Genomic DNA, 115,343 nt, shown 5'->3' on the forward strand with positions numbered 1-115,343 from the left:
TTAATATAATTTATAAAAAATAAATTTAAGTATTTAATATATAAAATAAAATTTAGAGTAATCCATCTAAAAAATAATGAACTGTAATAAGAGAAAATAAATAAGAGATAAATTTTTTATTCATTTGTACATTTTGTTAGGGGTTTAATACGTCTAGATATGAAAAAAAACTCGGTCTAATCTAGATTAAACCGAGTTAAGTTCTTACGATAGAAGCGAATTCTATGCTTTTGCAACGAAGGCGACTTTGTTACATATTTGGATAGTTCGGCCCACCGCCACCTTCAGGTGCAACCCAAGTAATATTCTGTGATGGGTCTTTAATATCACAGGTTTTACAATGCACACAGTTTGCAGCATTAATCTGGAAGCGTTTTGCACCGTCATTTTCTTCAACGATTTCATACACACCCGCAGGGCAATAACGCTGAGCAGGTTCATCCCATGTTGGTAAATTGACATTGACTGGAATAGAGGCATCGGTCAATTTCAAATGTGATGGCTGGTTTTCTTCATGCACTGTATTTGAAATAAATACTGAAGATAAACGGTCAAAGGTTAATTTGCCATCTGGTTTTTGATAGTTTGGTTTGAAGTTCACGGCATTGACAGGCTTGAGGGCAGAGAAGTCCTGTACCAAATCGTGCAGTGTAAAAGGAACTTTAAAGACATTTTGATCGATAAAGTTAAATGCACCACCGAACCACGTACCAAATTTATGCATAGCAGGGCCAAAGTTACGTGCGTTATGTAACTCTTCTTTTAACCAGCTATTATTGAATTTGTCTGTGTAAGCAGTTAATTCTTTGGCGAAGAAGTCTTCGCCTTCAGTTACACGTGCAATTGCAAGGTCGCCACCTTTTTCTACACCTTGCGCAATCGCTTCAAAGACGGCTTCACCGCAAAGCATGCCTGATTTCATGGCTGTGTGTGAGCCTTTGATTTTAGCAAAGTTTAAGAAACCTGCGTCATCACCAATTAGGCAACCACCAGCAAACGTGAGTTTAGGAAGTGAGTTTAGACCACCTTTAACAACCGCACGTGCGCCATAAGAAATCCGTTTACCACCTTCAAGATATTGTTTAATGAGTGGATGTGTTTTCCAGCGTTGCATTTCCATAAACGGGAACATGTGAGGATTTTCATAAGACAGGTCAATAATCATACCCAAAGTAACTTGGTTATTTTCGGCATGATAAAGCCACCAACCACCAGCAGAACCTGTTTCAGATAAAGGCCAGCCTGTACCGTGCATGACCAAACCTTCTTTATGTTTGGCAGGGTCAATTTCCCAAAGCTCTTTAATCCCAATACCGTAGTGCTGTGGATCAGCCTGTTGGTCGAGGTTATATTTGGCAATCAGGCGTTTACCCAAGTGACCACGGCAACCTTCAGCAAACAGCGTATATTTGGCATGAAGTTCATAACCTGGGGCAAAGTTGCCTGTCGGTTGACCATCTTTACCAATGCCCATGTCACCAGTTTGAATACCTTTTACTGTACCATCTTCATGATAAAGCACTTCGGCAGCAGCAAAGCCTGGGAAAACAGAAACTTCTAGTTCTTCAGCTTTTTGACCTAACCAACGAACCACATTGCCTAATGACACCACATAGTTGCCATCATTGTGCATGGTTTTAGGTACCATCCAGTGCGGCGCTTCTTTGGCATCGGTTTCAGACATCAAAAAGAATGTTTTGTCTTCGGTAACAGGTACATTTAATGGTGCACCATCTTCTTTCCAGTTTGGAAATAACTCGTTTAAAGCACGTGGTTCAAGCACAGCACCAGACAAGATATGTGCGCCTACTTCAGAGCCTTTTTCGACCACACAGACAGAGAGGTCATTTAGGTTATGTTCAATTGCTAATTGACGAATTTTAATTGCTGCGGATAGACCCGCGGGGCCTGCGCCAACAATGACGACGTCAAACTCCATCGATTCGCGTTCGATGTGCTCCATGTAGGACTCCTCATACTGCTAAAGGTGGCAACCAAAATCAAAGTAATGGTGCTGCCATGAGTGTTCTGTTGCTGTAGACACAAAACGTGCTAACGTGTCTAAGAAAATTTTGGTTAGTATAGAATATAACCATTCTCAGTGTGATTGGCTGAGAGGTGTGTATTTTCTGTCAAATAAGGCATAAAAGCGATGGTAAAACAAAAGTTTTTTCCCGATATGAGTAAAAAAACAACACAAATGGATAATAAAAATTTTGAACAGATTACTCAATACTTAAAAGATGGACAGCACGGTCACAAAAGAGTGATCCCCCCCTTAGCACAATGGCATCCAACACATTGCGGAAAAATGGATTTACAAATCAAAGCCAATGGTGAATGGTGGCATGAAGGGCAAAAAATAAACCGACAAAGTTTGATTGACTTATTTTCAAGTGTGTTGTGGAAAGAAAACGACAGGTTTTATTTGAAAACACCTGCCGAACAAATTGAAATTGAGGTGGAAGACGAGCCGTTACAGGTAGATCAGATTGATCAGGTTCAGATTGCGGGGCAAACCTATTTACAATTCACCACGACCAATCAGGATATTGTAATTGTGGATGAACAACATCCAATTTTCTTTCGGGAATATGCAGGTGAACAACGTCCGTATGTGCATGTACGATTTGGGATGAATGCCTTGATTCAACGGGCGTGTTTTTATCATCTGATTGATTATGGCGAATTGCTTGAAAATAGCGATGGACGTACCATTTTATTACTGCAAAGTGGTGATTACCACTTGCATTTCAACGGTTGAGGTTTAAGCTTTACAGCATCCTCTGATCTAAAATATGTAGCTCGATCATGGCACTGACACAACTCAAAATGACAGACACTCAAATACAATCGTATCCCGATGCTCAAGCACCGATAGGCATCTTTGACTCTGGCATTGGAGGGCTTTCGGTTGCACAGGAAATAGCACAATATTTACCCAAGGAGCGATTCATCTATTTTGCCGACACCGCACATGTTCCCTATGGGCCACGAACAGGTGAAGATATTCGACGCTTAACGGCTCAGGGAATTGATTGGTTATACCAACAAGGCTGTAAGGCTGTGGTGGTTGCCTGTAATACGGCATCGGCTTTTAGTCTGGATTATTTACGTGACCATTATGGTGCGCATTTTCCGATTATTGGTTTGGTTCCAGCATTAAAACCTGCTGTTTTGCAAAGTAAAAGTAAAGTAGTTGCTGTTTTGGCAACGCCCGCAACATTTCGTGGGCAACTGATTAAAGATGTCGTTCATAAATTTGCAGAACCACTTGGTGTCAAGATGATTCCGATCACATGTCTTGAGCTTGTGCCACTGATTGAAGCTGGGCAGCAAATGTCTGCTTATTGTTTGGAATTATTGAAAAAGATTTTACAGCCAGCCGTTGATCAGGGGGCAGATCATTTGGTTTTAGGTTGTACCCATTATCCTTTTTTAAAATTAGCCATTGAACAACTGTATGGTTCGCAATTAAAAATGGTGGATTCTGGTGTTGCCGTTGCACGACAAACATCTCGGATTTTGTCGAAAAATGGTTTGCTGAATGACGTTGAACCTTCGGGGCGGGTACAAATAGAATGTTATGTGAGTGGTGGTAATGCCAATGCAGCAAAAGCTGTGATTCAGCATCTTATGCCATTGCATTTAAAGTGGAATATTGCAAATATTGTGGACAATGCTGAAAAATGAGATGTATCTCTCTAAATCTTGAAAAAAATGGATTGTGATTCTTTTTATTGGGGTATTGATAATATTCAGATAGAAAAAAATAATCAGAGTTTTAGAGGCTGTTGCCATAATCCTTAACTTGGCTATTTGAGTGTTTTTTGTGAATAATCATTTATTAAAAATGACTAAATTTTATTATTATGATCATGAAATACTTAAAAAAATAGCCGTAGCTACAGATACATGTAGGTCAACAAGTTCTATATAAATAGATAATTTTTCAGCCTGTAATCATCATTGAAGTTGGGTAAAACCAGAATAAGCGGCTTTCGATATGGCAACAAACGATAAAAAATATCAAATATTTATTTCTACCTCTGGTTTAGACATGCAGGCGGAACGCCAAGCGCTATGTCAAACTTTGGTGGGCATGGGCTTTTTTGCATGGGGGCTGGGGCAAAGAACGCCATTAAGCACCACACTGGCACGTCGACAAATCGATGAATGTGACTATGTTGCCTTACTGTTGGGAAATCAGTACGGTGAATTGTCGATGTCGGGTGTCAGTTATATGCAGCTTGAGTATATTTATGCAGTCACCAAACAAAAACCGATGATTGCCTTTCTTCAAACACCAACAGGCACGCAAAATACTGCTGAATCGTTAAAAAATCAGGAAAAATATCGAGCCTTTCGTGAAACCTTGGTACAAGAAGTCCCGATTGTGGTCGAGTTCAGTAGCTTACGAGAGCTAGAACTTGCTGTTCGTTCTCAGATGTTGACATTATTAAGACGGTTTTCAGCACAAGGTTGGGTGCGTTATCAGCAGGTGAATGTTGTGCCGCAAATGCAGGAACTTAGTGACAAAATTAAATTTCTGGAAAGTGAACTGGCTCAGAAAACTTTGGAACTAAGTCTGAAACAGCCGAATGTCAAAGCACAGGATCTCTATACTTTGGGCTATCAGGTGCAAGCCTATCAGGATGGGCATTTTAAAGAGTTAAGATTAGAACGTGAATTATCGTGGAAAGCTTTGCTTGGCATTTTCGCAGCGACGTTTACAAATCCAAGCCCTGAAGATTATTTTGTGCTGCGGTTAAATGAATTTTTAAATGAAACAGGTTTAGAGATTGCCAAAGTAACGATGCCAAGGGCACATGCTGTTGCACGTTCGCAGATTAATTTTAGAGACTTACATCATATTAAAAATATCTTGAGAACCAATAACTGGCTGGTGCCTATTGGTAAAGATGACCGCCATAGAGCATTGTGGCAATTGACTGAAAAAGGTAAAGCTATAGTTGAAAGTGCTGCTGGTTTTGAAAAACAATAATTTGGATGGAAGATCGGTTTGTTGACATTGTATCAAGCCAATATCAGCAGACCTTAAATAATAACATTGTGTTTTTAAATTTTTTTGATAGAAAAAACACATCAAGATTGAGTTTCTTTCAGTGCCTGAACAGGGTAGATTAGAAACACTAGATTTTTGAACAGTATGGGTTTCGTGTGGAAAAACCAAAAGTTACCGTAATTTTAGCCAATCTGGGAACACCTGATGCGCCAACAACCATAGAGGTGCGTCGCTTTCTAAAAGAATTTTTATCAGACCCACGTGTGATTGAAATTCCAAGATTCCTTTGGCAAATTATTTTACGTGCTTTTATTTTGCCATTTCGCCCTAAGCGGGTTGCCCATGCCTATCAAAGTATTTGGGGTGAAAAAGCCTCTCCAATGCGGGAAATTTTATCTGCACAAGTTGAAGCAGTAAAAACGCATTTAATTGAACAATATCCAGAATTTGATTTGAATGTTGTTGGGGCAATGAGCTATGGCTCCTCTGGTTTAACAGAATGTTTAAAGCAGCTTACGCCACAGGAACACATCATTTTATTGCCGCTGTTCCCTCAATATTCAGCAACTTCTACCGCACCACAATATGACATTGTGGCAAACTGGGTCAAAACACAGCGTAATTTACCGGGGCTGACCCTCATTCGGGACTATTATCAGCATCCGCTTTATATTCAGGCATTGGCTGAAAGTGTGCGTCAATTTCAGCAACAACATGGTCAGGCTGAAAAACTATTGATGTCCTTTCATGGTATTCCTGTGCCGTATGCCAAAAAGGGCGATCCATACCCTGAACGCTGCCATAAAACAGCACAACTTTTGGCACAGGTGCTAGGTTTAAAAGAAGATCAATGGGCAATTAGCTTTCAGTCTCGTTTTGGCAAGCAGGAATGGGTGAAACCTTATACCGATGTTCTATTAGCTGAATGGGCACAACAGGGCGTGAAGTCGGTACAGATTATGAGTCCTGCATTCTCAGCAGATTGTCTGGAAACACTCGAAGAACTGGCATTGCAAAATGCAGATCTGTTTAAGCAAGCTGGTGGACAAGATTATGCTTATATTCCTGCATTAAATGCTCAGCCGCTGCATTTAAAGCTTTTTGAACATTTACTTTCAGCGCATTTAGATGCACTTAAACTTACGCTTGAATAGGACTTTATTGAATGTTGCAAATTAAAATTGTCCCTGTCACGGCATTTGCTCAAAATTGTTCAATTGTGTGGGACAGTGAAAGTCTGGATGCCGTTTTGGTGGATGCAGGTGGTGAACCTGAAAAGCTACAGCAAGTGGTTGAAGCGTTAGGCTTAAATGTCAAAGCTTTATGGATTACCCATGGACACCTTGACCATGTTGGGGCTGTCGGTGCATTGGCAAAAGTCTGGAATGTGCCTGTGGTTGGGCCACATCCTGATGATCAGTTTTGGTTAGATGCCTTACAGGATGTTTCTGCTCGTTATGGATTTCCAATTCCAGAAAAAGTAGATGTAACGCAGTGGCTACATGGCGGTGAAACATTAAACCTTGGTGAGCATCAATTTGAGGTGCGTTTTGCGCCGGGACATACACCCGGCCATGTGATGTTCTATAACGCTGAAAACCAGATTTTATGGACAGGCGATGTGCTGTTTAAAGGTTCAATTGGCCGTACTGACTTTCCAAAAGGCAACCATCAACAATTATTAGATTCGATTCGCCGTGAATGTTTTAGTTTGCCAGATGAAACACAGTTTATTTCAGGGCATGGCCCAATCAGTACCATTGGGCACGAAAAACAGTTTAATCCTTTTGTTGCGGGTAAAGCAGGCTAGTCCTCATAATCATCTTCATGCTGGCTACCTTTCGCCTGTTGCGGTGCATCCTGAGTCGGTAAGCGATATTCTCCGCTTGCCCATGCACCTAAGTCTATGAGTTTGCAGCGTTCTGAACAAAAAGGACGAAATGGATTGTCTTGCCATTGGCTCGGTTCGCCACAACGGGGACAAGGAAATACCTTAACTTGGGTCATACTTCAATCTTCCTTTCAATAGAGAGAGTAGGCATTTATATCTACTCTTTGCTAGACTTACGCTACTTGTCTACTAGTTTGATCTGATTATGCAAATTCGTCAATTTCAGGCACAACGCATGGTTGCCCCTCGAAATTTCCAAGCCATTGAAAACACACCGATTGCCGTTGAAATTGGGGCAGGAAAAGGTAAACATGCCGTGTTGTTTAGTCAGCAACATCCACAGACGACTTTGTATGCGATTGAACGTACCAAAGAAAAATTTGATGCCATGCAAAAGCAACATCAGCTTGAACCGAGTTTATCGCTACATCCTGTACATGCCGATGCGTTACCGTGGATCACGCATGCTTTATATCCTGCACAGGTCGAACAGTTTTTTATTTTATATCCCAATCCTGAGCCACATAACCCCGCACAGCGTTGGTTAAATATGCCATTTTTTGAGTTTATTCTGTCTCGGTTACAGTCCGAAGGGCAGATTACATTGGCGAGTAATATTCCTGAATATATCGAAGAAGCAGAACAACAACTCAAACAAGTATGGCAATTACCATATGAAAAACAGGTGATTGCATCGGATTCGGCACGTACCCATTTTGAAGTGAAATATTTACAACGGGGTGAATTGTGTCAGCAGTTGATTATTCGTAAACCTGCGACTTATCAAACCCGATTTGATGCGTTTCAGCCGTTATTAGGACAAGCCGCTACATGAAGCGCAAAACCGTTGCCATTGTAGGGGCAGGGCCAGCAGGTTTAATGGCTGCTGAAGTGTTAAGCCAATGTGCCAATTATGACATCCATGTTTATGAGCAAATGCCATCGGCAGCTCGAAAATTTTTAATGGCGGGTAAGACGGGTCTTAATATTTCTCATGCTGAAGAAATTGAACAGTTTATTGCCCGTTATGACCGCGCAGATTGGCTTGCACCGTGGGTGCGTCAATACGATGCAAACTGGATTCAAACGTGGATGCAGGGCTTAGGCATTACGGCTTATATTGGAACATCTGGACGTATTTTCCCGCTAGAAATGAAAGCCGCCCCATTATTACGTGCATGGCTGAAACGCCTTGTGGAGCATGGGGTTCAGTTTCATTATCGGCATCGTTGTTTGGATGTGCAGGGTAATGTTTTAAGTGTTCAACAGATTAAGCAAGGCACAGATCAAAGCGTTCAAACAATGGCTTTTGATGCGATTGTTTTGGCTTGTGGCGCGGTGTCATGGCCGCAGTTAGGCAGTGATGGTGCTTGGCAAAACTGGTTAAAAGCCGACACGATAGCACCATTTCAGCCGAGTAATGCTGGCGTTGAGCGAACATGGTCAGACTATATGAAGCCTGTATTCGGCCAGCCGTTAAAGCGTATTAAAGCATGGGTTGAGCCGAATTCTGCCAGTATGGGCGATGTGGTGATTAGCCATTATGGATTAGAAAGTGGGCTGATTTATCGCTTCAATCGGGCATTGCGGGTACAGCAGCAAACAGGAAAAATGACTTTATTTCTTGATTTATTGCCTGATCTTTCCGAAAAAGAATTAGAGAAAAAATTACAGCCCAATAAAAAGCAATCGCTGTCGAACCTTTGGCGTAAAGCAGGGCTAGACAACGCAAAAGCAAGTTTAGTCCGTGAGTTGGTGGATAAATCACTTTGGACACAACCTCAACAACTTGTACATCAAATTAAACATCTTCAAGTAGGTTTAACTGGCTTTAGACCGATTGAAGAAGCGATTAGTTGTGCAGGTGGCGTGCAGCCGCAAGCCTTGACTGAACATTTACAGCTTAAACAAAACCCTGCCATTTTTTGCTGTGGGGAAATGCTCGATTGGGATGCGCCAACGGGTGGCTATTTGCTTACAGCCTGTTTTGCCACAGGACGTATTGCAGGACATGGGGTTGATCAATATTTAAGGTAAATGCCCCAAAAGCTTGCTAAGCTAAGGTTCAAAATAACAGTAAAGGAACAATGTGATGGCAGAGGTTTATCAGGGAAGTTGTTTGTGTCAGGGAATTCGCTATGAAATCCACGGAAAAATAGGGGATATTGTCGAATGCCATTGCCAGCGTTGCCGAAAAGCAAACGGTACGGCTTATGCGACCAATGCCCCGATTAAAGTTGCAGATTTTAAAATTGTACAAGGTGAGCACCTTCTTAAAAAATATCAATCGACTCCGACCACACAACGCTGTTTTTGTGCGGAATGTGGCTCACCGATTATTAGCATTAAGCAGGAAACGCCAGACCTCTATCGCCTGCGTTTAGGTACGTTGGATACGCCATTAACACAAAAACCAACCCTACATATTTTTACTGCTTATAAGGCAGAGTGGGATGACATTTGTGATCAGCGACCACAGTATGCAGAGCGTCCCGAATAATCGATAAAAACAATGTGCAAGTGAATTTAGGATGAATTAACATAAAGGTTCGGGAGATGGCATTCCTCCTTGCACAAACCGCCGTTCGGCTGATGATGCCTACGTTATCCTTGATCACAGGGAACGTAGGTCTATGCACGTACTCTGGGTCAATCTCTGTTGAGTGCGCTGTGATTTCAAAAACTTCACTGATCATTGTCGTACTCTTTTAGCCAAGTTCTAAAGGAGCGTTTGATGTTTTATCCGTTATTTGCAATTGCGATAGGTTCAATACTAGGTGGTTGGGCACGATGGTTCGTGGGCTTAAAACTCAATGCAATTTATCCAGATATTCCGCTAGGTACAGTTGTGGTGAATTTGGTTGGCGGCTTCATTATTGGTTTCGCTATTGCCTTTTTTTCACAAAGTGCATTAAGTCCCAATTATAAGTTATTTTTAGTGACAGGCTTTTGTGGTGGGCTCACCACATTTTCAACTTTCTCGGTCGAAATTGTGACACTATTACAAAATGGTCGATTTAGTGTTGCATGTCTTGCCATCGCCATTCATTTATTGGGTTCTTTGTTGTGTACGGTGCTCGGTATCGCAAGCTATCACTGGTTAACAGCGCATTAAAAAAATAAGGAGAACAAGATGAAGGGTTATCTTATTAAATTTTATATGGAACAAAAACGGCAGTATCAGGGAAAAGCCTTGTTTCAATGGCTTATAGATTGTGTGAAGCAACTTCAGATTCATGGCGCAACCGTGACCAGTGCGATTGCAGGTATTGGTCGAGATGATGAGTACCATTCAATCCATTTTTTTGAATTATCAGACCAGCCAATTCAAGTTGAAATTATTGTAAATGAGCAGCAAAGTCAGCAGTTATTTACCTTGTTGCAACAACAGGCTTTTTCTTTATTTTATATCAAAGTTCCAATTGAATATGGCTCACTTGGGCAGAGCGCATAAAAACCAAAAAACAGGTCATCAATACCTGTTTTTTGAAAATAGATTGAAGTTTTATCATTTGTATTCTTTACCTAGCTTGTTTATTTTCGTAGATAACGCAAGCTAAGCTATTCATACAGCAATACAGTTTAAGCTTTTGCGGTTAATGCTTGCCCTTCAAAGGCAATACCAGACCAACCATGTTGCATGAACTGACGAATATTTTGATGGTCTGTCGCTTCAGGGGTTGCAAGCACTGCTGCATAATGTTCAGCAAATAGAGCCAAGGTGTCTGCTTGATTTAAACCTTGCAGTTGGGCAAAAGAAAATACTTTAGCACTGCCTTGGTTTTCAGTTGCAGCATTGAGCTGAGCACCATTTTTAAATGCAGTCGGATGAAAGTCAAAATGCTGTTCGATATATGCGATCACATCTTTAAATTGAGCTTGTTCTGCTTTGAGTTGCGCTAAAAGAGTTTGTGCCATTTTTGCCTCTAAGGGGTTAAATTTTCCAAAGAGCATAATTGCCTATTTAAAGATAGGCAAGAGAAGTCGGTTTTTTAGTATTTTCGAGGTGTTACACACAAAAAAAGAAGTCTAAGTGGAGGAAGGATGCTTAGACTTCTGAATAATGATGAGGTTATAGCGCGTAACTTAATTGGAAATTAATTAACGGATATAACATGTTTCATCATGTGATAATCTTTAAGTTTTATGTAATTTATTGGTAACAGTTGACACTTTGTATACTACTTTTAGCTCAAATATTGAACCAGTGTCAATAGCACTTATATTTTTGGAACAATTTCATCTAATAAATCACTTAAATCATCATTGACTTTTAGGTGAATTAAATTCCAGTAATGTCCTGAAACGGTACGGTTGACCATGAGCGTATCAGGGGCGGGTTTAAATAAATCCCAATATTTTAGCGACTGTTTTGCCAAAATAATCGCGTCATGATGCGATGAGTTTTCTTCAAAGTTATAGGGTGTGGTGAGTGGACGTAGCAAGATTTCTAACCATTGGCGATATAAAATTTCAGGGAACTTTCCTGTTTCCGTAATTGCGGCAAGTTGTTGTAATTGTTGTTCTAAAACAACAATATCACCCCGACGAGCCGCTTGGATTAAGGTGCTATAGGCGTGTATGGTGTGTTCAGATAGGAGTTTAACACCGCCATAGTCATAAATAATCACCGAACCATCTTCCCTGAAAGCAAAGTTGCCAGGGTGTGGGTCACAATGAAAGCGCCTTAAATAGAAAATTTCTTGTCCAATCGCTTGCAGCAAACGTCTGCCAAGCTGGTTGCGTAAAGGCTCTGCCCATGTGCTTGCTGTTTCAATGGATTCTCCCATTTCCATGCTGAGCGTGAGAATATGCCGAGATGAGTATTCATGAAATACTTGAGGAATAATAATCTTTGAATCAATCGCCTGATGAAATTGTCGGGCAATTTCTAGGTTCTGCGCTTCAATTTCATAGTTGAGTTCATTGTCCAAGCTTTCCTGAATTTCGGCAAAAAGCTGATCTTGTAAGGCTTTGTCGATTTTTAGCATACCCATCATGCGCAGGGCTAAACGTACCTGTTTTAAGTCACTGGCACAAGCTTCGTCAACACCGGGGTATTGTACTTTGACGACCACTTGCTGACCTGTATGTAACTGTGCGCGGTGGACTTGTCCAATCGATGCTGCGGCAAAAGGTTGTTCTTCAAAATGTGCGAATGTTTTAGAGAGCGGCTGACCTAAGGCATTTTCTACTTGTGCTTTAATGTCTGAAAATGGCATAGCAGGGGCTTGGCGTTGCAGTTTGGCAATCGCTTTGGCGACTTCGGGTGGGAAAATATCTTTATATTGCGAGGCAATCTGTCCGACCTTCATGACTGCGCCTTTCATTTCGCCCAAGGTTTCAGCAATTTGTATTCCAATATCCTGAAAAAGCTGAGTTTTAGCTGAGGTTTTTGCCTGATCATCTGAGGTTAAGTTGCGGATGGAATGCGTGATTGTTTTACTGGCAATGCTTGCTGTCATTCCTGCAAGTTTGAGAAAGCGACGTGTTGGAGTGCTTGCAGATTTTGCCATAATATTCGATATCCTCTTGTTGGTCTTCTTGGGAAACCATCGCAAGGTAAAATATAAATCTTGTCTTATGCTACTGGTTTTCCATGGATCTTATTTTTATCATAACAGGAGTTGCATGATTTTTTATAAGCAATGCGTAACGAAAGCCCCCAATATCACGTATAAAAAAAGCGACCCATCAGGATCGCTTTATCGGACTTAAAAGAATTAAGCCTGACCTTCTGCCGCAGCTTGAGCACGTTGCATGTTGGCTTCAAATTCTGCATCAAAGTTAATTGGAGTTAATAACAATTGAGGGAAGCTGCCTTTTGTTACAAGCTCATTTACTGCTTCACGCAAGAACGGGAACAAAATATTTGGGCAATACGCACCTAAAATGTATGGTAGGCGGTCTTCATCAACGCCATCAATCAGGAAAATACCAGATTGTGTCACGTCAACGATAAATGCTGTTTCGCCTGCATTTTGTGCTTCAACAACCACTTTTAAAGACACTTCAAAGTGGTTTGCATCAATTTTTTCTGCTGCAGATGAAAGATTGATATTGAGTTCTGGCTGCCATTCTTTGGTAAAAACCTGTGGGCCTGGAATCTCAAAAGAAGCATCTTTAACATAAATACGTTCTAATGCGAGTTGAACTTGTTGTTCTTCACTCATTTTTTAAATCCTTAATTCAGTAAGATTATGCGAGTAAGTTGTCTAATTTGCCATCACGCTCTAAGGCGTATAGCTGGTCAAAACCACCAATAAATTGGTCGTTAATAAAAATTTGCGGCACAGTACGATGATTTGTACGCTGCATTAATTCAACACGTACTTCAGGGGCTTCATTGGAAAGATTGACTTCTTTAAAAGCAACACCTTTACGTTCAAGAAGTTGTTTGGCACGGATGCAATATGGGCAAACACTTGTTGAGTAAATAACAACTTCAGCCATGTGATAACTCCTCTTTGACGTTAAGATTTAGCTTTTACCAATGGTAAACCCTGAGCTTTCCAGTTCGCAACACCACCATCTAAACGATAGCTATCTCTATGTCCAACTTGTTGCAAGGCACTGCCTGCGACCTGTCCGATATTGCAGATAAACACTAAAGGACGATCTGAACTTTTCAATTCTTCAATATGACTTGAAAGTTGGCTATAAGGAATATTACGGCTACCGCTGATATGACCTTCGCGGAAATCTTTAGCATCACGTAAGTCAATAAGGATGGCATTTTTAACTTTAACTAAAATACCGAGGGACTGTGGAGAAATTTTACGGCCACTACGTTGTCCTTCGAAAACGAAGAACAAAATAATAAGAACGGCAAGAACACCAAACAAAAAGGGGTGATTCCCCATAAATTCAAACCAACGTTCCACTAATTCACCTTATAACCATTCTAAATGAGCTAGAGTATAGCCTATATTAATAGTGATCAAAATCACCGCTTCAAGAGGAAAGCCCAAACAAAATTAATTTTTTTGTTGAGCTTCCTGAATTTCATCATATAAACGTAAGAAACTGTCTAAACGACGTGGCAAAATGTCGCCTGTTGTCACGGCATTTTGTAAAGCACAGTTCTTTTCGTTTTTGTGGGTACAGTTACGGAATTGGCACTGTCCCAAAAAGTTTGCAATTTCAGGATAACCCGCTTCAACGGCATCTAAATTTAAATGCCAAAGACCAAATTCTCGGATTCCCGGTGAATCAATTAAGGCACCATTTTCACCAAAATCAACCAGACGTGTTGATGTCGTGGTGTGTTGTCCCAATGCCGAGTTTTCAGAAATGACATTGGTTTTTTGCAGCGCATGCGGTGCAATGGTGTTGATGAGCGAGCTTTTCCCTACACCAGACTGCCCGACAAAAGCCACAGTTTCACCTTCAAGACGTTGCGAAAGCGCTGTTAAATCACCTTTGGCACTGGTTTGAATTACGTCATAACCCAAGTCTTGATATTCTTGTAGTAGGGTAAGAATTGGGTCATTTTCTTGAAGTAAATCAGCTTTGTTCATGACCAGTAAAGCTGGAATGTCTGCATTTTTGCAAGCGACCAGATAGCGGTCAATCAGCATAGGCGCAGGCTCAGGCAATGGCGCGAAGACCACTACAATTAAACTGATATTGGCTGCCACAGGTTTCACTTTGTGGTAGCGGTCTGGACGTGTCAACAAGGAACTACGAGGATGGATGGCCGTAATCACCCCTAAACCTGTGTTTGGGTCTGCCTGCCATTTGACACGGTCACCTGTCACCAAAAGTTCAAGGTTGGTGCGGGTATGGCAACGCCAAATACTGCCGAGTTCAATGGGTTTCCAAAACGGTTCAGGCTCACCTTCAACACGAACAGGTGCAGACGGGTGTTGTTCAGGAATAGATAAGGCTTTTACTTCAAGCTGCCGACCATAATGTTGCACAACCAGCCCTTCAAGATCATTTGAAGTATCGATTTCTTCTTGGCGTGATTGGTGCTGTTTTTGAATACGTCGTTGTTGTTGCTCAGTTAGACGACGTTTACGGATGAGAGCCATTCATATCCTAAAACCTGAATCAGAGAGTGGCAAAATAGCATGAAGGGCTTTTAAATTACAGCCAAGAAGCGAGAAATTTGTTAATATTGACATTTTTAAACCGATAAGAACTGAGTACATGGCTAGCACCCCAGAAACACGTTTAATTTGGATTGACCTTGAAATGACAGGTCTTGATACAGATAACGATCAAATTATTGAAATTGCGACCATTATTACGGATGACAATTTAAATGTGCTAGCAGAAGGGCCAGTTTTGGCGATTCATCAAAATGACCAAATCATTAATGGGATGGATGAATGGAACACTCGCCAACATGGACAGTCAGGATTAATTAACCGTGTGCGCCGTAGTCAATTGACCGCACGTGATGCCGAAGTACAAACGCTAGAGTTTTTGAAAAAATGGGTGACAGCAAAAGCCTCGCCAATGTGTGGTAATTCAATTTGCCAAGACCGTCGTTTTATGCACCGCTTAATGCCTGAATTAGAACAATTCTTTCATTACCGTAACCTAGACGTGTCATCGGTAAAAGAGTTGGCAAAACGCTGGCGTCCAGAAATTATGAGCGGTTTGAAAAAAGAAGCCTCTCATTTGGCGTTAGATGATATTCGTGACTCGATTCGTGAATTAAAATATTACCGTGAATATTTTTTCATTACCAATGACGACTAAGCATTTTTATGCAGCGTTAAAAAATGACCTCAAGTAGGTCATTTTTTATATCGAAAATAAAGCGAAAACCAGACTATTTGAGATACCAACCCCACGGTTCAGATGCATTGTAACTGGTGATTTGCTTTACTTCCAAGTAGTTTTCAAGTCCCCATTCTCCAAGTTCTCGCCCGATACCACTTTGTTTATAGCCACCCCAAGGTGCTTGAGTAAAGGTGGGTTGTGAGCAGTTAATCCAGAGAATTCCCGCACGTAAGGCACGAGCCACTCGGTTACAACGGGCAATATCTTTGGACATCACCGCACCAGCCAAACCAAAAATAGAACGGTTGGCACTTTCAACGGCTTCTTTTTCGGTTTTAAAAGGACGAATACTGACCACTGGGCCAAAAATCTCTTCATTCCAAAGCGGATGATTCTCTGGAACATCAGCAAAAATGGTCGGTTCAACAAAGTAACCTTTCTCAAAGCCATCAGGACATTTGCCACCCGTAATGAGAGGGACACCATCATCAATGCCGCGTTGGATGGCGTTTAGAACATGATTATATTGTTTTTGATTCACCAGAGGGCCAAGTTTAACATCCGCTTCCAAACCATTACCTATCTTGATGTTTTGTGCTTCTGTTTTGAGTCGACTTAGTAGCGCATCATAAATATCTTCATGAATCAGCACCCGAGAAGTTGCAGAGCAAACCTGCCCCTGATTCCAAAAAATCCCGAACATGATCCATTCCACAGCAGCTTCAAGGTCACTGTCCTCAAATACGATAAAACTAGATTTCCCACCCAGTTCTAGGCTGATGTTTTTAACCTGCTGTGCAGCACTTCGCATGATGTCCTTACCAACAGGGACGCTGCCTGTAAATGCGACTTTATCAATATCGGGATGTTCGGTTAATAGAGGGCCGATTTCGCTACCAATACCTGTCAAAATGTTGAGTACACCAGCTGGAAGTTGAATTTTTTCAGCAATTCGTCCCAGTTCAATGGCAGTGAGTGAAGTGGCTTCAGCAGGTTTTAAAATGAGAGTACAACCTGCGGCAAGTGCAGGTGCAACTTTCCATGCTGCCATGAGCAATGGATAGTTCCATGGAATAATTGCACAAGCAACACCGACAGGTTCTTTACGCGCCACGCTGCTAAAACGTGCATCGGGCAGGGCAATGTCTTGTTCGGTGTTTTGGTCGAGTTTTTCGGCTAAATCGGCATAAAAATCGAAGCAGTCGGCAGCATCATTAATGTCCCATTCGGCTTCGGGGTAGGGTTTGCCGTTGTCCAGAACTTCAAGTGTTGCGAGATGTTTTAGGTTGTTGCGGATTTCGGTGGCAATGGCATGTAAATAGGTTGCACGTTGTTTCCCTGTCAGTGTCGACCAAATACCGTGGTCAAAGGCCTGACGTGCAGCCTGAACTGCAAGCTCAACATCGGGCTGACCTGCTGCTGCAATGTGGGCAATGACGGTTTCATTGCTTGGGTCGATACTCTCAAATGTTTTATTGTGACTCGGTGCAGTCCATTGACCATTAATGAACAGTTTGTCATAACCTTGCATGCTATAAACCTTATTTTGATCTATATTTGATTTGAAAATACTATAAATATTTTTAGAGTTGTCATAAGTAATAATTTAAAAAATTATTTTATACAAGCGCTGATTCGCTTCTTATTCTAAGTAATGCAGATTTATAACCACATGGAGAAACCCTGATACAACACAAATAGCAGTTGAGCGGTGCATTTATTTCATCTATAGTGATCAAATAAAACGCACTGAATGTTATTTTATGGTGCAAAAATAAATGGTTTTTAAATCAAATAGGATGATTTTTACATTTTAAATATTGGCATAGGAATTGCTTGAATTAAGACATAAAAAATGGAGTTATTACTCGGCAAGTATAAAAATTTTTTCAGATTGAATTGATGTACATATCAAAATAATAATGGTCAATATGGAGGTGTATTCCATTTGAATTTCTTTTCTTTATCTATTTAAAATGATCTCTATCCGTTGCATGAAATCATTTATATTCTTTTTTTAAATATTTCTCGTAATTTAAACACTACAAACATCGTGACATTTCTTACCGCACTATATTTGGTTCTTCATTCGCACAATTCACTTTGAAATGATGAATCAAAAGTCGAATTAAAAAATTGGAGAATGCGTATGTTAAAGATAGATAAACCCCTAATTTTAGAAGATGTTGAATATAGGCCCAGTATTCATACCAAACTAGATAAAGAATGGAACTGGTTAAATCCAAAATGTGCAGAAATAGAGCAACCTGCAAATTATTATGAAAGTTCATTAAACGAGTGGCATTGTTTTGACACATTAACCACAGATCAGGAATGTGATGTAGTGGTGATCGGTGGTGGTTTACTAGGTTCATCGACAGCCCTACACTTGTCAGAGTTAGGTGTAGACACTATTTTGGTTGAAAAAAATCGGATTGGCAGTGCTGCTTCAGGTCGAAATGGCGGGCAATTAACTCCCGGTCTTGCACGTTGGGAAGCGGCTGAAATGCTGGACCACATGAGTGTTGCCGATGCTAAAAAACTATGGCGTTTTACTGCAAACGAAGCGATGGATCTGATTGATGAAATCAGTGATAAATATGATTTATCTTTAGATCGCAAGCGGGGACATATTACCGCAGCCGTTCACGAAGGGCATTTGATTGCACTCACGCAAGGTGCTGATGCTCGGAAATTTTTAGGTGAAGACCATACCAAAATTATTGGTCAACATGAAATCCATAATTATGTAAATAGTGAGGCGTATCATGGCGGGTTAATGGATGGTTTAGGCGGACAAATTCACCCATTGGCACTGACACGTGGTTTAATTTATGGCTTCTATCAAAATGGCGGCAAAGTTTTTGAGCAGACAGAAGTTATAGAATTAAAAACGCAGGCAAATGGTGTTTATGTCAAAACAACACATGGGGTGATTAAAGCCCGTAAGAGCGTCGTTTTGGCTGTGCATCATGCCTCGTTTAAGTTGTTAGAGTCGCATAATCACACGACTATTCCATTGTTTACCTATGTCTGTACAACATCGCCTTTAGAGGTCGATTTAAAAGAACTGATTCCATCTGATGATGCGATTTACGATACGCAATTTGCGCTCGATTTTTATCGGGGTGTGTCTAAAAACCGCTTGCTGTTTGGTGGAGAAGGAACAGGAACCTGTTGGAATGAACATAAGGCGTATCAATATTTATTAGGTCGGATTCATCATGTGTTTCCACAACTCAAATCAGTCGATTTAGACTTTGTTTGGAGTGGTGAAACGGATTTAACCTATAACGGTGCAACCGATTGTCGTAAATTTGGCGAGAAATATCCTGTTTATGCGGTTCATGGTTGGAGTGGGCATGGTGTTGCTCAAACGGTGCGGATTGGAAAAGCCATTGCACATGACTTTATTGGTGTTTCACATGACTATGAAATGCTGACGAAAATTCCACATAAGGATATTTTATTTGGTCGTGAATTGGCACCATTTGCGATTCCGCTTGCAAAAAGTGCTTATGAAATTAATGCCTTTTTTAATCCTGCAAAACTGATTTCATTTTAAAATTTTCTGAAGCAAAAAGGCTGGGGCTTAAATCATCAGCCTTTTGTGTTTTTGGTGTATACGCAACGTATTAAATGTGAGTTTGAATCAGGTTGCTTGGTGAAGATTGTAAAGAAAATTGAGACTGAAAGTGTTGTCATAAAAGCCATTAAGGCAAATTCAAAATAAAAATGCGTTACAAAATTATCAGTACAAGGCTATGCGCATTATGCTGAAAGCTTTAATATAAAAGCATTCATCCTAAATAAAAAAATGAGTTGATGAGCAATGCAAAGTAAAAATCCTATTTTAACCCGTGTGGAAACATACGCGGATATTCAGCACCCGATGACTGTTCAAGGGACTGTTCAAAAGTCAGTTATGCTTACCGTGATTGCAGCCGTTGTTGGGCTTGCAGTCTTTTTCTATACCGCATTGACTGCAAATGTCGGATTTGCCTATGCGGCAAGTATGGTTGGTATGTTTGGCGGTATTATTTTAGCCATGATTACCGTATTTAAACCGCAAACCGCACGGGCACTGGCAATTCCTTATGCGTTATTTGAAGGTGCATTTCTGGGTGGTATTTCTTTTGTTTTCCAAATGAAATATCCAGGTGCGCCGTTACAGGCTTTGTTGGCCACTTTCGTGACCAGTTTTGTGTTATTCGGTTTATATAAATATCGCATTATTCGTGCCACTGAAAAATTCAAAGCGGTGGTGATGTCTGCCACTATCGCCATTGCGATTGTTTTTGTTGTGCAAATTGTGATGCAGCTACTGTTTGCTTCAAGCATTCCTTATATCTTTGAAAGCAACTGGTTAGGTTTAGGTTTGGCAGCATTTGTTGCGGTGATTGCATCACTGAACCTGATTTTAGACTTTGATGTCATTGAAAACGCAGCGATGCAACATGCGCCACAAAGTTTTGAATGGACATGTGCCATTTCATTACTTGCAACTTTGGTGTGGATGTATATCTCTTTCTTACGCTTGATTGGTCTGATTCGTGACTAATCTGGCTTAAACCACGTTATTATTAAAATCGTGTCAGATCTGGCGCGATTTTTTATATCAGTACCCTTTAAAATTGTAAAAAAGGCGCATTATGCAATTTCTAAAAGTTTCAAGAATTGGCATTATGCATCTTATATTTTGGCTGAGAGACAATTCATGGCACAAGGATTATTAGCAGGTAAACGCTTTTTGGTTGCGGGTATCGCAAGTAAATTATCAATTGCATTTGGTATTGCGCAAGCTTTACACCGTGAAGGTGCAGAGTTGGCATTTACCTACCCAAATGAAAAATTAAAAAAACGTGTAGATGACTTTGCTGCACAATTTGACTCAACGTTGGTGTTTCCTTGTGATGTTGCAGTAGATGCTGAAATTGACAATGCATTTGCTGAATTGGCAAAACATTGGGATGGTCTTGACGGCGTGATTCACTCAATTGGTTTTGCACCTGCACATACCTTAGATGGTGACTTTACTGATGTTACAGACCGTGAAGGTTTCCGTGTTGCACATGACATTAGTGCGTATAGCTTTATTGCGATGGCACGCGCAGCAAAACCTTTATTACAAGCACGTCAAGGTTGTTTATTGACACTGAGCTATCAAGGTTCTGAACGTGTTATGCCAAACTATAATGTTATGGGTATGGCAAAAGCATCGTTAGAAGCAGGTGTTCGTTACTTGGCTTCAAGCTTGGGTGCAGAAGGTATCCGTGTGAATGCGATTTCAGCAGGTCCAATCCGTACTTTGGCTGCATCTGGAATTAAATCTTTCCGTAAAATGTTAGATGCCAACGAAAAGATTTCTCCATTAAAACGTAATGTAACGATTGAAGAAGTAGGTAATGCAGCATTGTTCCTTTGCTCGCCTTGGGCTTCAGGGATTACAGGCGAAATTATGTATGTCGACGCTGGCTTTAACACCGTTGGTATGAGCGAATCAATGATGGGTGAAGACTAATCATCTTTATTATTGCTCAAAAAACGACCTTTTTAGGTCGTTTTTTATTGGGTGGTTTATTGTGGAAGATGCTGGATAGGAGAGCCTCCTAGTGCTTGCATCAGGGTCACATAGGCATTGTATTGGGTCTGTTTGGTGTTCACCAAGGATAAGCGGGCTGTTCGTGTGGTTTGTTGCTGATCAAGCAAAGTTTTTAATGGCACAGCACCATAACGATATTGTACCTGTACTAAGTTTTCAGCCTTTTGAGCAAGCTCAACATTGCGTTGTTGTAAGGTAACTTGCTTATCAAGTTCGGTTCGTGCAGACAGTGCATTCTCAACATCGGAAAACGCCTGATACAAACTTTGACGATATTCGATAATGGCTTTTTCATAATCCAGATGACTAATCGCGACATTCTTCTTCATATCGTTATATTGTAAAAAGGGCAAACTCAAGTTCGCACCTAAAGATAAAAGCGGGTTTTGGAGTAATTCAGTCAAAGAAGTACTGGCTGCACCCAAGCTACTGGTTAAACTAATCGAAGGATAATAGCTGGCTTTGGTTGCGTCTTGAGTTGCCAGTGCTTTTCGTAAGCGTAACTCACTGGCTTGCAAGTCAGGCCGACGGGATAAAATATTGGCAGGTAGGCCTGCGGCAATATGTGGCAGAGTCGCATTGGGGAACTGCTGTGGTTCTTGTAGTTGTAACTGTTGAAGCGGGATGTGTAGTAATACCGCAAGGGCAGAGCGGGTTTCAACCAGACTTTGTTGGGTTTGGCTTAAACTGGCTTTTTGGCTTTGTACCGCTTGCGCTGCCTGAGTCAGTTCCACACCAGACACAGCGCCTGTACGGTATTGTGATTGAACCAACGTATACAGTTTTTCAGAGGTCGCTAAACCTTGCTGTGCCGTAGTCAGGCTTTCATGCAGATAAGCCAATTGCCAGTACAATTTGGCAGTTGTTCCAATTAAAGTTTGTGCAGTGGCTTGTAGGTCTTGCTCTGAAGCCAGTGCTTCCCATTTTGCAGCTTCTGTTTGACGTGCCAGCTTTCCAAAAAGATCAAGGGTATAACTTACACCAACACTGGCAGAAAGCCCTTTGTCTGAACCATTTCCTGCGTTTAAATCAAATGCATGACCTGTGGAAAGGTTGGAGTTGGTACGCAAACCTTGTTGGTCAGCCGCCAGACCAGCCTGTAAGCGTGCCTGTTTTAAGGTCAGCCCCGCAACAGCCAGATCACTATTTTTCGCTAACACCTGCTGAACCAAAGCATTTAATGTCTGATCATTAAAGAGTGTCCACCATTGGTCAGCATCAACTTCGCTGAGAATTCTTGCAGCGCTACGATCATATTGAAAATGTTGAGGTGTTTGAATTTGAGGTGCTTGATATGGCGTTTTGATGACCGCAGCACATCCTACCAGTTGGCTACCTAAAAGCAACGAGATGGCAAGCGTATTCCATGAAAATGACGTGTTTGACATAAATAGATCCTTATTCTCGTGCAAGCGCAGTAACAGGGTCGAGTTTTGCGGCATTTTTGGCAGGTAAAAAGCCAAAGATCACCCCGATCAGTGTTGAGCAAACAAATGCGGCAACAATTGAAGTGGTCGAGTAGGCGACTGCAAAATTATTTCCTGCAAATTTATTGATGAGCTGACCTAACCCCAATGAAAGTAAAACCCCAAGTACGCCTCCAATAAGACAGACCAAAATGGCTTCAATCAAAAACTGTTGTAAAATATCACTTTGACGGGCACCAACTGCCATGCGTACCCCAATTTCTTGCGTTCGCTCGGTCACTGAAACCAGCATAATGTTCATGACCCCAATACCCCCAACAATCAGTGAGATAACGGCAATGGCTGAAACCAGTAATGTCATGGTACTTGTTGTTTTTTCAATGGTTTGTCGAATGCTGTCACTGTTCATGGTAAAAATATCTTGTGCACCATGGCGTTGTGTCAGTAAGTTTATAATTGCATTTTCAGCAGCACTGGTTGAATATTTATCATTAATTCGAACAATGATATTGCGGACATGACGTTGCCCAAGCATACGACTCATGACCGTGGTGTAAGGCATATATACGTTCAGCGTGCTATCTGCACCCATAGCACTGTTTTGTGGTTCGACAATACCAATAATACGAGCAGGAACATTACCTAATAAAATGACTTGACCAATCGGGCTGCGACCATCTGTAAAAAATTCATTTTGCGTATTGGTATCAATCACAACATCCTGAGCGCGATCATGTACACTTCGCTGGTCAAAACTTTGTCCACTTTTAAAGACCAAACCTTTCACATCAAAATAATCATTACTGACACCATTGATGGTTGCATTGGCTTCATTTTGTTGATACCGAATAATTCTGGAATTACCTACAATCGGGGACACAGCATTGACATAAGGTTGGGTTGCAAGTGCATCGGCATCGCTTGGAACCAGTGTTTTAAAGTTGGCAGTTTTAGAGTTATCACCAAAACCTTTTCCTTGAAACACGGTAATGGTATTGGTTCCTAAACCACTAATATTTTCCAGAATCTGTTTTTGAGAACCATTGCCAAGCGCAACAACGGTCACAACCGAGGCAATCCCGATAATAATACCGAGCATGGTCAAGAAAGTACGCATACGGTGCGCATTCATAGACAAAAGCGCCATCTGAAATGCTTCTGCAAGACGGTCTAGCATTGAACGCCATGCAGAAACACGTTTGCCTTTTTCCTGTTTATTTTGTAAAACAGTCGCTGCATCAGGATCTGCCTGAACAGGTTCGGATAACTGATCCTGAATATTCGGTCGGTCATCGGTGATCATTCCATCACGGATTTCGATAATACGGGTCGCATTTTTTGCAACTTGCATATCGTGTGTGACTAAAATAATGGTATGTCCCGCGGTATTGAGTTCACGTAAAATACGCATCACCTCTACACCGCTATGCGAGTCCAATGCACCTGTCGGTTCATCAGCAAGAATCACATCGCCACCGTTCATTAGCGCACGGGCAATCGACACACGTTGTTGTTGACCGCCTGAAAGTTGGCTGGGTCTGTTTAGGGTTTTTGTTCCTAAACCGAGTTCCGTCAAAAGAGCCGTTGCACGTTGTTTGCGTGCTGTGGGGGTCATCCCTGCATAAATAGCAGGGACTTCAACATTTCCTTCTGCGGACAGATCTCCCAATAGATGGTAGCGCTGAAAAATAAAGCCAAAATATTCACGACGTAACTGGGCCAGTTGGTCTGGTTGTAGTTTTTCAGTTTCCTGACCATTGATTTTATAGCTACCGTGGGTTGGACGATCTAAACACCCTAAAATATTCATGAGTGTCGATTTACCAGAACCCGACTGCCCGACAATTGCAACAAGCTCGCCTGCATAAATTGTCAGGTTGATATGCTTTAAAATTTGGACAGTACTATCACCAGCCGGAAACGCTTTGACTAAGTCACTGACTTCAAGTAAGGCTTGCTTCGTCATATTATATTCCCATCGGACCTGGACCACGGGGACGATTATTCTTGCTGGCTGTAGCTGCGGCTTTATCATGGCTATCGGCAATGATAACTTGATCGCCTTCTTTTAAGCCCGCAAGGACTTGGGCACTTATTCGGTTATTGAGCCCAATGAGAACCTGTTTAGGCTGGGCAGAACCATCGGCCTGTAAGACCCGAACGACGCTTAAACTTGCTTGTCCATTGGCAATAGCTTGTTTCTGTTCGGCATTAAGATTTAAACGCTCAAGTTTGGGAGTGTTTGGGTTTTGGTTATCTTGCTCACTTGGGGCAGAACTTGCTGCCTTTTTGTTCTGGTTTTGACGGTTTTGAGACTTCGCTGAACGAGAAGATACCGCAGAGGATGGGACAAGCAGGGCATTTTTTACATCATTTAGAACAATATAAACCTGAGCCGTCATGTCAATGCGTAATTTGCCATCATCATTAGGAACATCAAACAAAGCATTATAATAAATAGCCGAATTACTTGAGTTATTTGATGAGCTTGATGAATTATTATCACTTGAAATTGAGTCTGGAGCAGGCTCAATCTGACGCAAAGTTGCATAACGCCTGCGGTCATCGCCTAAGGTTGTAAAGTAGACTTTTTGTCCTTTTTCAACTTTCATAATATCTGCTTCACTGACCTGTGCCTTAATGGTCATATTTTGCAATTTAGCAATTTTGACAATGGTCGGTGCGCTTTGGTTGGCGTTTACGGTTTGACCTTCTTCAGTGACAATCGCAACGACAGTACCATCGATAGGCGCCACAATACGTGTATATCCAATATTGGTTTGTGCTGTAGATTTGGTGATTTTTGCAGATTCAATCTGTGCATCGAGTGCTTTAACCTGAGCCTGAGCAGTTTTAAAAGTCGCCTCTGCCGACTCTAAATCAGACTTGGAGGTCGCATCCTGTGCGAACATTTGTTGTTGTCGATGATAGGTTAATTGTGCTTCATTTAAACGTGCAATTTGCTGTAAACGCTGAGCTTCTAGGTTTTTAATATTGGCATCGGCGGTTTTAAAATTATTTTCTTGTGTAGTTGAGTCAATCTGGGCAATCAGTTGACCTTGTTTGACCTGATCTCCCAATTGTACATACATTTTTTTGACCTGACCTGAAACTTGGGCACCAACACTGACCAATTTGGTTGCATCTAAGGTTCCTGTTGCCAGAACGGTATTTTCTAAATCACCACGGCTGACGCTTTCGGTAATATATTGAGGTTGTTCTTGCTTGGGTTTCATGTAATACCAAGCGAGTGCTGCAAGTATGAGCAAAACAAGAATACTGACAGCCCATTTTAATGGTCTAATTTTCTGCAACATAGTAATAATCAGGATAGAAAAAGAACAAAGTCGCAGTATAAAAGTGAATTAAGAAAAAAACATGAATATTTATATTTGCGATAACGATTTTAAGGTAAATTTAATTTTTCATCTGAAACAAAGGTGCTTGACACAATTCCGCAATCGCCTGTAAGGATAATAATTCAGCATTTTCGCTTGAAATCCCTTTGATTGCAGCATCAATACGCAGTAATAAACTTGGCCATCCGAGTAATTGTTGCGGTGCTAGACGACGTAAAGCTTGTTGATATTGCTGGACTTTGGTTTTCCATATACCAAGTTGCAAGGCATTGTGCGGTTGCTCATAGAGCTGCATCAATAATCGCATCTCTTTACTGAGTGTCCAGAGAATCAGACTCATCGGTTCTCCAGTGGCTAACAGATATTGATAAATCTTCACTGCCGAAGCGAGGTCACCTTTGAGTAAATCATCACTCAGATCGTATAAACTGTAACGTGATTGATCCTGTAGGCACGCCTGAAGTTGTTCAGTTGTAATTTGTGAATGCTCAGAGAAGGTATCACTGACACGAATTAAACTGTTTTTAGCTGCGAGTAGGTTGTGTTCATGGTGTTCTAGCAACCATTGCCATGCTTCATTATCGAGTGAAATACCTAATTTTTCTGCTTCAACAGATAAGATTCGCTGGCGATCCTGTGGATAGGGTGCATTGAGAGAAACCAGTACAGCGTTGGCCTCTATGAGCTGAAAAAAAGCAGATTTTAAGCTTTGGTTATCCTGTTTGGGCATCACCACCACAAGAAGATTTTGCTCGTTATGCTGTAAATATTCTTTGAGTAATTTGAGCGCAGCTGCATCGGGCTTGATATTGCCGTGCGCTTCTATCGCCAGTTGTTGTGAGAACAGCGATAAGCTGTTGAGGGCATTAAAGACAGTTTTCCAGTCAGACACGCTTTGAATTTCGTAGCGCTGTCTTTCGATTCCCTGACTGTGCCAATATTGGCGTAAGCGGTCTAACAGGTTTTGTTCAAGTAGCGGTTCTTGACCTTGAAGCACCCATGCGCCTTGGGCATTTTCAATTCGCTTGAGTGCTTGCAGATAGTCAATTTTCATAAAATATTAAGGCGTATTTGTCGTGGTAGGTGCAACAGGCATTCTACTTTGAATTATAGGTAAACGATTGGTTGAAATCTGACGCGCCATTTGTTGTGCGACATCATCAATTAACACACCAATTAAATAATCTTGTTCATTATCATCGACGTTTACAGTGGCAACATTGTATTGATAACTTTTCACGCCTGAAATTGTACGTGGTTGAGTAACAGGGTTACCTTGGCTATCTTCAATCTGGAAAGTGACGTTAAGATGCAAAATGACTTCTGCAACACGACCACTTAGTTTTTGTCGACGGTAATCATAATTAATGACATGCAAAGTGTAGGCATCGCTAGCATTATCAAATTTAACGCCCGACCCTGCTAGGTAAAGCTTGAGTTTATTTTCAAGAGTATCTGCAAGCGGAATGTTATTGTTATTACTGTCTGTAATTGTTGTTGCATCAGAAGCCAAATTAAGTTTCATATGCTGATAGGCAATTGGACTGGCTGATGGATTTAGTCCTTTTAGATGAAAACCACAACCAACCAAGCCTGCACTTAGGCCTAGAGTTAACATGGCAGCAGCAATACGAGGGGCTAAGTGCATTAAAAAATCCTCTACAATAAAATCCCTCCTCGAAAAGAGGAGGAGACTCATTGAATAATAAAATTAAACAACCAAATTGACTAATTTATTTGGTACGACAATTTCTTTTTTCGTTGGACCCGTTAAGAATTGTTGTACGTCAGGTAAAGCTTTCGCTTGAGCCAATAAATCTTCTTTTGAAATATTAACACTTACTTCTAATTTACCACGAAGTTTACCGTTCACTTGTACCACAATTGTTTGTGTATTACGGGTCAAGGCAGACTCATCAACGCTTGGGAATTGCGTCGCTGTCATATCAATGCCAAATTGTGCAAGTAATGACTGGCTTAAATGCGGTGCAAATGGCGCAAGTAAGGTCAATAAAGTCACAATGGCTTCACGTGAAACAGCAGCGTCATGGTCTGACTGAACGTCAAATTTGGTAATGGCGTTTAGCAATTCCATTTGTGCCGCAATGGCTGTATTAAATGCATGGCGACGTTCAATATCATCACTGACTTTTGCAATGGTTTCATGAACCTTACGACGTAAGTCCTGTGCTTCTTTTGATAAGGTTGCAACGTCAATTGCTGTAGTGGCATTGCCTTTTTCAAGGAAGTTTGTGGTTAAACGCCAAACACGTTTCAAGAAACGGTTTGCACCTTCAACGCCTGCATCAGACCATTCTAGAGATTGATCTGGTGGTGCAGCGAACATCATGAAGACACGTGCAGTATCTGCACCGTATTGGTCGATAATGGCTTGAGGGTCAACGCCGTTATTTTTCGACTTCGACATTTTTTCTTGACCGCCAATGATCACTGCCTGACCATCTGCTTTGTATTTTGCAGAAATGATACGGCTTTTATCATCACGCTCTAGTTCAACATCGGCAGGGTTAAACCAAGTTTTTTTACCTGATTCATCTTCACGATAGAACGTATCTGCCAATACCATGCCTTGAGTCAATAGGTTTGTAAAAGGTTCATTGCCTTGAACAACACCTTCATCACGCATTAATTTATGGAAGAAACGTGCATAAAGTAAGTGAAGAATCGCATGTTCTACACCACCGATATATTGGTTGACTGGCAACCATGTTTGCGCAGCTTCTGGATTGATCATACCGTCAGTATAGTCAGGTGAAGCATAACGAGCATAGTACCAAGACGACTCAACGAAAGTATCTAAAGTGTCTGTTTCACGTTTTGCCGCTTTGCCACAGCATGGGCAAGTGGTTTCGTAGAACTCAGGCATTTTCGCTAACGGGTTGCCTGAACCATCAGGCACAACATCGGTTGGTAAAACCACAGGAAGTTGTTCTTCAGGAACGGTTACCTGACCACAATCTTCACAGTTGATCATTGGAATTGGACAACCCCAGTAACGCTGACGAGAAACACCCCAGTCACGTAAACGGAATTGAACTTTTTTAGTTGCCAAAGTTTGTGGTGCTAATTTTTCGATAAAGGCATCAAAAGCTTGCTGGAAGTTTAGACCGTCAAACTCACCTGAGTTGATCAAAGTCCCTTCTTTGCTGCCGTACCATTCTTGCCATGTTGTAGTATCAAAATCGGTATCGTCTGCTTTTTTAGCATCAATAACTTGTTTGATTGGCAAATTGAATTTGTTTGCAAACTCAAAATCACGTTCGTCATGGGCAGGTACAGCCATTACCGCACCAGAGCCGTAAGTCATTAGTACATAGTTGGCAATCCAGACTTCAACTTGCGCGCCTGTCACAGGATGTTTGACAAATAAACCTGTTGCACGGCCTTTTTTCTCGGCAGTTGCCAAATCCGCTTCGGCAACGGAACCGTGACGGCATTCTTCAATAAATGCATTTAATTCAGGCCGAAGCTCTGCTGCTTTTTTGGCTAATGGATGGTCTGCTGCAACTGCAACATAAGTTACACCCATTAATGTATCTGGACGAGTTGTGTAAACCACCAACGGATCTGCATAAATAGACGTATCGGCAGATGGGAACGTAATTTCCATCCCTTCAGAACGACCAATCCAGTTACGTTGCATGGTTAAGACTTGTTGAGGCCAACCATCTTTTAATTGTTCTAAATCGTCTAATAATTCTTGTGCATAATCGGTAATGCGGAAGTAATACATTGGGATATCGCGTTTTTCAACCAATGCACCTGAACGCCAGCCACGACCATCAACCACTTGTTCATTGGCCAATACAGTCTGATCCACAGGGTCCCAGTTAACTGTTGAAAGCTTACGATAAATTAAGCCTTTTTTATAAAGCTGAACAAATAACCACTGTTCCCAACGGTAGTATTCAGGCGTACATGTCGCAATTTCACGATCCCAGTCAATTGCCAAGCCTAAGCTTTTTAACTGATTACGCATGTAATCGATATTTTCAAATGTCCATTTTGCTGGTGCAACTTTATGGGCAATCGCGGCATTTTCTGCTGGAAGACCAAACGCATCCCAACCCATCGGTTGTAAAACCGTTTCACCTTTTAAACGATGAAAACGTGTGATGACATCACCAATAGTGTAGTTACGCACGTGACCCATGTGCAGTTTGCCACTTGGGTAAGGGAACATCGAGAGGATATAACGACGTTTACCTTCTACGGTGTCTGCAACTTTAAAGACTTTGCGATTATTCCAATCTTGTTGGACATGTGGTTCTATCGCACTGGCTTGATATTCTGGGTCAATGTGAGATGTAGTCATAAATGTAATTTGAAAACAGAGATAAATAGTAAAAGAGCATAGCGCAAAATACACCTAAAAGTGAATTTTGCGCACAAAATTCTAGTATGCCTTGCATTAAATGAAAAGCATCATCGGAAAAACATCGTAAATCGTGATGTTATCCTTAACGTGCAACAGGTTCAGAAGCACTACGTCCAGCGTTTACGTTGGTTGGTTCTGAATGTGTCGCTGATGTTTGCTTTGTCGCTGGTTCGGCTGCGTGTGGCTGAGTACTGTCTGGAGTGGCAGCACGGGGTACTGAACGATTTGCCCCATAAGTTTGAATTTTTCCTCGGTTTTGTACCCCTTTGGCTTTTGGTGGAGGAGTGGCTGTGTAATGAGTCGAGCCTTGAGCATCGACCCATTTATAATAATCTTTGGCAAAACTTGTTGCGTTCAGCCCAAACAAACTTATCCCCACGAAAAAAAGCATAGGTGCTTTGATCTTCATGCTTATTCCTTCAACATTGTTATATAAATAAATACAATTTTTTATTTTAACCTGATCTAGATTGAAAACCTATGAAACATGATTATTTTTATGATGGGAATTTCCCTGAATTAACATAATGATGATAATAAAAAATATTGATTTCTTAAAAAGTACATAGAAGTCTTGACAATTAATAACGAAACAACAAAAATGCTAACTCATTTATCTGATCACCCTTCGGATAACTGATAATCGCTGCAATAGGCATATGGCTCTAGCCGAGTCGATATGTTTTGCTATAGATATGTTTATCCCAACATATTTATTTTTGAATACACCAATTTAACAGCCTGCACTGCTGTGGTGTTATTTTTTCCTATTGCAGACCGAAAGCGTTAAATTGTGCTATAACAGCATAGTTGTATGAAACTAAAGGTTATGGATGTCTCCCATCACATAACACAAGACTAGGGTGAATCACGTTGGAACTTTTATCAGGTGGTGAAATGCTCGTTCGTGCCCTTGCGGACGAGGGTGTTGAGCATGTTTTTGGATATCCCGGTGGTGCTGTACTGCACATCTACGATGCACTGTTTAAACAAGATAAAATAGAGCATTATCTCGTTCGTCACGAACAAGCAGCTGGGCACATGGCCGATGCTTATTCACGTGTGACAGGCAAAACAGGTGTCGTTTTAGTGACATCTGGTCCTGGTGCAACCAATACCGTAACAGCGATTGCAACTGCATATATGGATTCAATTCCTATGGTTGTTTTATCGGGTCAGGTTGCCTCTCACTTAATTGGCGAAGATGCTTTCCAAGAAACAGATATGGTGGGTGTATCCCGTCCAATTGTGAAACATAGTTTCCAAGTCCGCCACGCAAGCGAAATTCCTGCCATTATTAAAAAAGCATTTTATATTGCAGCAAGTGGTCGTCCAGGCCCTGTTGTGGTTGATATTCCAAAAGATACAACCAATCCTGCGGAAAAATTTGCCTACGAATACCCAGAAAAAGTGAAGATGCGTTCGTATCAACCACCGTATCGAGGTCATTCGGGGCAAATTCGCAAAGCTGTTGATGAATTAATTAATGCTAAACGCCCTGTAATTTATAGCGGTGGTGGTGTTGTTCAGGGAAATGCATCTGCATTATTAACTGAGCTTGCACACTTATTAAATTATCCGGTGACCAATACATTGATGGGCTTGGGTGGTTTCCCAGGAACAGATCCACAGTTTATTGGTATGCTTGGTATGCACGGCTGCTACGAAGCCAATATGGCAATGCATAATGCCGATGTGATTTTTGCAGTTGGTGCGCGTTTTGATGACCGTGTGACCAATAGCCCTGCAAAATTCTGTCCAAATGCAAAAGTCATTCATATTGATATTGACCCCGCAGCGATTTCAAAAACCATTTCAGCGCATATCCCAATTGTGGGTGCAGTTGAGCCTGTGTTACAGGAAATGTTGGCACAATTGAAACAGTTAAATGTCTCTAAGCCAAATCCTGAAGCGATGGCAAGTTGGTGGGATCAAATCAATGAATGGCGTAAAGTACATGGTTTACGCTATGAACCTGCAACCGATGGTGGTATGAAGCCTCAACAAGTTGTTGAAGCGATTTATAAAGCAACCAACGGTAAAGCGATTGTGACCTCTGATGTGGGTCAGCACCAAATGTTTGCTGCCTTGTATTATAAATACGATGAGCCTCGTCAATGGGTGAACTCAGGTGGCTTGGGTACAATGGGGGTTGGTTTACCGTATGCGATGGCGGCTAAACTTGCAAAACCTGAGCGTGACGTTGTTTGCGTGACTGGTGAAGCATCAATCCAAATGTGTATTCAAGAGCTTTCAACGTGCAAGCAATATGGATTGAATGTCAAAATCTTATGCTTAAATAACCGTGCGTTGGGAATGGTGAAACAATGGCAAGACATGAACTATGAAGGACGTCATTCGAGTTCGTATGTAGAATCATTGCCTGATTTTCCTAAACTCATGGAAGCTTATGGTCACGTGGGAATTGAAATTAAACATGCCGATGAGTTAGAAGCCAAAATTGCTGAGGCAATGGCGATTAAAGACAAGTGTGTGTTTATTAATGTGATGACAGATCGCTCAGAACATGTTTATCCAATGCAGATTGCAGGACAATCTATGCAAGATATGTGGTTAAGCAAAGGAGAGCGTAACTAATGCGTCATATTATTTCTGTACTTATTGAAAATGAATCTGGAGCGTTATCACGCTTGGTCGGATTGTTTAGTCAACGTGGCTATAACATTGAATCATTGAATGTTGCGCCTACAGAAGATGCGACTTTATCACGTTTAACTTTAAGCACTTATGGTGATGATCATAAAATTGAGCAAATCACCAAACAACTGAATAAATTGGTTGAAGTGGTTAAAGTGGTCGATTTAACCGAAGGCACACACATTGAGCGTGAATTAATGCTCATTAAAGTGAAAGCATCGGGTAGTGCGCGTGATGAAATTAAACGTACTGCTGATATTTTCCGTGCATCTATTGTCGATGTAACACCAACAACATATACCATTCAGATTACTGGTACGACTGAAAAACTGGATGGTTTTATTGATGCACTTGCTGAAAATACGATTTTGGAAGTGGTGCGTTCTGGTGTGTCAGGCATTGCACGTGGCGAAAAAGTTTTAACTGTATAACTGGATTTTTAGAAAGAATTTTACTGGAGACAACAAATGCAAATTTTTTACGATAAAGACTGTGATTTATCAATTATCCAAGGCAAAAAAGTAGCAATTATTGGTTATGGTTCGCAAGGTCACGCACATGCGCTTAACCTAAAAGATTCAGGTGTAGACGTAACTGTTGGCTTACGTGCAAACTCTACTTCTTGGAAAAAAGCTGAAAATTCAGGTCTAAAAGTTGCAGAAGTACCAGCAGCAGTTCAAGGTGCAGACCTTGTTATGATCTTGACACCAGATGAATTTCAAGCGCAACTTTATCGTGATGTGATTGAACCAAACATTAAAGAAGGTGCAACTTTAGCATTTGCACATGGTTTCTCTATTCTTTACAACCAAGTTGTACCACGTAAAGACTTAGACGTAATTATGGTTGCACCAAAAGCACCAGGTCATACTGTACGTTCTGAATTCCAACGTGGTTCAGGTGTTCCAGACCTTATCGCTGTTCATCAAGATGCATCTGGTAACGCCCGTAATGTTGCATTGTCTTATGCTTCTGGCGTGGGTGGTGGTCGTACAGGTATCATCGAAACATCGTTCCGTGAAGAAACTGAAACTGACTTGTTCGGTGAACAAGCAGTACTTTGTGGTGGTGCGGTAGAGCTTGTAAAAATGGGCTTCGAAACTTTGGTTGAAGCAGGTTATGCACCTGAAATGGCGTATTTCGAATGTCTACACGAACTTAAATTGATCGTGGATTTGATGTTTGAAGGTGGTATTGCAGACATGAACTATTCAGTATCAAACAATGCTGAATATGGCGAATACGTAACTGGCGTTGAAGTCATCAATGACCAATCACGTGAAGCAATGCGCAATGCGTTGAAACGTATCCAATCTGGTGAATATGCAAAAATGTTCATTCAAGAAGGTGCGTTAAACTATCCTTCAATGACTGCACGTCGTCGTCAAAATGCTGCGCATGGTATTGAAGTAACAGGTGGTAAGTTACGTGCGATGATGCCTTGGATCAAAGCAAACAAAATTATCGATAAAGATAAGAACTAACTTATCTTTCTTGCCTGAAGCGTGCGTTAGCTGGGGAAAACTCAGCTCTTGCACTCGGGCAGAGCGTTGCTCTGCTAGTCCTCGCTCATACCTTGGATCAAAGCAAACAAAATTATCGATAAAGATAAGAACTAATTTTATCTAAATCAAAAAAAAGCCCATTATGATAATGGGTTTTTTTATGGCACTATTTTTATGACGTAATTGAGTAAAAAACATAAAAATACAAGAACCTAGAAGAACATAGATTTCTGCTGTTAAATTTATAATTATTCATTTCTATGTCGGAAAAAGTGAAAATTCACGTAAAATTAAAGAGAATTATTATATAAATTGTGAAATACGTGAAAAGTGAACTAATTTTTTGAAATTTATTTGATCAATAGTAACTTTAAAATAAAAAAAGAGTAAAAAATGAATGAAATGTAACAAGACTTGATAATCAGCCATATTAAGTAGTTTAGATAAGTTATTCATATATATCATTAAAATAAAAAAAGAAGAAATGTAAAGTATTGATCTTTTTTGAATAAAAACTAAAGAGGTATAACTATTTGATATGTAAAAAATAAAAAATTTAAAAAACAATAAGTTACAAGATCATTTTTCTAGATATTTTAAAAAGTGTGATTTGTATCATGTTTTTGATAAAAATAATGATTTATATAACAATATATTTGCAGTAATCATCATGTATCACTAAAAAGTTCTATATGAAGATGAATGCAAATAACAATATCAAATCTTTTTGGAATAAAAAAGGGAACGGGAGAATCATTATGAATATCATGATTAAAACAGCATTATCAGTTGCCGCTTTCACTGCATTTATGGGTATCGCTCATGCAGATGGTGGTGATAAAAAACCTGTGCCACAAGGTTGTACCGAGTTATGTAAATCTGCAGCAATTCCAATTCAACTTACTGTACCTAAAATCTGTGACTTAAAATTAGGTGCATCATCAATTACGCTAAATAATGCTGGACAAGGTTCTGGCACTTTCCAAGTTGGTGCAAATGCGCCATATCAATTACTTGTCTATACAGATAACCAGACTTCTGGAATAAATACTTCTGTTCTGAAAAATGGTAACAACACAATTGCGACTTCTGTGACAACAAATGGGCCTGATAATTTAACTTTAGGTACTTTAAAATCAGAAGCGGCAACACTGAATAATTTGAGTACTTATACTGTAAATGTAGCAACAACAGAAAGTTTTGGTATTAATAAACCAGCTGGTGTCTACACAGATACATATCGTATTCAAGTTTACTTCTAAAAATAAATGGCTCTATATATTTTATATGGAGCCATTTTCATTGATGTATCTGATGAATAAAAATAATTCTAATAAGCATACTTTTAAGTTAAACAAGGAATGTAACCATGAAAAAGTTAAGCCTTATATTATTACTTTTAACAGGATTTCAAGTGACATGGGCGGGGCTGAGTATAAGCCCGATTCAGTTATACATTGATAAAAAGCAACAGCGAAGTACCACGGTTACACTGACATCTAAAGAGTTGCCAGAGGCAAAAATATTTGAAGCTTCGGCAGTAAAATGGACGCAGAATGAAAAAGGAGAAGATGTTTTAAATCCTGTTTCAGATATTATTATTAACCCTAAAAACTTTATTATTAAACCAGAATCTTCACAAATTGTGCGAGTTGGTTTTCCAAAAATGCCTGATATGGATACTCAGGAAGGTGCATGGCGTATTGTTTTTACAGAAGTTACACCTGTAAATAAAGATGTAGACTCGGTCAGTTTTTTACTGAATATCTCGGTTCCTGTTTTTGTTGGAAAACAAGCCCCTATTGATTTGAAAATTACACCTGTTACTCGTTCAGGCAGTACGTTTTTAAATCTTCAAAATAATGCAAATTCTCATATACAGATTTTTAAAATATCTATTATTGATGGAAATAAAAAAGAAATTGCAAATAATTCAAAAATGAAATATTTGTTGGCGAAAAAAAGTGACCAATTTGATTTGGGTCATTTGAATATTAAAGATTGGCATAAATATAAAATTTTAATTAAAACAGATAAAAATGAAAATCCTTTTGAATTTCATGTTCAGGAGTGATGGTCATGAAAAGAAAAGTCATTTTGGTTTTTAATAGCCTTCTCCTTTATTCTTGGTTGCAAACAGCTATGGCTGCTGATGAACCTATTTTAAGTGAGATATGGCTCAATGGGTTAGATCAGAACAAGGAAGCTTTATTACTAAAAGAAGGTGAGCTTTTTTATATTGAATGCGATGTCGTTAAAAGCTTGGGTCTTAAAGTTGAATTATTTGATAAAAACTCAAAACAAACACAATACTGTCTTATTTCAAATAAAAAAATCCATGCCAATCTTGATTCTGCATTGCAAGCCATCAAAATTAATGTACCCGCAGAGTATTTTGATGGATATGCTCAGCAGGATAAGCTGCCTTTACCAACAAGAGCAGCATTAGGTGCATTCTTAAATTATGATTTTTATTTTGATAAATATAAAGATAATCACGAGTTTAATAATTTCTATGAACTAGGTGTTTTTAAAGACTATTGGTTATTTAAAAATGCAGTTATATATCGGGATAATCCAACACAAGGGAAATCTTTGGTACGTTTAAATAGTCAGTTTTCAATTGATTTTCCAAGTCATTTTTCTCGTTTAGTGATAGGTGATAATACATCTGTTTATAACACGTTAATGAGTTCATTTCGTTTTGGTGGGCTGAGTTATGGAACGAATTATACAGAACGGCCAGATTTTATTTATTGGAATGCACCAATATTAAAAGGAAGTGCACTTGTACCTTCCATGATTGACTTATATGTCAATGGCACAAGTATTTATCGGCAAAAAGTAACGCCTGGTGATTATAACTTGCAAACAGGGGCATTAATTCAACAATCTGGTACAGCCCAAATTGTTGTGGAAGATATTTTTGGTAATCGTAGTGTGCAAACTTTTCCAGTTTATGTAAATAACCAACTGCTTAAAGTTGGCTTAAATGAATATAATTTTTCTTTAGGGAAAATTAGATATAACTATGATTATAACAGTTCGGACTATCGGGATTTTTTTTCAAGTTTTTATTTTAGGCGCGGTATCACACAGCAAACAACATTGGGCGTTAATGGTGCATATAGTCGAGATATTCAAAATCTGGGACTCATGTGGACACAGGCAATAAGTCGGTATGCATTGGTTGATTTTTCTGCAATGGGGAGTCATGCCAATAGTGGAAACGGTTATTCGATAGGTGCGTCTATCAGTCAAAATTTTAAACGCTTTTCGATGGGTGTAAGTAGTAAATATGCTTCAAAGCAATTTCAGACACTCGGCTATAGTGATGAAGTCAGTATTCCAAAAATAGATAACTTGGCATACTTTAGTATGTATAAAATTCCTTTTTTTGATAGCATTAATTTTAATTATTTGGATAGACGCTATTATCCTAATCAAGTAAATACATTACCCAATAGAAAATTATTAAATGTTGGTTTAACTAAGCAGATTTCTCCAAGATTATCCTTATCGATTAATTATTTTAAAGATTTTGGTGATAATCCTGATACAGGAGCTTATTTTTCTCTGAGTTATAATTTTGATCAAAATAAAGCTGTTTATGTATCACAATCTACAGATAGTAGTACTCGAGTAAATTTTGTTAGAAGTTCTATTGAACAAAATGGATTTGATTATTCATTGGGTGTTAATCGGGTGGGTGGTCAAATGGATTATAATGCTTATGGATTATATAAAACATCTGTTGGTGATTTTGGTATTCAGCATGATCAACAAAAAGATTATTATGATACACAATTAAGTTATAAAGGTGCTTTGGTTTGGTTAAATAATCAGTTTAGCTTTACCAAGTCAGTAGATAATGCATTTGCTTTGGTGAAAGTAGGGGATTATAAAGATATTGACGTCTTTAGATCTTTATCTCCTGTGGGTAAAACTGGAGAAAATGGCTATTTCTTTGTACATAATATTATTCCATATGTCACTTATGATGTTTCATTTGATCAGGATCAAATCCCGATTGAAGATAAAATAAATACTGCAAATCAGAAACTGATTGCACTGAATCAGCGAGGTTATTTCCTGAATTATCCGATTTTCCATACACAACAACGAGTGGTGAAATTGGTAGATGCTCAGCAAAAAACTTTTGAACGAGGGACTGAAGTGTATATCAATGATCATGAGGATGAGCCTTATCCTATTGATAAAGATGGGCTGGTTTATCTTTATGGTTTAGTGCCAAACCATTACACGTTATCAATTAAGAAAGATGGAAAAGTTTTTTGTCGTAGCGATTTTAATGTGTCTGCAACCTCGGCAGATACCAGTCAAGACCAACAAACTGTAACTTCAGTTTGCCAATAAAGGAGAGCGATCATGAAACGATTGTTGGTATGTATCGTGTGTAGTTTCGGAAGCATGGTCTATGCAGGGCAGTGTTCGTTAGGTTCAGTCACAGATTCTCGTATGTTTTTGGCGGGTTATTATCATAGTCAGGCAGCAACGGCCTTTAATATTCGTTGTGATCATGCCTATAACATTACGTTTAGTAGTGCTAATTTACAGGATGTGAATGGTTCAAGTTTTGTTTCAAATGGCGCTTATAAATTGAGAACTCGTTTAACGGTATCGGGCCCTGTAGATAACAAATGGAATGTGCCTTTAACCGCACGCAGTGCAGACTCAAGTAAATATATTATTGCGGTGCATCTTGAAGATCGGCCTTCGATTCAGGTACCTGCGGGAATTTATCGTGACACGGTTTATGTCAATCTTGCTTTTTAGGGAGCAAGCGTATGTTCTTTTTATAAAGATGCGACCAGTTTGACTGTATCGCATCTTTTTATTTCATTATTCCGCAATCCCTAAATAATACGCTTCAGGTTGTTGTTTGAAATAAGCCCATAACTGGTTGCCATAATCAAAATGCCACCACTCAGAAGGAAGATTGGTGAAGCCAGCATTGATCATTGCCCAATATAAAATTCGGCGGTGTCTATGCGCAGGATGTTCAGAGTAGGGTTCAAATGCAGTTGTCCAGCTTTCATCTACAGGTGCGTCAAAATCTGTTCCTAAATTAAGAGATTGCCCGTGTTCATCACACAAGGTGACATCTACTGAACCTCCTGTCATATGTGGGCTAGGTTGATATGGATTTGCACTTGGCGGGGAAACAAAAAGCGCAAGAATTTTTTGTTTTTCTTCTTGGGTATGTGCTGGGTAGCGTAATTCAATATCTGCATTGAAACTGTCAACCAGTGCCGCTTGTAAGGTACGTGGACGCCATGCATCTAATAGCTTTAAACGCAATCCGCTAGGTAAAAGCGTTGAGGCATAATGCAGTTTATTCAGTACACTTTTTCGAATATGAAATTCGGGAGTTGCGCCCAAAATCTGCTGTTGATAATAGTAGGGTTGCAGTATCAGATTTTGACGATTGAGGTCGGTGATCTGAATGAGAGGGTCATCGACGGGATCGATTGAAATACTTCGAATTTTGTCCCAATCGAGAGGGTGGTGAGGGGGGATGGCTGCCAAAGTATTGGGGTTATACGTCATAAAGCAGGCTCTTGAATGAAGTATGAAAACAAGGTTAAAAGAATACGCCTCGAAAAGTTTTTTGGGAAATTGTATTTACGTAATAATAAGATAATCTCTTGCTGTCAAAAAATCGTCATCGACTCATCATCAAAATGCAAGAATTAAGCTTTAAGGTAGTGTTATAACAACAAAAGTAAGGTGATTTTGATGTCACTCTCTACCGTACTCAAGCGCCAATGGAATCTATGGCCAGAACTGAAACAAGAGTTTATGCGATTAACACAATGGAATAATGTGCATGCAATTCAATTCCCGTTGGTTTCTGAACAGAAGCTCAAAATTGTAATCGTGACTGAAACTTGGCCGCCTGAAATCAATGGTGTAGCGCAGTCATTGATGTATCTCTGTCAAGGCTTACAAAAAAAAGGTCACCAAATTTTATTGATTCGCCCAGAGCAAAGCCGTGCTTGTACTCAGTTTACCCCACAACAAGAATGTCTGGTTTGGGCAAAATCACTTCCGAAATACCCAAATTTGCAGTTTGGCATGCCGCAGTACACGAAAGTGCGTAACTCAATTCAGGCTTTTGCTCCCGATGTGGTGCATATTGTTACCGAGGGGCCGCTTGGCTTGCTCGCATTGCAGATTGCAAAACTGGACAATATCCCGATTTCTAGCGGGTTTCATTCACCCTTTCAGGAATTTAGCCGATTCTTTGATTTGGCATTCCTTGTTAAACCCATTCAGCATTATTTACGCTGGTTTCATAATCAGACACAACTGACTTGTGTGCCAAGCCAAGATACGGCAAAAGCATTGCGCCAGTGTGGGGTGAGTTGTCCTTTAGCAATTATTAGCCGAGGTGTAGATGTGCAGCGTTTTTCGCCTGCTCATCGTAGTCTAACGCTGCGGCAGACTTGGGGCGTAGACGAACAGACCTCAGTCATGTTGTATGTTGGGCGATTATCGCCAGAAAAAGAAATTGATGTAATCATACAGGCGTATTTGAAGGCTAAACAAGATACATCTCAAAATGTCCAATTGGTGATTGTGGGGGATGGACCTGACAAGGCTCGCTTGCAAAAAATGGATTCAACTGGGCAGGTTATTTTTACAGGTGCATTAATAGGCGAACAACTTGCACAAGCGTATGCCAGCAGTGATGTTTTTGTCTTTGCCAGTCAAGTAGAAACCTTTGGAAATGTCGTCTTAGAAGCGATGGCAAGTGGTTTACCTGTCGTTGCTTATGATTATGCCTGTGCACATCAATATATCGAACAGGATGTAACAGGTTGGAAAATACCTTTAAAACAGAAACAACTTTTTGAACAACAATTACAGCAATTGCCACCAATAGAGCAAATTCGAAAAATGGGCAAACACGCGCAACAGTGCGTACAACATGTGGGGTGGGAACATCCTGTCCAGCAATTTGAGCAAGCTTTGCAAGGGGTTGTACAAACCTTCCATTATGGATTTGCCTAAGCATCTCTGGAGTCGTTGCCATGAAATTACAAGATATAAAAATACGGATTTTGGAACTAGACCTGAAAGGTTGCATTTATTTGAACCACCTTTCACATTCCTCACGTATCAGTCAGTTTTTTAAATGGATTAGTCGTTTAGGTGATGGCTGGTTTTGGGTCATCATGCTGTTGGCAACATGTTGGGTTCAGGCATGGCAAAGTGTGATTCCTGTGTTGTATTTGCTGATGACAGCCGCTATTTCTACACTGATTTATAAGGCATTGAAACATAAAACGATTCGACCTAGACCTTATCAAGTTCACCAAGTCATTGTCTTGGGGGAACGACCTTTAGATCATTTCAGCTTTCCTTCTGGACATACTCAACATGCAGTGATGGCGACGTGTGTTCTGGGTTATATACAACCGATATTGTTAATCTTCATGTTGCCCTTTACAGTATTGGTTGCATTGTCACGGATGATCTTGGGTTTGCACTATCCAAGCGATGTTCTGATTGGCGCGGTACTGGGTGGTGTGATTGGCGGTTTAAGTATCTGGATTGCGCCAATGTATGCGGTACAGTTTTAGATATGTCCTTAGAATAAAAATTTGTTAAAGTAACCAGATTATTGTTGAGTTCAGGAAAAAAGAAAAATGGGTTTACGTTGGTCAGACAGTATGGACATCGCCATTGAGTTATTAGAAGCACACCCTGATGTTGATCCACAGTGGATTCGTTTTACAGACTTACATACGTGGGTTTGTGCTTTACCTGATTTTAGTGATGATCCTCAAAAATCAACCGAGGGCTTACTTGAAGCAATTCAAATGGCTTGGATTGATGAGGTGAACTAATCACGCTAAAAAAATCAAACTTTTACACTTTTACTGCTGATTATTATAATTTTCATCGGTATAATGCGGCAAAATTTTATCTCTGAATTTGAGTTGAGGAACCTAATCATGACAATCGAACGTACTTTATCTATCGTAAAACCTGATGCAGTAGCGAAAAACCACATTGGTGACATTTTTGCACGTTTTGAAAAAGCAGGTCTTAAAATCGTTGCAACTAAAATGAAACACCTTTCTAAAGCTGAAGCTGAAGGCTTCTATGCTGAACACAAAGAACGTGGTTTCTTTGCTGATCTAGTTGCGTTCATGACTTCTGGTCCAGTTGTTGTATCTGTACTTGAAGGCGAAAATGCAGTACTTGCTCACCGTGAAATTCTTGGTGCAACAAACCCTAAAGAAGCTGCTCCTGGTACAATCCGTGCAGACTTCGCTGTAAGCATCGACGAAAATGCTGCTCACGGTTCTGACTCTGTAGAATCTGCTGCACGTGAAGTGTCTTACTTCTTTGCTCAAACAGAAGTTTGCCCACGTACTCGTTAATCGAGACATTTAAAACCAGATAAGTGCTATACTACTTATCTGGTTTTTTTATTCTTTAAATTTCTCTGACGGGTTACATACACAGTCCGTTTCTCTCCTTTGATATTGTTTAGGTATTACTACATTATGGCTATTGAAACAGTTGGTTCGTCTTCGGTTCCAGATGAGCAAAACAACTCCGCCACATTGCAACAGCCTGCAACACCCGAGCAAAAAGTAAATTTGCTAGGGATGTCACGTGCTGAACTTGAGCAATTCTTTGAGAGCCTAGGCGAGAAAAAGTTCCGTGCTGGTCAGGTAATGAAATGGATTCACCAATATTTTGTGACTGATTTTGCTGAAATGACCAATATTTCAGGGAAGTTACGTGCCAAATTAGAACAATTGTGTGAAATCAAAGCACCAGACGTGGTTCATCGACATTACTCAAAAGATGGAACTCGTAAATGGGTATTTCGTGTGGGAGATGGTGAAGGCTCACTGGTTGAAACTGTCTTAATTCCAGCCGAAGATAAAACGGGTTCTCGTAAAACCGTTTGTATTTCTTCACAAGTAGGCTGTGCGCTGGATTGTTCTTTTTGTTCAACAGGTAAGCAGGGGTTTCAGCGTGATTTAACACCTTCTGAAATTATTGGGCAGCTTTGGGTTGCAAACCAATCTTACATGGAAGAAGTGCCGATTGCTGAGCGTACGCGTTCTGTGACCAATGTGGTTATGATGGGGATGGGCGAACCATTACTGAACTTTAAACCAGTTGTTCATGCAATGTCATTGATGCTGGATGATTTTGCTTATGGTATGTCTAAACGCCGTGTGACTTTATCGACATCGGGCGTTGTGCCAATGATTGATAAGCTGGCAGAAGAACTCGATGTGGCTTTGGCAATTTCATTACATGCACCAAACAATGATTTGCGTGATGAATTGGTGCCAATCAATAAAAAATATCCACTAGAACAATTAATTCCTGCTGCACAGCGTTACCTTGCAAAAGATGGTAATGAAAGTGCGCGTAAACATGTCACTATAGAATACGTGATGCTAGATGGGGTAAATGATAAACCCGAGCATGCGCAACAACTGATTAAACTCTTGAAAAATTTACCAAGTAAAATTAACTTAATCCCGTTTAATCCATTTCCACATGCACCTTATGGGCGTTCAAGTCGAAATCGGATTATTGCATTTCAAAAAACTTTGTCAGATGCAGGTTTTGTTTGCACGATTCGTCAAACTCGTGGCGATGATATCGATGCCGCTTGTGGGCAGTTAGTTGGTCAAGTGGCTGACCGTACACGTCGTGCTGCGCAATGGCAAAAGAAAATTTCTGAAAAAAATGAGATTATGCGTTCTCAGGGATAATTCTTAATTTAGAGGTGATTTTAGCGTGGAAAAAAAGAGCATAAAGTCTGTCGTTACGCTAGCAAGTATCGGGGTATTCCTTTTGGGAATCACTGGCTGCCAAGGGTTAACCATTACTACCCGAGATAACAAGCCTAAGTATCCAGATATCAGCCCTGAACCGTCTAAATTTAAGAAAGATCCTAAAAAAGGCGCAGAAATCAGAACCCAGATTGCAGCTGAATATTTGCGTAATGGGGATCTGGATGCGGCAAAGCGGACGCTTGATGAAGTTTTTGAGCAAGATAGCCGCAACGTACAAGCCAATATGTTGATGGGAATTTTGCTACAACAAGAAGGTAGCCCCGAAAACTTGGCAAAAGCAGACAGTTACTTTAAACGGGCGCTCTCGTTAGAGCCTGATAATGCACAAACCCGTAACAATTATGGGCGTTACCTCTTTCAAATGGGGCGTTATAATGATGCGCTTGAGCAACTCCGTATCGCGGGTTCTACTTTGGGGTATGAACAGCGCGGAATGGCGCTTGAAAATCTGGGGCAGGCTTATATGAAGCTTGGAGATGTGTCGAATGCTGAAAAAACATTCAAACAGGCACTACAGGTCAATCAAAGCTCCAGCGTTTCAATGTTAGAGTTAGCAGAAATTTTTTACCTGCGCCAACAAATGACCTCTGCAAATGAAGCTTATGACGATTATGTTCGTGTTGTCGGAAATAAGAATCAATCTGCGCGGGGTCTATGGGTAGGTATTCGCATTATGCGTGCAAATGGTGATAACATGAGCATGCAGGTCTTGGTGAATCAATTAAGGGCATTGTTCCCTGATAGCCAAGAATATCAACGTTATTTGCAATTACAGTACAGTACTGAGGCGGTATGGAAGTAAATCCTAATTCACAGCAATCGACGGCTACACCAACAACTCCTAATACATTAGGCAATGTTCAACGTCCAGGTGAATATTTACGTCATATTCGTCTTAACCAAAAGCGTGAATTGGCAGAAGTGTCGAAAGAGTTAAGTTTGCCTGTTAAAACATTAGAAGCTTTGGAAAAAGATGATTATAAATCATTGCCTGAAGCGACTTTTATTAAAGGGTACTATCGGACGTATGCTAAATTTTTAGGCGTGGATGCATCCACAATTATACAGCGTTTTGATGAAATTTATGCCAATGATACTGGGTTGTTGCCTAATCATGCCTTAAAAGATTCTCCAATCAAGATCATGGGGAAACTTCCAGGTTCGAATAGTGATCGTAATAGAAAGTGGCTTAAACGTAGTATATATGGCGTGTTAGCCATTATTGTTCTGGCACTTGTGGTTATGGGCATTCAAAAATGGTCAGCTAAACGCCATCAGGCTCAATCCGTTGCACAGCAATCTCAATCAAGTGTTGATGTTGTGCCAGTCGATCAAAATAGTTCAACCGCAAGTGGTGATCAGTTGGTCATTAAATTTGCTCGTCCAACATCAGTGAATATTGTGGATTCGTCGGGTAAAGTCCTTGCGACAGGTCGTCAATCAGATAGTTTGGATTTGAAAGGGGTATCACCGTTTCAAATTCGTTTGGATGATGCAAAAGCAGTTGCTTCATTAAGCTTAAATAATGAAGTGATTTCATTGTCACCATATACGGTAAATGGTAAGGCCGATTTCCGTCTGTCTCGTTAAATGATCTAAGTTGAGCTCAGTCATGATAGAAAATCCAATCAAGCGACGTCCAACACGTAAAATTCGTGTTGGTTCTGTCTATGTGGGTGGTGATGCTCCAATCAGCATACAAAGTATGACCAATACAGAAACCTGTGATGTTGATGCAACCGTGGCACAGATTCAACGCTGCGTTGATGCTGGGGCGGATATCATGCGGGTTTCGGTTCCATCAATGGAAGCGGCAGAAGCATTTGGTCTTATTCGTAAACGCGTACAAGTACCGTTGGTTGCTGACATTCATTTTGACCATAAAATTGCACTTGCCGTTGCAGATTATGGTGCAGACTGTTTGCGGATTAACCCAGGGAATATTGGTTCAGACCAGAAAGTGCGCGAAGTGGTTGCTGCGGCACGACATCATGGAATTTCGATTCGTATTGGGGTCAATGCTGGCTCTTTAGAGAAAGATTTACAAAAGAAATATGGCGAACCGACAGGGCAGGCATTATTAGAGTCTGCTTTACGTCATATTGATATTTTAGATCGTCTGGATTTTCAGGAATTCAAAGTCAGCGTTAAGGCTTCTAATGTGTTCTTGACGATGGATGCGTACCGTTTATTGTCACAACAGATTGATAATCCACTTCATTTAGGCGTAACAGAAGCAGGGATTTATCGTACGGGTACGGTGAAATCAGCAATTGCTTTAGGTGGTTTGTTGATGGAAGGCGTTGGCGATACCATGCGTATTTCGTTAGCAGCTGAACCTGAAGATGAAATTAAAATCGGTTTTGATATTTTAAAATCATTAGGGCTGCGCTCTAATGGTATTAATTTTATTGCTTGCCCGAGCTGTTCACGTCAAGAATTTAACGTGATTAAGGTGATGCAAGCCTTGGAAGATCGCCTAGAAGATATTCGTACACCAATGGATGTTTCTGTGATTGGTTGTAAGGTGAATGGGCCGGGCGAAGCTAAAGAGGCAGATATTGGTGTCGTGGGGGCAAGTCCACGTTCATTGGTGTATCGAAATGGCGAAAAAAGCCATTTAATTGATACCGATCAGTTGGTTGATGAAATCGAAACAATGGTTCGTCAACGTGTTCAAGAGCTTGAAGAAGCTAAATCTAAAGAGATCATTCGTAGTTCGTCATGAGTTCAATTGTTGCAATTAAAGGTTTTAATGACATTCTCCCTTCGCAAACACCAGCGTGGAGACGTCTAGAGCAGCATCTATCATCATTAATGGATGCTTACGGCTATCAACAAATCCGTTTGCCAATGGTTGAACATACGGGCTTGTTTAAACGGGCGATTGGGGATGCGACCGATATCGTTGAAAAAGAGATGTACACCTTTTTCGACAAGGGTAATCCACCAGAGTCATTAACCTTGCGTCCTGAAGGAACCGCAGGATGTGTCCGTGCGATGCTTGAACATAACCTTTTACGTGGTGCAACACCGCGTGTGTGGTATATCGGGCCAATGTTTCGCTATGAAAAACCACAAAAGGGGCGTTATCGTCAGTTTCATCAGTTTGGTGTAGAAACCTTTGGTGTCGCAACACCTGATATTGATGCTGAATTGATTTTAATGACTGCACGTTTATGGAAACGCATGGGCGTTTTGGATAAAGTGCAACTTGAACTCAATACATTAGGTGAAGTTGACGAACGTAACGAATATCGTCAAGCATTGGTTGAGTTTTTAACTGCTCATAAAGATGAGTTAGATGAAGATTCACAGCGCCGTTTAACGACAAACCCATTGCGTATTTTAGACTCTAAAAACGAACGTACCCAGCAGATTTTAGAAAATGCACCGAAGTTACATGACTTCTTAAAAGAAGACACCATGCAGCATTTTGCTCAATTACAACAGTATTTGACAGATGCGGGTATTTCTTTTGTGATTAATCAAAAACTGGTTCGTGGCCTAGATTATTACAACAAAACAGTTTTTGAATGGACAACAACCTTTTTAGGTTCACAAGGCACAGTTTGTGCAGGTGGACGCTATGATGGCTTGGTTGGACAACTTAAAGGTAAAGCAGATCAATCTGTTCCTGCGGTTGGTTTTGCGATGGGTATGGAACGTCTATTGTTGTTGCTTGAGCAAGTTGAAGCGCCACAAGCCGTTCGTGATTGTGAAGTTTTCTTATTGGCTGACCCTGCTTATCAGGCAAAAGCACTGGTTTTGGCTGAACAATTGCGTGATCAGTTAGAGCAACAAGGTTCATCTATTCGTCTAAAAACAGGTTCTCAAGGTAGCTTGAAGAGCCAAATGAAAAAAGCCGATCAGGCAGGTGCTATTTTTGCACTGATTGTAGGTGAACGTGAGTGGGAAAATCAGCAGGTTGCTTTAAAAACATTGGCAACGGCTGAACAAAAAGATTTGGCAATTGCTGAAATCTTGCCCTTCTTAACGCAATATTTTGCTCAATAATTTATAAATTTAGCCCCAAAGGATCATTCAATGAATGCGCTAACAGAAGAAGAGCAACTTAACAATCTCAAATCATTAACTAAAAAATATGGTTCTGCAGCGATAAGTGGCGTTCTAGTTGCGCTCATTGCTTTTTTTGGCTGGAGTTATTGGCAAAAGAAACAGTTACATCGTTCGCAAAATGAAACTGCACGGGTTCAACAGTTAATGGATCAGGCTCAAAGCATGGCTGGAGATGCAAAAGCATATGCCCAGCTTGCACCTTTGGCTGATACCGTGATTAAAAAAGATTTGAACTCTGCTCAAGCAATTCAGGCTCAATTTGTCATGGCGAAAGTTGCCTTTGATCAGGGCGATTATGCGGCGGCAGAGCGTGAATTGAAAAAAGTACAAAATATTAAAATAGATGATGAAGGTTTACTGCAATTGGTTAATCTTCGTCTTGCCTATGCGCAAACTGCACAAAAGAAATATGATGATGCTTTGAAAACATTGGATTTGATCACAGTCCCTGCGTTTAAAGCCTCAGCAGATGAAGCACGTGGCGATATTTTTGTGGCTAAAAATGATATTGCAAATGCGAAAAAAGCGTATCAAAGTGCATGGGATGTAAGCATTGCCCGTAAACAAGAACGACAAATTTTACAAATTAAACTCGAAAGTGTTGGCGTTTTAGTTGATGATCCAAATATTGAACGCCCAATTTTGAAAACACAGGTGGATGAGTCTTAAATGGATAAAAAATTTACAATCCCGTTTGCACTAACAATTGTTGCCGCTGCATTGGTTGGTTGCTCGTCACATAAAGTTAAAGATGAAAATACAAAACCAAGTCCATTGCCTAAATTAGCGCAATCTAAACAACTTGTGCCTGTGTTTTCTCAACATGTTGCTGCAACCAATAAAAATGACGACTTGCGTTTACGGGTTGCGGTAGATCAAGGTGTTTTATTCATTGCTGATCCAAAAGGTTTTGTTGAAGCCTATAAAGGCAAGCAACGCTTATGGTCAACTAAATTGACTAAAAAATATGGATTAAGTGCAGGCGTTGAAGCTGCCGATGGTATTGTTGTTGTGGGCAATCAAAAAGGTGAGCTTTTTGCATTGGATCAGACAACAGGCCAGACAAAATGGACAGCACAACTTTCTGGTTCAATCATTTCACCGTCTCATATTCAGGCGGGTCGTGTGATTACAGTAAGTAATGACGGAAATGTCTATGCGCATGACGAAAATACAGGTCAGCAACTATGGACATACCGTTTGCCGAGTGTACCATTTAGCTTACGCGGACAAGCAGCACCTGTACAACTCGATCCAAATCATGTGTTGATTGCGACCGCTAATGCCTATGTTTATGGTATTGATGTCATTAGTGGTGTTCCACGTTTACAGCGTCGCGTAGCCGTTGCAGAAGGTCGTTCAGATGTTCAACGTCTGAATGATATTGATGGCGATCCTGTAATGATGGGACAATTTATGGTAACGACCAGTTATCAAGGTCAGGTCACTGTGACAGATCTCGCACAACAACAAGTGGTGTGGAGTGATGATGCAAGTAGTAATCAGCGTCCTGAAGTGACCCAAAGCAAAGTCTTTATTACCACAACAACTGGTAAAGTGATTGCTTATGACCTGATGAGTGGTCAAAAATTATGGGAAAATGATCAGCTTTTACGTCGTAATTTAAGTAACCCTGTCCTGTTTGGTTCCAATTTGGTCGTGGGTGATTTCGATGGCGTTCTAAGTCTAATCGACCCAGATACAGGTAATTTAATTGGTCGATCTAACACCAAAGGACAAGTGAGTTCATTGCGTGTGATTGACAATCAACTTTATGTTTCAACTCAAAAAGGCGCGTTAAGCGTTTGGCAGAATCGTTAATCTATGAAACCCGTTATTGCGCTGATTGGGCGTCCGAATGTCGGAAAATCAACGTTATTTAATCAAATCACAAAAAGTCGTGATGCACTTGTAGCTGACTTTGCTGGACTGACCCGTGACCGCAAATATGGTGATGCTGTTTATCAAAACAAATCATTTATTGTTGTTGATACTGGCGGTATTGGTGAGAGCGAGCAAGGCATTGATGCCTATATGGCGGAGCAGTCCAAAACAGCAATTCATGAAGCAGACATCATTGTTTTTGTGGTTGATGCGCGTGCGGGTTTATTGGCTTCAGACGAGCAAATTGCACGAGAGCTTCGAACTTTAGGTAAAAAAGTTTTCTTGGTTGCGAACAAAGTCGATGGCGTACACGCTGAAGCGGCGATTGTTGAATTCTATAAACTTGGTTTTGGTGAGCCATTGCATGTTGCGGCAAGCCATGGTCGTGGTGTGGCACAGATGCTTGAAGATGTTCTTCAAGATGTGCCAGAAGACGAAAACCCAGAAGAACACGACAAAGCAACAGGCTTGCGCCTTGCGATTATTGGTCGTCCAAATGTGGGTAAATCAACACTGGTCAACCGATTACTCGGTGAAGACCGTGTCGTGGCGTTTGACCAACCAGGAACCACACGAGATTCGGTTTATATTCCGTTTGAACGAGATGGTCGTCAATATACTTTGATTGATACCGCAGGTGTGCGTCGTAAAGGTAAAGTCGATGAAATGATTGAGAAATTCTCAGTCGTGAAAACTTTACAAGCAATGAAAGATGCACATGTTGTGGTTGTTGTATTGGATGCACGTGAAGGTGTGGTTGAACAAGACTTACACTTGATTGGTTACGCACTTGAAGCGGGTCGTGCCATGGTAATCGCCATTAATAAATGGGATAACATGTCTGAGTATGATCGCAAACAATGTAAGTTAGATGTTGAACGTCGTTTCGATTTCATTCCTTGGGCACGTATTCATTTAATTTCAGCATTGCATGGTACAGGTGTCGGTGAACTTTATCCTTCGATTCACCGTGCATACGAATCTGCAAATTTAAAAGTTTCTCCAGCAAAATTAACGCAAATTTTAAATGATGCGACAGAAGCACACCAACCACCAATGATTAGTGGTCGTCGTATTAAAATGCGTTATGCGCACATGGGCGGACAAAATCCACCAACGATTGTGGTTCATGGTAATAAGGTTGATAAAACGCCTGCGGATTATCGTCGTTACTTGGAAAATGTGTTCCGTAAAGTATATAAGCTTGAAGGAACGCCTGTTCGTATCGACTTTAAAACCTCTGAAAATCCTTTTGAAGGACGTAAATCGCAGGTTGATGAACGTGTTGCAGCACGTCGCCGTCGTTATGTGCAGAAGTTTAAGAAAGCCGAGAAAAAGTTTAAGCGTTAATCTAATCAAGATAAAAAGGCTATCGAAAAAGATAGCCTTTTTTGTAGACCATAGACACAGATATTCCGATTCCTATATTTGTATTTAATTTAAAGTGTTTTTTTGTTATTTTAGCTCGCACTTTTTTCTATAATAGATTTTATTTTTTGTTCGATTCGGAGTAGCGTGTTGCATTTACGACTACAACAGCTTTATACAACAGCGATGGACTCTGATTTTCAGATTCTGAGTCATATTCCTGCAATGCAGCGTCGTCGGTTGTCTACACTTGCAAAACTTGCGCTCAACAGTGCAGTTCAAGCACTTCGCGAACACCAAGTACAGTATATTGTTTGGGGATCGCGTTTTGGCGATGAACAAAAGACGATCAATATCTTGCAGGATATTTTACAAGGTCAGACTCCATCTCCGACTCAATTTTCAACTTCTGTGCATAATGCAATAGCTGGTCTTTACTCTATTTTATATCAGGATGCGACACCATCAACCAGTTTAAGCTGTTCATGGTCAGAAGCGATTTTAGAAGCCTATGCATTTTTGAAGACACAAAAAGATACGACATCTGCTTTGGTGGTCTATTATGATGCGCCATTACCAGCAATGTATCAGGAAGTTCATTCGTTTGACGCATATTCAATTGCTGCGATTGTGACTTTAGACGACCCGAATGTAAAAATGAATCTGCTTTCAAAAAAGATGATGTTTAATACAAAACCTGAACAGGAAGTTCAGGAGTTTTTGTCATTTTGGCAGAATAATCAAAGCCAGACAGCTTCAGGGATATGGCAACGATGTTAAAAAAAGGCAAGGAACGTGCTAATTACGTATGGCGGATGATGGCGACAGGGGCTTGTTTTACAAGTTTTGGTGTCGGTGGTTTGCTGGTTGGTTCTGTAATTGCCCCTGCTGTAAAATTGTATACCTCTGATCCCAAACATCGGATTGATTTAACTCAACAAATTATTCGTCATAGTTTTCATGGTTTTATTGAAATGATGGTGAAGTTGGGCATCATGACTTATCGCATTGACGGTGCTGAAAAATTAGCAAATAGTCAAGGTGAGTTGGTGATTGCCAATCATCCTACTTTGATTGATGTTGTTATGCTGATTGGGCTAATGCCAAAAGCAAACTGTATTGTAAAACAAGGATTATGGAAAAATCCTTTTACCCGTGGGCCTGTACGAAATGCAGCCTATATTTTAAATGAAGGGTCAGAACAGTTTATTCAGGATTGTGTGCAAAAATTACAAGAAGAAAATGCAGCATCACTGTTAATTTTTCCAGAAGGCACACGAACTGAAAAAAATCATCTCATTAATGATTTTCAACGTGGTGCAGCAAATATTGCATTACGTGCGGATGTTCCTATTCGCCCCGTATTGATTTGGTGTACACCATCGACCCTAACGAAAAATGAAAAATGGTATCACATTCCATCTAGGCCTTTTCATATCCAAATTAAGGTTTTGGATTCGGTGCAAATTGACCATGTTTTAGATGATTTAACCGTGACCCCAAAAAATGTGCGGGCTTTAAATCAGTTTTTTTATCATTTATTTAATCGAGAGTTACATAAACATGAGCAATCTTGCTGATGAGCTAAAACAAATGATTATTGATGTTTTAGCGTTAGAAGATATTTCTATTGCAGATATTGATGATGAAGCCCCTTTATTTAATGAAGGTTTGGGGTTGGATTCGATTGATGCTCTTGAATTAGGTTTGGCATTAAAAAAGCGTTACAACATCCATTTAAATGCGGAATCTGAAGATACTAAAAAGTATTTCCAATCTATTCAAAGTTTAGTCAAATTAGTTGAAATGCAGAGCGCATAAGGAATCGGAATGTTAACTCAAGAGCATATACTTGAACAATTACGTGCGTGGATGGAAGATTTATTTGAAATCGAACCTGAAAAAATCCAGCTCGACGCTAATTTATATTCAGATTTAGATGTTGATAGTATCGATGCGGTAGATTTAATTGTGAAAATTAAGCAATTAACAGGCAAGCAAGTAAATCCTGAAGACTTTAAAAATGTCCGTACTGTACAGGATGTTGTGGTTGTCATTCAGAATATGACAAAAGAATGCCCAAGTTCATAAAATGGATCACGGCCATCATTTTGGTGGCTTACCCATTTTTGGTCGGATGGAGTTTATCCCACGGGAAACTTTGGGAAATTAGCATATTGCTGATTATTGTGGGTATTGTGCGTTATTTTACGGGCCGCAATAGTCCAATGCTACCACTCACGTATTTGGCGATTGTCTCTGGTGGGCTGAGTTTAATTTTAAAAGATCAGGCTTGGCTTAAACTCTATCCCGTGGCAATGAGTCTTTCGGCATTGAGTATGTTTTTATTTACGCTGTTGCGACCACCGTCTATGATTGAACGCTTTGCTCGGATTTTTGAACCAGATTTACCCAAGTCGGGAGTACAGTGGACACGTAAAGTGACGATGGTCTGGTGCGGTTTTTTTCTGATCAATGCGGTGATTGCCACATATACCGTTTTTTTTACCTCGATGCGAATCTGGGTACTTTATAATGGTCTGATTTCTTATTTGCTCATGGGTGTTTTACTGAGCGGTGAATTTATTTTACGCAAGCGTCAACAACGAATACATCAACAATGAAACTTTGCCATTTTAATGATTATCTAACAGCAGATCTTCCTTTGTGTTTCGATACACAGTTTCAATCCATTTCTTTTGCCGAGTTTTGGCAAGATGTTGCGACCCAAGCACAGGCGATGGTTCGATTACCGGAACCTGCTTTTGCGTTATGGGAGCAAGATAGTTATGAGTTTTTAGTTCTTTTATTTGCGCTTTTATTTGCGAAAAAACGCGTCATTTTGCCCCCGAGTCAGGTACAACAATTACAACAACAATTTGCTGAACAGGGCATTGGTTTTATTCAGCGCCAGCAAATTAAAATTGCACCATTGCAACAAACGCTGAGTGTTACAGATACGTTATTAAAAGAGAGTGAAGTCGTATTTTTTACTTCGGGCTCAACAGGCGTACCGAAACAAATCCGACGTTCCTTGCAACAACTGTTATGTGAAGTTCAAGGTCTAGCACACAGTTTTAAATTACCTCAAAAAATTGTTGCGATAGCGACTGTCAGCCATCAGCATATTTATGGACTCCTGTTTAAAGTTCTTTTACCGTTGGCAACAGGGCGTAGCTTTTATCGTGAGCAATTAATTTATCCAGAATATGTGGTGCAATTACAGCAGCGTTTGGCAAATATTGCTTATCCAAACTATGTAATTACCAGCCCCGCCTTACTGAAACGCTGGTCGGATGATATTGAGTTACAGGCATGTTTCGCGCTGTATTCTTCAGGTGGAAAACTTGAGCAGGGTGCGCGCGCGAATATTAATGTCACTGTTACTGAAATTTTTGGCAGCTCTGAAACAGGCGGAATTGCATATCGCAGTGCGGATGATGCCCTGTGGCAACCGTTTTCAGATGTCGAGATTCAAAGTGATGCCGAACAGCAATTGTCGATGCGTAGTCCACATGCCTGTGATACCGACTGGGTTCAAACGGGCGACCGTGTTGTTGTGTTGCACCCTGAAAATTTACAAAGTCCGTTCCAGTTATTAGGTCGTATCGACCGTATTGTAAAATTAGAAGAAAAACGCCTAAGTTTAGATGAGATTGAACAAAAAATTCAGCAATTAGAATCTATCTTACACTGTCATGTTTTACTGATTCAGCACGATCAACGTCAGTTATTGGTGTGTGTTGCTGTTTTAAATTTGGCTGCTTTACAGCAGTTAAAACAACAGGGTAAACATGCATTTGTGACGCAGTTGAAACAACAGTTACAGCCTATTCTGGAGCGTATTGCCATCCCTCGACAATGGCGTTTTCTATCTCAACTTCCATTAAATAGCCAGTCTAAACTGAACAAACAGGATTTAATTGATTTGTTTCAAAATGCCCAATATCCCGTTGTTTTATCTCGGCAGCAACAAGAACAACACGTGATTTTACAGCTTGAATTTCCACCTGAACTACAATGTTTTAAAGGACATTTCCCCAATCATCCGATTTATCCGGGCGTTGGGCAAATTGCATTTTTACAGCATTTTGCACGTGAAACTTGGGGCGATTTAGATTGGTGTCAGGGATATGAGCAGCTTAAATTTCAGGATTTAATTCAACCCTATCAAGTATTGCAACTGACACTAAGTCGTAAATTGCATAAAGTGAGTTTTGAATTAAAAGATGCCGATAAAAATATCACATCAGGTCGTTTGTTGTTTCAGGTTCAGGAGAGTGCAATTTCATGAGTTATCGTGCCGCTTTTGTGATTCCTGTTTATAACCATCCGCATTATCTTGCTGAGATGATGGAATTTTTGTCGCAATTTTCTTTACCCACGGTTGTGGTTAATGATGGCAGCGATGCAACGACATCAAATATTTTACAGACCTTAGCACAGCAATATCCTGAAATTATTTTGGTTGAACATCCACACAATATGGGTAAAGGGCAAGCAGTGATGACAGGGCTGCAACACGCAGCACAGATAGGATGCAGTCATGCGTTGCAACTCGATGCCGATGGACAACATCGCTGGCAAGATATTGGGAAATTTCTAGCAATTTCTGAAGATCATCCTGATGAAATGATTATTGGCTGTCCTGTTTTTGATGCCAGTGTTCCTAAAAAACGCTTATATGGGCGTTATGCAACACATGTTTGGGTCTGGATTAATAGCCTGTCTTTGGAAATAAAAGACAGTATGTGTGGTTTTCGGGTTTATCCCTTAGCCGAAACCCTCAAGATTATCAATCAGGTCAAATTGCCACAGCGTATGGGCTTTGACAGTGAAATCCTCGTTCGGTTACGCTGGGCAGGCGTACATTTTAGAAATATTGATACACCTGTTATTTATCCAGAGCAGGGTATTTCGCATTTTCGTTTATGGGAAGATAACTGGATGCTGACAAAGATGCATTCACGGTTATTTGCAGGAATGATTTATCGTTTTCCGCGTTTGCTACAACAGCATTTTAGAGATCGAGATTAATGTCCGATTTCCGTTCGCCTGCATGGAATGAGATCAAAGAAAAAGGTGGGATGTTGCCATTGCTGCTCGTGCTATGGCTATATCGTATTTTTGGACGTTGGTTTATACAGGCGATTCTGTATTTTATTGTGATGTGGTATTGGTTGTTTTCATCCAATGCACGACAGGCGTCATTGGAATATCTACAAAAATTACATGTTTTTGCTCAAGACCAATCTCCTTTTCAGCGTATGCCAACTTGGGTGCAAAGTTATCGGCATTTTTTGTGCTTTGCTGAAGCAATTGTCGATAAAATGCAAGGATGGCTAGGGGAAATCTCTGAACAGCAGTTGCAGATTTATGGACATGCACATTTGAGCAGCCATTATGGCAAAGGCTTGATTATTTTGGTTTCGCACTTTGGCAATATCGAGTTATTGCGTGCTTTAAAGTCTGAACATCAGCAAAAAATTAATGTTTTGGTTTATCAAAAACATGCCAGTCAATTTAACCAGTTTTTAAAAAAAATTAGCGCCAAATCGGATGTTTCATTAATTGCAGTTGACCAGTTGGGGATGGAAACCACTATTCTTTTACAGGACAAACTCGATGCTGGCGAATGGGTGATTATTGCTGCGGATCGTGTTCCTGTTCATTCGCAACGGACACAAAGCTTGTATTTTTTAGGGCAAGAAGCCAAATGGCCGCAAGGTGCTTGGATTTTAGCAAATCTTTTAAAAGTGCCCGTTGTTGCCAGTTTTTGCTATCGTGTTGAACAGCATTTTGAAGTGCATTTTCATGCCATTGCAGCCCGAATTGAGTTGCCACGGAAAGGTCGGCTAGAACAAATGGCAGTGTTTACAGAGGCTTATATTAAATTACTTGAATTCCATTGTAAGCGTGTACCTTACCAATGGTTTAATTTCTATTCGTTTTGGAAATAGTTAAAAATGATAACAACATTGATTGTCGGGGATCAGCCGTTAAATATTGAGCAAGTGGTTCAGGTGGCGCAGCAACAGCTCTCGGTTCGGTTACCTAACTCAGAAGAATGGCATAAAAAAATTCAGAAAGGTGCCGACTTTTTAGATCAGCTTCTTGAAGAAGATGGGGTGATTTATGGCGTTACAACAGGATATGGCGATTCCTGTTTAGTTGAAATTCCGAGACATCAGGTGAATGAACTGCCGCTGCAACTGTCACGTTTTCATGGTTGTGGAATGGGGGAGAATTTAGATCTTACAACTGCCCGAGCTGTTGTTTTGGTACGACTGTGTTCATTGGCGAGAGGCTATTCTGGCGTTTCTTTAGAACTACTTGAGCGTCTGGTTTGGATGCTCAATGAAAATATTATTCCTGTTATTCCCTCTGAAGGATCTGTCGGTGCAAGTGGTGATTTAACACCGTTGTCGTATATTGCAGGCGCGTTGGTTGGTGAACGAGATGTTTACTGGCAAGGGCAAGTTACACCGATGCAGCAGGTCTATACGCATTATCAGATTGAGCCACTTCGTTTGCGTCCCAAAGAGGGTTTGGCGCTGATGAATGGTACTGCGGTCATGACGGCAATCGCATGTTTGAATTTTAAGAAAGCAGAGCAGACCGCAACCTTAGCAACATTGATCACTGCATTAAATGTATTGGCACTTGAAGGAAATCCAAGTCATTTCGATGAAGTACTCTTTGCTCAAAAGCCACATGTGGGGCAGCAGCGAATTGCAGCCGTTTTGCGTCAGGTCTTAAACTCAGCCGCGCAAACGGAACGCCAGAGCCCACGGTTACAAGACCGTTATTCTTTGCGTTGTGCACCGCATGTTATTGGGGTGTTTGAAGACTCTAAGCCTTGGTTAAGACAGTTTATTGAAAATGAGTTGAATTCAAGTAATGACAACCCATTGATTGATCCTGTTGGACTTAGAGTACTTCATGGTGGTCATTTTTACGGTGGTCATATTGCTCAGGCTATGGATAGTCTGAAACTCATGGTTGCCAATATCGCTGATTTGCTAGATAGACAGATGGCACAGTTGGTTGATCACAAAATGAATCATGGATTGCCACGTAATTTAACGGGTGCATCGACAGATCGGTTACCTTTAAATCATGGATTTAAAGCAGTTCAAATTGGCGTGTCTGCTTGGACAGCAGAAGCTTTAAAACAGACTTTAGCGGCATCTATTTTTTCTCGTTCGACAGAATGTCATAACCAAGACAAGGTCAGTATGGGAACAATCGCTGCTCGTGATGCGACACGGGTTTTGGTGTTAACCGAGCAAGTGGTTGCCGCATTATGTTGTGCCAGTGTGCAAGCCATTCATTTACGTGGAATTGACCTGCAACAGTTGAGTCCAATCTTACAGCAATTTGTTGAATGGACTTTACAGCATTTTCATCTGGTTAAAGAAGACCGACCATTACAATACGATTTACAACAGATTGTCGATAGTTTAGAACGCTTAGCGTTATTTAATAGTGCATGGTTCAACCAAGCGGAGAATATAGATGTACGCTGAGGTCACGATAGAGATTCCTTTTCACGACGTCGATAGTATGTATGTGGTCTGGCACGGGCATTATTTAAAGTATTTTGAAATTGCGCGCTGCAAATTGCTCGATCAGTTTCACTATAACTATATGGAAATGCAGGCATCAGGTTATGTATGGCCTGTGATTGAAAGTCATGTTCGTTATGTGCATGGGATTCAGTTTCAACAAAAAATTCGGGTACGTGCCATCTTAAAAGAATGGGAAAACCGTTTAAAAATCGATTATTTGGTTTTTGATGCAGAAACAGGTAAGCGTTTGACAAAAGGCTACACCATGCAGGTTGCAGTTAATCTCCAGACACGTGAACTTTGTTTGCAATCCCCACAAATCTTATTTGATTGCTTAAATACATGGGCTGATTTTGAGCCAACAGGAGCATAATAATGAAAGTTCACTCTCGTATTATGGGAATCGCAGCTTTATTTGCTGCATCATCTTTCCAAACAATATTCGCAGCTCCAATTGATCAGGTACGTGAAGTTTTTCAACAGGTTTCAGCAACCCCTGTGGTACATGCCCATTTTGAGCAGCAAAAGAAATTGGCTTCTTTAAATAAGACTTATGTGTCAAAAGGAAATGTTGTTTTTAGCAAACAGCAAGGTGTGCTGTGGCAAATGAAAAGTCCTGTTCAGGCGGACTTGATTGTCACGCCACAAAAGCTTGTTCAAAAAACTCAGCGCACCATGAGTCAAATTAACGTACAGCAGTCACCTTATGGTTCGGTTGCGACACTGTTTTTACAGCTGATGGCGGGTGATGAAAAAGCACTGGCAAGCAATTTTAATATTGTCAATGCAACCCATAACGCACAGGGATGGGCGGTAACTTTAACGCCTAAGAGTACGTTATTCAAAAAATTATTTAATCAGGTCAATGTGCAGGGCGCACGCTATGTCAACCAGATTGTAATTCAGGAAAAAGATAATAATCTGACTCAAATTCGATTTAGTCAGCAAACCAGTCAACCTCAAAATCTAACTGCTCAAGAACATGCGCTATTCCAATTGGCAAAATAAAGCCACTGCAATCTGGCTGATCATTTTACTCTGTTGTAGCATCTGCATGGGATGGCTATGGCTGAATAAACAGATCCATATTCAAACCAATATTTTTGCACTACTTCCCAAATTTAGCCAGCAGCAAAACTTGGCGGATACGCAGCAATACGTCAATCAGCAACTGAACAATAAAGTGTTTGTAGTTCTGGATGGGCAAAATACACAGGTTGTTGATCGGGCAACGCAGTTACTACAGCAGGAAGTTGCGAAAAGTAATTTGATCAAACCGTTACGCCCACAGTTTGACAGTGAACAGTTTGGCAAAGTGCTATTTGAGCATCGGGCGGGTTTGTTGAGTCAACAAGACCAGCAGTTATTGCAGCAAAAAGATTATGCTGCTTTGACAGACCAAAGTTTACTTCAGTTGATGAGTCCAGGAATGCCTGTGACTGCGCAATTGTTACAGCATGATCCACTATTACTTTTCCCGCGTTACGCGGTTGGATTGGCGCAGCATAATACACAAAACATTCAGTTAGATCAGGGTTTTGCGACCTTACATGATGCCAATAAAGTATCTCGATTGTTGGTACTGGAGCTAAAAGATAGTCCATATAATATTGATTATCAGGAAAAAATGTCTGAGTGGATGGCGAAAATCAAGCCATTACTTTCGGCACAACACGTTACAAGCCATTGGACAGGAACTTTAATTTTTGCCAGTTTTGGGACGCAGTCTGCACAGCAGGAAATCTCTACAATTGGTTTGGGTTCAAGTCTAGGATTGATTTTCCTTGTCTGGTTTGGTTTTCGGTCTTTACGTCCCATGCTTACCGAATTTATTACGGTCAGTAGTGGAAGTTTAGTAGCGCTAGCAGTCACTCATGCGTGGTTTGGTGAAATCCATCTGGTGACTTTGGTGTTTGGTGCAAGCCTCATTGGGGTTTGTGTCGATTTTTCCTTTTATTTTATGGCATTGCAGTCACAGCATCGTGAACTCAAAGGATTCCAGATTCTTACCCCACTTTTGCCGAGTCTTTTTATGGGCTTGATGACAACAGTTGTGGCATATCTAGTGTTAAGTTTTACCCCTTTTCCTGGGTTTCGTCAGATTGCGGTCTTTTCTGTTGTGGGCTTAGTTTCTGCATGGATCACCAGTATTTTACTGTTACCTCGATTGCCACCATTAAATGCTGAACCTGCCATTCATCGTTTACAATGGATTGGTCAAGCGCGGCAATATTTTCAGGCAAAAACACGCTTACGCTATGTCAGTATTTTAGGGATTATCATCCTGAGTGGATTAAGTTTATTTCATCTAAAAAGTAATGATGATATTCGTAATTTACAAAGTATGGATGCTCAGCTGAAGCAGGAAGATCAATATATTCGTCAGCGGTTTTCACAGCAGCAGGCAACAGATTATTTTGTCATTCGGGCATCATCAACAGTGCAACTTGAGCAACGTGAACAACAGTTAATTAGGCAATTACAAGATTTGCAGTCGCAAGGAAAATTGCAAGGCTTTCAGGCGTTGGGCGTATGGTTACCTTCTCAAGCACAGCAACAGCAGAATCGTGAACTTTTAGAACATATTCCAAAATCGGCACTAACTGCCTATGCAAAAGCACTTGATTTACCTGTTACAGAAGTTCTGGCATGGCAACAACAATTGGCACAGCAACCGTTATTAAATGTACAGGATTTTCGTCAGCATCCTTTGTATTTTTTACAGCCAGATTCCAAACAGCGTTTAGTTTTATTACAGGGAATCCATGATGTGACCGCCTTGCAGCGTTTGCAAAGTCAGGATGTACAGTTACAACAACCGATCACGACATTATCCAATATGTTTAAGGACTATCGTGAACATGCACAGTGGTTATTGCTGGTTGCATTAATTGGTTTGGCTGTAGGGCTTGGTGTCATTTATGGGGCGCATTCGGTGATGCCGCTTGTGTTACCTGTGAGCATGGCATTGCTGTCAACCTTTGCGGTTCAGGCGTGGCTGGGTGTTGAAATTAATGTATTTAGCATTATGGGAACCTTCCTGATTATTGGGATTGGGGTGGACTATGCCATTTTCTATCGACATGGGCACGATCATCCTAAAGTGGTGAGTATGGCGCTTTTATTATGTATGCTCTCAACGCTCTTGGGTTTTGGGCTGTTGTCCTTTAGCCATACCTACGCCATTCACTGTTTTGGACTGACCGTTTTACTGGGGGTCGTTTTCTCATTTATTTACGCAACATTATTTACCATGGCAGATCCTCAATATCAGATGATCAGCGCATTACAACAACAACGGAGTCAACAAAAAAATGATCACACGACAACAAACTGACGTTTTAATTATCGGGGCAGGGCCATCAGGGAGTTCGGCCGCTGCCTTACTTCGGAAAAAAGGTCATCAGGTGGTGATTTTGGAGCGACAACATTTTCCAAGATTTTCGATTGGTGAATCATTGCTTCCACAAAGTATGGTGTTTTTGGAAGAAGCGGGCTTACTGGATGTTATTCGGGAACATGTCGATGAGTGCGCATTTCAATATAAAAATGGCGCGAGTTTTCTACGTGGGAAACAACGCAGCTTTTATGACTTTCGTGAAAAATTTAGTGAAGGGCCGGGCACAACATGGCAAGTACGCCGTGCCTCATTTGACCAATTGCTCGCAAATCAGGCACAGGCGTATGGGACTGACATTCGCTACGGACATGAAGTGATTGCTGTTGATGTTGACGCTGAACAGCCTGTTTTAACGGTACGCGATGAAGCAGGTACTGAGTATCAAATTCAAGGTAAATTTTTGCTAGATGCCAGTGGTTTTGGGCGAATTTTGCCTAAATTTTTAGATTTGGAAAGTCCATCAGATTTTCCTGTACGTCGCGCAGTCTTTACTCATATTGAAGATGGGATCTTAGATGATCCTGCATTTGACCGAGAAAAAATCCTGATTGCGGTACATGAAAAAGATCATCGGGCATGGTACTGGCTGATTCCCTTTGCAGATGGTCGTGCATCGTTTGGGGTTGTGGCAGAACAAGATTTCTTTGACCATTATGGCTATACAGGCGATACCTCGTCTGATGCATTAGAACAATTATTTAAAGCCATTTTGCAAGGTGAGCCTGCACTGTCGCATCTGTTACGCAATGCTCAATTTGATACGCCTGTCAGAACTTTGGTGGGTTACTCCGCAAACGTGAAACACTTAGCAGATAAAAATTATGCGCTGTTAGGTAATGCGGGTGAATTTTTAGACCCTGTTTTTTCATCGGGTGTTACCATCGCTTTGAAATCGTCTAGTCTGGCTGTCCCTTTGGTTGAACGAGTGTTACAAGGGCAACATGTCGACTGGGCGACAGCGTATGAACAACCATTAAGAGAGGGAATACAGGTGTTTCGGGCTTATGTTGAGTCTTGGTATAGTGGTGAATTTCAGGATGTCGTTTTTAGCCAAAACCAGCATGTAGAGCTTCGAGAAATGGTTTCGTCTTTATTGGCAGGTTACGCATGGGATATGAATAATCCGATTCATAAAAATGCCAAGCGCCGTTTAAAAATGATTGCTGAATATTGTCGTGAAGGTTTGTCACAAGAACCGTTGTTGAGGGGATAATATGCCGAGATTCGGAAAAATTGTACTGTTTGGGTTGCTCTTGAATGTGAGTGCCTGTCAGACCTTTTATCCAGCAGCTCCTGCCTTGGTTTCCCCCCACTGGCAGGCGCAGCAATATCAGCGTCAAGATCAGGTCGAGGTGCAATGGAAGCAACAGAGTTTCAGCTTTTTGTTGTATCAGCAGCAGCAAGGTAAAAACTTATCCATGCTGGGTTTGAGTTTAACGGGACAGATATTATTTAAACTGGATTTTGATGGGAAAAAGGTCAAGGTCGAGCAGCGTATTTCTCAAATGCGTTTATTGCCATTTGATTTTTTAGTGCGAGATATTTTGTTTGCAACCTATCCGCAATTTGCCGCATCAGGTCAGGCAGATTTAAAACAACTGCAACAGGGCAACACGCAACAGATTTATATTGCTGGGCAGCATGTTTTGAATATTCAGCCACAAGCTGACCGTAGTATTCAACTTGAAAATTTACATGTGCCGTACACGATTGTGTTTAGCCCAATAGATGATGCATTACAGGTAGACCATTGATGACGCAGAAAACTCAACATGGGAATGCCGTCGGGATTGTATATAGTGCGAGTTTATCGGCTTTGGGTACAACCGCATACGATGTACGACACGCACTGACGCAAAAACAAAGCTGTTTAACCGCACGGCAGGATTTGCTTTTAGAGCAGTCCTGTTTGGTGGGTGCTTATACAGGCGCATTGACGAATACTGTATTTGATGAACAATTACAACGCCTCGATTGCCGAAATTTACGCTTGGCGATTACAGCTTTACAGCAAATTGAAGATCAGATTCGTGCCTATACACAACAATTTCCGAGTCATCGTTTAGCGATTATTGTGGGGACATCAACGTCTGGCATTGCCGATAATGAAGAGGCGTTACACCAGTATTTTTCGGGCGAGTCTAGATTGCCAATTTCTTATCAAAAACAGGAAATGAATAGTCTGGCACAAGGGCTCAAACAGTATTTAAATTGGCATGGCGTGGCTTACACCATTTCGACTGCCTGTTCCTCAAGTACTAAGGCATTTGCCGCAGGTCAGCGTTTGTTAAATGCAGATCTTGCCGATGCTGTATTGGTTGGCGGTGTGGATACGCTCTGTAAACTCACACTCAATGGTTTTTATAGTCTGGATAGTTTAGCGCACGATATTTGTCGTCCATGTGGTGTGGATCGAGATGGAATCAATATTGGTGAAGCAGCGAGTCTGTTTTTGCTCAGTAAAGAAGCCACCCCTGTGATGTTATTGGGTGCAGGCGAGTCTATGGATGCATGGCATATTTCAGCACCGCATCCTGAAGGGCGAGGTGCACAGCAAGCCATGCAAAAGGCATTACACAATGCGGGTGTGACAGCACAGCAGATTGATTATCTCAATTTGCATGGAACAGCAACACCACAAAACGATGCCATGGAAATTAAAGCGGTACGTCAGGTCTTTGGATCAAATCAGGTCAACTTAAGCAGTACCAAACATCAGACTGGACATTGTTTAGGTGCAGCAGGTGCATTAGAAGCGTTTATTTGCCAACAGGTTTTGCTAGATCAATCTTGGTTGCCATTGCATCAGTTTGGGGAAATTGACCCTGAATTAGCAGATCAGCGTTATGTACAAAATGTTGAAGTGACTCAGCCAATACGCTATGCCATGAGTAATTCATTTGCCTTTGGCGGAAGCAATATCAGCTTAATTTTTGGAAGTCTTTCGGTATGAAACAAGATGCAACCTGCTTTATTCCACATCAGGCACCCATGATATTTGTTGATCATGTAGTTGAGTTTGGTGAGGATTATGCAATAACACAATTAACTGTCCGTCCCGAACTCATGTTTTTTGAAGCGCAAGGATTACCGAGCTGGTCTGCCATTGAAATTATGGCACAAACCATTAGTGTATTTGCTGGACATCATGGCCAAGAAAGCCAACAGCCACCTCAGGTGGGATATTTATTGGGGACACGTAAAATGCAATTGCCTGTGTCACATTTTACATTAGGTTCCGTTTTAACCATTAAGGCACAGCAGCTTTATTTGCATGAAGGCTTAGGTCAGTTCCAATGCGAATTACAGTACGAACAGCATTGTATTTCAGCATTGTTAAGTGTTTACCAGCCACATGCACAATCATAATTAGGAAAATAAGATTCAATGACAAAACGAATTTTGGTGACAGGTTCTAGCCGAGGTATTGGTCGAGCCATTGCGTTACAACTGGCACAAGCAGGATTTGATGTGACGGTTCATGCACGTTCACGTATGCAAGATGCCCAGACCGTTGTAAATGAAATTCAGGCACTTGGACGAAACAGCCATGCGTTGCAGTTTGATGTAAATGACCGTGAAGCAGTACGAACATGCTTGGAGCAGGATATTGAACAGCATGGCGCATTTTACGGTGTAGTGCTCAATGCAGGCTTAACCCATGATGGGGCTTTTCCAGCCTTAACGGACAATGACTGGGATGAAGTGATTTCAACTTCTTTGGGTGGTTTTTATAATGTCATCAAACCTTTGGTGATGCCGATGATTCACCTACGAAAAGGTGGTCGTATTGTCACGATTTCCTCTGTTTCTGGCATTATGGGTAACCGTGGTCAGGTCAATTATAGTGCGGCCAAAGCAGGATTGATTGGGGCGAGTAAGGCGCTGGCGCTCGAACTTGCGAAGCGTAAGATCACGGTAAATTGCGTTGCTCCAGGTTTAATTGAAACCGAAATGGTCACAGAAGAAGTGAAGGAACATGCGTTAAAAATGATCCCTATGCAGCGGATGGGACAAGTCGATGAAGTCGCAAGTGTTGTAAAATTCTTGTGCTCAGATGATGCAGCGTACATTACCCGTCAGGTGATTTCTGTCAATGGAGGCCTAATTTAGTGAAGCGTGTTGTTGTGACAGGAATGGCGGGAATTACCGCTTTAGGGCAAACCGCAGATGAAATCTTTGCAAATTTTGCTCGGGGGAAAAGTGGTACACGTTATATGCATGAATGGGACAAGTATGCAGATTTACGTACACGCTTGGGTGCACCCGTAGACCATTTTGATGTTCCTAAACATTTTAACCGCAAAGTTACCCGAGGCATGGGGCGGGTGGCATTGATGTCCGTGATCAGTGCTGAACGTGCGTTAGAAGATGCTGGTTTATTGGGGCATCCGATAATTCAAAGTGGCGATCTCGGTGTGGCTTATGGTTCGTCTGCTGGTAGCGTTGATGCTGTTTGTGAAATGGGAAAAATGTTATTAGATGGCGACATGGATCTCATGAATGCCACGACCTATATACGTATGATGGCACATACCAGTCTGGTTAATATAACCGTGTACTTTGGAATCAAAGGGATATCTTTACCCACTTCGAGTGCTTGTACCTCAGGTTCAATGTCTATTGGACAGGCGTATGAAACAATTAAATATGGCAAGCAAACTGTGATGCTTGCAGGTGGAGCAGAAGAACTTAGCGCACCGGGCGCAGGCATATTTGATGTCTTACTTGCCACAAGTGGCATGAATGACCATCCTGAACGCTCACCTCGTCCTTTTGATGCTAAACGTGATGGGCTTGTGGTGGGTGAGGGCGCAGGATGTTTAATTTTAGAAGAACTAGACCATGCATTGGCACGTGGCGCAAAAATTTATGCAGAAATAATCGGCTATGCGAGTAATACCGATGGTACACATGTAACACGACCTGACCATGAAAGTATGGCACGTTGCATGCAACTGGCATTAAAAGATGCTCAGATTGATGCCGAAAAAGTAGATTATATTAACGCTCACGGTACAGCAACGGATCATGGCGATGTTGCAGAAACGCAGGCTACAGCACAAGTGATGGGTTATAAACCGATTAGTTCTCTAAAAAGCTACTTTGGTCATACACTTGGTGCATGCGGAACCATTGAAGCATGGCTGAGCATAGAAATGCTATTGCGACAACAATTTATTCCAACATTGAATCTGGATCAGATTGATCCGCTATGTGGAGAACTGGATTATATTACGGGGCAAGCAAAACAAATGGCGGCTCAGACTGTCATGACCAATAATTTTGCATTTGGTGGTATTAACACCTCTTTGATTTTTCGACGTTACAACTAAAGGAACATGATCATGATAAAAAAATTGATCCTTACTACAGCACTGACTTTGGGTATTTCTGTTGCCGTTCAAGCAGCAGATGATATTCATAATCTTAATTTTAATGAAGCAGTACAACGTGCCGTTGCAGATGGGACTTTGGATGGGTCAGTTAAATTCTATTTGGCGGGTACAAAGTCGGGTGGGCAACTTCTCCAAAAAGGAATTGTGACCAATAAAAAAACCAATGGTTTTGCTAAATCCGCAGAGTCTTCGTGTGACTGGGTATTACGTTCTACATTAATTCAGTTGCAAAATGCAGCGAAAAATCGTGGAGCCAATGCAGTAACCAACATTGTGAGTTACTATAAAGCCAATGAAAGCCATAGCAGCACAACTTATGAATGCCATAAAGGTACAGCAGTTGCGGGCGTTGCATTAAAAGGCGATCTAGTTAAATTTTAAAATATAGGAGCAGTTGGGGTAGTGACAAAGCAAATCGATATTTATTTTCAGTTATTATCCCAACTTGTTCCACCATTACCGCAACAGGATGTAAGCCGTTCGGTTTTAAAAGCATATCAGCAGCAACATATAGAAGTGTATCGGGCAAAGCAGTTAGCCAGACAGCTTGGGGTGACACCTGATGCTTTACAATTTTCGACCATGGAATATGGCAAACCTTTTCTACAAAATTTTCCAGAACTTGCTTTTAACCATTCGCATGGACGAGAGCACTATGCCTTAGCGCTGAGCCAGACATTGGCAGATATTGGGATTGATATTGAATCGCTACAGCGTAAAGTCCGTTTTGATGCTTTGGCACAACATGCATTTCATCCTGAAGAATACCAACATTGGCAAGCAACAGATTACCATCCGTCCTACTGGTTTCAGGTCTGGACAGCCAAAGAAGCAATTTTAAAAGCATGCGGATTAGGGATTCGGATGAGTTTGAATCAGCTTAATACTAACACTCAATTTGAACAGATGCAGGGCAGATGTCAGCATCCCGACTTGGGGTGTTTCAGATATCAACATCAAGTGCTTCATGGTGCGATGCTTACCATTGCGTGGCGGGAAACAGCAGAATATCCGCAGATTATGTTTCATTGTGGATAACAAATCGGCAATTGTGGATAGTTTTTTGTTCAATGTGGATAATTTTAGGTCGATAAAAAAACAGCACCCATTGAGGATGCTGTTTTCATGAGAACGACAAATTAAGGAATATGTTGCTCATCTTCAAATTCAGGTTTTACCTGAACAATAAAGTCTTGACGGTTTAAACCACGCCATAATGCATACGCTGTTGCAATATAGATCGATGAATATGTCCCTGCAAAAACACCAATAATCATGGCAACAGAGAACCAGCGTAAACCTTCACCGCCCATCACTAACATAGCAACGACAACCAGCAATAGTGTCATAGATGTATGAACAGTTCGACGTAAAGTTTCAGTTAAGGCAATATCCACAATTTCACGTGGGCTTGCGCCACGAATTTTACGGAAGTTTTCACGGATACGGTCAGACACAACGATATTATCGTTGAGTGAGAAACCAATCACCGCAAGTACAGCAGCCAATACTGTTAAGTCAAAAGGCCATTGCATCAGTGCGAAAATACCTAAAATTACGAGAATATCGTGGAATAGGGAAAGGATTGCACCGACAGCAAGTTTGAACTCAAAGCGAATGGTGACATAAATCAGCATTAGCAATAGTGCCAATGCAACAGCACCCGCAGAACGAACATAAAGTTCATTTCCGACTTGTCCACCAACCGAGTCGACCTTATGAACCGTTGCCACATTGTTTGGCAATTGAACCACTTTCGACAAGGTATTGCTTAAGTCTTCAACTTTCACATTTTGCGCTGGCATACGCACTAAAAGGTCAGTGTTACTGCCCAGCGTTTGCACAACGGCATGTTGAAAACCTGCATTTTCTAAAGATTTGACAATCTGATCCTGATCGGCAGGTTTTTGGTAAGTAATTTCGGCTGAAATCCCGCCTGTGAAGTCCAGACCTAAGTTGAGTCCATGAAAGGCAATCAGAAAGATACTGGCAATCGTAATCAAAATAGATGCGATACCAGCAGGCTTGCTGATTTTCATGAAATCAATGACGCGCTCATTGTCTGGGCGACCGTATTGTTTTGATTTTTGTTGAGTCACATTGGTCATCTTGAATCTCCTTAAATGCTCAACTTTTTCAAGTTACGGCGTTTACCATAAATTAACTGGACGATAGCACGTGTCACAGTAATGGAAGTAAACATCGAACACACAATACCAATCATGTGTGTGACCGCAAAGCTTTTGATCGGGCCAGAGCCAATAGCGAACAGGATGAATGCCACAATAAATGTGGTCAAGTTCGAGTCAATGATGGTGTTATAGGCACGATCATAACCCGCCACAATCGCCTGTTTAGGCGATGCACCCCATTTCATTTCTTCACGTATTCGTTCACAAATCAGGACGTTGGCATCGACCGCCATACCAATGGTGATAATGATACCTGCGATACCCGGTAAAGACAGTGAAGCGCCTAACCAAGACATCACTGTTAAGATCATGGCAAGGTTGACGAATAAGGCAAAATTGGCAATCAAACCAAATAGACGGAAGAAGACCACCATCCAGATTGCGACCAGAATAAAACCAACTTCTGTTGATAAAATCCCTTTGTCGATGTTTTCTTGACCAAGGCTAGGTCCAACCACACGTTCTTCAACAAAGTACATTGGTGCAGCAAGTGCGCCCGAACGTAACATCAAGGCCAATTCAGATGCTTCCTGAGGAGAGCTTAGGCCTGTGATTCTAAATTGAGAACCTAATACCTGTTGAACAGTTGCGGCATTAATCACCACAGATTCGGTATAAGGTGTACGAACTTCGGTTTGTGCATGTGTTTTTGGATCGGTCACGTAAGAGATTTTTTGTTTGTTTTCAATAAACAAAACTGCCATACGTTTGCCGACAGCACTGCGTGTTGCATCGGCCATTAACTTACCACCCGCACTGTCGAGGGTAATGTTAACTTCAGCGCCACCTGTATCTTGGCTTAAACCAGAAGATGCATTTTGGACACGTTCGCCTGTTAAGATGCGATTACGGTTCAGAAGCAATTGACGACCACTGTCTAAAGACTGGTAAGCAAAAAGCTCTGTTCCTGGTGGTAATGGTTGACCATTATATTTGCCTGTATATGGGTCAATATATTGATCATTTTGGTCTGAAACCAAGCGGAATTCGAGGTTAGCAGTACGACCCAAAACACGTTTTGCTTCTGCTGTGTCTTGTACGCCCGGAAGTTCAACCACAATACGGTTATTGCCTTGCGTTTGAACCAATGCTTCGGCAACACCTAACTCGTTAATACGGTTACGTAACGTCGTTAAGTTCTGATTTACAGCATACGACTGGATTTCTTGTCTGCGTGTATCTGTATAAGTCAGGCGTAAAGTTGAACCTGTGTCTGTTGCAATCGCTTGTTGAGTATACTCATTGCCATTACGACGCAGGAAGCTCATTGCAGCATCACGGTCGTCATTGTTTGCAAACTGGACGGTAATGATGTTATTGCTTAAAGCCAAGTTGTTGAATTTGATGTTGTTATCACGGAATTGACGGCGCAGATCAGTCGCAGAAGTATCCATGCGCTGTGCAATCGCTTTATCCATGTCAACTTCAAGCAAGAAGTGAACACCACCACGCAAGTCCAAACCAAGCTTCATTGGTTTAGCACCAATTCTTTGTAACCACTCTGGTGTGGTTGGTGCAAGGTTTAGTGCAACAACATATTGGTCACCAAGCTCACGGCGAAGCGCATCTTTTGCTTTTAATTGGGCATCAGAATTATTCACACGTAACAACGCAGCATTATTGGTAAAGCTGTTGTCATGACTTGTGATATTTTGGCTTTTTAAAATTTGCTCTGCTTTTTGCAAGATTGACTGGTCAATTTTTGTTCCAGCCTTCGCCCCTGAAATCTGAACAGCAGGTTCATCTGGGTACAAACTTGGCAGTGCGTATAATGTGCTGATAATCAGAACAAAGACTATCAGCAAATATTTCCATGCAGGGTAACGCATTTGCTATCTTCTTAAAATGAGAAAGTCGTGCTTTCGCACGACTTGGAAAAATTAAAGACTGTTCAAAGTGCCTTCTGGTAATACAGAAACAACACTTGCTCGTTGAATTTTAACTTCGTTACCACGGTTGAGTTCAACAACGGCAAAATCACCTTCAATTTTAGTGATACGGCCCATCAAACCACCCGCAAAAACAACTTCACTGCCAACGCCAAGACTTTGAATTAAGTTACGGTGTTCTTTGGCACGTTTTGATTGTGGACGCCAGATTAAAAAGTAAAAAATGGCAACAAAAACAACAATCATACCGATGTTTGCAAACATACTTGGTTGTTGTGCTGCACCTTCAGCGGCGTAAGCGGTCGAAATAAATAGGCTCATCTGAGTTTCCTAATATCAATGAAATTTACTGACTAATTGAGCAATTTACCTTGTCTTGGCAGTAAGCGCAAATGTTGTAAAATTAGTCTTCTGGGCAAGGCGGCACTTCTAGACCACGGCGGGCATAAAAGTCTGTAACAAAGGCATCAAAAGAACCTTCATCTAAAGCATCGCGCATTGCTTCGGTTAGGCGTTGGTAGTAACGCAAGTTATGAATTGTCCCCAACATCGAGGCAAGCATCTCACCACATTTTTCCAAATGGAACAGATAGGCACGGGTGAAATTTTTACAGGTATAACAGTCACAATGTGGGTCTAAAGGACTTTGATCATGACGGTATTGACTATTACGAATCCGCACCAAGCCATCTGTCACAAAATAATGACCATTACGGGCATTACGGGTTGGCATCACGCAGTCAAACATATCGACACCACGGCGCACCGCTTCAACGATATCTTCAGGTTTTCCAACGCCCATCAAATAACGAGGTTTGTCATGTGGCATTTTATTCGGTAAATAATCAAGCACCTTGATCATTTCTTCTTTTGGTTCGCCCACGGATAAACCGCCAATAGCGTAACCATCGAAGTCGACTTCAAGCAGACCATTTAAAGATTCGTCACGCAAATCTTCATACATCCCACCTTGAATAATCCCGAATAACGCATTTTTGTTTTTCAAGACATCATGATGATGGGTTTTACAGCGTTTTGCCCAACGCAAAGACAGTTGTAACGATTTTTGTGCTTCTTCGTGTGTTGCTGGGTAAGGCGTACACTCATCGAAAATCATCACAATGTCAGAGTTTAATGTGTCTTGAATCTCCATTGAAATTTCAGGAGATAAAAAGACTTTAGAACCATCGATTGGTGAACGGAAGGTTACGCCTTCCTCTTTGATTTTGCGCATTGCGCCAAGGCTAAAGACCTGAAAACCGCCAGAGTCGGTTAAAATAGGTTTATTCCACTTCATAAAGCCATGAAGTCCGCCATGTTCTTTAATGACTTCTAGACCCGGACGTAAATAAAGGTGGAACGTATTGCCTAAAATAATTTGGGCTTGAATATCTTCAATGTCACGAGGCAACATGCCTTTCACCGTGCCATATGTTCCCACAGGCATGAACACAGGTGTTTCAATTACACCGTGTTCCAAAGTTAAGCGACCACGACGGGCACGTCCCGACTGACCTAATTTCTCAAATTTCATCTTTCATCCACTCAAGGCGAAAAAACAGTTCGCTGATGTCATACAAAAGTGCGATATTTTCCTTGATTCCGCCGTGAAGTGCTACTATTTATTCAGTTGTTTTGTAAGCAACTTACTGGTATTTGTGATAATTCGCTTATAAAACTTCACGTATTAAACCATTTTGGAGATGGGGTTTATTGTTATCTAAAAGTTTGGGCGATAATCATAATTTTGACGAATAATAGGATCGTGAAAGGGGCGAATGGCTTTTTTAGATAACATTAAGGTATTGATGATATTGTTTGGAAACATTTGAATCTGATTATTAAAAACTTCAACATTGCGGTTAAAGATATGAATTGCCGCTCCGACATTTTCATTTTGTTCCTGAATTTCTTGCATCATTTGAATATAAAGTTGATCTGCTTTTAGATCGGGATAATTTTCAACAACAACATGGAGCGTTTGTAGAAGCTCTTGATTAAGTTTTTCAACTTGTTGTAACTGTGAAATATCACTGTCATTCAGGTTTAAATTCATGATGTGTTGTCGAAGCTGAGTCACTTTTTCCAAAGTATTTTGTTCAAACTGGGTATATTGTTGCAAAGTTTGTTCTAAATGATGAAGTGTTTTGACTTTTTGCAATTCAAAGCTAGTGACATCTGACCACGCCCGACGTGTGGCATTAAAGTAACGGATAATCTTATTTCGAATAAGAATTCCCCATAAAATAAGCAATAAGAAAAAACCAAAAAAGAGAACGAAACCCATATCTACTCCAAATTTTAATTATGACAATATTTTTAGCATCAATATTTTAAATTTTTCGTAGTTTAACATGCCTAATGTCCGTAAATGACCACGTAAATGAGATATTTCTTGAATCTCGGTTTTTTTACTCTGGACAGTAAATAGATTTTGTTCACCTAAATAACATGCAATACGCTCATCGGCATGGAAGATTAGGTCCCCTTTAAACTGCTTAAAAAAGTCATCTAGTTTTAGTGTCAGGCTTGGACTGAGTTGTTTTGCAGTATTGAATGCGTCAATACCATAAATTTGTAATTGTTCATTCATCACAATATCGCTGCTATACCAGCGTTCAGTATATGGCTCGCTAAAAGTTGTGTGTTGGTTGCTGATGGCTAAACCGAATGCAGGAACGTCAAATATAAACGCCCCCCACAGCTTTTTCTCAAAGCTTTTTAACACAACTTGATCACCGTCATCATCAGAGGTGGTCAGTTCGGTGACATAGGTATATTCAAAGAGCAAAATAGGAATGATTTTATCTTCAAGTTGCCAGTCTGTTACTGCATATCGGTGGATTTGATTGGACTTGGAACCTTGATTAAATAAAGGAAATAGATTTTTGAGGTGACTGAGTAAATAAATTGATTGGGTATGTGAAGGCAAGTGTGAGGGGACGCCACCAAATTTAAGCCCATAACGCAATTGCATCATACGTTGTTCTAAAAATTTAACCACACCTGTAATTGGATAATCAGGTTCATAACAGATGTAGCCAATAAAAATAAGAAAACTACCGACAACCAGGCACAATGGAAAAGGAACATACTGACGCAGAAACCAACCAAAGACGAGCCATAAACCGCCTGAAATACCAAGAACAAAAGATAAGCCATTATAAAACTTTAAATCTCGAATCTCACCCCACGGGTGCAGCCGATCTAAGAGTTCTTGCTCCGAATGAACTTCTTTTTCAATTTGCCATAACCGAGCAATATTCCGCATGACTTGCTGGTTTTTCTTACGGCGAATATGCAAAAAACGCTCGGCGATTTGGATAGGCATAATTATTTTTAGTCTAAAAATTTATAAAAGGAATCAATTGATATTTGCTCAAAAGCATACGTTTTGGGTCGCTATTTGTCGAGAGTGACATTAAAAAAGTATGATGGAGAAGTACTTTTTTTCAATTGAGTAATTCATTGATTTTATTTTTGAGGTTACGGGTTGTGTTTAAAACAATAATAAGAGATGCCGCAAAATAGATTGAAGGTGGTTCAATGTCATTTGCAGCATCGTTGGGGGCAGAATACCGTTATTCGTCGCCCAGACTGTCTAAAAAGTCATAAGTTGGGACAAAAAACAAACAGCCTGAAATTGGTGTACTAAAGTCAAGCAAGCGATCAACTGCGCCGTCTTCATTGCCTGTGAACATATTTTTGAGCATGGTTAATGTAGTGCTAAAAGTACGTGCATAACCAATAAAATAGGTTCCATATTCATTTTTTGAAGGTTGAGCAAAGGCAACATTGGCACGTAAAATTTTCAATTCATTGCCTTCGGCATCATGCGCCTTACTCACATTATTATGTGCAGTTTTGGGCTTTTCTTCATCGCTGAGTTCAATATCGTCAAATTTACGTCGACCAATTACTTTTTCTTGTTCTTCTGTTGAAAGCGCACGCCATTTTTCCATGTTATGCAAATATTTCTGGGTAAATGCATAGCTGCCATTTTTAAACTCAGGATCTTCATCCCCAATCACCGCCCATTCACGGGCTTCCTGAAATTCAGGATTTTCAGTGCCATCTACAAAACCAATGATGGCACGACCGTCTAAGTAACGAAAGCCATGTGTTTCATCTACTGAGGTCGTAATATCTTGTAATTGTTGATGAATCATCGATGCAAGTTCAAAACAGATATCCTGACGGTCTGCACGGATATGGAAAAATAAGTCGCCTTCGGTTGCTACAGCGACATGTTTTTCACCTCGAATTTCTTGAAATGGTTTGAGTTCTTTCGGTTTTGCCTGTTCTGGGAAAAGTCGATCCCAAGCATTAGAGCCAAATCCCATCACGGCATTAAAATGTGCTTGTGGAAAACGCTTGTCTAAACTACGAATTAATGCTGTAAAACCAGCAGAAAAGTCTAAAACGCCCTCTAAAGCATCATTATTTTGATGAATGGATAAAACCATAAATAATGCATTTTCACCTGGGGGATTTGTCACGGGTTGAAGTCGTTCAGCCATAGATGTTTCCTTAGTTGCATTTTTTTTCTAAGTTTAAGTTCGTTGATCATGATATACCATTGAAGGTTTAAAAATCATGATGTCATGTTCAAACAGAAGAGATATATTGAAATTTTTGTTATTTAATCCGTTGTGATCTGTAAATATATAACCGAGCGATACCGAATGATGTCCTGTTTAAAGAAGCATGATCGGTAAAACTCGGTTATCTATCGGATTATTTTTGTTCTGCTTTATCAATCAGCATGGCATCGCCATAACTAAAGAAACGATATTGCGCCTGAACCGCATGATGATAGGCATTTAAAATAAAGTCTTGGTTTGATAGTGCTGAAACCAACATGAGTAAGGTTGACTCTGGTAAATGGAAATTGGTAATTAAACGATCGACCACGCAGAACTGATATCCTGGATAGATAAAAATCTGTGTATCACCTGTCCAAGCCGCCAGTTTCCCACCGTGTGCTTGTGCCGCACTTTCTAAGGCACGTGTGGCGGTTGTTCCTACTGCAATGACTTTATTGCCACGCGCTTGAGTTTCCCGAATCAATTGAACGGTTTCCTCTGGAACATTACACCATTCACTGTGCATGATGTGGTTTTCAATTTGGTCGGTACGCACAGGCATAAAAGTGCCTGCACCGACATGTAAAGTCACAAAACTTTTTCGAATACCTTTTTCTTCAAGCTGCTTTAATAAAGCTTCATCGAAATGTAGGCTGGCTGTTGGCGCGGCTACACTGGCAATTTTTTCTGGGTCATGAAAGACAGTTTGATAGCGTTCGGTGTCGATGTCTTCTGCTTCACGATTAAAGTAAGGCGGAATCGGCAACTGACCATAACGATCTAACACATCTAAAATGGGCTGAGAAAATTCAACCACATATAAGTTTTCATGGCGACCTTGAACCGTTACAGGCACTTGATCTGCCCCAATAAACAGTTCTGTACCTGCTTTGGGTGAGTTACTGGCTTTAATATGACAATGTGCCAAAGTTGGATTGAGCATACGCTCTACCAAAACTTCAACTGCACCACCACTGGCACGTTTACCTTTTAAGCGAGCTTTCATCACCTTGGTGTCATTTAACACCAATAAGTCACCTTCCTCGAATAGGTCGATAATATCGGTGAACATACGGTCATGGTATTGTCCCTGAGCGTTTAAATGTAATAAACGAGAGGCACTACGTGAGGAAAGAGGGTAGCGAGCAATCAGTTGCTCAGGTAGATGAAAGCTAAAATCAGAAAGTTGCATGGTCTAAAACGAGTAAAAAACTGGGCTTAGTATAGTCGGTTTTGTATAAAAGTCGCATTTTTGCTGGTTTTTTCAGCTAAAAAAACAAATGTGAGTTAAAAATAATCAACCACATCAATGGGTCGTTGACAAGTTTTTTAAAAACGGTAATATACACAGCACAAACCAATCATACTTATCCCGAGGTGGTGAAATTGGTAGACGCGGTGGATTCAAAATCCACTGTTCGAGAGGACGTGTCGGTTCGAGTCCGACCCTCGGGACCAAATATCTAAAAAGCCCTTAAGCATTCTAAGACTTAAGGGCTTTTTTATTGCCTGTAAAATCTTACTTTTTAGCATGTCTTTGAAAGTGCTTAACTTAATAAGTTACTTATCGCTCAAAATAACGTGTATCTAATAATTATTATATTTAACCCATTGACCACATATCTAAATGAAAAATATTTTTAAACATGTGAAGGGTTTTCTATATCAAAAGGCAAATAGCATTGTGCCTGATTCTTCAGCCATTCTAAAAACTTGAGGATGAGAATATTATTTTGTTGTTCGGAATAGACAAAATAGTAAGAACGGGAAGAGGCGAGTCTAAATGCAGATGCAATGACCAGTTCACCATTTTTAAGTTCTTTTTCCAAAAGCATTTGAGGAATTAACGCTACCCCCATGTGATGCGTTGCTGCAACGGCAAGCATTGAAAATAGCTCATGTCTTTGACCTTCCATCGCATAGGGATGGTCATATCCAGTTGCCGTAAACCATTCTTTCCAGATATAGGGGCGAGTTGTTTGCTGCAAAAGTGGTAGTTGCCCAAGTTGTTCAGGGGGTAACTGAACAGGTGAATTGGGATCTATTTTAATTTGAGGAAAATATTTTTGAATCAGATTGGGCGAGCAGACAGGAATCACTTCTTCATGCATTAAAAATTGAATTTTTGCACCCGGCCAATTTTCAACTTGTGAGGGTGTACCTGCATAAATAGCTGCATCAAAAATATGTTCACTAAATAAAAAAGGTTTGGTACTTGTTTCAAGGTGAATCGTAATTTCGGGATAAATTTTATTAAATAAATATAGCTTTGGTAACAGCCAGCGCGTAGCAAATGTTGGAACGACCCCTAATTTTAATGTCCCGCCGAGTCCCTTGTGCGATATAAGATCTAGCGTATTTTGTTCTAAACCAAGTAAATGAGATTTAATATTTTGAAAATATTGTTCACCCGCATGGGTTAATTCGACGCCATGTCGTGTCCGATGAAATAATTCGATATTCAAAAATGCTTCGAGTTGCTGAATTTGTCTGGAAACAGCACTTTGGGTAATGCAAAGCTCTTGTGCGGCATAGGTGTAACTTTTATGTTTTGCCGCAGATTCAAAGCAAATTAATGACTGTAAAGAAGGAATCATCCTGCGCATATTACGTTCCTTGTAATAGACGAAAAAGGTTTTAACTATTTAGAAATAACATATATTGCGTATGGTTTGGCAATGGCTTATTTCTTGGGTGTTATTAATGCCATGAAATATATATAGATTTAAATTTTATTTAAAATTTTCCTAATTAAGATATGCGTAAATGGAATGTGTGTATGAAAAATCATCGTTTGCAGAGGTGCTTTGTGCATCGTAGCATCCAATAAAAGGAGAACCATAAATCAGGACGGAACAATGAATCAAATGATCAATGGACATAAAAAATCAAACCGAGTGCAATTTAATTGGGAAGATCCATTTTTATTAGAGCAGCAACTCAGTGAAGAAGAACGGATGATTCGAGATACTGCATTTGGATATTGCCAAGATAAGTTAATGCCTCGTGTGTTAGAACAGTTTCGATATGAAGCAACAGACCCTGCAATTTTTCGGGAAATGGGTGAATTAGGCTTATTAGGGCCAACCATCCCTGAGCAATATGGGGGGGCAGGACTCAATTATGTGAGCTATGGACTCATCGCCCGTGAAATTGAGCGTGTGGATTCGGGTTATCGATCTATGGCCAGTGTGCAGAGTTCTTTGGTCATGGTGCCAATTTATGAGTTTGGTACAGAACAGCAAAAGCAGAAGTATTTACCTAAACTTGCAGCAGGTGAATATATCGGATGCTTTGGTTTAACCGAACCAGATCACGGATCTGACCCTGGAAGTATGATTACGCGCGCTAAAAAAGTTGAGGGTGGCTATCGTTTAACGGGCGCAAAAATGTGGATTACCAATAGTCCAATTGCGGATGTTTTTGTGGTTTGGGCCAAAGAAGTTTCACCAGAAGGAAATGTGGGCGAAATCCGAGGTTTTATTTTGGAAAAAGGGTGGGATGGCCTGTCTGCACCTGCGATACATGGCAAAGTTGGATTAAGAGCGTCGATTACAGGTGAGATAGTCATGGACAATGTTTTTGTCCCTGAAGAAAATGCGTTTCCTGAAGTTCGCGGATTAAAAGGCCCTTTTACCTGCCTGAATAGCGCTCGTTATGGAATTGCATGGGGGGCGATGGGTGCAGCCGAATTTTGTTGGCATACTGCACGTCAATATACATTAGACCGCAAGCAGTTCGGACGACCATTGGCAGCAAATCAGCTTATTCAGAAAAAACTGGCAGATATGCAAACAGAAATTGCATTAGGGTTGCAAGTGGCTTTACGTTTTGGGCGAATGAAGGATGAAGGCCTTGCTGCGGTAGAAGGAACATCGCTGATTAAACGGAACAATTGTGGTAAAGCGTTGGATATTGCTCGGCTTGCCAGAGATATGATGGGCGGGAACGGCATTAGTGATGAATTTGGTGTTGCCCGTCATTTGGTCAATCTTGAAGTCGTGAATACTTATGAAGGAACACATGATGTTCATGCACTTATCTTAGGTCGGGCGCAGACTGGAATTGCTGCATTTGCAAATTAAATTACCTTCATGATCTAAAAATACGAATTGAAACCACAGACGAGGTGCTCCTTAAGGGTGCCTTTAGGGAACTTATGTTTAAAAACGATGTAGATGGAATGGTTATGGTCAGGGATTCATCGGAATAAACAGTATGTTGATGAGAGAAATTGCAGATATGGAAATATCAAAATAAGCAAAAAGTCACATGATGTAGGTGAATGACCACGACTCATTTAGGGACAAATGAGGTGTTCGTGATGAACAAAAATCTGAGTGGAACAAATGGAAGTCTATCTCCTACGTTATCTTCAAATATTGGAACGTATGAGAAAATCACACCCAATACATGGAAATTTGCACTGTTGTTTGCATATTTTGCCATGGTGGTTGACGGTGTTGATATTATGTTGCTGTCTTATAGTTTGACCAGTTTGAAAGCAGAATTTGGGTTATCAACATTTCAGGCAGGCGCTTTAGGAAGTGCTTCTTTGGCAGGGATGGGAATTGGTGGAATTTTAGGTGGTTGGGCGTGTGATCGGTTTGGACGAGTCAGAACGATTGCCCATTCGGTTACTTTTTTTTCTATTGCAACATGTATTTTAGGGTTTACCCACAGCTTTGAGCAGTTTATGGCGCTTCGGTTTATTGGCGCTCTGGGGATTGGCGCCTTATATATGGCGTGTAATACCTTGATGGCTGAGTATGTACCCACATCCTACCGCACAACAGTATTAGGTACGTTACAAACAGGGCAAACCGTTGGTTATATCGTGGCAACATTGTTGGCTGGTGCGATTATTCCTGAACATGGTTGGCGGATATTATTTTTTATTACCGTTATTCCAGCCGTGATTAATGTTATTTTGCAGCGTTTTGTTCCTGAACCAAAATCTTGGCAGTTAACAAAAATAGCAGCTTCTCAAGTGAATAATCCTGAGGTAGCGCAAACGCATGTGACCAGTAAAAAGGGCATTTATCAGCAAATCTTTACGAATTTGAAGCATCGTAAAATGTTTTTATTGTGGATGATGACTGCATTTTTCTTACAGTTTGGCTATTACGGTATTAATAACTGGATGCCAAGCTATCTGGAAACAGAAGTCCATATGAACTTCAAATCTTTAACCAGTTATATGGTGGGTTCATATACTGCCATGATTCTTGGGAAAATTTTAGCGGGTTATCTGGCTGATAAATTTAATCGCCGTGCGGTCTTTGTATTTGGCACTTTAGCCAGTGCAATTTTTCTCCCTGTTATTATTTTCTTTAATACACCAGACAATATTTTGTACTTGTTGGTGACCTTTGGTTTTCTTTATGGCATTCCATATGGTGTAAACGCAACTTATATGGCGGAATCTTTTTCAACAGATGTGCGAGGAACCGCTATTGGCGGTGCTTACAATATTGGGCGAGTTGGAGCCGCGATTGCCCCTGCCACAATTGGTTTTCTGGCTTCTGGTGGAACATTTGCAATGGCATTTATTGTAATGGGTGTTGCTTATTTTATTGCAGGCGTCCTACCCGGATTATTTATTCAAGATCGTCAATATGACCCTCAAAAATCATAAGTTCACAAAAATGGTATCGGATAAAAGCGTATCTGTTCAAGGAGGAAATATGGGTGCTTTAACTGGGTTGAGAGTTTTGGATTTAAGCCGTGTTTTGGCTGGGCCGTGGTGTGGACAAATTTTGGCTGATTTGGGCGCTGAGGTGATAAAAATTGAGCGCCCCAAAGTGGGCGATGACACCCGTATGTGGGGGCCACCTTGGATGATAGATGATCAGGGACATTCAACCAAGGAAGCTGGGTATTATCAGACGGCGAATCGGAATAAGTTCTCGGTTGCAATTGATATTGCAACATCGCAGGGACAAGCACTTATTTTAGACATGATAAAAGATGTCGATGTCATGATTGAAAACTATAAAGTCGGGTCTTTGGCGAAATATGGTCTAGATTATGAAAGCGTCAAGAAAGTGAATCCACGATTGATTTATTGTTCGATTACTGGGTTTGGTCAAACAGGCCCTAGAGCGCAAGAACCTGGATACGATTTTATCATTCAGGGCATGACGGGATTAATGAGTATTACGGGTGAAAAAGACAGTTTAGAAAGTGGTGAGCCACAAAAAGTTGGCGTTGCTGTTACCGATATTCAAACAGGACTTTATGCCACGATTGCGATACAGGCGGCGTTATGGTCAAGGCTGTCTACTGGCAAAGGGCAGCATATTGATGTGTCACTGATGGATGTGCAGATTGCAGGGTTGGCAAATCAGGGCATGAACTATCTTACAACAGGAAAATCACCTGTAAGGATGGGCAATGCGCATCCAAACATTGTGCCGTATCAAACATTTAAGGCCAAAGACAAAGAATTTATTATCGCCTGTGGAAATGATAAGCAATTTAAGGACTTATGTGTTGCGATTGGGCGAGAGGATTTATTGGAAAATCCTCACTATTTATCAAATTATGATCGGGTTGCACATCGGGTCGAGTTAATCCAAATATTAAAGGATCATTTTCTAACAAACGAGGCACAATATTGGGTGGATTGTATCCATTCAAAAAAAGTACCTGTCGGAATGATTAATTCGATTGAGGAAGCTTTGCATGAACCACAAGTCATTGAGCGAGAAATGGTGGTGAATCTTCCTCATCAGCAAAAGCAGGATTTTAAAATGATTGCTTCACCGATCAAGCTATCCGATACGCCTGTTGAATATGCAAACGCACCACCACGTTTGGGAGAACATACAGTTAAAATCCTCAGTCGCTATAAAAGTGATGCAGAGTTAGAGGCGATGTATCAGGAGGGGATTATTGATCGGTTGTAGTTTAGAAATAGAGGCGTAGATTTAATTGAGAGTAAGTCACTCTATTTATTTTTAAACGACAATTTGACGCCTAAGCCATATATTTTTTGATCTATGTATATGTTTGGAAATATTTAAACAGCGAATAATTACATTCTCTGTCATGATTCTCCACAATGAATCTTTCATAATAATAGCCATAGGAGTATTGATATGAAAAAAATTATTGCTTTATTGGCAACAACTTTAGCATTTGCGCCATTTTCAATGGCAAATGCAAATAGTACAACTTCAAGTGCGATTGTTGGTGCATTAGGTGGCGCAGCAGGCGCAAGTGTTGGTCGTAGTGTCGGTGGTAATACTGGTGGTGTCATTGGTGCAGCAGCAGGCGGTGCAGTTGGTTCAGCAGTAGGTGCAAACAAGCATAATCGTCAACGTGCCGCTGTTGGTGGTGGTTTGGGTGCAGCAGCAGGCTATGAAGCTGGTCGTTATATTGGCGGCAGAAATGGTTCAACTGTAGGTGCAGCACTTGGTGCAGCAGGTGGATCGGCGATTGCAAATAAATCGCATAGCCATAAACACAAGCGTAGACATCATAGATAATATGCAGCCATAAAAAATGCCTTCTTTATTGAAGGCATTTTTGTATGGGATAAAACAATGGTTTATTGACCATCAAATGTAATGTGGTTGCCTGCTGAAAAGAGCTGGTCTTTTCCTTCTTCTGAAAGTTTGATTTGTAGGCGTAAATCATTAGGTGAATCGGCATGGCGTAAAGCATCTTTATAGCTAATTTCACCTGCTTTATAGAGGTCAAATAACGCCTGATCAAAGGTTTGCATGCCCAGTTCACGAGAACGTGACATTAAAGCTTTAATTTCGCTGACTTCACCTTTGCGGACATAGTCGGAAATGAGTGGACTATTGATCATCACTTCAATGGCTGCACGTCTAGATTTGCCATCGACAGTTGGAATTAATTGTTGCGCCACAATTCCTCTTAGGTTTAGGGATAAGTCCATGTGGATTTGTTCGTGTCGCTCTGTTTCAAAGAAGTGAACAATCCGATCAAGTGCCTGATTGGCATTGTTGGCATGCAATGTTGCTAAAACAAGGTGTCCAGTTTCTGCAAAGGCAATCGCATAGTCCATTACTTCTTTGGTACGAATCTCACCAATTAAAATAACGTCGGGTGCCTGACGTAATGTGTTTTTTAACGCAACTTCAAATGAGTCTGTGTCAATGCCAACTTCACGTTGGGTAATAATACAGCCCGCATGTTGATGTATAAACTCAATCGGGTCTTCAATGGTAATGATGTGACCACGAGAGTTCTGATTACGATGCCCGAGTAAAGCAGCTAAAGACGTCGATTTACCAGTCCCTGTCGCCCCCACAAAGATGATGATGCCGCGCTTTGCCATCACCAGATCTTTTAAAACAGGCGGCAGTCTAAGCTCATCGGCTGTTGGAATTTTATGTTCGATGCGACGTAGCACCATACCTGGGAAATCACGTTGATAGAATGCACTGACACGGTAACGTCTGTTTTGCTCACGGTTGGTAATCGCAAAGTTGCACTCGTGCGTTTGTTTAAACTCATCACGTTGTTTTTCACTCATGATTGAGCTAATTAGTTGATGAACAATTTCACCTGAGAGTTTGGTGCTTGAAACCGGGGTGATTTGTCCATTAATTTTCATTGACGGTTCAACACCTGCTGTAATGAATAAGTCAGATGCTTTTTTCTCACTCATTAAGTTGAGTAAGTCGTTAAAATCCATTGCCATGTAAACTACTTACCCTAACTTAGAATGATTCTGGTTGTTTTGCTGCGGTACGTGCGCTTTCTGCTGAAATAACGCCTTTGGATACCAGTTGTTTTAAACTTTGATCGAGCGTGATCATGCCTTGGCTCGCACCTGTCTGAATGGCAGAGTACATTTGGGCAACTTTGTTTTCACGAATCAGGTTACGAATCGCAGGCACGCCAATCATAATTTCATGCGCTGCAACACGACCACCGCCTACTTTTTTCAGCAAGGTCTGAGAGATAACGGCTTGTAATGATTCAGATAGCATCGCCCGAACCATATCTTTTTCTTCGGCAGGGAAAACGTCAATCACACGGTCAATGGTTTTTGCCGCAGAGGTGGTATGTAGTGTTCCAAAAACCAAGTGACCTGTTTCAGCAGCAGTTAATGCCAGACGAATCGTTTCTAGGTCACGCATCTCACCGACAAGGATAATATCAGGGTCTTCACGCAGGGCAGAGCGTAGTGCTTCGTTAAAGCCGTGTGTGTCACGATGCACTTCACGTTGGTTGATCAGGCATTTTTTTGATTGGTGTACAAATTCAATCGGGTCTTCAACCGTTAGAATATGTTCATAGCGTTGGTCATTAATATAATCGAGCATGGCCGCCAGTGTGGTCGATTTACCTGAACCCGTTGGGCCTGTGACCAAAACAATACCACGTGGGTATTCGCAAATTTCTTTAAAAATATTTCCTAGACCTAAATCATCCATAGTTAAAATTTTGGATGGAATGGTACGGAAAACAGCGCCAGCGCCTCGGTTCTGATTAAATGCATTGACACGGAATCGTGCAACGCCTGGTACTTCAAATGAAAAGTCAGTTTCTAGTTTTTCTTCATAGTCATGACGCTGTTTGTCATTCATGATATCGTAAACAAGGCGATGAACATCTTTATGTTCAAGTGCAGGAAGGTTAATTCGTCGCACTTCACCATCAATACGAATCATGGGAGGAAGGCCTGCTGATAAGTGCAAGTCTGATGCCCCGTTCTTAGCCGAAAAGGCTAAAAGCTCTGTGATATCCATTGTTTCCCCAAATACATGCATTCATGTCGTTATTTTTGTAAAATAATAACCGATTTTAAGAACATCAAACCAACACTTCCTTGTGAAAAGTGAAAAAATCGTGAAGAGCCGTCTGTTTATGAATCAGTTCCAATCCCCCTATCATGCTGTACTTGAGAAAATTCAGCAAGCATGTCTAAATGCTCAGAGAAATCCGAGCGAAGTCAAACTGTTAGCGGTTTCTAAAACACATCCAGCCGAATCCCTTCGTGAAATGTACGCATTAGGACAGCGGGCATTTGGTGAAAATTACTTACAAGAAGCGTTAGACAAAATAGAAACGCTACAGGATCTGGAAATAGAATGGCATTTTATTGGGCATGTTCAACGTAATAAAACCAAACACTTAGCCGAAAAATTTGCATGGGTACATGGTGTTGACCGTTTGATTATTGCAGAGCGCCTGTCAAATCAGCGCTTGGAAACCATGCAACCCCTCAATATTTGCTTACAGGTGAATATTGACGGGCAAGACACCAAAGATGGTTGTCATGTCGATGAAGTTGCGGTTTTTGTTGAACAGATCAGCCGTTTACCTCATTTGCAGTTACGTGGTTTGATGGTTATTCCCGCACCGAATAACACGGCAGCCTTTGAAGATGCCAAACGTCTTTTTGACGAGGTGAGCGCATTGCATGCCAAGCCTGAGCTGTGGGACACCCTAAGTATGGGCATGTCTGGGGATTTAGATGCTGCAATTGCAGCAGGGTCTACAATGGTGAGAATTGGAACGGCATTGTTCGGTGCGCGTGATTATTCCAAAACCACCTGAGTCATTTTGTGATGTGCAATATAAGATGGTGTGAATATTTCTGATCAAATGCAATAGCTTGAAATTATCAGCAAAGTCAAAGCTAAAAAGCACCCATTGAAATTTAATGTTGATCAATCTCATTGCAATGGGTGCGAGTCAAAACGAGGCTTTAGGGGCAGGTTTTAGTCTTTAAAGTTATTAAACTGTAAAGGCACTCCAAATTGTTGTTCACGTAAGAATGTCATAATTTGTTGTAAAGTATCGCGTTTTTTATCTGTGACACGAATTTTATCACCCTGAATTGACGATTGCGCTTTAATACCGCTTTCTTTAATGGCTTTATTAATCTTTTTCGCTGTGTCAGAGTCTAAACCATCTTTAAGTTTAATGACTTGTACGATGTTTTTCCCTGAAGCTGTTGCTTTTTGTGGGTCGAGGGCTTGAACATCAATTTTACGTTTGTAAAAATGATTTTCTAACATGTTGTAGACTTGTTCACATTGGAAATCGCTTTCGGTGCTGATTTTGATTTCTTTCGCTTTCTCATTGAGTTCGATAGAAACATCTTGCCCACGGAAATCAAAACGTGTTGCGATTTCTTTTTGTGTGTTTTGTACAGCATGATTGACTTCAAATAATTCTAATTCAGATACAATATCGAAAGATGGCATAGTTTAGACCTTTGCAAATAGATGAAATATTTGAGATGCTAAGAGGGTTTTCATCATTTGCCAAGTGTTGTTTATATCAAAGGAGTGCGCAATGATCCGTAAACAAGAAATTACAACATTTGAGTTCCCAGAAAAAGCAGTAATTTGGGATGTCCGTGATCCAGATGCGTATGCTGAGGGTCATCTCAAGGGAGCCGTTAACCAGCCGATTAACGACATTAACCAAGAGAGTTTAACTCAAGTGGAAACGGGTCGACCGATTTACATTTTATGTGGTGGTGGAAGTAAAGCTCCACGTGCAGCAGAAAAGCTAGAAGGTTTTGACAATTCCCGTGAGTACGTTGTATTGATGGGAGGGACGCGAGCAGCGAAAGTTGCAGGCTTACCAATAGAGCAGAACTAATGCTTAAAGTTGCACTCTAATCTGTCAGTTTAGAGTGCAACTGATAAAAAGAATAATAATTTAACTTTTTTTAAAGTAAGCCTTTTTCGGTTTCACTTTTTTTAATAACCGTTGCGGTTGTAATTTTTCAAGCAAGCTGTCTGGAACAGGACACGCCTCTCCCAATATTTGAGCCGCCAGTATTTCACTGCATAAAGGTGCAAAAAGATAGCCTTTTGAACCTAAACCCGCAAAAGTATAAATGCGTTCATTGCTGTCAAATTTACCGACAAGTGGCAAATAGTCTGCACTTTGTGCCCGAATAGAAGCACGTCCGCGCCAGTCGGAAGGTTCGGGGAGTTGTGCGGCAAACGCTGGTGTAATTTGTTTTAATAAATCTAAATTATGTTGATGGTCTTCAGGTGTGACTTCTGTATCGTCACGGTTTGGATGAAATGATGCGCCTAAAATGAGTTGTTCTGCATCAAGTTGCATGCAATAACCACCATAGCTATAGGCTTGATTGAGTGGTAAAGGTTGTGAATTTGTTGTCCAGCTGACTTGGCCTCGAATTGGCTTTAATACAGGATAGTTTTCAAAAAACTGTTGGCTATGACGGGCGCAGCAGACAATGGCGTGATCGACCTGAGTTATTTGCTGATCATGTTGGTCATATAGCCAGACTTGATGGTCATTTTCTTCTAATCTTTGGATATGTGTTTGAACAAATTGAATATTAGGATGCGCTAAAATCTCCTGACTCAATTGTTGCGGTGAAACTGCCCCAGCATGATTCAGAACAAGGTTGAGTGCGCCCGATGGAATTGGTTTTTGGTCTGTTAGATCTGGAGATTGTAAAACATCATCTGGATATTGTTGGATGAGTTGCTGTAATTCACCCGTCTGTTTTAAGTCAAACTGTTCAACGCTTAATGCTCGAAATGCCTTAAATTGTGCATAATGCCGAAGTGCGTATTGCCAGCAGGTTGTCATGAGGTGTTCATGGCTTTGCTGAATGGGACTAAGTTTAGGGTTGAGCAGGGCAAGTGGGTTGCCTGAACCACCCGAAATAACACCATTTCCATCAAAAATTGAAACCTGATGCCCACGCTGTGCAAATGCCCATGCAACAGATAATCCAGCAATGCCTGCCCCAATAACTGCAATTTTTTTCTGTTGAAATGGCAAGGTATCAGAACTGTCCGTGGTTGTTTCAGGGTTTAACCAAACGGCTTTGAGCATTTCACGTTTATGTCCAAAACCATGTGGGCGACTAATGCTGATATCGTGTTGTTTCAGACCGCGTTTTAAAATGCCCGCAACACTAAAAGAGGCGAATGTGGTGCCATAGTCGGATAAGCGTACAATATGATCGAGTACATTTTGCTGCCAGAGTTCAGGGTTGCATGAGGGCGCAAAACCATCTAAAAACCAAGCATTCACAGTTTGTGTTTTTTGAATAATCGGAAAAATATCTTCTGCATCACCCAACCATAAGTCCAGACTAAAGCGTTCTTTGGCAAAAGACAGGCGATGACAACCCGGAATGGCAAGTGGATATTGGGCAATCAGTTGTTGCGAAAACTCGGCAAGTTCAGGCCAAGCGCGTAAAGCACGCATTAAGTCGGCTTGGCTTAATGGATATTTTTCAACACTAATGGCATGTAAATGACTCTGGTTGTTTGGTCGGACGTTCTTCCAGAGTTGCCATAACGCCAGAATATTGAGTCCCGTACCAAACCCTGTTTCCCCAACACAAAAATATTCAAATGGTTTTAATTGAGCAAGGCGTTCAGGTAAGTCATTGCCATTGAGGAAAACATGTCGGGTTTCGAGTAGGCCGTTGTCTTTTGAAAAGTAGACATCTCCAAATTGTTTGGAAACTGGAATATCAATACCATCGACATATTGCCAATCTAATTCGGCTGTTTGAATTGTGCTGAACACGCTCACATCCTATATTTTAGGGAGAGGGGGATGATTTGGAATAAGATTTTGAATCATCTAAAAAAATAACCATCACGAGGATGGTTATTTTGTATTTTACCATTGTCTACGTCGTTTGGTGTAAACGTAACTTGAAATCATAAAGCCAATTAACACGCCTACGCCGAGTGTTGCTGCACCATACATAAACAGTTGGGCACTGCGTTCACTTTGTAGAACCTGTACCTGTACACCTAAGTTGTCATTTTTAAGTTGTAAAGCTTGGTTTTGTGCGAGCGCATCTAAATTTGCTTTTTCAAGCTGTTGCAAACGTGTTGACTGATTTTTTACCAATGCTTTGATTTTTAAATCTTCATCGGCTTTTTTCTGTGCCAACTGGGCAGGTGTCATTTCAACAAGAGGTGCTGGGCCTGTGGGTACAACAGGTTTGGCAGCCGTAGGAGTTGCAGGCTTGGCAGTAGCTGCATTTGCAGGTTTGGATGCGGTTGCATTTGCTGTCGTTGCTTGCGCCTGTGGTTGAGGTGCTGTTGTTGGTGTTGGAGTTGTGGTTTCTACAGCCTCAGCATAAGAACAGAGCAATGCCAATCCGAAGAAACATGAAGCAACAACGCGCATGATTTTATCCTTTAGGGAAAACTTGAATAAACGGTTTAACGTCAACATTGCTGTAGACCCCAGCTTTTAGGTAAGGTTCTTCAGCAAGCCAAAGGTCGAGTGCTTCACGGCTGTCAAAATCGACAATAATCACGCTGCCATAAAAACCCGCTTCAGGATGACCGGGTTGCTTTGGCATTGGCCCTGCAACAACAAGACGACCTTCGTCGTTGAGTTTTTCTAAACGTGCAAGATGGTCTGGACGTGCTGCCAGACGTTGAGCCAATGTTCCGTCTTGATCGGTGCATGTAACAACAAATAAAGCCATGACAATTCTCTGTAAATTACTCTTCTGGGGATTTAAAGTGTTTGCGTAATATAACGAACTGGATAATGATAAAAGAAAACATCACCAGCATGTCACCAAATGCTGTAAATTCTCCCCAATATTTTCCATGTGCAAATAAGAAAGCGAAAAAGACATGTAAGAGTGACATAAAGACAAACATGATCGCCCAAGCATAGTTGAGCTTTTTCCAGCCTTGCGCAGTTAACTCTAAAACAGGACCAAACATTCGTTTGATGAGAGGACTACGGTCTTTGGTGAAAAATGGTGAAAGTGCAAAAGCACCCGCAAAAACAAGATTCAGTAATGCTGCTTTTAGACGGATATAAAAATCATCGCTGAGCATCAAGGTAATGCCCCCAAAAATGACCGTCATAAACAGCACAATCCACTGTTGTTTATCTAAGCGGAATTTTTGGAATACAAATAAAGCACCATAAACCACTAACATGGAAATAATTAGACCTGTCGTTGCTGCTAAAATATTATTGTTGTCAACGCCACCAGCAGAACCGATTAAGGTGAGTAGCGGATGATGTTTGTCGGTAGGATCAACCGTTTTATATAAATAAAAGAAAATGATGAGCGGCACAAAGTCTAAAAGTGCTTTCATGTTAGAGTATCTAATCCAGTTTTGTGAATGGCATAGTATAAAAGATGCAGGGTATAGATTTACATACACATAGCAATATTTCTGATGGTCATTTGTCACCAGAACAATTGATTCAGGCTGCATCTGTGTCAGGTATCCACACATTGGCATTAACAGACCATGACTCTATGCAGGGTGTTGCACGTGCATCACATGCAGCAGCAGCGTGTGGAATCAAAATTATTTCTGGTGTGGAAATTTCCAGTCAATGGTCACGTCCTGCCACCAAAAAAAGTTATGGTGTGCATATTGTAGCACTGAATATGCAACACCCCGAACCTTTGCTTGCTGCACTTGAGAAGCAAAAGCAGACACGTGCCGAACGTGCCAAGCTGATTTGTGAAAAACTGGAAAAAATTTTAAAGCATGATTTTTTCAGTGAAGCTGTCGCATTGGTGGATGGACAAGCAGACCGTGTGACACGCAGTCATATTGCCCAAGTGATGCTTGCAAGAAATGTTGTGACACGGCTACAACAGGCATTTGACCGCTTTTTAAAAGAAGGCAAACCTGCTTATGTGGCTTTTGACGGGCTGTCTTTGGCAGATACCATTCACGTCATTCATGAAGCACAAGGTTTTGCAGTCTTAGCACATCCAACACGTTATGATTTATCTGCAACCAATATTCGTTATTTGATTGAGCTTTTTGCTGGGTTGGGGGGTGATGCCGTTGAACTAGCACCCGAGAGTGATCCACATGCGACTCGGCAAATGGTGGATCGGATGATTGAACAACATGGGCTCGCAATTTCAATCGGCAGTGATTTTCATGGTCAGCATATGCCGTGGTTAAAACTGGGCAAGACACCCACCCCTAAAGTGGGGCAACGCGGTATTTGGGACAGTTTTTGTTGATAGCTCTTCAGGATTAAAACACAGGACTAGATGTAAGTAACAATGATTGAAGAGATAAGATATTTAATTATTTTTGCAAAGGTTGCAGAAATAGGATCAATTTCAAAAGGGGCAAAGGCATTAGGTTTATCTAATGCGACAGTCAGCCAGCATTTAGCGAAATTAGAAAAAAATTTGGCGTGTGCGCTGTTTTATCGAAATACTCGAAAAATGACGCTAACGACAGAGGGTAAAAGGCTTTTAGAAACAGCACAATCTATTTTAATTAACTATGAAACAGGGATAACTGAATTTAAGCAGCAATCAATTTTATCTAAGAAAAAATTACATATTTCAATTCCTTCGATTTTTATACATGCACCATTTATGCAGCAGATCGCTTCTTTTTATGAGAAGCAGAACGATTTAACTTTAAATATTACTTGTGATGATCAAAGGAGTGATATTGTTGCAGAGAACATTGATCTTGCTTTTCGTATAGGTGAGCTTCCAAGTAGTGCATTAAAAGCCAAGAACTTATTTAAATTATCAAGAAGTATTGTGGCAGGTATTGATTTTTTATCTTGTTCGAATCAGATACAACATCCAAAAGATTTAGAGCAACAACAATGGATTGGGTTGACCATGAGGCCTGACTCTCGGATACTCCGACACAAAGAAACAGGTGATATTGTACCAATTGCATATCGACCTCATCTTTATGTCAATAGTGTTGAGGCTTCATATGCTTTGATGAAATTGAACTTGGGACTTGCTGCACCACCAGACTATTTGATTCAAGATGATTTAGATAATCAAAGAATTGTGAGGGTCTTACCTGAATGGGAATTGGAGCCTTTAAATGTTTATGCTGTTTGGCATGCAAATGTGCCAAAAAGTAGTACGGTCTATGCTTTGATTGATCATATTTATTGCCTATTTAACCATCATGTAGAGTGAAATTACGATCAAAGAGATTCCCATAATGAAATTAAAATAATAGATACGTTTATGACTCCGTAAAAGCAAAGAAAGTCTTTGCCCTAAAAATCCCCAGATCATCAAAGCAGAGTAACAAATGAAAAAATAAATAATAATGAAAATATAAATAGGAAAAGTGTTTTCTGGGTGAGAAAAAAGTGCTACGCTAGATGTGCATGCAATCCATGCTTTAGGATTAATCCACTGTAAAAGCCAGCCATCTATGAAATTTGGTGGTGAGTCAAGATTTGTTTGTGTGCTCACCTTAATTTCAGGTTTTGAAGATAAAATTTTATATCCAATATAAATAATAAAAAGGGAACCTAAAATCTCTAGTATTCTAAAAAGTAGAGGATGTGCATTTATGATTTGTGCAAATCCGAATCCAATAAAGATCAAAAGAAATGTAAAGCCAAGGGTTGCACCTGAAATAAAAGGAATGGTTTTGTTAAGTCCATAATTTAAACTTGAAGAAAGAATTGTGATATTCACGGGGCCTGGTGAGATTGACATACTGAGTGAAAAAATGAGCATGCTTAAAATGGTTGTGGTTTGCATTTGTTTCGTGACTAAAAATTAAAGACACATTTAAAATAGCGTTTTTTATAAATAAGATTAGTCTCATTTTCTCAAAAATAGATTTTGATTTTTTGATACTTGTGATGAGTTGAAATATTGCTATTGTATTGAAAGCCTTCTTATTTAGAAGGCAAAATTGAATCATAACGTTGAATGCTTAATGAAGAATTTTCCTCAGTTCTGCCCGTTATTGCCCCATCTTAAATATGCTTCTCGTTGGCTCAACAGATCGTAATAGCGTTTTACATGTGGGCAATTGGGCTTATCAAAAGGGGTCAAGTACCAGCGTTGTACCGAAAGCCCGATGCCAATATCCGCCAAAGAAAATGTTTGACCTGCAACGTAGGCATTCGTTTTTTCCAATTGACGCTCTAAAATCTGCATCATCAGATTCCATGACTGAATACTTTCTTGTACGCGCTTAAGGTCTTGGTGTGCAGGGGATTGGCGGATAATATGCATTAGTGCATACGACCAGCTATTGTTGAGTTCAATACCTTGCCAATCAATCCATTGATCAATGATGGCACGTTTTTTAGCATCAACAGGGTAGAGTTGTTCTCCGCCATAGGCGTTTGCCAAATAGCGGATAATCGAGTTTGATTGCCACAGCACAAAGTCATCATCAATGAGTACAGGGATGGTCGCATTTGGGTTAAGCGTTACAAATTCATCCTCTTTAGGAGATCGAAAGCCACGCCCCCAGTCTTCACGTTGGTAGGGGAGGCTGAGTTCGTCACAGAGCCAAAGCACTTTACGAACATTGATTGAATCACTTCTACCTAAAATACGAATCACGTTATTGTCCCTTTATAAATTCTTCCGTTTATTCAAGATAATGGGTTGCTGGTTATTTTAAAGCAATGGTCAGGACACCCGTGGCAATAAGTCCAATGCCAATATACTCTTGAAAGCTTGGTCTTTCGCCTAAAAATACTACAGCAAATATTGTAACCAGTACAACACTGAGCTTATCTATGGGTGCAACCTGAGAGGCATTTCCCATTTGCAATGCTTTGAAATAGCAAACCCATGATGCACCAGTTGCGAGTGCCGATAATGTTAAGAAAACCCAGACTTTTATCGAAAGTTGTCGTGGGTCTTGCCATTTACCTAACATGCTCACAATGATGGCGAGAACAAATACAATAATGATGGTTCGGATGAGCGTTGCAAAATCTGAGTCAATTCCATGTAATCCGACTTTGGCAAAAATTGCAGTTAAAGCCGCGAAACAAGCAGAGAGGAGTGCCCATAGGAACCAGCTGTCAGTAAACATTATGTACTTCCAAAATAAGATTCAGGATATGAATGAATTGTTATTACAATCTTAAGAAGTTGATGATTTATTGGTGTAGAACTGGATTTATCTGATCAAATCAAGAAGGGTTGGATTGAAGTGTAACGATTTGGGATAGTTCAACAACCAATAGCTATTTTTCTGTTATCTATTAAACAGATTGCAAAAATATGAATTTTTACAGTATGGACTTCATTATAAAAGCATGGCTCAGAATTCCAACTAAAACAACTTAAGGTTCGGCCAATCACACCCTGCATGGTGAATAAGCCGAACCTTTAAATGATTGAAATTTTGGAAATTATGCCAGATTTAAAGCAATTTATATTGTTCAGCTTGAATAGAAGATGGTGCGGTTTTACCTAGTGAATCAAGTAACTCACGTTCGATTAGACGTACGATAGAATCGAGTGGTAGGTCATTGTCCTGCGTACCAAAAGGCTCTTCAAGTTCGGCACTTAAAGCATCTAGCCCCAAAAACAAATAGGCGAGTAGTCCAATTAAAAACGGTGTCCAGAGTCCCAAAATAGACCCCAAACTAAACGGTAAAATGAAGCAGAAGCAATAAACAGCACGGTGCAGTAACACCGAATAGGCAAAAGGTAATGGTGTGCTGGCAATACGGTCACAGCCTGCCTGAACCATTCCCATATCGATCACATGTTGATTTAGTTGCGTATATAAAATATCGCTAATTTCACCTGCCTTTAACGCTTGCATCAACTCCCATTGAATGAGTCCTAGAGTATATTGTGACGCATTTAAATGCCCGTTGAGTTTATGAATGGTTGAGGCATCCAGTTGTGTGGTCTCTAAAAATTGTTCAGGGTTGGCCGTTTGATGGCGTAACCGATCACGCAACATATTGGCAAACACAATGACATGATGAAGGACTTGTTCACGTCGCTCAGGTGGCAACAGCCGTGTATCACGATCAATATGTCGGGAATTGGCAATGAGAGAACCCCAGAGTTTACGCCCTTCCCACCAGCGTTCATAACAGGCATTGTTGCGAAAGCCCAGAAAAATGGAAAGAATCACCCCGAAAATAGTAAAACCAATCACGGGAACCGGGGGCACATGAATCAGATCATGGTAGGTGAATACGGCAATAACGGTGGAAATCAGCATGAGAACACACAGTGATGGCATCACTTTAGGAAGGATTGTGCCTTGCCATGAAAATAAGAGTTTGAAAGCGTTACTTTTATCCCGAACGATCATGCTGAAAAACCATAATGATGAAAGATGAATTAGACCGAATCTAAACCATGCAGCAGACCCAGTTCAGCCAAAGAGCATGAACCTGTTGGGGCAATAATGCAATGATCTAATAGTTTGACTTCAAGTAATTGACATGCCTGAGAAATGTGCTGGGTTAATTCTAAATCTTCACTAGATGGCACGGCTTGCCCAAAGGGATGGTTGTGTGCAATCACAATATGGGTGGCATGCTGTTGAATGACATGGCGCATTAACTGGTTGACGGAAACACTACATTGTTGGATGGAGCCATAAAATAATTTTTTAAATTGTAGTTTGCATAGGTCATTGTCCAAACATAACACAGCAAATACTTCCTGTTTTTCGCCCAGTAACTCAAAACGTAAATAATTGAGTACCGATGCTGAACTGCTTAATGGTTGTTTAGCGGATAGATAACTATGTTGAATATAACGACGTCCAAGTTCTTTTACCGCCATAAGTTGGGCATATTTGTTGGGGCCAATGCCGTGAAAAGCAGAAATTTCGCTGAGCGAGGCATCAAAAATAGGATTTAGTCCTTGAAAGTGCTGAATTAACAAACGTGCTAATTCAACGGCAGAATGTTGCTGTGAACCTGATCGTAGGAAAATTGCCAATAGCTCGGCATCGGATAAACTTTCAGCCCCTTGTTGCAATAAACGCTCACGTGGCCGTTCTTGTTCTGGCCAAAATTTAATGGATTGCTGCATGGTCTAATACATTCTTTCTAAAGTTGTTTTTGTTTTATTCCACTTGGGAATCGGCATATTTAATGCTATTGTGGACGCCACTGCAACACAAAGGTAGCCATCTGTGAGCTTTGATGTAAGTGTATTTTCAAATAAAAATATTATTTTAGCGGTAACAGGCGGCATCGCTGCTTATAAAAGTGCAATATTGGTTCGCCGTTTAAAAGATTATGGTTTTAACGTCCGTGTGGTGATGACACAGGGCGCACAGGCATTTATTACCCCACTGACTTTTCAGGCTCTATCAGGAAATTCTGTACATACCGAATTACTGGATACCGCAGCCGAAGCGGGAATGGGACATATTGAACTGGCACGTTGGGCGGATTTGATTTTGGTTGCTCCAGCAAGTTGCAATACGATTGCCAAGTTCGCTAATGGATTAGCAGATGATTTACTGAGCACCTTGTTTTTAGCGACAAAAGCACCTGTCTGGCTTGCACCTGCCATGAATCAGCAAATGTGGGCAGCCAAAGCAACACAACGTAATTTACAAACTTTGGTAGAAGATGGTGTGCATGTCATTATGCCATCATCGGGTTCGCAGGCCTGTGGTGATGTCGGTTTGGGACGTATGCCTGAACCTGAAGAACTTGCTGAACAAGTCCAATTATATTTCCATCAAACACAACGTGCTTTAGCTGAAAAATTTGGTTTACTTGCGGGTAAACGTGTGGTGATTACCGCAGGGCCAACGCGTGAGGCAATCGACCCTGTCCGTTATATTTCAAACCATAGCACGGGCAAAATGGGCTTTGCCTTGGCAAGTGCGTGTTATACAGCAGGGGCAAAAGTCATTCTGATTGCAGGGCCAGTCAGTTTAGATACACCGAATGGCGTGCAACGTAAAAATGTGTCTTCTGCCGTACAAATGCTGGAACAAAGCATGCAGCAATTACACGAAGGTTGTGATGTATTCATTGCAACTGCTGCGGTTGCTGACTATCGTGTTGCACAAGTTGCAGAGCATAAAATTAAAAAAGCAGGCGATGAATTACAGGTCGAATTGCTCAAAAATCCAGATATTGTCGCAACCATTGCACAGCAACCTCAACGTCCTTTTATGGTCGGTTTTGCTGCTGAAACACAAAATGTTGAACAATATGCAGCAGGTAAATTGGTGGCTAAAAAGCTAGATATGATTGCCTGTAATGATGTATCACGTTCCGATATTGGTTTTGCATCGGATGAGAACGCCATGACGGTCTTTTTTGCAGAACATTACGGACTTGAAAAACGCGATTTAGAAAAAGCATCTAAACAGGAAATTGCACAACAGCTGGTTGAAGCGATTGCAGATGCCTTGCATCATGCTTAAGCATCCGTCTTTGAGATGCAATACTCGTGATGTGAAGCGTGTTATCTATTGAGCAAGACATTTTCAATGTATTGAATGAAAAAAGATGAAATACAAAGCGAGCATGACCTGAGTGTCGTGCTCTTTTTAAGGGTTTGAGTTGATCGTATCACCATCAATGAGATACTTGGGTGATTTTGCACAAAACAAAAAACCCTTAACATCCTGTTAAGGGTTTTTTGAATTCTTCACCGAGGGGAAAAGTCCTATTTCCCGATACGCTTCCTGCTTTTCTTGTTACCAAGGGACTTCCTGTTCCTTTAAACACATCATATAAAAACAATCATCGGCATACTAGCCGACAATAACTTCGATTTTTGTACGCCTAAGCTTACATAAAAGATGATTTTAAAACCGATTAGATTAAAAAATAATCATAAAAATTTATATGTCTTTGTTTCTATGGTTTATATAATTGAGGATGGTGAATGAAATTCATGTTAAAATGATCGGCTTTCATTTTTGTTGTCATTTTTTCACCCGCCAGCCGAGAATCGCAAGCCATGTCTACTGCTTATACCATGCAAACCGCGCCAAAAGCGTTGTTTGATTACGACAAATATTGGGCGTCATGCTTTGAACCCGCGCCATTTTTGCCGATGTCACGTGCTGAAATGGATTTACTCGGCTGGGATGCTTGTGATTTTATTTTAGTTTGTGGTGATGCCTATATTGATCACCCATCCTTCGTATCTGGTGTGATTGGTCGTGTATTAGAAGCACAAGGTTTTCGTGTGGGGATTATTGCGCAGCCCGACTGGACAGATGTTGAAAGTTTCCGTGTTTTAGGTAAACCGACCATTGCATGGGGGGTTACTGCAGGGAATATGGATTCGATGATTAACCGTTATACGGCTGATCGAAAAATTCGTTCTGATGATGCGTATTCACCGAACAATGAACCCAATAAACGTCCTGACCGTGCAGCAACCGTATATTGCCAGCGTTGCCGTGAAGCTTTCCCTGACGTGCCTGTTTTACTGGGTGGGATTGAAGGCAGCTTGCGCCGTATTGCGCATTATGACTACTGGTCGGACAAAGTTCGCCGTTCTATTTTGATGGATTCAAAAGCAGATTTACTGATGTATGGTAATGGCGAACGTGCCATTATTGATGTGATGCATCGTCTGGCAAAAGGTGAAAAAATCCACGAGATCACCGATGTTCGTGGTACTGCTTTTATTATTAATAAACATAATAAAGCATCAAAAGCGAAATTTGTTGAAATCGAAAGTAACGATGTGGATACCATTGGACGTGTTGATCCAATTATTAATCCATATGTAATGACAGAAGATATTGATGGCTGTGAGGTTGAAAAAGAAAAAGGCAACTCACTGGCGCAATATCAAAACTTCCAAAAAGAAATTGTTGCCAATCCAATTGCCCTAGAAGGTGATCAACTGGATGAAAATACACAGGTTATTCAGCTAAAACCTGCTGTATCCAAAGCCATTAAACATAAATTACCACCACGTGAATTGGCCGTTATTCGTTTACCTTCTTTTGAACAAGTTGCAAATGACCGTGTTTTATATGCACATGCCAACCGTATTTTGCACCTTGAAACTAATCCGGGTAATGCCCGTGCATTGGTACAACGTCATGGTGAGCGTGATGTCTGGATAAATCCACCTCCAATTCCATTGACAACAGAAGAAATGGATTACGTGTTTGACTTACCATACGCACGTTTGCCACATCCATCGTATGGAAATGCACGTTTTCCTGCATTTGATATGATCAAGTTTTCTGTGAACATTATGCGTGGGTGTTTTGGAGGATGTACGTTCTGTTCGATTACCGAACATGAAGGACGAATTATCCAAAACCGTTCAGAAGATTCAATTTTGCGTGAAATTGAAAAAATCCGTGATACAGCACCACAATTTACCGGCATTATTTCAGACTTGGGTGGCCCAACCGCCAACATGTACCGTCTGCACTGTAAAGACCCGGAAATTGAGAAAAACTGTCGTAAACCATCTTGTGTTTATCCAGGTGTTTGTCAGAACTTACATACAGATCATGATCCTCTGGTTCAGCTTTATCGTAAGGCTCGACAAATTAAGGGTGTGAAAAAGATTCTGATTGGTTCTGGTTTACGTTATGACCTTGCAGTTTTGAACCCTGAATATGTCAAAGAACTGGTACAGCACCATGTGGGTGGTTATTTAAAAATTGCGCCTGAACATACCGAACAAGGGCCTTTGTCTAAAATGATGAAGCCGGGTATTGGAACCTATGACCGCTTTAAGCAAATGTTTGACCGTTTTAGTAAGGAAGCGGGTAAAGAACAGTACTTAATTCCATACTTTATTGCTGCACATCCGGGCACCACCGATTATGACATGATGCATTTGGCAATTTGGCTGAAAAAGAATGGTTTCCGTGCCGATCAGGTACAAACCTTCTATCCATCGCCAATGGCAACTGCTTCGACAATGTATTACACGGGTAAAAACCCATTGTCTAAAGTTGCTCGCTATACCGAAGATGTTGATATTGTTAAAGGTGAAAAGCGTCGTCGTTTACATAAGGCATTTTTACGTTATCACGATCCGAAAAACTGGCCATTACTACGTGAAGCCTTAAAAGAGATGGGACGCGCTGATTTGATTGGAAACTCAAAACAACATTTGATTCCAACGTATCAACCGCAAGGCACTGAAGGTGAATATAAATCGACACGTAAGAAAAACTCGTCGGTTGCGGGAGATTCGGCTAAACGTGCAGGTCAACAACAGCGTCCTCAAAATGGTCAGAAACGACCACAAAAGGGCCAGATTTTGACGCAACATACAGGCTTGCCTCCACGTGAAACCAAAATCTTTACGAAAAAGAAGCGTGATAAAGCCAATTAATCTGATTGAACCATGAAGCTGTCAGACAATCATTGATGATCAGCCGATAGGTTAGGCCTCTATATTTTTAGACAAGGTATAGAGGTCATTTTATTTTTAGGGGTGTTAGATTTTTACAAATGATAGGGGGTTCTGCTTATATACTGTTTGGTAAAAAATAAACACCTAGAAATAGTGGTTTCTTCATTATTTTGAATGAGTAATGAATCATGCTGTGTTTATTTTTTAAAAATTTATATTTTATTTCAATTGTTTATTTAAAGAATATTTGTGATAAATAAAGTGGTAAAAAATCCTTATGTATTGGTATTGCGTAAACAAATATTTATTAAGTTGCTTTTGTCGTAAAATATTGTTAGTTATAGGGGAGAACTGTAAATATATGTTTTCAATCCGCGGCATAGAGAACAAGTGATGAAGAGTGAGGCGGGGATGGACGGATTACAACGATTAAAAATTGGTCAGGCAGACCGGCTCAATGAGTGTAAATTATCTCTGATTATGGGGGTTAAAGGGCCACGTAATCAGATTAATGTGTGTTTAAAACTCGCCCGCAATTTACTTCATGTTCAACATTCGATTTGGACTTTTTTTCACGAACCTTATTTGTGGTATGTAGACGAAAACACATTTCATGCCTGTGAGATTGAACCCCAAAAACAACAACAATTTTCGGCTTATTATGGCAAAGAAAACCAGATTACACCGACACATCGACATTACCCCCAATTTTCTAAAACGTTGGCTCAAATAGGATTTAAACATCAGCGAATGATTACTTTTTTATTGGTGATCAATCAAAAGCCTATTGGGCAAGTGATTTTCTTTGATGATTTAACAGCCCCATTTGAACAAAATGGCATAGATTTGGTGGCTGAGCTTTTGACAGGAACACTTGGTTATGTCGAACTCAAATTTGATTTTGCAGAACTACAAGAATCCTATGAAGAACTTTCCGCACTGAATTTTAGCCGAACCAAATTTTTTCAGGTGATTGCACATGATTTACGTGCGCCATTTCATGGGTTACTTGGTTTCTCTGAGGTTCTGGCAGATGAGATTGATACGCTTGATTCACCACAAATTCAAAATATTGCCTGCTATTTAAATGATACGGCAAAATCAACCTATCATTTGCTTGAAAACCTCCTAAATTGGGCGATGGCAGAGGGCGGGCATTTTGTCTATCATCCGATTAATTTTAAATTACAACAGGTGACGCATATTGTAAAAGATGTTTTGATGAGTCTGGCGAAGCAAAAAAATATTGAGTTAATTGAAGAGATTGCAGCTGATATTTTTGTTTGTGCCGATATGAATATGCTGACGTCGATTTTGCAAAATCTAACTTCAAATGCTTTAAAATTCACCCCGATTGATGGAACTGGAAAAGTCACAATCTCTGCTTGTCGTGAGGGGGATTATATTTCAATCTCGATTGCAGATACAGGGATGGGAATGAATCAAACACAATTAGAAAAAGTATTTGAACCGCGCCTTAAATTGTCTTTAAAAGGTACAGCAGGTGAAAAAGGTACGGGGCTTGGTCTCGTCTTATGCAAACGCTTTGTTGATTTTAATAAAGGACAGATTTCAGTCACGTCTATTGAGGGGCAAGGGACAACATTTGTTGTGAAAATCCCAGTTGCCACAGATCATCATGCCGTTTTGCAAGGTCAGCTACAAAAACAAGCCATATATTGATGCTAAAAAGTTGTGAAATTATGTTTTAAAACATCACATCCAACTGTTATAACTATGCTAAACAGGACGATAAAGTGTAGTCATGAATTCGCAGCAATTACAAAAAACCTTAGGTGCTAGCCAATACGCAGAACAAGTCTTGGCACTTTATTCTACAGCGCTTGAACAAGACTATCAGCACGACCAATTTAGCCGACCACTCAGCACTGCTGATATTCAAATATATGTACAAAAGGCGATTGATGGACTCACCGACGAACAGCAATGGATGCGCGCCTTACGGGTTTTACGCGCACGTTTAATGTTTCGCTGGATTTGGCAAGATGCTAATCAACTGACCGATGTGGTCACACTCACACGTGAATTGTCTGATTTTGCCGATGCAAGTATTGTTGCTGCAAAAGACTACGCCCGTAAGCCATTGGTTGAAAAATATGGTGAGTCGATAGGGTATAACGGACAGCTTCAAGATCTGATTGTGATTGGAATGGGGAAGCTTGGGGCACAAGAGCTTAATTTATCGAGTGATATTGATCTGATTTTTGCCTTTGACGAACAAGGTGAAACCAATGGGCGTAAATGTGTCGATGTGCAACAGTTTTGTATTTTATGGGGACAAAAACTGATTTATTTACTGGATCATATTACCGCTGATGGTTTTGTGTTTCGAGTAGATATGCGCTTACGCCCTTGGGGAGATGGATCGGCATTGGCAATTAGTCATGCGGCATTAGAAAAATATTTAATCCAGCATGGACGTGAGTGGGAGCGTTATGCATGGATTAAGGCACGTATTATTACAGGAGATCAGGGCGATAGCCTGATGGCGATGACACGACCTTTTGTGTTTCGTCGTTATGTTGACTACAGTGCATTTGAAGCCATGCGTGACATGAAACTCATGATTGAACGTGAAGTTGCCCGTCGAAATATCTATGAAGATATTAAACTTGGGGCGGGTGGAATTCGTGAAATCGAGTTTATTGTTCAGGTTTTTCAGCTTATTTACGGTGGTTCAAAACTAGAATTACAAGATCGGCAATGTCTAATCAGTCTACAGCATATTGGTGATGTTGGATTGCTTGAACCTCAGGCGGTTACAGATTTAAAAGACGCTTATTTATTTTTACGCCGTGTCGAACATGCGATACAAGCCTTAAATGATCAGCAGACTCAAGCCTTACCGCACGATGTTGCATTACGTCAGCGAATCATTGAAACGCTGGGTTATCCATCATGGGATGACTTTATTGAGGTGCTTAATCGGAAACGGGATAAGGTCAGTTTACAGTTTAAAAATGTCATAAAAGAAAAAGATGTTCATAGTCCACTCGATGATTTTTCCCATTTAGAACAACGCTTGCAACAGATTTTGGATGAAGATGCACAAAATCTGATTCATGAATTTTGGTCAGGGCAGGCCATCAAAAAACTACCTGCCAAAGCGGTAGAACGATTAAAAGCATTTTGGCCGCCTTTAATTGAAGCAATCTTACAATCGGAGCAACCGCAAGTTGCATTACTTCGTTTGATGCCTTTAATCGAATCTGTGATGCGCCGTACCGTGTATTTGGTCATGTTGATTGAAAACAAGGGAGCATTACAACGGTTGGTCAAAATGGCCGAGGTTAGTCCATGGATTTGTGAAGAACTAACCCACTATCCTGTTTTACTGGATGAATTTTTATCCATGGATTTTGAGTTACCCAAACGTGCAGATTTAGAAGCGACGATGCGCTATCAACTGCTGCGTATAGAGTTAGATCAGGTTGAAGATTTAATGCGCGTGCTGCGCCTGTTTAAGAAAAGCCATGTTTTGGCTGCTGCCGCTAGTGATGTTTTAGCTGAAAGTCCACTCATGAAAGTATCTGATACCCTTACAGATATTGCCGAAGTTTGTGTACAGGCAACGCTAAATCTGGCTTATCAGATGGTCGCAAAGCGTCATGGTTATCCTGTGAATTTAGATGGACAACGCTGTTCAATCGACCAACAAGGCTTTGCTGTCATTGGCTATGGCAAACTAGGCGGGATTGAACTGGGGTATGGTTCAGATCTCGACTTGGTATTTATTCATTATTTGGATGAACAAGCTGATACCGATGGAGCAAAAGTCATTAGTGGTTTTGAGTTTGCCTTGCGTGTTGCTCAAAAGTTTATGTCGTTAATGACCACGCAAACTTTAGATGGACGTGCCTATGAAATTGATACACGGTTACGCCCGTCAGGTGAGGCTGGTGTGTTGGTTACAAGTCTAAATGCCTATGAACAGTATCAGCTCAAAAGTGCATGGCTTTGGGAACATCAAGCCTTAGTTCGTGCCCGTTCAATTGCAGGCGATGAACATTTACGTGCCGAGTTTGAGAAAATCCGCTGCCGAGTTTTGACTCAACCTCGTGATGAAAATGTGGTGCGTACTGAAGTGATTCAGATGCGTCAAAAAATGAAAGATCATCTTGGATCAACGAAACAACAGCAAAAAGATGGAATTTTTCATTTAAAACAGGATGTAGGTGGTATCGTTGACATCGAATTTATGGCACAGTATATCGTACTAGCATGGAGTGGTGCGAAGCCCGATCTCGCCCATTTCTCTGACAACGTCCGAATCCTTGAGGATGCTGCGCGATTAGGTTACTTATCCAGTGATGACGCGCAGGCGTTGATTCAAGCTTATCTCAGTGAACGAGCCGAGAGCCACCGTTTAGCACTTGCGAACAAAAACATGCAAGTTCAAGCTGTACAATGGCGCGACACCCGCGAGATCGTTTGCAAGTTATGGCAGAGATTAATTGATCCGAGTGCATTGGCACTTGGACAGTAATAATGATGTGAAAATTTGGAGTGTGTGCCATGAATTTGGCTGATCGTGATGGTTTTATTTGGCAAGATGGAAAATTAGTTGACTGGCGTGATGCGAAAATTCACGTCTTAACCCATACGCTACATTATAGTATGGGCGTGTTTGAAGGTGTCCGTGCTTACGAAACACCGAAAGGGACTGCAATCTTCCGTTTGCAAGACCACACTAAACGTTTATTGAATTCAGCAAAAATTTATCAAATGAAAGTCCCATTTGATCAGGCAACGCTAGAACAAGCACAAATTGATGTTGTCCGTGAAAATAAACTGTCTTCTTGCTACTTGCGTCCACTCATTTGGATTGGTTCAGAAAAACTCGGTATTGCCGCAACAAGCAACACTATTCATGCGGCGGTTGCTGCATGGGGTTGGGGTGCTTATTTGGGTGAAGAAGCTATGGCGAAAGGTATTCGCGTAAAAACTTCTTCATTTACACATCACCATCCAAACGTGACGATGTGTAAAGCAAAAGCATCTGGTAACTATACTTTATCGATTCTTGCACATCAGGAAGTGGCACAGTCAGGCTACGACGAAGCAATGTTGATGGACCCTCAAGGTTATGTTTGCCAAGGTTCTGGTGAAAACGTATTCTTGGTGAAAGATGGTCAATTGCATACTCCTGATATCGCAGGCGGTGCATTGGATGGGATTACTCGTCAAACCATTATTACCATTGCCAAAGATTTAGGCATTGAAGTGATTGAACGTCGTATCACTCGTGATGAATTCTACATCGCTGATGAAGCATTCTTTACAGGTACGGCTGCGGAAGTAACCCCGATTCGTGAATACGATGACCGTCAAATTGGTGAAGGTTGCCGTGGTCCAATTACGACACTAATTCAAAAAACTTACTTTGATGCTGTTCAAGGTAAAAATCCAAAATATGAACACTGGTTAACTTATGTGAAATAAGAAAAATCAGTTAAGATAAAAGCGAAACTTTGGTTTCGCTTTTTTGTATATTTTATTTTAGTTTTTGAGATTTTTAATGATGTTGTTTGATGTTTTACCTAATAAATTTAAAATTCGTATAAAGAAATGGCTGTTTAAATGGAATAAAGAGCATTGGTTAGCCAAATATTCAGAGGAACTTAAAAATTTTGAAAAACAAAATGTACTTTCAATGATGGAAACGTTAGAGGAAGTGAAAAAAGGGAAGTCTTTAGCCCGTTTTGGGGACGGTGAGATTTTACTAATGTGTGGAGAAGAGATTTATTTTCAAAAATATAAATTAGAATTGGCAACTGAATTAAAAGAAATTTTATACAATAAAAATGAAAAATTATTGGTCTGTTTACCTACTATTTTTACCGCATACAATGATTATGAAAAAAATTGGTGGTTAAAATTTTGGTACATACGCTGGGCAGATTTTAAAAGTCGTTTAAATTTGAATACGCATTATGGGCATAGTATGGTGACTCGGCCCGATTTTTTTGGTGCTTATAAAGAGCAAGCAGTTTTAGCTTGGAAAGAAGTTTGGAATCAGAAAAAAGTATTATTTATTACGGGTGAAGGATCAAAACTTATGGTGGATCACTCTATTTTTAACAATATAACTAAAAAGGAAATTATTTATACCTTACCTGAAAATGCTTATGATGATTTAGATCGTATTGTAACCAAGGTAAAACAAGAATTTGATTTACAGTATTTAATTTTAATTGCTTTAGGCCCATCAGGTACAATATTAGCACAGCGATTTTCACAATTAGGCTATCAAGCGGTTGATATTGGCCATATTACCAGCTCATTTGAAGAGGTGTTTACACCTTCAGATAATGTGTAAATTTACGTTGATATTAAATTATGATGAATATGCATATAGTCTATGTTTCTGATGGTAAAGCTGGACATCGTTCGCAAGCATTGGGACTATTTCAAGCAGTACAAAGACAACAACATAATGCTGATTTTCAAGAAGTATCGATTGAAAAATTGTCGTTATTGCAATTAATTAAAGCAATTTTGACCAAATCCCTTCCTGTTTTCTCAAGTTATCCAGATATGATTATTGGGGTGGGAAGTCATACTCATTTTCGAGTCTGGTTACTTGGGAAAGTATTTCCAAAAGCCAAAACAATTATTTTAATGAAACCGAGTTTACCATTCTCTTGGTTTAATTATGTTGTGGTGCCAGAACATGATGGCATCACCGCATCTGACCATATCCTTATAACACAAGGGGCATTAAATCCGATCTTAAATGAACATCTGCATCAGCCAAACCTTATTTTAATTGCGTTGGGTGGTTCATCCAAACATCATCAATGGAATGCAGACAAAGTATTGGCAAGTATTGCGCAAATTGTGGAACAAAACCCCCTCGCAGACATTATTCTAACGACTTCTCGTCGTACACCATTTGAATTTTTAGATCAGTTAAGACAACAAAGCTTTGCCAGATATTTGCAAATATTTCCGGTTGAGCAGACGCCACAAGGCTGGATTTTTGAACAAATGCAACAAGCTCAAGCGGTATGGGTGACGGAAGATAGTGTGTCCATGGTGTATGAGGCACTAACAGCAGGCTGTCAGGTGGGTATTATTCTTATAGATAGGCTGAAGCAAGACCGCATTACGCATTCGATTGATTTGTTATTGCGACAGGAGATTGTATCGACAGTTAATAAATTGGAACAGCTACCACAGCCTCGAGCTTTTAAAGAAGCAGAGAGAATAGCAATAGAAATAATAAAAGATGGACTTTAAAAAAAAAACTTTTTAGAATCGTCCCGCTAGAAAATTTGGTAGCTATTTAAAATTTAAATAGTTGGATTGGGTTACGATTAAGATAAGATATTATCCATGTTCAAAAGAATTTTTCATATATATGTTATCCCATTTTTTTTGTCAGTTTGTTATACCATTGGGCTGGGTTTTTGGGATTACTTATTCCGCTTAAAAGATATTCCTGTTTTTTTTGCGGTTCTCATTTTTAATACATATTTTTTTATTTACTTAAATCAGTCCCGTGGTAATGTTATAAAAGATATTGCACTTTTTTTATTTTTTATTTTATCTTTATATATATCTACTTCAACAGGATTTCTGCAAGGTCATATGTCGTTGGGGATTGTTGCATCGGCCTTTCAAACAAACCAAAATGAGGCATTTGAATTTTTCTCTATTATTTCTGCTAAATATTTGGTTTTTAGTTTAATTTTATTTTTGTCGACATTTTATTATTTATATAAGTATGATTCAGAATTTAAAGTTAGTTTTAATAAGAAAGTCGTATTTTTTTTATTGTTCTTAAATATTATAAATACTTTTTTTGTGCAAACATTGGTTGCTTTAAATAAGTATAAAAAAGAAGAAAAAATTTTAACAGAAGATAATACTGGTTTTACAGATTGGAAAATTAAAAAAATAACCCCAAAATATGATAACCAAATTATTATTATTGGAGAAAGTGTTCCTAGAGCGTATTTATCCCTTTATGGTTTTAAAGAAAAAACCACACCTTTTTTGGATAAGGCGCCTGTTGAATTCATTGATCATTACATTTCAACCGCACCGAATACAGCAACCAGCCTAGTGCGTACATTGGCTTATATGGATGAGAATCATGATATTGATATTAAAAGAAATGTTGTTACATTAGCAAATCAGGCAAAATATAATACCATCTGGATATCAAACCAAGGCTTTTTAGGTAAAAATGATACGGCTGTTTCCCGAATCGCAATTCATGCAAACCATAAGTTTTTTCTGAAAAGCGGTAATTATAGATCAAAGAATACCGATGATGATGTGTTATTAGGAATTCTAAATAGTCAATTGAATAAATATAAAGATCAAAAAAATGTAATATTTATTCATATGATGGGTTCACATCCAGATGCATGTGAGCGATTATTTAAGCAACCGAAAATGTATCCCCAATATGGTAATAGTATTAATTGTTATTTATCTAGTTTTAATAAGTTGGATAGCTTTATACAGTCAGTATATACTAGATTAGGAAAAACAAAGCGTAGTTTTAGTATTACTTATTTCTCAGACCATGGTATGACTGTCCATCAAGCTGGATATAATGTAGATAACAAAACAAAGAAAAATTATGATATTCCTTTCTTTATCTTGGCAAGTGATATCAAAAAACGAAATAAAATTGAGAAGATAGTAAGTGCGTATGATTTTTTAAATATTTATGCTGGTCAATTAGGTGTACAATCTCTCTATTTAAATGATAAAAGGAATCTTAAAGAAATCCCAACAAATGAAAATGTTCAAGTTTTTAATTGGGAGAACTATATTCCTTATCATTCTTTGGATTAACATTGTTTAGATGGTTGTGGTGTTAGGCTTTTGGGATAATTGTATTACTAGTTTTTGAGTGTTATGCATGAAAATTTTACATATTGCCAATTTTGGTTTCAATAAGCAGGGTACGCATTTTTATTGTACTGACCGTAAAATTTCGGCAGGTCTGATTGAAAACGGCCACTTCGTTTATGATTTCAGCTTTCGTGACATGGCACGGATGGGGACAGTTTTTAAAACAAAAAAATTGGGTGCAAAATGGGCGAATAAAGAAATTTTAAAAATTGTTGAAAACCTTCGTCCAGACCTGGTTCTTGTTGGACACAGTGACTTGATGAGTCCAGATGTTCTTGCTCAGATTAAAGAGAAGTATCCTCAAACCAAAATTGCTTTTTGGTATGTTGACCCACTATATCTTGAACATAAGCTTGGTTTTATCCATGACTTTTCACCGTATTTAGATGCAATTTTTTGTACAACGGGTGGTCAGTTTTTACAAAAACTGAAGAAACCACATAATGTGGTCGCTTATATGCCTAACATCGGACATAAAAATGTTGAATGTTTGAAGCAGTTTGACGCTGACAAAACAGAACAAAGTTTTATTTTTTGTGGAATTATTTATAAGGAACCTGTTCGAGAAAAGTTTTTAGCTGATTTGGCAGACCAGTTGAAAATCAATCAGATTCAATATCAATATTATGGCTGTTTTGGACAGCCAAGTGTGTATGGTCATCAATATTATGATGTACTTGCAAAAACACGTATGGGTTTAAACTATTCTCGAAACAACGAAGTGACCTTATATAGCTCTGACCGAATTGTACAATTGACTGGAAATGGCCTGCTTACTTTTAGCCCTCGAATCCCAGACTTTGAAAAACTCTATACGGCAGAAGAAATCGTTTATTTTGATGATCAATTTGATTTAGCCAATAAAATTAAATTTTACGAGGAACATCCTGAGCAAGCACGCCAAATTGCCGAAGCAGGCTGGCGTAAAACCCAACAAAGTTTTGGGGCGAAGCGCATTACAAAATTTATGCTTGAAGTGACTTTTGGATTAGAATTGTCTGAGTCTTACGAATGGTCGCATGAGGTTTATGCATGATGTGGGTTTTGTATGTTTTGGTCGGCCTGTTGGTCGTTGCAGCATTGCTCTATGTGCTTGGTAACTACACCTTTTGGCTGCCGTTTCGCTCCAAAAAGTTACCCCGTATCGTTATGTTACATCAGGTGAGCCCTCACGATACTGCCTCAGGCATGAACATGCCACCAGAAAAATTTGAACAATTACTGCAATTGTTAACGCGTAGAGGTTCAACTTTTTGTTTTGTTTCTGAACTCGGACAATACCAAAATCAAAAAAATGTCGTGGCTTTGAGTTTCGATGATGGATTTATGGATAACTATCTTTATGCCTATCCATTACTCAAAAAATATAATGCAAAAGCAACGATTTATTTGGCGACGCAAATTGAAGGCATTGAAAAGCTAACTCATGAGCAAATCCATGAAATGGCAAATTCAGGGTTAATCGAATTTGGTGCGCATACGCAGCATCATGTGAACTTGCTTAAACTGGATGATCAAACGGCTTATCAGGAAATGCTTCAGTCAAAGCAAGATGTTGAGGCTTTGGTCGGAAAGTGTCCAAGTTTTGCTTATCCATTTGGCCGTTTTAATGAAAAACACCAAAAAATGGCACAAGAAATCGGCTTTAAAAATGCAGTGTCTACACGGAAAAAAATTGAAGTGTATGGAGTTAACCAGTTTAATATTCCACGTATCAGCACACATGGTGCCATGAATGCTTTACAGATGCGAATCGCCCTTGCTAAAGGACGCTATAAGTTATGAATAAAATCCCATGTAGTGTTTATATTGTCACTTTAAATTGTGGTGCTTGGTTAGAACAGACGCTGAAAAGTGTTCGTGAGTTTGATGAAGTTATTATTTTAGATTCTGGCAGTACTGACAATACTTATGAAATTGCACAGCACTTTGAAAATACGCAAATTTCTCATCAAGATTGGCAAGGTTATGCAGGACAAAAGGACTTGGCTTTAGCCAAATGCCGAAATGATTGGGTGCTTAATTTAGATGGTGATGAGGTTCTATCTGAAGAGTTAAAACAAGAAATCATTGAGACCATTCAGCAGAACAAACTTGATGCTTTAATCACACCAATCAATGATGTATTTTTAGGTGTTCCGAATAGTAAACATACTAAAAAACATGCAAAAGTACGTTTTTTTCGTAAGTTAAAAGGGCATTATGACCTTGCCAATAAAGTTCATGAAAACGTTGTTGTAGAGGGTGAATCTCAACGAGCCGAGCATGATATTTATCACTATGGTGAGTCGAGTATTTTTGTTAAGGTTGAAAAAAATAACCAATATTCCAATTTGAAAGCATTGGAAAAATATCAAAAAGGAAAATCTCCAAGCCTTGCAAAACTGGTTTTAGTCATGCCGATGACATTCATCAAATCTTATTTTATTCGTCGCAGTTGTTTAAATGGTTGGCGCGGTTTTGTAAACAGCATGGTCAATGCATTTTACGCATTTTTAAAAGAAGCCAAACTCTTTGAACAAACCCTAAATAAAGACAAAAATAAATAGGTTGATGATGAAAATTGTACAGGTATTGGCGACAAGTGGTGGTGTTGGTGGTTTAGAACAGCATACTTTTAATTTGGTCAATGAATTGGCTCTGCACCATGATGTGCATATTATTGCGCATCCTTGTTATGCTGAAAAATTTAAAGCCAATGTACACTTTCATGCGGTAAATTTTGCTCGAAGTCGTTGGAATATTCTTCTACTTTGGCAGCTTAAATCCTTAATTCAACACATTCAGCCGAATATTGTGCATGCTCAAGCAGGGAAAGCGGCTGAATTGATTGCTCGGATTAAGCCCTTTTTATCGGGGCCAAAAATAGTCACCACAGTACATGGCACCAAAAAGAATAAGTCTGCCTATTTGGTCGGTGATGCGGTTATTGCCGTGAGTCAGGCATTAACGCAAGGTATCCCAGAGTCTAAATCACATGTAGTTTATAATGGGGTCTATCCTCAGCCAATATTGAGTGATGATGCCAAACAACAACTGTTGCAAAGTATTCAGAAAAATATTTCTACTCAAAACCAAAGTAAAAAGACAGTGATGTGTATTGGCCGCTTAGAGCCAGTAAAAAATATCAGTTTACTCATTGAGTCTATGCAGCAGATTGATGCAAATTTATGGATCGTTGGCGATGGTTCACTTCGAGAAAATTTAGAAAAACAAGTTCATGATTTGAATCTGCAAGATCGGGTTGCTTTTCTAGGGTTCAGAGAAGATGCACGAAATTTACTTCAGTTGGCTGACATTGTAGTTTTATCATCTGACCGTGAAGGCTTTCCGTTGGTGATGGTAGAAGCCTTGCAGGCAGATAAAGCGATGGCTTCAACCAGAGTGAATGGCGTTGTGGAGTGGTTGCCAGAACAATATTTGGCAGAAATTGGTAATCCGCAAAGTTTAGTAGCGGCAATTCAAGCTGCACTTCAACCACAAGCTCAAGAAGATTTTCGCCAACTTTTTAGTAAGGCCAAAGAAGAACTCACAGTTTCAGCTATGACTGAACAGACCCTCAAAATTTATGAAGATCTGCTCAAGCCTTAATTAATGTTTTGGGGATAGGCGGATTGCATCAAGGACAACAAAATTATTTTCCACATTAATTGTGTGGCAACCATCGTCTGCCTGATCCCAGTCTGGTAAAACTACTTCTAATAACTTTTCTTCATAAACAGTTGGGCTAAGTTGAGTAATTGCTTTTAACTCGATGTTGCCACCATAACGCTTTAAAGAATCCTGACTTGGTCGCACCAATTGCTCTTTATAAATAAACGGTTTCCCTGCCATGCGAAATTGTTGGCTACCTTTACATACTGGATTCATGGGGTGTTCTTTCCAGTTTGGATTCAAAATATCTTCAGTAAAAAACAGATCTAAACGATCACCAAATTTTTTGCAGTCACGTCGTGTTGAAGTAAACAGATACCATAAACCTTCATGATAAAAAGGCGTACTATCTACGGCTTCGATGTTCTCGATAAGATTAGAATGTTTTTCCCATTTCAGTGGAAACTCGGTACATTTCCAAAGTTCAATGGTCTTATTTGCAGAGGTCTCTGGAACCATGTACCAGTCATTTTTAACCTTAAACACACATGGGTAAGAGAGATGATAGTCGAGTTTCAAAATGGTTTTTGGTTCGGTATATGTTCCATCTTTAAAGACTTCTAATACTGAAAGAAAACCGACAGGATGCTGGTCATCGACTTCTTCAAAGAAAATAAAATGACGGTCATGTTCATGTACATAGAAGCTATCTGCAAATGTAAATTTTGCAGGAGAGTGAATTTCAAATAAGTTTTTCAGTTGTGCTTGCTCAGAAAAAGGTCGCTCTAGCCAGCCAAATCGGATGTACCAATGAGAATTAAATTTTTTAGCATGTTGTTTTTGCTGAAATTTATACCATTTTTTTAGAATTGACCGCATCATGTTGGTGAAATGAAAAGATATGTTCACGATATTGTACATGAGTTATGATATAAGGAGTTCAGAAGTGAGAAGGTTCTAATGCAAAT

Annotated in this window: 113 protein-coding genes, 1 tRNA gene and 1 riboswitch (1 of these 115 running past the window's edge); of the genes, 75 read left to right on the forward strand and 39 right to left on the reverse strand. The window is 40.3% G+C overall.

Going from position 1 to position 115,343, the window contains the following annotated elements; genetic code table 11:
* Positions 1-250 precede the first annotated feature (250 nt).
* A complete protein-coding gene (locus tag ABDV70_RS03585; RefSeq protein ID WP_343595498.1) occupies positions 251-1,963 on the reverse strand; it encodes an electron transfer flavoprotein-ubiquinone oxidoreductase in 1,713 nt (570 codons plus the stop codon).
* 189 nt (positions 1,964-2,152) lie between these two features.
* Here ABDV70_RS03585 and ABDV70_RS03590 point away from each other — a divergent pair, with 189 nt between their 5' ends.
* From ABDV70_RS03590 to ABDV70_RS03610, 5 genes are all read left to right on the forward strand, one after another.
* On the forward strand, positions 2,153-2,764 hold the full coding sequence (locus tag ABDV70_RS03590) for a DUF1285 domain-containing protein (RefSeq protein WP_343595500.1): 612 nt from the start codon (positions 2,153-2,155) through the stop codon (positions 2,762-2,764).
* A 47-nt stretch (positions 2,765-2,811) separates the two neighbouring features.
* The gene (gene murI / locus ABDV70_RS03595) at positions 2,812-3,693 is read left to right on the forward strand and encodes a glutamate racemase (protein ID WP_343595502.1); all 882 of its coding nucleotides are present in this window, start codon (positions 2,812-2,814) and stop codon (positions 3,691-3,693) included.
* A 313-nt stretch (positions 3,694-4,006) separates the two neighbouring features.
* Positions 4,007-5,005: a DUF4062 domain-containing protein gene (locus ABDV70_RS03600; RefSeq protein ID WP_343595504.1), complete on the forward strand. Its 999-nt coding sequence runs from the start codon at positions 4,007-4,009 to the stop codon at positions 5,003-5,005.
* 176 nt (positions 5,006-5,181) lie between these two features.
* A complete protein-coding gene (gene hemH, locus ABDV70_RS03605; RefSeq protein ID WP_343595506.1) occupies positions 5,182-6,180 on the forward strand; it encodes a ferrochelatase in 999 nt (332 codons plus the stop codon).
* A gap of 11 nt (positions 6,181-6,191) precedes the next feature.
* The gene (locus tag ABDV70_RS03610; protein WP_343595508.1) at positions 6,192-6,836 is read left to right on the forward strand and encodes an MBL fold metallo-hydrolase; all 645 of its coding nucleotides are present in this window, start codon (positions 6,192-6,194) and stop codon (positions 6,834-6,836) included.
* Here the strand turns inward: ABDV70_RS03610 and ABDV70_RS03615 are convergent.
* Complete coding sequence (locus ABDV70_RS03615) at positions 6,833-7,033, reverse strand: DNA gyrase inhibitor YacG (protein ID WP_343595510.1); 201 nt, start codon at positions 7,031-7,033, stop codon at positions 6,833-6,835. The genes ABDV70_RS03610 and ABDV70_RS03615 overlap by 4 nt on opposite strands.
* Before the next feature lie 83 nt (positions 7,034-7,116).
* Between ABDV70_RS03615 and ABDV70_RS03620 the strand changes: the two genes are divergently transcribed.
* The 5 genes from ABDV70_RS03620 (at position 7,117) to ABDV70_RS03640 (ending at position 10,371) form a co-directional block, all read left to right on the forward strand.
* Entirely contained in the window at positions 7,117-7,752 is a 636-nt protein-coding gene (locus tag ABDV70_RS03620) for an SAM-dependent methyltransferase (protein ID WP_343595939.1), read from the forward strand.
* Positions 7,749-8,954, forward strand: coding sequence for a TIGR03862 family flavoprotein (locus ABDV70_RS03625; protein ID WP_343595512.1), 1,206 nt, complete (start codon positions 7,749-7,751; stop codon positions 8,952-8,954). Before ABDV70_RS03620 ends, ABDV70_RS03625 begins: the two co-directional genes overlap by 4 nt.
* Before the next feature lie 55 nt (positions 8,955-9,009).
* Complete coding sequence (locus ABDV70_RS03630; protein ID WP_343595514.1) at positions 9,010-9,417, forward strand: GFA family protein; 408 nt, start codon at positions 9,010-9,012, stop codon at positions 9,415-9,417.
* 43 nt (positions 9,418-9,460) lie between these two features.
* Positions 9,461-9,526, forward strand: a riboswitch (Fluoride riboswitch).
* 125 nt (positions 9,527-9,651) lie between these two features.
* On the forward strand, positions 9,652-10,032 hold the full coding sequence (crcB, locus tag ABDV70_RS03635; RefSeq protein WP_343595516.1) for a fluoride efflux transporter CrcB: 381 nt from the start codon (positions 9,652-9,654) through the stop codon (positions 10,030-10,032).
* Between the two features lie 18 nt (positions 10,033-10,050).
* The gene (locus tag ABDV70_RS03640) at positions 10,051-10,371 is read left to right on the forward strand and encodes a DUF190 domain-containing protein (RefSeq protein ID WP_343595518.1); all 321 of its coding nucleotides are present in this window, start codon (positions 10,051-10,053) and stop codon (positions 10,369-10,371) included.
* Between the two features lie 128 nt (positions 10,372-10,499).
* On the opposite strand, the gene ABDV70_RS03645 is transcribed toward ABDV70_RS03640, so the two are convergent.
* From ABDV70_RS03645 to rsgA, 6 genes are all read right to left on the reverse strand, one after another.
* Positions 10,500-10,835, reverse strand: a complete 336-nt coding sequence (locus ABDV70_RS03645) for a HopJ type III effector protein (RefSeq protein WP_343595520.1) — start codon at positions 10,833-10,835, stop codon at positions 10,500-10,502.
* A 302-nt stretch (positions 10,836-11,137) separates the two neighbouring features.
* The gene (locus ABDV70_RS03650) at positions 11,138-12,433 is read right to left on the reverse strand and encodes an AarF/ABC1/UbiB kinase family protein (RefSeq protein WP_343595522.1); all 1,296 of its coding nucleotides are present in this window, start codon (positions 12,431-12,433) and stop codon (positions 11,138-11,140) included.
* A 207-nt stretch (positions 12,434-12,640) separates the two neighbouring features.
* Complete coding sequence (secB, locus tag ABDV70_RS03655) at positions 12,641-13,090, reverse strand: protein-export chaperone SecB (RefSeq protein WP_343595524.1); 450 nt, start codon at positions 13,088-13,090, stop codon at positions 12,641-12,643.
* 25 nt (positions 13,091-13,115) lie between these two features.
* On the reverse strand, positions 13,116-13,370 hold the full coding sequence (grxC, locus tag ABDV70_RS03660; protein WP_343595526.1) for a glutaredoxin 3: 255 nt from the start codon (positions 13,368-13,370) through the stop codon (positions 13,116-13,118).
* A 20-nt stretch (positions 13,371-13,390) separates the two neighbouring features.
* On the reverse strand, positions 13,391-13,801 hold the full coding sequence (locus ABDV70_RS03665; RefSeq protein WP_343595528.1) for a rhodanese-like domain-containing protein: 411 nt from the start codon (positions 13,799-13,801) through the stop codon (positions 13,391-13,393).
* 93 nt (positions 13,802-13,894) lie between these two features.
* On the reverse strand, positions 13,895-14,953 hold the full coding sequence (gene rsgA, locus ABDV70_RS03670; protein ID WP_343595529.1) for a ribosome small subunit-dependent GTPase A: 1,059 nt from the start codon (positions 14,951-14,953) through the stop codon (positions 13,895-13,897).
* Positions 14,954-15,071: 118 nt separating this feature from the next.
* On the opposite strand from rsgA, the gene orn reads away from it, so the two are divergent.
* On the forward strand, positions 15,072-15,629 hold the full coding sequence (gene orn / locus ABDV70_RS03675; RefSeq protein WP_343595530.1) for an oligoribonuclease: 558 nt from the start codon (positions 15,072-15,074) through the stop codon (positions 15,627-15,629).
* Positions 15,630-15,702: 73 nt separating this feature from the next.
* Here the strand turns inward: orn and ABDV70_RS03680 are convergent, their stop codons facing one another.
* Positions 15,703-17,184 (reverse strand): aldehyde dehydrogenase family protein, encoded by a 1,482-nt coding sequence (locus ABDV70_RS03680; RefSeq protein WP_343595531.1) that lies wholly within the window; start codon positions 17,182-17,184, stop codon positions 15,703-15,705.
* Positions 17,185-17,802: 618 nt separating this feature from the next.
* On the opposite strand from ABDV70_RS03680, the gene ABDV70_RS03685 reads away from it, so the two are divergent.
* The 3 genes from ABDV70_RS03685 (at position 17,803) to ABDV70_RS03695 (ending at position 21,174) form a co-directional block, all read left to right on the forward strand.
* Positions 17,803-19,218: an FAD-dependent oxidoreductase gene (locus tag ABDV70_RS03685; RefSeq protein ID WP_343595532.1), complete on the forward strand. Its 1,416-nt coding sequence runs from the start codon at positions 17,803-17,805 to the stop codon at positions 19,216-19,218.
* A 267-nt stretch (positions 19,219-19,485) separates the two neighbouring features.
* Positions 19,486-20,214, forward strand: coding sequence for a Bax inhibitor-1/YccA family protein (locus ABDV70_RS03690; protein WP_343595533.1), 729 nt, complete (start codon positions 19,486-19,488; stop codon positions 20,212-20,214).
* Positions 20,215-20,370: 156 nt separating this feature from the next.
* Positions 20,371-21,174 (forward strand): enoyl-ACP reductase, encoded by an 804-nt coding sequence (locus tag ABDV70_RS03695; RefSeq protein ID WP_343595534.1) that lies wholly within the window; start codon positions 20,371-20,373, stop codon positions 21,172-21,174.
* Positions 21,175-21,230: 56 nt separating this feature from the next.
* Here ABDV70_RS03695 and ABDV70_RS03700 read toward each other — a convergent pair whose 3' ends face one another.
* From ABDV70_RS03700 to ABDV70_RS03730, 7 genes are all read right to left on the reverse strand, one after another.
* Positions 21,231-22,643 carry an efflux transporter outer membrane subunit gene (locus tag ABDV70_RS03700; RefSeq protein WP_343595535.1) on the reverse strand — a complete coding sequence of 471 codons (1,413 nt, stop codon included), beginning with the start codon at positions 22,641-22,643 and terminating at the stop codon, positions 21,231-21,233.
* Between the two features lie 10 nt (positions 22,644-22,653).
* Entirely contained in the window at positions 22,654-24,648 is a 1,995-nt protein-coding gene (locus ABDV70_RS03705; protein ID WP_343595537.1) for a MacB family efflux pump subunit, read from the reverse strand.
* 1 nt (position 24,649) lies between these two features.
* Entirely contained in the window at positions 24,650-25,996 is a 1,347-nt protein-coding gene (locus ABDV70_RS03710) for a MacA family efflux pump subunit (protein ID WP_343595941.1), read from the reverse strand.
* Between the two features lie 103 nt (positions 25,997-26,099).
* A complete protein-coding gene (gene holA, locus ABDV70_RS03715; RefSeq protein ID WP_343595538.1) occupies positions 26,100-27,095 on the reverse strand; it encodes a DNA polymerase III subunit delta in 996 nt (331 codons plus the stop codon).
* A 6-nt stretch (positions 27,096-27,101) separates the two neighbouring features.
* A complete protein-coding gene (gene lptE, locus ABDV70_RS03720; RefSeq protein ID WP_343595539.1) occupies positions 27,102-27,689 on the reverse strand; it encodes an LPS assembly lipoprotein LptE in 588 nt (195 codons plus the stop codon).
* Positions 27,690-27,752: 63 nt separating this feature from the next.
* On the reverse strand, positions 27,753-30,377 hold the full coding sequence (leuS, locus tag ABDV70_RS03725) for a leucine--tRNA ligase (RefSeq protein ID WP_343595540.1): 2,625 nt from the start codon (positions 30,375-30,377) through the stop codon (positions 27,753-27,755).
* A 145-nt stretch (positions 30,378-30,522) separates the two neighbouring features.
* The gene (locus tag ABDV70_RS03730) at positions 30,523-30,831 is read right to left on the reverse strand and encodes a DUF4124 domain-containing protein (protein WP_343595943.1); all 309 of its coding nucleotides are present in this window, start codon (positions 30,829-30,831) and stop codon (positions 30,523-30,525) included.
* Between the two features lie 482 nt (positions 30,832-31,313).
* On the opposite strand from ABDV70_RS03730, the gene ABDV70_RS03735 reads away from it, so the two are divergent.
* From ABDV70_RS03735 to ABDV70_RS03765, 7 genes are all read left to right on the forward strand, one after another.
* Positions 31,314-33,038 (forward strand): acetolactate synthase 3 large subunit, encoded by a 1,725-nt coding sequence (locus tag ABDV70_RS03735; protein WP_343595541.1) that lies wholly within the window; start codon positions 31,314-31,316, stop codon positions 33,036-33,038.
* Positions 33,038-33,529, forward strand: coding sequence for an acetolactate synthase small subunit (gene ilvN / locus ABDV70_RS03740; RefSeq protein ID WP_343595542.1), 492 nt, complete (start codon positions 33,038-33,040; stop codon positions 33,527-33,529). Before ABDV70_RS03735 ends, ilvN begins: the two co-directional genes overlap by 1 nt.
* Positions 33,530-33,565: 36 nt before the next feature.
* Positions 33,566-34,582, forward strand: a complete 1,017-nt coding sequence (gene ilvC, locus ABDV70_RS03745) for a ketol-acid reductoisomerase (protein ID WP_343595544.1) — start codon at positions 33,566-33,568, stop codon at positions 34,580-34,582.
* 779 nt (positions 34,583-35,361) lie between these two features.
* Entirely contained in the window at positions 35,362-35,865 is a 504-nt protein-coding gene (locus ABDV70_RS03750; protein WP_343595546.1) for a hypothetical protein, read from the forward strand.
* 107 nt (positions 35,866-35,972) lie between these two features.
* A complete protein-coding gene (locus ABDV70_RS03755; RefSeq protein WP_343595548.1) occupies positions 35,973-36,677 on the forward strand; it encodes a fimbria/pilus periplasmic chaperone in 705 nt (234 codons plus the stop codon).
* A gap of 5 nt (positions 36,678-36,682) precedes the next feature.
* The gene (locus tag ABDV70_RS03760; protein ID WP_343595549.1) at positions 36,683-38,980 is read left to right on the forward strand and encodes a fimbria/pilus outer membrane usher protein; all 2,298 of its coding nucleotides are present in this window, start codon (positions 36,683-36,685) and stop codon (positions 38,978-38,980) included.
* Positions 38,981-38,992: 12 nt separating this feature from the next.
* Entirely contained in the window at positions 38,993-39,400 is a 408-nt protein-coding gene (locus ABDV70_RS03765; RefSeq protein ID WP_343595551.1) for a hypothetical protein, read from the forward strand.
* Between the two features lie 66 nt (positions 39,401-39,466).
* Here ABDV70_RS03765 and ABDV70_RS03770 read toward each other — a convergent pair whose 3' ends face one another.
* On the reverse strand, positions 39,467-40,174 hold the full coding sequence (locus ABDV70_RS03770; protein WP_343595553.1) for a M15 family metallopeptidase: 708 nt from the start codon (positions 40,172-40,174) through the stop codon (positions 39,467-39,469).
* 189 nt (positions 40,175-40,363) lie between these two features.
* Between ABDV70_RS03770 and ABDV70_RS03775 the strand changes: the two genes are divergently transcribed.
* The 32 genes from ABDV70_RS03775 to ABDV70_RS03930 all read left to right on the forward strand — a co-directional run bounded on the left by ABDV70_RS03775 (position 40,364) and on the right by ABDV70_RS03930 (position 69,206).
* Positions 40,364-41,641, forward strand: a complete 1,278-nt coding sequence (locus tag ABDV70_RS03775; protein ID WP_343595554.1) for a glycosyltransferase family 1 protein — start codon at positions 40,364-40,366, stop codon at positions 41,639-41,641.
* Between the two features lie 20 nt (positions 41,642-41,661).
* Positions 41,662-42,213 (forward strand): phosphatase PAP2 family protein, encoded by a 552-nt coding sequence (locus ABDV70_RS03780; RefSeq protein WP_343595555.1) that lies wholly within the window; start codon positions 41,662-41,664, stop codon positions 42,211-42,213.
* A 66-nt stretch (positions 42,214-42,279) separates the two neighbouring features.
* Entirely contained in the window at positions 42,280-42,480 is a 201-nt protein-coding gene (iscX, locus tag ABDV70_RS03785; RefSeq protein WP_343595557.1) for a Fe-S cluster assembly protein IscX, read from the forward strand.
* A 108-nt stretch (positions 42,481-42,588) separates the two neighbouring features.
* Positions 42,589-43,020, forward strand: a complete 432-nt coding sequence (gene ndk, locus ABDV70_RS03790; RefSeq protein WP_343595559.1) for a nucleoside-diphosphate kinase — start codon at positions 42,589-42,591, stop codon at positions 43,018-43,020.
* Positions 43,021-43,146: 126 nt separating this feature from the next.
* Positions 43,147-44,382, forward strand: a complete 1,236-nt coding sequence (rlmN, locus tag ABDV70_RS03795) for a 23S rRNA (adenine(2503)-C(2))-methyltransferase RlmN (RefSeq protein ID WP_343595561.1) — start codon at positions 43,147-43,149, stop codon at positions 44,380-44,382.
* A 25-nt stretch (positions 44,383-44,407) separates the two neighbouring features.
* A complete protein-coding gene (gene pilW / locus ABDV70_RS03800; RefSeq protein ID WP_343595563.1) occupies positions 44,408-45,268 on the forward strand; it encodes a type IV pilus biogenesis/stability protein PilW in 861 nt (286 codons plus the stop codon).
* Positions 45,259-46,056, forward strand: coding sequence for a RodZ domain-containing protein (locus ABDV70_RS03805; RefSeq protein WP_343595565.1), 798 nt, complete (start codon positions 45,259-45,261; stop codon positions 46,054-46,056). Before pilW ends, ABDV70_RS03805 begins: the two co-directional genes overlap by 10 nt.
* 22 nt (positions 46,057-46,078) lie before the next feature.
* Entirely contained in the window at positions 46,079-47,194 is a 1,116-nt protein-coding gene (gene ispG / locus ABDV70_RS03810; RefSeq protein ID WP_343595567.1) for a flavodoxin-dependent (E)-4-hydroxy-3-methylbut-2-enyl-diphosphate synthase, read from the forward strand.
* Positions 47,191-48,483, forward strand: a complete 1,293-nt coding sequence (gene hisS / locus ABDV70_RS03815) for a histidine--tRNA ligase (RefSeq protein WP_343595569.1) — start codon at positions 47,191-47,193, stop codon at positions 48,481-48,483. Before ispG ends, hisS begins: the two co-directional genes overlap by 4 nt.
* A 30-nt stretch (positions 48,484-48,513) precedes the next feature.
* Positions 48,514-49,215, forward strand: coding sequence for a tetratricopeptide repeat protein (locus tag ABDV70_RS03820; RefSeq protein WP_343595571.1), 702 nt, complete (start codon positions 48,514-48,516; stop codon positions 49,213-49,215).
* Entirely contained in the window at positions 49,216-50,367 is a 1,152-nt protein-coding gene (gene bamB, locus ABDV70_RS03825; protein ID WP_343595572.1) for an outer membrane protein assembly factor BamB, read from the forward strand.
* A 3-nt stretch (positions 50,368-50,370) separates the two neighbouring features.
* Positions 50,371-51,780 (forward strand): ribosome biogenesis GTPase Der, encoded by a 1,410-nt coding sequence (gene der / locus ABDV70_RS03830; protein ID WP_343595573.1) that lies wholly within the window; start codon positions 50,371-50,373, stop codon positions 51,778-51,780.
* Between the two features lie 204 nt (positions 51,781-51,984).
* On the forward strand, positions 51,985-52,578 hold the full coding sequence (locus ABDV70_RS03835; protein ID WP_343595944.1) for a beta-ketoacyl synthase chain length factor: 594 nt from the start codon (positions 51,985-51,987) through the stop codon (positions 52,576-52,578).
* The gene (locus ABDV70_RS03840; protein WP_343595946.1) at positions 52,572-53,378 is read left to right on the forward strand and encodes a lysophospholipid acyltransferase family protein; all 807 of its coding nucleotides are present in this window, start codon (positions 52,572-52,574) and stop codon (positions 53,376-53,378) included. The genes ABDV70_RS03835 and ABDV70_RS03840 overlap by 7 nt, the downstream gene beginning before the upstream one ends.
* Positions 53,362-53,619 (forward strand): phosphopantetheine-binding protein, encoded by a 258-nt coding sequence (locus tag ABDV70_RS03845; RefSeq protein WP_343595575.1) that lies wholly within the window; start codon positions 53,362-53,364, stop codon positions 53,617-53,619. The genes ABDV70_RS03840 and ABDV70_RS03845 overlap by 17 nt, the downstream gene beginning before the upstream one ends.
* A gap of 3 nt (positions 53,620-53,622) precedes the next feature.
* Positions 53,623-53,889: an acyl carrier protein gene (locus ABDV70_RS03850; RefSeq protein WP_343595948.1), complete on the forward strand. Its 267-nt coding sequence runs from the start codon at positions 53,623-53,625 to the stop codon at positions 53,887-53,889.
* Complete coding sequence (locus ABDV70_RS03855; protein WP_343595577.1) at positions 53,874-54,422, forward strand: septation protein IspZ; 549 nt, start codon at positions 53,874-53,876, stop codon at positions 54,420-54,422. The genes ABDV70_RS03850 and ABDV70_RS03855 overlap by 16 nt, the downstream gene beginning before the upstream one ends.
* Entirely contained in the window at positions 54,419-56,092 is a 1,674-nt protein-coding gene (locus ABDV70_RS03860) for an AMP-binding protein (protein WP_343595579.1), read from the forward strand. Before ABDV70_RS03855 ends, ABDV70_RS03860 begins: the two co-directional genes overlap by 4 nt.
* Positions 56,089-56,835, forward strand: coding sequence for a glycosyltransferase family 2 protein (locus tag ABDV70_RS03865; protein ID WP_343595581.1), 747 nt, complete (start codon positions 56,089-56,091; stop codon positions 56,833-56,835). Before ABDV70_RS03860 ends, ABDV70_RS03865 begins: the two co-directional genes overlap by 4 nt.
* The gene (locus ABDV70_RS03870) at positions 56,835-57,758 is read left to right on the forward strand and encodes an acyltransferase (protein ID WP_343595583.1); all 924 of its coding nucleotides are present in this window, start codon (positions 56,835-56,837) and stop codon (positions 57,756-57,758) included. The genes ABDV70_RS03865 and ABDV70_RS03870 overlap by 1 nt, the downstream gene beginning before the upstream one ends.
* Positions 57,759-57,767: 9 nt before the next feature.
* Positions 57,768-59,327 (forward strand): aromatic amino acid ammonia-lyase, encoded by a 1,560-nt coding sequence (locus ABDV70_RS03875; protein ID WP_343595950.1) that lies wholly within the window; start codon positions 57,768-57,770, stop codon positions 59,325-59,327.
* Positions 59,317-59,742 (forward strand): thioesterase family protein, encoded by a 426-nt coding sequence (locus ABDV70_RS03880; RefSeq protein ID WP_343595585.1) that lies wholly within the window; start codon positions 59,317-59,319, stop codon positions 59,740-59,742. The genes ABDV70_RS03875 and ABDV70_RS03880 overlap by 11 nt, the downstream gene beginning before the upstream one ends.
* A gap of 23 nt (positions 59,743-59,765) precedes the next feature.
* On the forward strand, positions 59,766-60,377 hold the full coding sequence (locus ABDV70_RS03885; RefSeq protein WP_343595952.1) for an outer membrane lipoprotein carrier protein LolA: 612 nt from the start codon (positions 59,766-59,768) through the stop codon (positions 60,375-60,377).
* Complete coding sequence (locus ABDV70_RS03890) at positions 60,352-62,706, forward strand: hypothetical protein (protein ID WP_343595587.1); 2,355 nt, start codon at positions 60,352-60,354, stop codon at positions 62,704-62,706. The genes ABDV70_RS03885 and ABDV70_RS03890 overlap by 26 nt, the downstream gene beginning before the upstream one ends.
* A complete protein-coding gene (locus tag ABDV70_RS03895; RefSeq protein ID WP_343595589.1) occupies positions 62,684-63,982 on the forward strand; it encodes an NAD(P)/FAD-dependent oxidoreductase in 1,299 nt (432 codons plus the stop codon). Before ABDV70_RS03890 ends, ABDV70_RS03895 begins: the two co-directional genes overlap by 23 nt.
* A 1-nt stretch (position 63,983) precedes the next feature.
* Positions 63,984-64,523 (forward strand): DUF3261 domain-containing protein, encoded by a 540-nt coding sequence (locus tag ABDV70_RS03900; RefSeq protein WP_343595591.1) that lies wholly within the window; start codon positions 63,984-63,986, stop codon positions 64,521-64,523.
* The gene (locus ABDV70_RS03905) at positions 64,523-65,722 is read left to right on the forward strand and encodes a beta-ketoacyl-[acyl-carrier-protein] synthase family protein (RefSeq protein WP_343595593.1); all 1,200 of its coding nucleotides are present in this window, start codon (positions 64,523-64,525) and stop codon (positions 65,720-65,722) included. The genes ABDV70_RS03900 and ABDV70_RS03905 overlap by 1 nt, the downstream gene beginning before the upstream one ends.
* Positions 65,719-66,138: a 3-hydroxylacyl-ACP dehydratase gene (locus ABDV70_RS03910; RefSeq protein ID WP_343595595.1), complete on the forward strand. Its 420-nt coding sequence runs from the start codon at positions 65,719-65,721 to the stop codon at positions 66,136-66,138. The genes ABDV70_RS03905 and ABDV70_RS03910 overlap by 4 nt, the downstream gene beginning before the upstream one ends.
* An 18-nt stretch (positions 66,139-66,156) precedes the next feature.
* Entirely contained in the window at positions 66,157-66,882 is a 726-nt protein-coding gene (locus tag ABDV70_RS03915; RefSeq protein WP_343595596.1) for a 3-ketoacyl-ACP reductase FabG2, read from the forward strand.
* Complete coding sequence (locus ABDV70_RS03920) at positions 66,882-68,105, forward strand: beta-ketoacyl-ACP synthase (protein WP_343595597.1); 1,224 nt, start codon at positions 66,882-66,884, stop codon at positions 68,103-68,105. Before ABDV70_RS03915 ends, ABDV70_RS03920 begins: the two co-directional genes overlap by 1 nt.
* A gap of 9 nt (positions 68,106-68,114) precedes the next feature.
* Positions 68,115-68,549, forward strand: coding sequence for an excinuclease (locus tag ABDV70_RS03925; RefSeq protein WP_343595954.1), 435 nt, complete (start codon positions 68,115-68,117; stop codon positions 68,547-68,549).
* A 21-nt stretch (positions 68,550-68,570) separates the two neighbouring features.
* The gene (locus tag ABDV70_RS03930; protein ID WP_343595598.1) at positions 68,571-69,206 is read left to right on the forward strand and encodes a 4'-phosphopantetheinyl transferase superfamily protein; all 636 of its coding nucleotides are present in this window, start codon (positions 68,571-68,573) and stop codon (positions 69,204-69,206) included.
* Between the two features lie 101 nt (positions 69,207-69,307).
* On the opposite strand, the gene secF is transcribed toward ABDV70_RS03930, so the two are convergent.
* The 8 genes from secF to queA form a co-directional block, all read right to left on the reverse strand.
* On the reverse strand, positions 69,308-70,276 hold the full coding sequence (secF, locus tag ABDV70_RS03935; RefSeq protein ID WP_343595599.1) for a protein translocase subunit SecF: 969 nt from the start codon (positions 70,274-70,276) through the stop codon (positions 69,308-69,310).
* Between the two features lie 11 nt (positions 70,277-70,287).
* Positions 70,288-72,189, reverse strand: a complete 1,902-nt coding sequence (gene secD / locus ABDV70_RS03940; protein WP_343595600.1) for a protein translocase subunit SecD — start codon at positions 72,187-72,189, stop codon at positions 70,288-70,290.
* Positions 72,190-72,240: 51 nt separating this feature from the next.
* Entirely contained in the window at positions 72,241-72,570 is a 330-nt protein-coding gene (gene yajC, locus ABDV70_RS03945; RefSeq protein WP_343595601.1) for a preprotein translocase subunit YajC, read from the reverse strand.
* Between the two features lie 82 nt (positions 72,571-72,652).
* The gene (gene tgt / locus ABDV70_RS03950; RefSeq protein WP_343595603.1) at positions 72,653-73,783 is read right to left on the reverse strand and encodes a tRNA guanosine(34) transglycosylase Tgt; all 1,131 of its coding nucleotides are present in this window, start codon (positions 73,781-73,783) and stop codon (positions 72,653-72,655) included.
* Positions 73,784-73,969: 186 nt separating this feature from the next.
* Complete coding sequence (locus tag ABDV70_RS03955; RefSeq protein ID WP_343595605.1) at positions 73,970-74,536, reverse strand: LemA family protein; 567 nt, start codon at positions 74,534-74,536, stop codon at positions 73,970-73,972.
* An 18-nt stretch (positions 74,537-74,554) separates the two neighbouring features.
* Positions 74,555-75,580 carry a hypothetical protein gene (locus ABDV70_RS03960; RefSeq protein ID WP_343595607.1) on the reverse strand — a complete coding sequence of 342 codons (1,026 nt, stop codon included), beginning with the start codon at positions 75,578-75,580 and terminating at the stop codon, positions 74,555-74,557.
* 250 nt (positions 75,581-75,830) lie between these two features.
* Positions 75,831-76,769, reverse strand: a complete 939-nt coding sequence (locus tag ABDV70_RS03965) for a Dyp-type peroxidase (RefSeq protein WP_343595609.1) — start codon at positions 76,767-76,769, stop codon at positions 75,831-75,833.
* Positions 76,770-76,986: 217 nt separating this feature from the next.
* Positions 76,987-78,027, reverse strand: coding sequence for a tRNA preQ1(34) S-adenosylmethionine ribosyltransferase-isomerase QueA (gene queA, locus ABDV70_RS03970; protein WP_343595611.1), 1,041 nt, complete (start codon positions 78,025-78,027; stop codon positions 76,987-76,989).
* Positions 78,028-78,206: 179 nt separating this feature from the next.
* Here queA and ABDV70_RS03975 point away from each other — a divergent pair.
* A tRNA-Leu gene (locus ABDV70_RS03975) sits at positions 78,207-78,293 on the forward strand.
* 182 nt (positions 78,294-78,475) lie between these two features.
* On the opposite strand, the gene ABDV70_RS03980 is transcribed toward ABDV70_RS03975, so the two are convergent.
* Positions 78,476-79,441, reverse strand: coding sequence for a LysR substrate-binding domain-containing protein (locus ABDV70_RS03980; protein ID WP_343595613.1), 966 nt, complete (start codon positions 79,439-79,441; stop codon positions 78,476-78,478).
* 261 nt (positions 79,442-79,702) lie between these two features.
* On the opposite strand from ABDV70_RS03980, the gene ABDV70_RS03985 reads away from it, so the two are divergent.
* The 4 genes from ABDV70_RS03985 to ABDV70_RS04000 all read left to right on the forward strand — a co-directional run bounded on the left by ABDV70_RS03985 (position 79,703) and on the right by ABDV70_RS04000 (position 84,328).
* On the forward strand, positions 79,703-80,920 hold the full coding sequence (locus tag ABDV70_RS03985; RefSeq protein WP_343595956.1) for an acyl-CoA dehydrogenase: 1,218 nt from the start codon (positions 79,703-79,705) through the stop codon (positions 80,918-80,920).
* Between the two features lie 239 nt (positions 80,921-81,159).
* Entirely contained in the window at positions 81,160-82,473 is a 1,314-nt protein-coding gene (locus ABDV70_RS03990) for an MFS transporter (RefSeq protein ID WP_343595615.1), read from the forward strand.
* A 49-nt stretch (positions 82,474-82,522) separates the two neighbouring features.
* Entirely contained in the window at positions 82,523-83,746 is a 1,224-nt protein-coding gene (locus tag ABDV70_RS03995; RefSeq protein ID WP_343595616.1) for a CaiB/BaiF CoA-transferase family protein, read from the forward strand.
* Positions 83,747-83,938: 192 nt separating this feature from the next.
* Entirely contained in the window at positions 83,939-84,328 is a 390-nt protein-coding gene (locus tag ABDV70_RS04000; RefSeq protein WP_343595617.1) for a glycine zipper domain-containing protein, read from the forward strand.
* A 62-nt stretch (positions 84,329-84,390) separates the two neighbouring features.
* On the opposite strand, the gene ABDV70_RS04005 is transcribed toward ABDV70_RS04000, so the two are convergent.
* Both ABDV70_RS04005 and ABDV70_RS04010 read right to left on the reverse strand, forming a co-directional pair.
* Positions 84,391-85,509, reverse strand: coding sequence for a PilT/PilU family type 4a pilus ATPase (locus tag ABDV70_RS04005; RefSeq protein WP_343595958.1), 1,119 nt, complete (start codon positions 85,507-85,509; stop codon positions 84,391-84,393).
* Between the two features lie 25 nt (positions 85,510-85,534).
* On the reverse strand, positions 85,535-86,569 hold the full coding sequence (locus ABDV70_RS04010; protein ID WP_343595618.1) for a type IV pilus twitching motility protein PilT: 1,035 nt from the start codon (positions 86,567-86,569) through the stop codon (positions 85,535-85,537).
* A 118-nt stretch (positions 86,570-86,687) separates the two neighbouring features.
* Between ABDV70_RS04010 and ABDV70_RS04015 the strand changes: the two genes are divergently transcribed.
* The gene (locus ABDV70_RS04015) at positions 86,688-87,380 is read left to right on the forward strand and encodes a YggS family pyridoxal phosphate-dependent enzyme (protein ID WP_343595619.1); all 693 of its coding nucleotides are present in this window, start codon (positions 86,688-86,690) and stop codon (positions 87,378-87,380) included.
* 164 nt (positions 87,381-87,544) lie between these two features.
* On the opposite strand, the gene ABDV70_RS04020 is transcribed toward ABDV70_RS04015, so the two are convergent.
* Positions 87,545-88,033, reverse strand: a complete 489-nt coding sequence (locus ABDV70_RS04020) for a YajQ family cyclic di-GMP-binding protein (protein WP_343595620.1) — start codon at positions 88,031-88,033, stop codon at positions 87,545-87,547.
* Between the two features lie 91 nt (positions 88,034-88,124).
* On the opposite strand from ABDV70_RS04020, the gene ABDV70_RS04025 reads away from it, so the two are divergent.
* On the forward strand, positions 88,125-88,436 hold the full coding sequence (locus ABDV70_RS04025; protein WP_343595621.1) for a rhodanese-like domain-containing protein: 312 nt from the start codon (positions 88,125-88,127) through the stop codon (positions 88,434-88,436).
* Positions 88,437-88,496: 60 nt separating this feature from the next.
* Here ABDV70_RS04025 and mnmC read toward each other — a convergent pair whose 3' ends face one another.
* The 4 genes from mnmC to ABDV70_RS04045 all read right to left on the reverse strand — a co-directional run bounded on the left by mnmC (position 88,497) and on the right by ABDV70_RS04045 (position 91,915).
* The gene (gene mnmC, locus ABDV70_RS04030; RefSeq protein WP_343595622.1) at positions 88,497-90,368 is read right to left on the reverse strand and encodes an FAD-dependent 5-carboxymethylaminomethyl-2-thiouridine(34) oxidoreductase MnmC; all 1,872 of its coding nucleotides are present in this window, start codon (positions 90,366-90,368) and stop codon (positions 88,497-88,499) included.
* Positions 90,369-90,458: 90 nt separating this feature from the next.
* Entirely contained in the window at positions 90,459-90,977 is a 519-nt protein-coding gene (locus ABDV70_RS04035; protein WP_343595624.1) for a hypothetical protein, read from the reverse strand.
* A gap of 4 nt (positions 90,978-90,981) precedes the next feature.
* Positions 90,982-91,284 carry a YciI family protein gene (locus tag ABDV70_RS04040; RefSeq protein ID WP_343595625.1) on the reverse strand — a complete coding sequence of 101 codons (303 nt, stop codon included), beginning with the start codon at positions 91,282-91,284 and terminating at the stop codon, positions 90,982-90,984.
* A 16-nt stretch (positions 91,285-91,300) separates the two neighbouring features.
* Positions 91,301-91,915, reverse strand: coding sequence for a septation protein IspZ (locus ABDV70_RS04045; protein WP_343595627.1), 615 nt, complete (start codon positions 91,913-91,915; stop codon positions 91,301-91,303).
* A 44-nt stretch (positions 91,916-91,959) separates the two neighbouring features.
* Between ABDV70_RS04045 and ABDV70_RS04050 the strand changes: the two genes are divergently transcribed.
* A complete protein-coding gene (locus ABDV70_RS04050; protein WP_343595629.1) occupies positions 91,960-92,811 on the forward strand; it encodes a PHP domain-containing protein in 852 nt (283 codons plus the stop codon).
* A 42-nt stretch (positions 92,812-92,853) separates the two neighbouring features.
* Complete coding sequence (locus ABDV70_RS04055) at positions 92,854-93,750, forward strand: LysR family transcriptional regulator (RefSeq protein WP_343595631.1); 897 nt, start codon at positions 92,854-92,856, stop codon at positions 93,748-93,750.
* On the opposite strand, the gene ABDV70_RS04060 is transcribed toward ABDV70_RS04055, so the two are convergent.
* The 5 genes from ABDV70_RS04060 to radC all read right to left on the reverse strand — a co-directional run bounded on the left by ABDV70_RS04060 (position 93,727) and on the right by radC (position 97,605).
* Positions 93,727-94,329, reverse strand: a complete 603-nt coding sequence (locus ABDV70_RS04060) for a LysE family translocator (RefSeq protein ID WP_343595633.1) — start codon at positions 94,327-94,329, stop codon at positions 93,727-93,729. The two genes, ABDV70_RS04055 and ABDV70_RS04060, sit on opposite strands and share 24 nt — an antisense overlap.
* Positions 94,330-94,524: 195 nt before the next feature.
* Positions 94,525-95,148 (reverse strand): glutathione S-transferase, encoded by a 624-nt coding sequence (locus ABDV70_RS04065; protein WP_343595635.1) that lies wholly within the window; start codon positions 95,146-95,148, stop codon positions 94,525-94,527.
* A 52-nt stretch (positions 95,149-95,200) separates the two neighbouring features.
* Positions 95,201-95,629 (reverse strand): EamA family transporter, encoded by a 429-nt coding sequence (locus ABDV70_RS04070; protein WP_343595637.1) that lies wholly within the window; start codon positions 95,627-95,629, stop codon positions 95,201-95,203.
* A gap of 333 nt (positions 95,630-95,962) precedes the next feature.
* Positions 95,963-96,874: a bestrophin family protein gene (locus ABDV70_RS04075; protein ID WP_343595640.1), complete on the reverse strand. Its 912-nt coding sequence runs from the start codon at positions 96,872-96,874 to the stop codon at positions 95,963-95,965.
* 29 nt (positions 96,875-96,903) lie between these two features.
* Positions 96,904-97,605, reverse strand: coding sequence for a DNA repair protein RadC (gene radC, locus ABDV70_RS04080; RefSeq protein WP_343595642.1), 702 nt, complete (start codon positions 97,603-97,605; stop codon positions 96,904-96,906).
* Between the two features lie 103 nt (positions 97,606-97,708).
* On the opposite strand from radC, the gene coaBC reads away from it, so the two are divergent.
* The 12 genes from coaBC (at position 97,709) to ABDV70_RS04140 (ending at position 114,372) form a co-directional block, all read left to right on the forward strand.
* Positions 97,709-98,962: a bifunctional phosphopantothenoylcysteine decarboxylase/phosphopantothenate--cysteine ligase CoaBC gene (gene coaBC / locus ABDV70_RS04085; protein WP_343595643.1), complete on the forward strand. Its 1,254-nt coding sequence runs from the start codon at positions 97,709-97,711 to the stop codon at positions 98,960-98,962.
* 542 nt (positions 98,963-99,504) lie between these two features.
* The gene (locus tag ABDV70_RS04090; RefSeq protein WP_343595644.1) at positions 99,505-101,865 is read left to right on the forward strand and encodes a YgiQ family radical SAM protein; all 2,361 of its coding nucleotides are present in this window, start codon (positions 99,505-99,507) and stop codon (positions 101,863-101,865) included.
* Between the two features lie 414 nt (positions 101,866-102,279).
* Positions 102,280-103,569, forward strand: a complete 1,290-nt coding sequence (locus ABDV70_RS04095) for a HAMP domain-containing sensor histidine kinase (RefSeq protein WP_343595960.1) — start codon at positions 102,280-102,282, stop codon at positions 103,567-103,569.
* A gap of 82 nt (positions 103,570-103,651) precedes the next feature.
* Positions 103,652-106,393, forward strand: coding sequence for a bifunctional [glutamate--ammonia ligase]-adenylyl-L-tyrosine phosphorylase/[glutamate--ammonia-ligase] adenylyltransferase (gene glnE / locus ABDV70_RS04100; protein WP_343595645.1), 2,742 nt, complete (start codon positions 103,652-103,654; stop codon positions 106,391-106,393).
* Between the two features lie 29 nt (positions 106,394-106,422).
* Entirely contained in the window at positions 106,423-107,349 is a 927-nt protein-coding gene (locus ABDV70_RS04105; RefSeq protein WP_343595647.1) for a branched-chain amino acid transaminase, read from the forward strand.
* Positions 107,350-107,425: 76 nt separating this feature from the next.
* Entirely contained in the window at positions 107,426-108,226 is an 801-nt protein-coding gene (locus tag ABDV70_RS04110) for a GT-D fold domain-containing glycosyltransferase (protein WP_343595649.1), read from the forward strand.
* 29 nt (positions 108,227-108,255) lie between these two features.
* Positions 108,256-109,149 (forward strand): ELM1/GtrOC1 family putative glycosyltransferase, encoded by an 894-nt coding sequence (locus ABDV70_RS04115; protein ID WP_343595962.1) that lies wholly within the window; start codon positions 108,256-108,258, stop codon positions 109,147-109,149.
* 96 nt (positions 109,150-109,245) lie between these two features.
* A complete protein-coding gene (locus ABDV70_RS04120; RefSeq protein WP_343595650.1) occupies positions 109,246-110,721 on the forward strand; it encodes a phosphoethanolamine transferase in 1,476 nt (491 codons plus the stop codon).
* 67 nt (positions 110,722-110,788) lie between these two features.
* On the forward strand, positions 110,789-111,817 hold the full coding sequence (locus ABDV70_RS04125; protein ID WP_343595651.1) for a glycosyltransferase: 1,029 nt from the start codon (positions 110,789-110,791) through the stop codon (positions 111,815-111,817).
* The gene (locus tag ABDV70_RS04130; RefSeq protein WP_343595652.1) at positions 111,814-112,566 is read left to right on the forward strand and encodes a polysaccharide deacetylase family protein; all 753 of its coding nucleotides are present in this window, start codon (positions 111,814-111,816) and stop codon (positions 112,564-112,566) included. The genes ABDV70_RS04125 and ABDV70_RS04130 overlap by 4 nt, the downstream gene beginning before the upstream one ends.
* Positions 112,563-113,330, forward strand: coding sequence for a glycosyltransferase family 2 protein (locus ABDV70_RS04135; protein WP_343595654.1), 768 nt, complete (start codon positions 112,563-112,565; stop codon positions 113,328-113,330). Before ABDV70_RS04130 ends, ABDV70_RS04135 begins: the two co-directional genes overlap by 4 nt.
* Before the next feature lie 7 nt (positions 113,331-113,337).
* Positions 113,338-114,372 carry a glycosyltransferase gene (locus ABDV70_RS04140; protein WP_343595963.1) on the forward strand — a complete coding sequence of 345 codons (1,035 nt, stop codon included), beginning with the start codon at positions 113,338-113,340 and terminating at the stop codon, positions 114,370-114,372.
* Here ABDV70_RS04140 and ABDV70_RS04145 read toward each other — a convergent pair whose 3' ends face one another.
* Entirely contained in the window at positions 114,373-115,257 is an 885-nt protein-coding gene (locus tag ABDV70_RS04145; RefSeq protein ID WP_343595655.1) for a hypothetical protein, read from the reverse strand.
* 78 nt (positions 115,258-115,335) lie between these two features.
* On the opposite strand from ABDV70_RS04145, the gene ABDV70_RS04150 reads away from it, so the two are divergent.
* Positions 115,336-115,343 carry the start of a glycosyltransferase family 25 protein gene (locus ABDV70_RS04150; RefSeq protein ID WP_343595656.1) on the forward strand. The gene runs 754 nt beyond the window's last position, so only the first 8 of its 762 coding nucleotides appear in the window; its start codon is at positions 115,336-115,338; its stop codon lies beyond the right edge, outside the window.

The organism is Acinetobacter sp. (assembly GCF_039596015.1).
Taxonomy (GTDB): Bacteria; Pseudomonadota; Gammaproteobacteria; order Pseudomonadales; family Moraxellaceae; genus Acinetobacter.

Coding starts and splice junctions, on each gene's coding strand:
- ABDV70_RS03900 (WP_343595591.1), top strand. CDS start 63,984: ATGCCGAGATTCGGAAAAATTGTACTGTTTGGGTTGCTCTTGAATGTG.
- ABDV70_RS03805 (WP_343595565.1), top strand. CDS start 45,259: ATGGAAGTAAATCCTAATTCACAGCAATCGACGGCTACACCAACAACT.
- bamB (WP_343595572.1), top strand. CDS start 49,216: ATGGATAAAAAATTTACAATCCCGTTTGCACTAACAATTGTTGCCGCT.
- ABDV70_RS04060 (WP_343595633.1), bottom strand. CDS start 94,329: ATGCAAACCACAACCATTTTAAGCATGCTCATTTTTTCACTCAGTATG.
- ABDV70_RS03845 (WP_343595575.1), top strand. CDS start 53,362: ATGAGCAATCTTGCTGATGAGCTAAAACAAATGATTATTGATGTTTTA.
- yajC (WP_343595601.1), bottom strand. CDS start 72,570: ATGAGCCTATTTATTTCGACCGCTTACGCCGCTGAAGGTGCAGCACAA.
- ABDV70_RS04105 (WP_343595647.1), top strand. CDS start 106,423: ATGAATTTGGCTGATCGTGATGGTTTTATTTGGCAAGATGGAAAATTA.
- ABDV70_RS04130 (WP_343595652.1), top strand. CDS start 111,814: ATGATGTGGGTTTTGTATGTTTTGGTCGGCCTGTTGGTCGTTGCAGCA.
- ABDV70_RS03905 (WP_343595593.1), top strand. CDS start 64,523: ATGACGCAGAAAACTCAACATGGGAATGCCGTCGGGATTGTATATAGT.
- ABDV70_RS03910 (WP_343595595.1), top strand. CDS start 65,719: ATGAAACAAGATGCAACCTGCTTTATTCCACATCAGGCACCCATGATA.
- ABDV70_RS03865 (WP_343595581.1), top strand. CDS start 56,089: ATGAGTTATCGTGCCGCTTTTGTGATTCCTGTTTATAACCATCCGCAT.
- ABDV70_RS03750 (WP_343595546.1), top strand. CDS start 35,362: ATGAATATCATGATTAAAACAGCATTATCAGTTGCCGCTTTCACTGCA.
- ABDV70_RS03965 (WP_343595609.1), bottom strand. CDS start 76,769: ATGGCTGAACGACTTCAACCCGTGACAAATCCCCCAGGTGAAAATGCA.
- ilvC (WP_343595544.1), top strand. CDS start 33,566: ATGCAAATTTTTTACGATAAAGACTGTGATTTATCAATTATCCAAGGC.
- ABDV70_RS03680 (WP_343595531.1), bottom strand. CDS start 17,184: ATGCAAGGTTATGACAAACTGTTCATTAATGGTCAATGGACTGCACCG.
- ABDV70_RS04090 (WP_343595644.1), top strand. CDS start 99,505: ATGTCTACTGCTTATACCATGCAAACCGCGCCAAAAGCGTTGTTTGAT.
- ABDV70_RS03990 (WP_343595615.1), top strand. CDS start 81,160: ATGAACAAAAATCTGAGTGGAACAAATGGAAGTCTATCTCCTACGTTA.
- murI (WP_343595502.1), top strand. CDS start 2,812: ATGGCACTGACACAACTCAAAATGACAGACACTCAAATACAATCGTAT.
- ABDV70_RS03995 (WP_343595616.1), top strand. CDS start 82,523: ATGGGTGCTTTAACTGGGTTGAGAGTTTTGGATTTAAGCCGTGTTTTG.
- hisS (WP_343595569.1), top strand. CDS start 47,191: ATGAGTTCAATTGTTGCAATTAAAGGTTTTAATGACATTCTCCCTTCG.
- leuS (WP_343595540.1), bottom strand. CDS start 30,377: ATGACTACATCTCACATTGACCCAGAATATCAAGCCAGTGCGATAGAA.
- ABDV70_RS03780 (WP_343595555.1), top strand. CDS start 41,662: ATGAAATTACAAGATATAAAAATACGGATTTTGGAACTAGACCTGAAA.
- ABDV70_RS03960 (WP_343595607.1), bottom strand. CDS start 75,580: ATGCCTATCCAAATCGCCGAGCGTTTTTTGCATATTCGCCGTAAGAAA.
- ABDV70_RS03690 (WP_343595533.1), top strand. CDS start 19,486: ATGCAAAGTAAAAATCCTATTTTAACCCGTGTGGAAACATACGCGGAT.
- ABDV70_RS04055 (WP_343595631.1), top strand. CDS start 92,854: ATGATTGAAGAGATAAGATATTTAATTATTTTTGCAAAGGTTGCAGAA.
- ABDV70_RS03955 (WP_343595605.1), bottom strand. CDS start 74,536: ATGGGTTTCGTTCTCTTTTTTGGTTTTTTCTTATTGCTTATTTTATGG.
- ABDV70_RS03840 (WP_343595946.1), top strand. CDS start 52,572: ATGTTAAAAAAAGGCAAGGAACGTGCTAATTACGTATGGCGGATGATG.
- ABDV70_RS04115 (WP_343595962.1), top strand. CDS start 108,256: ATGCATATAGTCTATGTTTCTGATGGTAAAGCTGGACATCGTTCGCAA.
- ABDV70_RS03685 (WP_343595532.1), top strand. CDS start 17,803: ATGTTAAAGATAGATAAACCCCTAATTTTAGAAGATGTTGAATATAGG.
- ABDV70_RS03615 (WP_343595510.1), bottom strand. CDS start 7,033: ATGACCCAAGTTAAGGTATTTCCTTGTCCCCGTTGTGGCGAACCGAGC.
- ABDV70_RS03695 (WP_343595534.1), top strand. CDS start 20,371: ATGGCACAAGGATTATTAGCAGGTAAACGCTTTTTGGTTGCGGGTATC.
- ABDV70_RS03870 (WP_343595583.1), top strand. CDS start 56,835: ATGTCCGATTTCCGTTCGCCTGCATGGAATGAGATCAAAGAAAAAGGT.
- ABDV70_RS03625 (WP_343595512.1), top strand. CDS start 7,749: ATGAAGCGCAAAACCGTTGCCATTGTAGGGGCAGGGCCAGCAGGTTTA.
- ABDV70_RS03760 (WP_343595549.1), top strand. CDS start 36,683: ATGAAAAGAAAAGTCATTTTGGTTTTTAATAGCCTTCTCCTTTATTCT.
- ABDV70_RS03895 (WP_343595589.1), top strand. CDS start 62,684: ATGATCACACGACAACAAACTGACGTTTTAATTATCGGGGCAGGGCCA.
- rsgA (WP_343595529.1), bottom strand. CDS start 14,953: ATGGCTCTCATCCGTAAACGTCGTCTAACTGAGCAACAACAACGACGT.
- rlmN (WP_343595561.1), top strand. CDS start 43,147: ATGGCTATTGAAACAGTTGGTTCGTCTTCGGTTCCAGATGAGCAAAAC.
- ABDV70_RS03755 (WP_343595548.1), top strand. CDS start 35,973: ATGAAAAAGTTAAGCCTTATATTATTACTTTTAACAGGATTTCAAGTG.
- ABDV70_RS04070 (WP_343595637.1), bottom strand. CDS start 95,629: ATGTTTACTGACAGCTGGTTCCTATGGGCACTCCTCTCTGCTTGTTTC.
- glnE (WP_343595645.1), top strand. CDS start 103,652: ATGAATTCGCAGCAATTACAAAAAACCTTAGGTGCTAGCCAATACGCA.
- ABDV70_RS04000 (WP_343595617.1), top strand. CDS start 83,939: ATGAAAAAAATTATTGCTTTATTGGCAACAACTTTAGCATTTGCGCCA.
- iscX (WP_343595557.1), top strand. CDS start 42,280: ATGGGTTTACGTTGGTCAGACAGTATGGACATCGCCATTGAGTTATTA.
- ABDV70_RS03880 (WP_343595585.1), top strand. CDS start 59,317: ATGTACGCTGAGGTCACGATAGAGATTCCTTTTCACGACGTCGATAGT.
- ABDV70_RS03775 (WP_343595554.1), top strand. CDS start 40,364: ATGTCACTCTCTACCGTACTCAAGCGCCAATGGAATCTATGGCCAGAA.
- ABDV70_RS04135 (WP_343595654.1), top strand. CDS start 112,563: ATGAATAAAATCCCATGTAGTGTTTATATTGTCACTTTAAATTGTGGT.
- ABDV70_RS03610 (WP_343595508.1), top strand. CDS start 6,192: ATGTTGCAAATTAAAATTGTCCCTGTCACGGCATTTGCTCAAAATTGT.
- ABDV70_RS03985 (WP_343595956.1), top strand. CDS start 79,703: ATGATCAATGGACATAAAAAATCAAACCGAGTGCAATTTAATTGGGAA.
- lptE (WP_343595539.1), bottom strand. CDS start 27,689: ATGCACTTAGCCCCTCGTATTGCTGCTGCCATGTTAACTCTAGGCCTA.
- tgt (WP_343595603.1), bottom strand. CDS start 73,783: ATGAAATTTGAGAAATTAGGTCAGTCGGGACGTGCCCGTCGTGGTCGC.
- grxC (WP_343595526.1), bottom strand. CDS start 13,370: ATGGCTGAAGTTGTTATTTACTCAACAAGTGTTTGCCCATATTGCATC.
- ABDV70_RS03915 (WP_343595596.1), top strand. CDS start 66,157: ATGACAAAACGAATTTTGGTGACAGGTTCTAGCCGAGGTATTGGTCGA.
- ABDV70_RS03980 (WP_343595613.1), bottom strand. CDS start 79,441: ATGCGCAGGATGATTCCTTCTTTACAGTCATTAATTTGCTTTGAATCT.
- ABDV70_RS03585 (WP_343595498.1), bottom strand. CDS start 1,963: ATGGAGCACATCGAACGCGAATCGATGGAGTTTGACGTCGTCATTGTT.
- ABDV70_RS03700 (WP_343595535.1), bottom strand. CDS start 22,643: ATGTCAAACACGTCATTTTCATGGAATACGCTTGCCATCTCGTTGCTT.
- ABDV70_RS04140 (WP_343595963.1), top strand. CDS start 113,338: ATGAAAATTGTACAGGTATTGGCGACAAGTGGTGGTGTTGGTGGTTTA.
- ABDV70_RS03770 (WP_343595553.1), bottom strand. CDS start 40,174: ATGACGTATAACCCCAATACTTTGGCAGCCATCCCCCCTCACCACCCT.
- ABDV70_RS04015 (WP_343595619.1), top strand. CDS start 86,688: ATGAATCAGTTCCAATCCCCCTATCATGCTGTACTTGAGAAAATTCAG.
- ABDV70_RS04145 (WP_343595655.1), bottom strand. CDS start 115,257: ATGATGCGGTCAATTCTAAAAAAATGGTATAAATTTCAGCAAAAACAA.
- ABDV70_RS04095 (WP_343595960.1), top strand. CDS start 102,280: ATGAAGAGTGAGGCGGGGATGGACGGATTACAACGATTAAAAATTGGT.
- ilvN (WP_343595542.1), top strand. CDS start 33,038: ATGCGTCATATTATTTCTGTACTTATTGAAAATGAATCTGGAGCGTTA.
- ABDV70_RS03860 (WP_343595579.1), top strand. CDS start 54,419: ATGAAACTTTGCCATTTTAATGATTATCTAACAGCAGATCTTCCTTTG.
- radC (WP_343595642.1), bottom strand. CDS start 97,605: ATGCAGCAATCCATTAAATTTTGGCCAGAACAAGAACGGCCACGTGAG.
- ABDV70_RS03835 (WP_343595944.1), top strand. CDS start 51,985: ATGGACTCTGATTTTCAGATTCTGAGTCATATTCCTGCAATGCAGCGT.
- ABDV70_RS03765 (WP_343595551.1), top strand. CDS start 38,993: ATGAAACGATTGTTGGTATGTATCGTGTGTAGTTTCGGAAGCATGGTC.
- ABDV70_RS03855 (WP_343595577.1), top strand. CDS start 53,874: ATGCCCAAGTTCATAAAATGGATCACGGCCATCATTTTGGTGGCTTAC.
- ABDV70_RS04025 (WP_343595621.1), top strand. CDS start 88,125: ATGATCCGTAAACAAGAAATTACAACATTTGAGTTCCCAGAAAAAGCA.
- der (WP_343595573.1), top strand. CDS start 50,371: ATGAAACCCGTTATTGCGCTGATTGGGCGTCCGAATGTCGGAAAATCA.
- ABDV70_RS03885 (WP_343595952.1), top strand. CDS start 59,766: ATGGGAATCGCAGCTTTATTTGCTGCATCATCTTTCCAAACAATATTC.
- ABDV70_RS03645 (WP_343595520.1), bottom strand. CDS start 10,835: ATGGCACAAACTCTTTTAGCGCAACTCAAAGCAGAACAAGCTCAATTT.
- queA (WP_343595611.1), bottom strand. CDS start 78,027: ATGCAACTTTCTGATTTTAGCTTTCATCTACCTGAGCAACTGATTGCT.
- ABDV70_RS03730 (WP_343595943.1), bottom strand. CDS start 30,831: ATGCTTTTTTTCGTGGGGATAAGTTTGTTTGGGCTGAACGCAACAAGT.
- ABDV70_RS03650 (WP_343595522.1), bottom strand. CDS start 12,433: ATGGCAAAATCTGCAAGCACTCCAACACGTCGCTTTCTCAAACTTGCA.
- ABDV70_RS04125 (WP_343595651.1), top strand. CDS start 110,789: ATGAAAATTTTACATATTGCCAATTTTGGTTTCAATAAGCAGGGTACG.
- ABDV70_RS04005 (WP_343595958.1), bottom strand. CDS start 85,509: ATGGATTTTAACGACTTACTCAACTTAATGAGTGAGAAAAAAGCATCT.
- ABDV70_RS03630 (WP_343595514.1), top strand. CDS start 9,010: ATGGCAGAGGTTTATCAGGGAAGTTGTTTGTGTCAGGGAATTCGCTAT.
- ABDV70_RS03600 (WP_343595504.1), top strand. CDS start 4,007: ATGGCAACAAACGATAAAAAATATCAAATATTTATTTCTACCTCTGGT.
- ndk (WP_343595559.1), top strand. CDS start 42,589: ATGACAATCGAACGTACTTTATCTATCGTAAAACCTGATGCAGTAGCG.
- ABDV70_RS04020 (WP_343595620.1), bottom strand. CDS start 88,033: ATGCCATCTTTCGATATTGTATCTGAATTAGAATTATTTGAAGTCAAT.
- ABDV70_RS03705 (WP_343595537.1), bottom strand. CDS start 24,648: ATGACGAAGCAAGCCTTACTTGAAGTCAGTGACTTAGTCAAAGCGTTT.
- secB (WP_343595524.1), bottom strand. CDS start 13,090: ATGAGTGAAGAACAACAAGTTCAACTCGCATTAGAACGTATTTATGTT.
- ABDV70_RS04045 (WP_343595627.1), bottom strand. CDS start 91,915: ATGAAAGCACTTTTAGACTTTGTGCCGCTCATCATTTTCTTTTATTTA.
- ABDV70_RS03820 (WP_343595571.1), top strand. CDS start 48,514: ATGAATGCGCTAACAGAAGAAGAGCAACTTAACAATCTCAAATCATTA.
- secD (WP_343595600.1), bottom strand. CDS start 72,189: ATGCGTTACCCTGCATGGAAATATTTGCTGATAGTCTTTGTTCTGATT.
- ABDV70_RS04110 (WP_343595649.1), top strand. CDS start 107,426: ATGATGTTGTTTGATGTTTTACCTAATAAATTTAAAATTCGTATAAAG.
- ABDV70_RS04040 (WP_343595625.1), bottom strand. CDS start 91,284: ATGGCTTTATTTGTTGTTACATGCACCGATCAAGACGGAACATTGGCT.
- secF (WP_343595599.1), bottom strand. CDS start 70,276: ATGACCAATGTGACTCAACAAAAATCAAAACAATACGGTCGCCCAGAC.
- ispG (WP_343595567.1), top strand. CDS start 46,079: ATGATAGAAAATCCAATCAAGCGACGTCCAACACGTAAAATTCGTGTT.
- ABDV70_RS04120 (WP_343595650.1), top strand. CDS start 109,246: ATGTTCAAAAGAATTTTTCATATATATGTTATCCCATTTTTTTTGTCA.
- ABDV70_RS04010 (WP_343595618.1), bottom strand. CDS start 86,569: ATGGATATCACAGAGCTTTTAGCCTTTTCGGCTAAGAACGGGGCATCA.
- ABDV70_RS04050 (WP_343595629.1), top strand. CDS start 91,960: ATGCAGGGTATAGATTTACATACACATAGCAATATTTCTGATGGTCAT.
- ABDV70_RS03590 (WP_343595500.1), top strand. CDS start 2,153: ATGGTAAAACAAAAGTTTTTTCCCGATATGAGTAAAAAAACAACACAA.
- orn (WP_343595530.1), top strand. CDS start 15,072: ATGGCTAGCACCCCAGAAACACGTTTAATTTGGATTGACCTTGAAATG.
- holA (WP_343595538.1), bottom strand. CDS start 27,095: ATGAAAATTGACTATCTGCAAGCACTCAAGCGAATTGAAAATGCCCAA.
- ABDV70_RS04035 (WP_343595624.1), bottom strand. CDS start 90,977: ATGCGCGTTGTTGCTTCATGTTTCTTCGGATTGGCATTGCTCTGTTCT.
- ABDV70_RS04075 (WP_343595640.1), bottom strand. CDS start 96,874: ATGATCGTTCGGGATAAAAGTAACGCTTTCAAACTCTTATTTTCATGG.
- ABDV70_RS03890 (WP_343595587.1), top strand. CDS start 60,352: ATGCGCTATTCCAATTGGCAAAATAAAGCCACTGCAATCTGGCTGATC.
- crcB (WP_343595516.1), top strand. CDS start 9,652: ATGTTTTATCCGTTATTTGCAATTGCGATAGGTTCAATACTAGGTGGT.
- ABDV70_RS03640 (WP_343595518.1), top strand. CDS start 10,051: ATGAAGGGTTATCTTATTAAATTTTATATGGAACAAAAACGGCAGTAT.